This is a genomic window from Blastococcus sp. OS1-29 (assembly GCF_057628075.1).
On sequence record NZ_JBXXJK010000009.1, the window covers coordinates 1 to 115,343 of the forward strand.

General features: G+C 72.1%; 97 protein-coding genes, 2 tRNA genes and 2 pseudogenes. 44 read left to right on the top strand and 57 right to left on the bottom strand.

Translation table 11 applies throughout. From position 1 onward, the window contains the following. Together AC2H4J_RS20910 and AC2H4J_RS20915 are read left to right on the top strand one after the other, a co-directional pair. A partial coding sequence (locus AC2H4J_RS20910; protein ID WP_487466841.1) for an HNH endonuclease signature motif containing protein occupies positions 1-472 on the top strand: 472 nt, incomplete at its 5' end. Positions 473-547: 75 nt separating this feature from the next. Continuing rightward, positions 548-1,741: an ATP-binding protein gene (locus AC2H4J_RS20915; protein WP_487466842.1), complete on the top strand. Its 1,194-nt coding sequence runs from the start codon at positions 548-550 to the stop codon at positions 1,739-1,741. Between the two features lie 66 nt (positions 1,742-1,807). On the opposite strand, the gene AC2H4J_RS20920 is transcribed toward AC2H4J_RS20915, so the two are convergent. After that, positions 1,808-3,580: a PP2C family protein-serine/threonine phosphatase gene (locus AC2H4J_RS20920; RefSeq protein ID WP_487466843.1), complete on the bottom strand. Its 1,773-nt coding sequence runs from the start codon at positions 3,578-3,580 to the stop codon at positions 1,808-1,810. A gap of 206 nt (positions 3,581-3,786) precedes the next feature. Between AC2H4J_RS20920 and AC2H4J_RS20925 the strand changes: the two genes are divergently transcribed. Beyond that, on the top strand, positions 3,787-5,478 hold the full coding sequence (locus AC2H4J_RS20925) for a PP2C family protein-serine/threonine phosphatase (protein ID WP_487466844.1): 1,692 nt from the start codon (positions 3,787-3,789) through the stop codon (positions 5,476-5,478). Between the two features lie 65 nt (positions 5,479-5,543). Beyond that, entirely contained in the window at positions 5,544-6,002 is a 459-nt protein-coding gene (locus tag AC2H4J_RS20930; RefSeq protein ID WP_487466845.1) for an ATP-binding protein, read from the top strand. Between the two features lie 61 nt (positions 6,003-6,063). Here AC2H4J_RS20930 and AC2H4J_RS20935 read toward each other — a convergent pair whose 3' ends face one another. From AC2H4J_RS20935 to AC2H4J_RS21040, 22 genes are all read right to left on the bottom strand, one after another. Then, entirely contained in the window at positions 6,064-6,546 is a 483-nt protein-coding gene (locus AC2H4J_RS20935) for a hypothetical protein (RefSeq protein ID WP_487466846.1), read from the bottom strand. After that, positions 6,543-6,905, bottom strand: coding sequence for a response regulator (locus tag AC2H4J_RS20940; RefSeq protein ID WP_487466847.1), 363 nt, complete (start codon positions 6,903-6,905; stop codon positions 6,543-6,545). The genes AC2H4J_RS20935 and AC2H4J_RS20940 overlap by 4 nt, the downstream gene beginning before the upstream one ends. 31 nt (positions 6,906-6,936) lie before the next feature. Beyond that, a complete protein-coding gene (locus AC2H4J_RS20945) occupies positions 6,937-7,449 on the bottom strand; it encodes a chemotaxis protein CheX (RefSeq protein ID WP_487466848.1) in 513 nt (170 codons plus the stop codon). Further along, positions 7,446-7,829, bottom strand: coding sequence for a response regulator (locus tag AC2H4J_RS20950; protein WP_487466849.1), 384 nt, complete (start codon positions 7,827-7,829; stop codon positions 7,446-7,448). The genes AC2H4J_RS20945 and AC2H4J_RS20950 overlap by 4 nt, the downstream gene beginning before the upstream one ends. Before the next feature lies 1 nt (position 7,830). After that, positions 7,831-8,655, bottom strand: a complete 825-nt coding sequence (locus AC2H4J_RS20955) for a CheR family methyltransferase (protein WP_487466850.1) — start codon at positions 8,653-8,655, stop codon at positions 7,831-7,833. Then, positions 8,652-9,764 (bottom strand): protein-glutamate methylesterase/protein-glutamine glutaminase, encoded by a 1,113-nt coding sequence (locus AC2H4J_RS20960; RefSeq protein WP_487466851.1) that lies wholly within the window; start codon positions 9,762-9,764, stop codon positions 8,652-8,654. The genes AC2H4J_RS20955 and AC2H4J_RS20960 overlap by 4 nt, the downstream gene beginning before the upstream one ends. 273 nt (positions 9,765-10,037) lie before the next feature. After that, positions 10,038-10,913 (bottom strand): hypothetical protein, encoded by an 876-nt coding sequence (locus tag AC2H4J_RS20965; protein ID WP_487466852.1) that lies wholly within the window; start codon positions 10,911-10,913, stop codon positions 10,038-10,040. 152 nt (positions 10,914-11,065) lie between these two features. Beyond that, positions 11,066-12,679 carry a methyl-accepting chemotaxis protein gene (locus AC2H4J_RS20970; RefSeq protein ID WP_487466853.1) on the bottom strand — a complete coding sequence of 538 codons (1,614 nt, stop codon included), beginning with the start codon at positions 12,677-12,679 and terminating at the stop codon, positions 11,066-11,068. Positions 12,680-12,922: 243 nt separating this feature from the next. Then, positions 12,923-13,372: a chemotaxis protein CheW gene (locus tag AC2H4J_RS20975; protein WP_487466854.1), complete on the bottom strand. Its 450-nt coding sequence runs from the start codon at positions 13,370-13,372 to the stop codon at positions 12,923-12,925. 2 nt (positions 13,373-13,374) lie between these two features. After that, positions 13,375-15,876: a chemotaxis protein CheA gene (locus AC2H4J_RS20980; protein ID WP_487466855.1), complete on the bottom strand. Its 2,502-nt coding sequence runs from the start codon at positions 15,874-15,876 to the stop codon at positions 13,375-13,377. A 154-nt stretch (positions 15,877-16,030) separates the two neighbouring features. Next, entirely contained in the window at positions 16,031-17,662 is a 1,632-nt protein-coding gene (locus AC2H4J_RS20985; protein WP_487466856.1) for a methyl-accepting chemotaxis protein, read from the bottom strand. Positions 17,663-18,203: 541 nt separating this feature from the next. Beyond that, positions 18,204-19,799, bottom strand: a complete 1,596-nt coding sequence (locus AC2H4J_RS20990; RefSeq protein WP_487466857.1) for a methyl-accepting chemotaxis protein — start codon at positions 19,797-19,799, stop codon at positions 18,204-18,206. A 236-nt stretch (positions 19,800-20,035) separates the two neighbouring features. After that, complete coding sequence (locus tag AC2H4J_RS20995) at positions 20,036-21,688, bottom strand: methyl-accepting chemotaxis protein (protein WP_487466858.1); 1,653 nt, start codon at positions 21,686-21,688, stop codon at positions 20,036-20,038. 220 nt (positions 21,689-21,908) lie between these two features. Then, a complete protein-coding gene (locus AC2H4J_RS21000; RefSeq protein WP_487466859.1) occupies positions 21,909-23,468 on the bottom strand; it encodes a methyl-accepting chemotaxis protein in 1,560 nt (519 codons plus the stop codon). Positions 23,469-23,840: 372 nt separating this feature from the next. Continuing rightward, positions 23,841-24,584 carry a trehalose-phosphatase gene (otsB, locus tag AC2H4J_RS21005; protein ID WP_487466860.1) on the bottom strand — a complete coding sequence of 248 codons (744 nt, stop codon included), beginning with the start codon at positions 24,582-24,584 and terminating at the stop codon, positions 23,841-23,843. After that, positions 24,581-26,062 carry an alpha,alpha-trehalose-phosphate synthase (UDP-forming) gene (locus AC2H4J_RS21010; RefSeq protein WP_487466861.1) on the bottom strand — a complete coding sequence of 494 codons (1,482 nt, stop codon included), beginning with the start codon at positions 26,060-26,062 and terminating at the stop codon, positions 24,581-24,583. The genes otsB and AC2H4J_RS21010 overlap by 4 nt, the downstream gene beginning before the upstream one ends. A 39-nt stretch (positions 26,063-26,101) precedes the next feature. Continuing rightward, entirely contained in the window at positions 26,102-26,461 is a 360-nt protein-coding gene (locus tag AC2H4J_RS21015) for a fluoride efflux transporter FluC (RefSeq protein WP_487466862.1), read from the bottom strand. Further along, positions 26,458-26,880, bottom strand: coding sequence for a fluoride efflux transporter CrcB (gene crcB / locus AC2H4J_RS21020; protein WP_487466863.1), 423 nt, complete (start codon positions 26,878-26,880; stop codon positions 26,458-26,460). Before crcB ends, AC2H4J_RS21015 begins: the two co-directional genes overlap by 4 nt. 16 nt (positions 26,881-26,896) lie before the next feature. Next, positions 26,897-28,657, bottom strand: coding sequence for an N-acetylglutaminylglutamine synthetase (ngg, locus tag AC2H4J_RS21025; protein ID WP_487466864.1), 1,761 nt, complete (start codon positions 28,655-28,657; stop codon positions 26,897-26,899). A 1-nt stretch (position 28,658) separates the two neighbouring features. After that, positions 28,659-30,443, bottom strand: a complete 1,785-nt coding sequence (locus AC2H4J_RS21030; RefSeq protein WP_487466865.1) for an N-acetylglutaminylglutamine amidotransferase — start codon at positions 30,441-30,443, stop codon at positions 28,659-28,661. Positions 30,444-30,494: 51 nt separating this feature from the next. Continuing rightward, a complete protein-coding gene (locus AC2H4J_RS21035; protein ID WP_487466866.1) occupies positions 30,495-31,490 on the bottom strand; it encodes a diguanylate cyclase domain-containing protein in 996 nt (331 codons plus the stop codon). A gap of 153 nt (positions 31,491-31,643) precedes the next feature. After that, positions 31,644-33,116, bottom strand: a complete 1,473-nt coding sequence (locus AC2H4J_RS21040; protein ID WP_487466867.1) for a S8 family peptidase — start codon at positions 33,114-33,116, stop codon at positions 31,644-31,646. A 178-nt stretch (positions 33,117-33,294) separates the two neighbouring features. Between AC2H4J_RS21040 and AC2H4J_RS21045 the strand changes: the two genes are divergently transcribed. The 5 genes from AC2H4J_RS21045 (at position 33,295) to AC2H4J_RS21065 (ending at position 38,746) form a co-directional block, all read left to right on the top strand. After that, positions 33,295-34,425, top strand: coding sequence for a methyl-accepting chemotaxis protein (locus AC2H4J_RS21045; protein ID WP_487466868.1), 1,131 nt, complete (start codon positions 33,295-33,297; stop codon positions 34,423-34,425). A gap of 48 nt (positions 34,426-34,473) precedes the next feature. After that, complete coding sequence (locus tag AC2H4J_RS21050) at positions 34,474-35,466, top strand: aldo/keto reductase (protein WP_487466869.1); 993 nt, start codon at positions 34,474-34,476, stop codon at positions 35,464-35,466. Between the two features lie 85 nt (positions 35,467-35,551). Next, positions 35,552-35,917 carry a hypothetical protein gene (locus AC2H4J_RS21055; RefSeq protein ID WP_487466870.1) on the top strand — a complete coding sequence of 122 codons (366 nt, stop codon included), beginning with the start codon at positions 35,552-35,554 and terminating at the stop codon, positions 35,915-35,917. Next, positions 35,910-36,350: a hypothetical protein gene (locus AC2H4J_RS21060; protein WP_487466871.1), complete on the top strand. Its 441-nt coding sequence runs from the start codon at positions 35,910-35,912 to the stop codon at positions 36,348-36,350. The genes AC2H4J_RS21055 and AC2H4J_RS21060 overlap by 8 nt, the downstream gene beginning before the upstream one ends. A gap of 89 nt (positions 36,351-36,439) precedes the next feature. Further along, positions 36,440-38,746, top strand: coding sequence for a SpoIIE family protein phosphatase (locus AC2H4J_RS21065; RefSeq protein WP_487466872.1), 2,307 nt, complete (start codon positions 36,440-36,442; stop codon positions 38,744-38,746). Between the two features lie 12 nt (positions 38,747-38,758). Here AC2H4J_RS21065 and AC2H4J_RS21070 read toward each other — a convergent pair whose 3' ends face one another. Then, entirely contained in the window at positions 38,759-39,268 is a 510-nt protein-coding gene (locus AC2H4J_RS21070; protein WP_487466873.1) for a flavin reductase family protein, read from the bottom strand. Then, positions 39,265-40,215 carry a hydroxymethylglutaryl-CoA lyase gene (locus tag AC2H4J_RS21075; protein ID WP_487466874.1) on the bottom strand — a complete coding sequence of 317 codons (951 nt, stop codon included), beginning with the start codon at positions 40,213-40,215 and terminating at the stop codon, positions 39,265-39,267. The genes AC2H4J_RS21070 and AC2H4J_RS21075 overlap by 4 nt, the downstream gene beginning before the upstream one ends. Before the next feature lie 199 nt (positions 40,216-40,414). Here AC2H4J_RS21075 and AC2H4J_RS21080 point away from each other — a divergent pair, with 199 nt between their 5' ends. Next, positions 40,415-41,305 (top strand): GGDEF domain-containing protein, encoded by an 891-nt coding sequence (locus AC2H4J_RS21080; protein ID WP_487466875.1) that lies wholly within the window; start codon positions 40,415-40,417, stop codon positions 41,303-41,305. A 7-nt stretch (positions 41,306-41,312) separates the two neighbouring features. On the opposite strand, the gene AC2H4J_RS21085 is transcribed toward AC2H4J_RS21080, so the two are convergent. The 6 genes from AC2H4J_RS21085 to AC2H4J_RS21110 form a co-directional block, all read right to left on the bottom strand. Continuing rightward, the gene (locus AC2H4J_RS21085; protein WP_487466876.1) at positions 41,313-41,759 is read right to left on the bottom strand and encodes a hypothetical protein; all 447 of its coding nucleotides are present in this window, start codon (positions 41,757-41,759) and stop codon (positions 41,313-41,315) included. 142 nt (positions 41,760-41,901) lie between these two features. Then, the gene (locus tag AC2H4J_RS21090) at positions 41,902-44,145 is read right to left on the bottom strand and encodes an MMPL family transporter (protein WP_487466877.1); all 2,244 of its coding nucleotides are present in this window, start codon (positions 44,143-44,145) and stop codon (positions 41,902-41,904) included. Between the two features lie 16 nt (positions 44,146-44,161). Next, complete coding sequence (locus AC2H4J_RS21095) at positions 44,162-44,818, bottom strand: TetR/AcrR family transcriptional regulator (protein WP_487466878.1); 657 nt, start codon at positions 44,816-44,818, stop codon at positions 44,162-44,164. A gap of 121 nt (positions 44,819-44,939) precedes the next feature. Beyond that, positions 44,940-46,574: a phosphoglucomutase (alpha-D-glucose-1,6-bisphosphate-dependent) gene (gene pgm / locus AC2H4J_RS21100; protein ID WP_487466879.1), complete on the bottom strand. Its 1,635-nt coding sequence runs from the start codon at positions 46,572-46,574 to the stop codon at positions 44,940-44,942. A gap of 112 nt (positions 46,575-46,686) precedes the next feature. Next, a complete protein-coding gene (locus tag AC2H4J_RS21105) occupies positions 46,687-48,294 on the bottom strand; it encodes a methyl-accepting chemotaxis protein (protein ID WP_487466880.1) in 1,608 nt (535 codons plus the stop codon). Between the two features lie 124 nt (positions 48,295-48,418). Next, positions 48,419-49,264 (bottom strand): alpha/beta fold hydrolase, encoded by an 846-nt coding sequence (locus AC2H4J_RS21110; RefSeq protein ID WP_487466881.1) that lies wholly within the window; start codon positions 49,262-49,264, stop codon positions 48,419-48,421. Positions 49,265-49,330: 66 nt separating this feature from the next. Between AC2H4J_RS21110 and AC2H4J_RS21115 the strand changes: the two genes are divergently transcribed. From AC2H4J_RS21115 to AC2H4J_RS21125, 3 genes are read left to right on the top strand one after another with little or no spacing between them, the layout of a single operon-like run. Then, entirely contained in the window at positions 49,331-51,061 is a 1,731-nt protein-coding gene (locus AC2H4J_RS21115; protein ID WP_487466882.1) for a DEAD/DEAH box helicase, read from the top strand. A gap of 10 nt (positions 51,062-51,071) precedes the next feature. Further along, entirely contained in the window at positions 51,072-52,415 is a 1,344-nt protein-coding gene (locus AC2H4J_RS21120; RefSeq protein ID WP_487466883.1) for a DNA polymerase IV, read from the top strand. Positions 52,416-52,467: 52 nt separating this feature from the next. Continuing rightward, positions 52,468-53,073 carry a class I SAM-dependent methyltransferase gene (locus AC2H4J_RS21125; protein WP_487466884.1) on the top strand — a complete coding sequence of 202 codons (606 nt, stop codon included), beginning with the start codon at positions 52,468-52,470 and terminating at the stop codon, positions 53,071-53,073. 3 nt (positions 53,074-53,076) lie between these two features. Here the strand turns inward: AC2H4J_RS21125 and AC2H4J_RS21130 are convergent, their stop codons facing one another. Next, positions 53,077-53,961 (bottom strand): hypothetical protein, encoded by an 885-nt coding sequence (locus AC2H4J_RS21130; RefSeq protein WP_487466885.1) that lies wholly within the window; start codon positions 53,959-53,961, stop codon positions 53,077-53,079. Positions 53,962-54,000: 39 nt separating this feature from the next. Further along, entirely contained in the window at positions 54,001-55,182 is a 1,182-nt protein-coding gene (locus AC2H4J_RS21135) for a PucR family transcriptional regulator (RefSeq protein ID WP_487466886.1), read from the bottom strand. A 94-nt stretch (positions 55,183-55,276) separates the two neighbouring features. Between AC2H4J_RS21135 and AC2H4J_RS21140 the strand changes: the two genes are divergently transcribed. The 3 genes and pseudogenes from AC2H4J_RS21140 (at position 55,277) to AC2H4J_RS21150 (ending at position 59,074) form a co-directional block, all read left to right on the top strand. Beyond that, complete coding sequence (locus tag AC2H4J_RS21140; protein WP_487466887.1) at positions 55,277-56,386, top strand: ferredoxin reductase; 1,110 nt, start codon at positions 55,277-55,279, stop codon at positions 56,384-56,386. Between the two features lie 21 nt (positions 56,387-56,407). Next, the gene (locus tag AC2H4J_RS21145; protein ID WP_487466888.1) at positions 56,408-57,604 is read left to right on the top strand and encodes a fatty acid desaturase family protein; all 1,197 of its coding nucleotides are present in this window, start codon (positions 56,408-56,410) and stop codon (positions 57,602-57,604) included. 277 nt (positions 57,605-57,881) lie between these two features. After that, positions 57,882-59,074: pseudogene (locus tag AC2H4J_RS21150) on the top strand (IS30 family transposase). Between the two features lie 74 nt (positions 59,075-59,148). Here the strand turns inward: AC2H4J_RS21150 and AC2H4J_RS21155 are convergent. Both AC2H4J_RS21155 and dnaB read right to left on the bottom strand, forming a co-directional pair. Continuing rightward, positions 59,149-59,340, bottom strand: coding sequence for a hypothetical protein (locus tag AC2H4J_RS21155; protein ID WP_487466889.1), 192 nt, complete (start codon positions 59,338-59,340; stop codon positions 59,149-59,151). 2 nt (positions 59,341-59,342) lie between these two features. Beyond that, positions 59,343-61,958, bottom strand: a complete 2,616-nt coding sequence (gene dnaB, locus AC2H4J_RS21160) for a replicative DNA helicase (protein WP_487466890.1) — start codon at positions 61,956-61,958, stop codon at positions 59,343-59,345. 800 nt (positions 61,959-62,758) lie between these two features. Between dnaB and AC2H4J_RS21165 the strand changes: the two genes are divergently transcribed. After that, a complete protein-coding gene (locus AC2H4J_RS21165; RefSeq protein WP_487466891.1) occupies positions 62,759-63,253 on the top strand; it encodes a hypothetical protein in 495 nt (164 codons plus the stop codon). A 75-nt stretch (positions 63,254-63,328) separates the two neighbouring features. Here the strand turns inward: AC2H4J_RS21165 and rplI are convergent, their stop codons facing one another. The 5 genes from rplI to AC2H4J_RS21190 form a co-directional block, all read right to left on the bottom strand. Then, the gene (rplI, locus tag AC2H4J_RS21170) at positions 63,329-63,784 is read right to left on the bottom strand and encodes a 50S ribosomal protein L9 (protein ID WP_487466892.1); all 456 of its coding nucleotides are present in this window, start codon (positions 63,782-63,784) and stop codon (positions 63,329-63,331) included. A 2-nt stretch (positions 63,785-63,786) separates the two neighbouring features. Beyond that, complete coding sequence (gene rpsR / locus AC2H4J_RS21175; protein ID WP_026856604.1) at positions 63,787-64,023, bottom strand: 30S ribosomal protein S18; 237 nt, start codon at positions 64,021-64,023, stop codon at positions 63,787-63,789. 32 nt (positions 64,024-64,055) lie between these two features. Next, a complete protein-coding gene (locus AC2H4J_RS21180) occupies positions 64,056-64,553 on the bottom strand; it encodes a single-stranded DNA-binding protein (RefSeq protein WP_487466893.1) in 498 nt (165 codons plus the stop codon). A gap of 2 nt (positions 64,554-64,555) precedes the next feature. Next, positions 64,556-64,843 (bottom strand): 30S ribosomal protein S6, encoded by a 288-nt coding sequence (rpsF, locus tag AC2H4J_RS21185; RefSeq protein WP_487466894.1) that lies wholly within the window; start codon positions 64,841-64,843, stop codon positions 64,556-64,558. Between the two features lie 208 nt (positions 64,844-65,051). Then, positions 65,052-66,077: a hypothetical protein gene (locus AC2H4J_RS21190; RefSeq protein WP_487466895.1), complete on the bottom strand. Its 1,026-nt coding sequence runs from the start codon at positions 66,075-66,077 to the stop codon at positions 65,052-65,054. A gap of 134 nt (positions 66,078-66,211) precedes the next feature. On the opposite strand from AC2H4J_RS21190, the gene AC2H4J_RS21195 reads away from it, so the two are divergent. Next, positions 66,212-67,021 (top strand): deoxyribonuclease IV, encoded by an 810-nt coding sequence (locus tag AC2H4J_RS21195; protein WP_487466896.1) that lies wholly within the window; start codon positions 66,212-66,214, stop codon positions 67,019-67,021. A gap of 60 nt (positions 67,022-67,081) precedes the next feature. Here the strand turns inward: AC2H4J_RS21195 and AC2H4J_RS21200 are convergent, their stop codons facing one another. The 3 genes from AC2H4J_RS21200 to AC2H4J_RS21210 form a co-directional block, all read right to left on the bottom strand. Continuing rightward, positions 67,082-68,602 carry a glycosyltransferase family 87 protein gene (locus AC2H4J_RS21200; protein ID WP_487466897.1) on the bottom strand — a complete coding sequence of 507 codons (1,521 nt, stop codon included), beginning with the start codon at positions 68,600-68,602 and terminating at the stop codon, positions 67,082-67,084. A 36-nt stretch (positions 68,603-68,638) separates the two neighbouring features. Then, complete coding sequence (locus tag AC2H4J_RS21205; RefSeq protein WP_487466898.1) at positions 68,639-71,056, bottom strand: transglycosylase domain-containing protein; 2,418 nt, start codon at positions 71,054-71,056, stop codon at positions 68,639-68,641. Between the two features lie 165 nt (positions 71,057-71,221). Next, complete coding sequence (locus tag AC2H4J_RS21210; RefSeq protein WP_487466899.1) at positions 71,222-71,632, bottom strand: DUF5318 family protein; 411 nt, start codon at positions 71,630-71,632, stop codon at positions 71,222-71,224. Positions 71,633-71,902: 270 nt separating this feature from the next. Here AC2H4J_RS21210 and AC2H4J_RS21215 point away from each other — a divergent pair, with 270 nt between their 5' ends. The 3 genes from AC2H4J_RS21215 to AC2H4J_RS21225 all read left to right on the top strand — a co-directional run bounded on the left by AC2H4J_RS21215 (position 71,903) and on the right by AC2H4J_RS21225 (position 74,491). Next, on the top strand, positions 71,903-72,496 hold the full coding sequence (locus tag AC2H4J_RS21215; protein WP_487466900.1) for a PadR family transcriptional regulator: 594 nt from the start codon (positions 71,903-71,905) through the stop codon (positions 72,494-72,496). 73 nt (positions 72,497-72,569) lie between these two features. After that, positions 72,570-73,649: an inositol-3-phosphate synthase gene (locus AC2H4J_RS21220; RefSeq protein WP_487466901.1), complete on the top strand. Its 1,080-nt coding sequence runs from the start codon at positions 72,570-72,572 to the stop codon at positions 73,647-73,649. Between the two features lie 77 nt (positions 73,650-73,726). Further along, positions 73,727-74,491, top strand: coding sequence for a hypothetical protein (locus AC2H4J_RS21225; RefSeq protein ID WP_487466902.1), 765 nt, complete (start codon positions 73,727-73,729; stop codon positions 74,489-74,491). A gap of 111 nt (positions 74,492-74,602) precedes the next feature. Here AC2H4J_RS21225 and AC2H4J_RS21230 read toward each other — a convergent pair whose 3' ends face one another. Further along, positions 74,603-75,271 carry a YqgE/AlgH family protein gene (locus AC2H4J_RS21230; protein ID WP_487466903.1) on the bottom strand — a complete coding sequence of 223 codons (669 nt, stop codon included), beginning with the start codon at positions 75,269-75,271 and terminating at the stop codon, positions 74,603-74,605. 156 nt (positions 75,272-75,427) lie between these two features. Between AC2H4J_RS21230 and AC2H4J_RS21235 the strand changes: the two genes are divergently transcribed. After that, entirely contained in the window at positions 75,428-76,711 is a 1,284-nt protein-coding gene (locus AC2H4J_RS21235; protein ID WP_487466904.1) for an MFS transporter, read from the top strand. An 18-nt stretch (positions 76,712-76,729) separates the two neighbouring features. On the opposite strand, the gene AC2H4J_RS21240 is transcribed toward AC2H4J_RS21235, so the two are convergent. The 3 genes from AC2H4J_RS21240 to AC2H4J_RS21250 are packed head-to-tail and all read right to left on the bottom strand — an operon-like array spanning position 76,730 to position 79,879. Next, positions 76,730-77,737 (bottom strand): matrixin family metalloprotease, encoded by a 1,008-nt coding sequence (locus AC2H4J_RS21240; protein ID WP_487466905.1) that lies wholly within the window; start codon positions 77,735-77,737, stop codon positions 76,730-76,732. A gap of 43 nt (positions 77,738-77,780) precedes the next feature. Beyond that, on the bottom strand, positions 77,781-78,401 hold the full coding sequence (locus tag AC2H4J_RS21245) for a maleylpyruvate isomerase family mycothiol-dependent enzyme (protein WP_487466906.1): 621 nt from the start codon (positions 78,399-78,401) through the stop codon (positions 77,781-77,783). A gap of 44 nt (positions 78,402-78,445) precedes the next feature. Beyond that, positions 78,446-79,879 carry a CCA tRNA nucleotidyltransferase gene (locus AC2H4J_RS21250; RefSeq protein WP_487466907.1) on the bottom strand — a complete coding sequence of 478 codons (1,434 nt, stop codon included), beginning with the start codon at positions 79,877-79,879 and terminating at the stop codon, positions 78,446-78,448. Between the two features lie 105 nt (positions 79,880-79,984). Here AC2H4J_RS21250 and AC2H4J_RS21255 point away from each other — a divergent pair, with 105 nt between their 5' ends. The 10 genes from AC2H4J_RS21255 to AC2H4J_RS21300 all read left to right on the top strand — a co-directional run bounded on the left by AC2H4J_RS21255 (position 79,985) and on the right by AC2H4J_RS21300 (position 92,485). Further along, entirely contained in the window at positions 79,985-80,461 is a 477-nt protein-coding gene (locus tag AC2H4J_RS21255; protein ID WP_487466908.1) for an NUDIX hydrolase, read from the top strand. After that, positions 80,458-82,797, top strand: a complete 2,340-nt coding sequence (locus AC2H4J_RS21260; RefSeq protein WP_487466909.1) for a DUF6049 family protein — start codon at positions 80,458-80,460, stop codon at positions 82,795-82,797. The genes AC2H4J_RS21255 and AC2H4J_RS21260 overlap by 4 nt, the downstream gene beginning before the upstream one ends. Further along, positions 82,794-84,773, top strand: a complete 1,980-nt coding sequence (murJ, locus tag AC2H4J_RS21265) for a murein biosynthesis integral membrane protein MurJ (RefSeq protein WP_487466910.1) — start codon at positions 82,794-82,796, stop codon at positions 84,771-84,773. The genes AC2H4J_RS21260 and murJ overlap by 4 nt, the downstream gene beginning before the upstream one ends. 80 nt (positions 84,774-84,853) lie before the next feature. Further along, the gene (locus AC2H4J_RS21270) at positions 84,854-86,605 is read left to right on the top strand and encodes a hypothetical protein (RefSeq protein ID WP_487466911.1); all 1,752 of its coding nucleotides are present in this window, start codon (positions 84,854-84,856) and stop codon (positions 86,603-86,605) included. A gap of 68 nt (positions 86,606-86,673) precedes the next feature. Continuing rightward, positions 86,674-87,654 carry a thioredoxin-disulfide reductase gene (gene trxB, locus AC2H4J_RS21275; RefSeq protein ID WP_487466912.1) on the top strand — a complete coding sequence of 327 codons (981 nt, stop codon included), beginning with the start codon at positions 86,674-86,676 and terminating at the stop codon, positions 87,652-87,654. Between the two features lie 82 nt (positions 87,655-87,736). Further along, positions 87,737-88,066, top strand: a complete 330-nt coding sequence (gene trxA, locus AC2H4J_RS21280) for a thioredoxin (protein ID WP_487466913.1) — start codon at positions 87,737-87,739, stop codon at positions 88,064-88,066. Between the two features lie 119 nt (positions 88,067-88,185). Next, entirely contained in the window at positions 88,186-89,373 is a 1,188-nt protein-coding gene (locus AC2H4J_RS21285; RefSeq protein ID WP_487466914.1) for an N-acetylmuramoyl-L-alanine amidase, read from the top strand. Between the two features lie 47 nt (positions 89,374-89,420). Next, on the top strand, positions 89,421-90,809 hold the full coding sequence (locus AC2H4J_RS21290; protein ID WP_487466915.1) for an aminotransferase-like domain-containing protein: 1,389 nt from the start codon (positions 89,421-89,423) through the stop codon (positions 90,807-90,809). Continuing rightward, positions 90,806-91,801, top strand: coding sequence for a D-alanine--D-alanine ligase family protein (locus AC2H4J_RS21295; RefSeq protein WP_487466916.1), 996 nt, complete (start codon positions 90,806-90,808; stop codon positions 91,799-91,801). The genes AC2H4J_RS21290 and AC2H4J_RS21295 overlap by 4 nt, the downstream gene beginning before the upstream one ends. 153 nt (positions 91,802-91,954) lie before the next feature. Further along, positions 91,955-92,485 carry a DUF4231 domain-containing protein gene (locus tag AC2H4J_RS21300; protein ID WP_487466917.1) on the top strand — a complete coding sequence of 177 codons (531 nt, stop codon included), beginning with the start codon at positions 91,955-91,957 and terminating at the stop codon, positions 92,483-92,485. Positions 92,486-92,556: 71 nt separating this feature from the next. On the opposite strand, the pseudogene AC2H4J_RS21305 reads toward AC2H4J_RS21300, so the two are convergent. The 9 genes and pseudogenes from AC2H4J_RS21305 to rpmH form a co-directional block, all read right to left on the bottom strand. After that, positions 92,557-92,928 (bottom strand): annotated as a pseudogene (locus AC2H4J_RS21305) (toll/interleukin-1 receptor domain-containing protein); the annotation flags it as partial. 126 nt (positions 92,929-93,054) lie between these two features. Next, complete coding sequence (locus AC2H4J_RS21310) at positions 93,055-94,083, bottom strand: ParB/RepB/Spo0J family partition protein (RefSeq protein WP_487466918.1); 1,029 nt, start codon at positions 94,081-94,083, stop codon at positions 93,055-93,057. Then, positions 94,080-95,141, bottom strand: a complete 1,062-nt coding sequence (locus AC2H4J_RS21315; protein ID WP_487466919.1) for a ParA family protein — start codon at positions 95,139-95,141, stop codon at positions 94,080-94,082. The genes AC2H4J_RS21310 and AC2H4J_RS21315 overlap by 4 nt, the downstream gene beginning before the upstream one ends. A 123-nt stretch (positions 95,142-95,264) precedes the next feature. After that, positions 95,265-95,945, bottom strand: a complete 681-nt coding sequence (rsmG, locus tag AC2H4J_RS21320) for a 16S rRNA (guanine(527)-N(7))-methyltransferase RsmG (protein WP_487466920.1) — start codon at positions 95,943-95,945, stop codon at positions 95,265-95,267. Continuing rightward, entirely contained in the window at positions 95,942-96,592 is a 651-nt protein-coding gene (locus tag AC2H4J_RS21325) for a Jag family protein (RefSeq protein ID WP_487466921.1), read from the bottom strand. The genes rsmG and AC2H4J_RS21325 overlap by 4 nt, the downstream gene beginning before the upstream one ends. A gap of 63 nt (positions 96,593-96,655) precedes the next feature. Further along, the gene (gene yidC, locus AC2H4J_RS21330) at positions 96,656-97,714 is read right to left on the bottom strand and encodes a membrane protein insertase YidC (protein WP_487466922.1); all 1,059 of its coding nucleotides are present in this window, start codon (positions 97,712-97,714) and stop codon (positions 96,656-96,658) included. Next, on the bottom strand, positions 97,707-98,012 hold the full coding sequence (gene yidD, locus AC2H4J_RS21335) for a membrane protein insertion efficiency factor YidD (protein WP_487466923.1): 306 nt from the start codon (positions 98,010-98,012) through the stop codon (positions 97,707-97,709). Before yidD ends, yidC begins: the two co-directional genes overlap by 8 nt. Then, positions 98,009-98,389, bottom strand: coding sequence for a ribonuclease P protein component (gene rnpA / locus AC2H4J_RS21340; RefSeq protein WP_487466924.1), 381 nt, complete (start codon positions 98,387-98,389; stop codon positions 98,009-98,011). Before rnpA ends, yidD begins: the two co-directional genes overlap by 4 nt. 1 nt (position 98,390) lies before the next feature. Next, positions 98,391-98,528, bottom strand: a complete 138-nt coding sequence (gene rpmH, locus AC2H4J_RS21345; protein ID WP_040338882.1) for a 50S ribosomal protein L34 — start codon at positions 98,526-98,528, stop codon at positions 98,391-98,393. A gap of 600 nt (positions 98,529-99,128) precedes the next feature. Between rpmH and dnaA the strand changes: the two genes are divergently transcribed. The 6 genes from dnaA to AC2H4J_RS21375 all read left to right on the top strand — a co-directional run bounded on the left by dnaA (position 99,129) and on the right by AC2H4J_RS21375 (position 106,427). Continuing rightward, complete coding sequence (dnaA, locus tag AC2H4J_RS21350) at positions 99,129-100,904, top strand: chromosomal replication initiator protein DnaA (RefSeq protein ID WP_487466925.1); 1,776 nt, start codon at positions 99,129-99,131, stop codon at positions 100,902-100,904. Positions 100,905-101,672: 768 nt separating this feature from the next. Next, complete coding sequence (gene dnaN / locus AC2H4J_RS21355; protein WP_487466926.1) at positions 101,673-102,839, top strand: DNA polymerase III subunit beta; 1,167 nt, start codon at positions 101,673-101,675, stop codon at positions 102,837-102,839. A 70-nt stretch (positions 102,840-102,909) separates the two neighbouring features. Then, entirely contained in the window at positions 102,910-103,845 is a 936-nt protein-coding gene (gene gnd / locus AC2H4J_RS21360; RefSeq protein WP_487466927.1) for a phosphogluconate dehydrogenase (NAD(+)-dependent, decarboxylating), read from the top strand. Between the two features lie 93 nt (positions 103,846-103,938). Further along, positions 103,939-105,120 carry a DNA replication/repair protein RecF gene (recF, locus tag AC2H4J_RS21365; RefSeq protein ID WP_487466928.1) on the top strand — a complete coding sequence of 394 codons (1,182 nt, stop codon included), beginning with the start codon at positions 103,939-103,941 and terminating at the stop codon, positions 105,118-105,120. Beyond that, on the top strand, positions 105,117-105,617 hold the full coding sequence (locus AC2H4J_RS21370) for a DciA family protein (RefSeq protein WP_487466929.1): 501 nt from the start codon (positions 105,117-105,119) through the stop codon (positions 105,615-105,617). Before recF ends, AC2H4J_RS21370 begins: the two co-directional genes overlap by 4 nt. Positions 105,618-105,644: 27 nt before the next feature. Continuing rightward, entirely contained in the window at positions 105,645-106,427 is a 783-nt protein-coding gene (locus AC2H4J_RS21375) for a hypothetical protein (protein WP_487466930.1), read from the top strand. Here the strand turns inward: AC2H4J_RS21375 and AC2H4J_RS21380 are convergent. Further along, complete coding sequence (locus tag AC2H4J_RS21380) at positions 106,421-107,914, bottom strand: SDR family oxidoreductase (protein WP_487466931.1); 1,494 nt, start codon at positions 107,912-107,914, stop codon at positions 106,421-106,423. The two genes, AC2H4J_RS21375 and AC2H4J_RS21380, sit on opposite strands and share 7 nt — an antisense overlap. Before the next feature lie 276 nt (positions 107,915-108,190). Here AC2H4J_RS21380 and gyrB point away from each other — a divergent pair, with 276 nt between their 5' ends. The 6 genes from gyrB to AC2H4J_RS21410 all read left to right on the top strand — a co-directional run bounded on the left by gyrB (position 108,191) and on the right by AC2H4J_RS21410 (position 115,308). Beyond that, positions 108,191-110,221 carry a DNA topoisomerase (ATP-hydrolyzing) subunit B gene (gene gyrB, locus AC2H4J_RS21385; RefSeq protein ID WP_487466932.1) on the top strand — a complete coding sequence of 677 codons (2,031 nt, stop codon included), beginning with the start codon at positions 108,191-108,193 and terminating at the stop codon, positions 110,219-110,221. Between the two features lie 51 nt (positions 110,222-110,272). Continuing rightward, on the top strand, positions 110,273-114,001 hold the full coding sequence (gene gyrA / locus AC2H4J_RS21390) for an intein-containing DNA gyrase subunit A (RefSeq protein WP_487466933.1): 3,729 nt from the start codon (positions 110,273-110,275) through the stop codon (positions 113,999-114,001). Positions 114,002-114,053: 52 nt separating this feature from the next. Next, complete coding sequence (locus AC2H4J_RS21395; protein WP_487466934.1) at positions 114,054-114,758, top strand: DUF3566 domain-containing protein; 705 nt, start codon at positions 114,054-114,056, stop codon at positions 114,756-114,758. 166 nt (positions 114,759-114,924) lie between these two features. Continuing rightward, positions 114,925-114,998 (top strand) — tRNA-Ile (locus AC2H4J_RS21400). A 70-nt stretch (positions 114,999-115,068) separates the two neighbouring features. Next, the gene (locus AC2H4J_RS21405; RefSeq protein ID WP_487466935.1) at positions 115,069-115,212 is read left to right on the top strand and encodes a DLW-39 family protein; all 144 of its coding nucleotides are present in this window, start codon (positions 115,069-115,071) and stop codon (positions 115,210-115,212) included. A 23-nt stretch (positions 115,213-115,235) separates the two neighbouring features. Then, positions 115,236-115,308 (top strand) — tRNA-Ala (locus tag AC2H4J_RS21410). Positions 115,309-115,343: the final 35 nt, after the last annotated feature.

Here is a 115,343-nt window from a genome sequence, read left to right on the forward strand (position 1 = left end):
CAGCACCGAGATCCGCGCCGCCGTGGCCGCCGGCCGGGGGCTCGGCCCACCGGCCGGCACCGACGCCTACCAACCCACCGACCCGCTGCACCGCTTCGTCCGGCTCCGCGACCGGCGCTGCCGCTTCCCCGGCTGCCGCGCCCGCGCCCGCTGCTGCGACCTCGACCACCAGATCCCGCACCCGCACGGCGACACCGCCCACGACAACCTCGCCTGCCTGTGCGAACACCACCACCGGCTCTCCCACCAGGCGCCGGGCTGGCGGCTGCACCGCGACCCCGACGGCGGCCTGGTCTGGACCCTGCCCGGCGGACGCACGATCACCACCTACCCGCCGCCGTTCGGCACCGACGACGGCAGCACCGGCCCCCAGCCGCCACCCCGGCGCACCGGCCGGCAGCTCTACGCCGACGCCCTCGACCGGATCCGCAACAGCCGGCCACACCCACCCGACCCCGACATCCCGTTCTGAACGGCCGTCGACACGCGCTAGGTCGTTCTACCGATGTCTACGGTCCTGGCTAGAGAACCCCATACGGTGCTCGACATGGATCCCGTGCGGAACCCGTACGCGCCGGGCGCGGGGCAGCGCCCCCCGGAACTGGCCGGCCGCGACACGGAGCTGTCGGCGTTCGACGTCGTCCTGGAGCGGATCGCACACGGCCGGCCCGAGCGGTCCCTCGTGCTCACCGGGCTGCGCGGCGTCGGCAAGACCGTGCTGCTCAACCAGTTGCGCTCGGCGGCGATCTCCCGCGGCTGGGGCACCGGGAAGATCGAGGCCCGGCCCGAGCAGTCGCTGCGCCGTCCGGTCTCCTCCGCGCTGCACATGGCGCTGCGCGAACTCGGGCCGCGGCACAAGGACCAGGAGTCCATCGAGGAGGTGCTCGGCGTTCTCAAGGCCTTCGCGCTACGCGAGACACCGTCGGACGCCAAGGTGCGCGACCGGTGGCAGCCCGGGATCGACGTGCCCGCCGCGACCGGCCGGGCCGACTCCGGCGACATGGAAATCGATCTCGTCGAGCTGCTGAGCGACGCGGCAGGCGTCGCCGCCGACATCGGCAGCGGCATCGCGCTGTTCATCGACGAGATGCAGGACGTGCAGCCCGACGACGTCTCGGCCATCTGCGCCGCCTGCCACGAGCTGTCGCAGCAGGGCGCACCGCTGATCGTCGTCGGGGCGGGTCTCCCGCACCTGCCCGCCGTCCTGTCCGCCTCCAAGAGCTACTCCGAGCGGCTCTTCCGCTATCTGCGCATCGACCGGCTGGACCGGGAGTCGGCGGACCGGGCCCTGCTGGCGCCGGCAGCAAGGGAGGACGTCGAGTTCGAGCCCGCCGCGCTGGACGCGCTCTACGAGGCCGCCGACGGCTACCCCTACTTCGTGCAGGCCTACGGCAAGGTCACCTGGGATCTCGCTGCGTCCTCCCCCATCACCGCGGACGACGTCGCGATGGCCGCTCCGGTCGCCGAGGCCGAGCTCGCCGTCGGCTTCTTCGGCTCCCGCTACGACCGCGCCACCCCGTCCGAGCGCGAGTACATGCACGCGATGGCCGATCTCGGCGGCCCAGCCGGCGCCGCGGTGGCGACGTCGGAGGTTGCCGTCTCCCTGGGCCGCAAGCCGGCCTCCCTGTCACCGGCCCGCGACTCGCTGATCAAGAAGGGGCTCGTCTACTCCGCCGAGCGCGGGCAGATCGCCTTCACGGTCCCCCACTTCGGCCGATACCTGCTGCGCCACCCCGACTAGCTCTCGACAACCGTTGGCATGCGGCAAGAGTCGGCCGCGATCAGCGTCGCCTGAGCCGGGCCGTCGTCAGGCGGGGTGGGGGAGCGCGGGCGGCAGGATCTCCGGGCCGGCCACCAGCGGCCGCGGAGCGTCCACCGGGTGCGCGCGGACCGCCAGCACGGCCACGTCGTCCTCGACGCCCTCCCCGAGCATCTCGGCGAGCAGCCGGTCGCACAGGATCTCCAGCGGCACGCCGGCCGACCGGGCGAGGATCTCGCGGACCTGCGCGCGGCCCTCGTCCAGCGGCAGTCCGCGCCGTTCGAACAGTCCGTCGGTGAACAGCAGCAGCGTGCTGTCCGACGGCAGCGCGGCCACGCCGTCGAGGCGGCGGCCGAACCAGCCGACGCCCAGCGGAGGGCCGACCGGCGCCGCCAGGTCGACGACGGTGCCGTCGGTCAGCAGCAGCATCGGATCGGGATGACCGGCGTTCGACCAGCGGAGCCTCCGGTTCCCCGTCACCCGGTCGACGTCGGCCTGCTCCACCCGGCAGACCAGCGCGGTGGCCATGGCCGGCACGGCGAGCCCGACGAGCGCGTGGTCGACCCGGCGCAGCAGCTCGGCCGGATCCTCCAGCCGGTCGTACGCGATCCCCCGGACCAGCGTCTTGACCTGCCCCATCGCCGCGGCAGCCTCGATGTCGTGGCCCATGACGTCGCCGATCACCAGCACCGTGTCGCCGTCGGGCTGCATGAACGCGTCGTACCAGTCACCGCCGATGGAGACGCCCTGCGTCGCCGGCCGGTACCGGACGGCGAGCTCCAGGTGGTCGGGCTGGACGGGCGGGGACAGCAGACTGAGCTGCAGCCGCTCGGCGACCTGCTGGTTCGCCGTCGCCAGCCGTGCGTTGTCCAGGGCGAGCGCGGCGCGCCGGGAGGCGATCTCCGCCGTCCGCAGCTCGGTGGGGGTGTGCGGACCTCGATCCGCCCCGTTGACGAGGGTGAGTGCGCCGAAGACCTCGCCCCGGGCGATGAGCGGGAAGGCCGCGAGCGCCCGCGGTGCCAGCGGCTCCAGCGCCGCGCGCGCCTCCGGGCTCGAGACCATCTCCCGCATGTGCCGCTCGGTGAAATCGGGGATCACGACCGGGCGGTGGTTCCGCAGCAGGCTGGGCACCGGCGCCGTCGGCAGGTTCGACGCCACCCGGAGGTCGGCATACCGGTGCATGGCCGGCACCTGCGCCGGGTCGCGGTGGGCGCGCCCGACGTCGCGCCGGGTGCCGTCGGGATCGACGACGCTGACCAGGCACCAATCGGCCAGCAACGGCACGACGAGATGCGCGAACCGGTCGACCGCCTCATCGGTGTCCAAGGTCGACGTCATGGCCAGGTTGATGTCGCCGAGCAGCATCAGGTGGCGGCCGGCCTCCGCCGCCTCGGCGGCGGAGGCGACGGCCTCCGCCGCGGAGAGCTCCCGCGCCACCACCGCAGCCGCCCGTTCCTCCTCGGCGAGGCGGCGCGCGGTGACGTCGTCGTAGGTGACCACCAACCCGCCGTCGGTCCGGAAGGCGTCGACCTGGAACCAGATCCGCAGCGGCTCGAACCACGCCTCGAAGCTCGCCGGCTCACCGGTCGCCGCCACCCGGCGGTAGTTCAGCTCGAAGGGGGAGTCGACCGCCTCGGGGAACTCCTCCCACACGACCCGGCCGACCATGGTCTCGACGGTGCGACCGAGGAGCGCCGCACCCGCGGGGTTGACGTACCGGAACCGCCAGTCCTCGCCCAGCATGAACAGCGGACGATCCATGCCCTCGACGGCCCGCAGCAACAGGTCGCCAGGCAGCGGAGCCGCCTCGTTCCGGGTCATGCCGGTCACTCTGCCTCATCCGTCGCCTCCCACCGGTACTCGCTGACCGTTCGTGAGGGGGACATCACCCGATCGCGGACGACGGGGGATCGGTGGGCGCTCGCCGGGTCCTTGGCAGCGGCGGGGGAGCCGGACAGAATCGCTGTCTCCCACCGGCGCTCGAACAATGGGGTAGCGGCGGTGGCAGCCGGACGTGGGAGACGGCAGTGGGCGAGAGCGAGTTCCGCGCGGCCCACCTCTTTCCAGCGGCGGGCCAGCGGCATGAGGCGGAGCTGGCGCGCTTCCTCGACACCATGCCCGCGGCCTTCTGCATCCTCGACGGCGAATGGCGCTTCCGGTACGTGAACGCCGAGGCGGAGCGACTGATGGGCCGTCCCCGCGACGAGGTCGTGGGGAGGTCGCTGTGGGATGTGTTCCCGGACCTGTCCGGCAGTGACATCGCCGAGACCTACCGCGAGTCCGTCGCCACCGGCCGCCCGATGACCTTCGAGACGGTGCACCGGCGCGCGCCGGAGCGGTGGGTCGAGGCCCGCGTCTGGCCGGGCCCCGACGGGGTGGCGGTCTACGTCGTCGACGCCACGGACCGGCGGAACGCAGCCGAGGCAGCCCGTCGCGGCGCCGCCCGGGCGGCGCTCCTCGGCCGGGTGAGCGCCGAACTGGGCGCCGAGCTCGACACCGAGGCGGCCCTCGGCCGGCTGGCCCGGCTCGTCGTCCCGGTGCTCACCGACGGTTGCATGGTCACGGTGACCGACCGGGAGGGCCGCCCGCGCGACGTCGGCTCCTGGCACGTGGATCCCGCCCGACGCCCGCTGATGGAGCAGTACACACGCGTCCGGCTCGAGACCCTTCCCGGCACCTCCCCGGTCGCCCAGGCTCTGCAGGAGGGGACGCCGGTGACCGAGTCGGTCGACGCCGTCCTCGACCTGATGCCGCCCGGCCGTGCCCGCGACCTGCTCATCGCGCTGCACCCGGCCACCGCGGTGGTGCTCCCGCTGGGCGCCGAGGGCCGGACCTTCGGCGTCCTCACGCTCTACCTGGACGCGGGCCGGACCCTTGGCGAGGAGGACCTGGACACCGCCCGGCAGGTCGCCGCCGCAGCCGGCCGTGCCGTCGCCCGGGTGCACCGGCAGAGCCAGCAGGCGCAGCTGGCCGAGACCCTGCAACGCAGCCTGCTCACCGAGCCGGCCGCGATGGGGGACGTGCAGGTCGTCGTCCGGTACGTGCCGGCGGCAGAGGCGGCCCGCGTGGGCGGGGACTGGTACGACGCGTTCCTCCAGCGTGACGGCACCCCGGTGCTCGTGATCGGCGACGTCGTCGGGCACGACACGGTGGCGGCCGCCGCGATGGGCCAGCTCCGCGGGCTGCTCCGCGGGATCGCCCACTACAGCGGCGCCGGGCCGGCCGAGGTGCTCCGCGGCCTGGACGAGGCGATCGCGGACATGCACCACGACACCCTCGCCACCGCGGCGATCGCCCGGATCGAGAGCGCGAACGACGGCCGTTGCCGGATGCGCTGGGCGAACGCCGGCCATCCGCCCCCGATCCTGCTCGGCCCCGACCGGCGCACCACGGTTCTCGGCGAGCCGGTCGGCGACCTCATGCTCGGGGTGGACTGCTCGGCGGCCCGCACGGAGTCGGTGCGCGACCTGGCACCCGGTTCGACCGTCCTGCTCTACACCGACGGCCTCGTGGAGCGGCACGGCAGCACGCTGGACGTGGGCACGGCCCGGTTGTGCGAGCTGCTCCGAGAGCTGGCCGACCGGCCACTCGGAGATCTCTGCGACGCCCTGCTGGGCGATCTGCTGCAGGTGAGCCGCCAGGACGACGTGGCGATCGTCGCCGTCCGGCTGGCCCCTCCCCAGCCGGAGGGAGGAAGAAGCGGTCACCGTCACGGTTGACCGTCGCCTCCGGTGGGCACACCAGCCGGCAGGACGAGCGATTCGGCTGAACGGGGGCGAAGACGATGGCTCGACTCTCCTGGCCCGTCCGCCCGCTGCCGGACGGACGCGGTGAGGTGTGGCGCTGGAACCTGGGCGAGGTGGCGCAGCTTCCTGCTGCCCGCGCGGCGCTGCGGGACCGCCTGGGCGACGTGGGGTTGCCGCCGGACGGCGAGTACGGCGCCGGGGAGCAGTTGATCCTCGCGTTCGACGAGCTGGCGTCCAACGCGCTGCGGCACGGAGAGTCCCCGGTGGTGGCGACGATCGTGGCCGGCAGCGGCGGCTGGCTGCTCGACGTGAGCGACCGCGCGCACGAGTCGATGCCGATGCCGGCGGTCGACCGGGACCCCGCGCAGGGCGGGATGGGCCTGCATCTCGTGGCCCGGATGTCGGTGGCGCACGGCTGGTACGTCGACGGGGGCGCCAAGCACGTGTGGGCCTGCCTGCCCACCACCGTGGAGGACCGCGAGCACGCGATGGCCTAGGTGGAGAACGCCGAGACCCCCCGCTGTGATGGGCAGCGGGGGGTCTCGGCGTTTCTCGGTCTCACGGCAGGACGAGCGACAGACCACCCTTGCCGTAGCCCGGGACCTCGATGGCGAGGTCGAGGCGGTTGAAGCCCGCGAGCATGCCCGCGATGTCGCCGGGCACGTCCTCGCCGTCGCCGACGAGCTTGTTCAGCTTCGAGTGCGGGGCACCCGGGGTGTTGAACAGCGCCGACAGCACGTTCACGACCTCGTGCAGCGCCTCGAGGAGCATCGGGCTGAGCTCCTTGTCCTCCTCGACGGCGTCCTGGGCGCCGCCGGGCGGCAGCAGGGCGAGCGCGGCCGCGGTGTACGCCGAGGCCCCCAGGTCCATCACGCACAGCGCGTTGACCGACATGTCGTTCGCGGTGAAGATCGCGACGGTCACGGGGCGGTTCGGCTCGGGAGTCACCGGCGCGCCGGGCGAGACGGAGACCTCCTTGCCGACCAGGCCCGAGAGCATGTCCCGGACGTCCTTCGCGGCCGGCAGCAGCACCGTGCTCATGCCAGCACCCCGTCGAGGTGCTCCTTGAACGTGTCCTCGGTGAACGGCTTGGCGATGAGGAACAGGGCGCCGGCGTTGGCCGCCTTCTCCCGCATCTCCGGCGAGCCTTCCGAGGTCACGAAGCCGAACGGCACGGCCGAGCCGGAAGCCCGCATGGCCTGCAGGCACTCGATGCCGGTCATGTTGGGCATGTTCCAGTCCGAGAGCACCAGGTCCGGCTTCTCCGACGACACCTTGGCCAGCGCGTCGGCGCCGTCCTCTGCCTCCACGATGTCGTGGTCGTCGTAACCGGCCTGACGCAGGGTGCGGATGACGATCTGCCGCATGACGCGGCTGTCGTCGGCGACAAGGATCTTCACAGCTGGTGCTCCGTTCTTGGTTGAGCGTGGATCAGTGGACCGGGAGCGCCGGGAGGGCGCCCTGGACGGAGATGGACAGGGGCTCGCCGCGCCAGAGGACGTCGACGCGGCACAGGTCGGCCGGGTTGCGCACCGCCGGGGCGGCGCCGACGTCGGGCAGGCTCAGCGCCGACGGGCCCGGGAGCGCCGCCTTCACGTTGCCGCCGACGACGTTGGCGATCTCGCCGAACGCGTCGGCGATGTCGTCGTCCTCGAGCTCGGCCGGCGCGTGCTCGCCGAGCAGCGCCCGGGTGAGCCCGGCGGCGGTCTCCCGGCCGGTGGTCAGGACGACGGTTCCGGTCCACGGTCCGACGACGTCGACCCAGCTGGACACGATGTCCGTGGGCAGCTCGCCGGGGAGCGGGACGAGGATCTCGTCCTCGCCGACGAGCGCCGTCCAGGCGTCCTGGGCGATCGACTGGATCGTGGCCTCGTCGATCAGCTCGGTGATGACCGGGCGGTGCTCACCGCTGCGGCGGCGCTCGCCGGTGTCGAGGCTTGTCACAGCGCGACCTCCTGGGGGAGCAGGCCGAGCAGCGCCAGCTTGTCGCGCAGCGCGTCGGCGGTGAACGGCTTGATCACGTACTCGTGGGCCCCGGCCGCCAGGGCACGCACGATCTGCGTGTGCTCGCTCTCCGACGTGACCATCATGATCGTCATCGAGCGGTACGCCGGGTTGGAACGGACGGCGGAGACGAACTGCAGTCCGTCCATCACCGGCATGTTCCAGTCGACGGTCACCAGGTCCGGCACCCAGCCGCCCTCGAGGACGTCGAGGCCCTCGCGGCCGTCGCCGGCCTGGTTCACCTCGAATCCCAGGTTCTCCAGAGTTCCGGAGACGATCCGGCGCATCGCGCGCGAATCGTCGATCACCAGAGCACGCACGTCAGGCCCCCTTCAGTGGGCGGTAGGCGGAGCTGCGGCCGACGACGACCCGCTCCCATGAGTCGTCCACCCCGAGCGTCGTCTCTGCCGCACCGAGGAACAGCCAGCCGTCGGGACGCATGAGGTCACGCACCCGCCGGAGGATCGCCTGCTTGGTGGGCAGGTCGAAGTAGATGAGGACGTTGCGCAGGTAGACCACGTCGAACGGGCCCATCCGCGGCAGCGGCGCGGCCAGGTTGCACTCGCTGGCGGTCACCATCCGGCGCAGGGGGGCGGCGACCTCCCACTCGGTGCCCGCGCGGGTGAAGTGCCGGACCAGCATCGGCGCCGGCAGCCCGCGGTTCACCTCGAGCTGGCTGAACCGGCCGGCCTTCGTCCGCTCGACCATCTCGCGGGACAGGTCGGTGGCGGTGATGGAGACGCGGGCCGCCGCGTTGGGCAGCGCGTCCTCGAGCAGCATCGCGATCGTGTACGGCTCCTGCCCGCTGGAGCAGGCCGCAGACCAGATCTGCAGCCGCTCGTTCGGGCCGCGGGCGGCGAGCAGCGAGGGCAGCACCGTCGAGGTGAGCGCGGTGAACGGATCGCCGTCACGGAACCAGGACGTCTCGTTCGTCGTCAGCGCCTCGACGATCTGCCGGGTGCTGTCCGGGCTGGGCCGGGTGCGGACCGACTCGACGAACTGGGAGACGTCGGTGATGCCCATCTGCCGCGCGATCGGCAGCAGCCGCGCCTCGACCAGGTACTCCTTGCCCGGCTGGAGCACGATGGCGCTCTCCCGGTGCACGAGATCGCGAACCCAGTCGAAGCTCGTGGTGGTGAGAGTCATCGTGGGCCTCCGGCCAGGATGGCGCCGGTCGCTGCTGTGACTCCGGCGAGGTGGCGGTTGATGGCATCGGCAATGCGGTCGAGCGGGAGGATCTCGTCGGCGAGGCCCGCCTGGACGATGGCGCCCGGCATGCCCCACACGACGGAGGTCGCCTGGTCCTGCGCGATGACCGTGCCGCCCCCCGACCGGATCTCCGCTGCGCCGTTGCGGCCGTCGGAACCCATGCCGGTCAGCACGACGGCGAGGACCGCTCCGTCGTACGCGGCCACGGCCGACCGGAAGAGCGGGTCCACGGCCGGTCGGCAGAAGTTCTCCGGTGGTCCCTGGTTGAGGCCGGTGTGCAGGCCACGGGCGGTCTTCCGGACGACGAGGTGGTGGTCGCCGGGCGCCAGGTGTGCCGTGCCGGGCAGGAGCGGGCTGCCGTCGGCGGCCTCCACCACGCGGAGAGGGCTCAGGCGGTCCAGTCGCTGGGCGAACTGCCGGGTGAACACCGGCGGCATGTGCTGGACGAGCAGGATCGGGACCGGGAGGTTCGCCGGCAGCCGGGGCAGGACCTGGGTCAAGGCCTCCGGCCCTCCGGTGGACGAGCCGATGACCAGGACCGCCGGCTTCTTGCCCGGCCCGGTGCGCGGTGCGGCCGGCCGTGGGGGCGGCGGGGGAGCGGCCGCCGGGCCCGCCGTGACCGGGCGGCCGGTGAGCGCCTTGATCTTGGGGATGAGCTGCTCGCGCACGCTCTCCATCGACTGGCTGACGCTGCCGACGTTGGCCGGCTTGGTCACGTACTCGTTCGCCCCGGCCGACAGCGCGTCGAGGGTGGCCGAGGCACCGCGCTCGGTGAGCGTGCTGAACATGACGATGGGCACGCTGCGGTGTGCCGCCCCGCCCTGGCCGCCGCGGATGGCGCGCACGGCCTCGATGCCGTTCATCTCCGGCATCTCGATGTCCATGGTGACCAGGTCGGGCTTGAGCTGCTCGAGCTTGCCGAGCGCGATCTTGCCGTTCACAGCCGTGCCGACGACCTCGATGCCGGGGTCGGCGGAGAGGACGTCGGTCACGATCTTGCGGACGACGACGGAATCGTCGACGACCATCACCCGGATCGGGTTCACGCGTGTCCTCCTGCTCCCTGCTGGGTCAGCCCAGCAGGCTGTCGTCTCTGTATCGGCAGGAGGCCCGAACCCTTGAGCGGGGCCGGGCGTCGCGTACCGCGAGAACGACTGGGAGCCGCTCAGCGATATTGCCTCTCCCCGGTAGTTTCGGACCGGATCGGGCAGAACTGAACAGCCCGCGCAGATTCGTTACGCGAATTGTCGGCGACCGTTCTCAGAACGGTCGGGAAGTCATTTCAGACATTTGTCGACAGCCATTTCTGTCGACGGCGATCAGCGGCGGCCGACGCGCTTCCAGGGCGCCTGGAGAACGGCGAGCGCGTGCTCGTCGAGGAGGTCGGCCACGGCCGCGCCCTGCACGCATCCGGCCAGGGCGTTCCAGACGCCGGCGGCACCGTCGTGCAGGTCGAAGCCGCCGTCGAGGAAGGCGTGAACGGCGTGCAGCTGGCCGAGGGCGAGCGTGCGCGTGCGTCCGGAGACGTGCCCTGCCCAGGACGCCTCGTGCATCGCGGTGGCCCATGGACGACGGTCTGCGCGCGCCTCGTCGACGGCGGCGCGCCAGGCGTCGCGGCCGCCGGCATCGAGCGTGCGGACGGCGTCCAGCAGCTCGGTCAGTGCAGGATCCACCGGCGGCAGGCCGATCAGACCGCGGTCGAGCGCCGCGTCGAACGGGCCGGTCAGCTCACGGCGGACCAGCGGGGGCAGGACGCCCGCCGCCCAGTGTCCGAGGGCGGCGTCGGCCAGCACCCCGGCGGCCTCGTCCCACTCGTCCTCGGCCAGGAAACCGCGGGCGAGGTGCTCGGGGCCCAGGACGTCGTCGCGCAGCAGCCGTTCGAGGGTGGGCCCGTCGCCGATGGTGCCGCGCTCGAGCTGGGCCACCAGGATCGCCGTCCGGTCGCCGGTGCCCTCGGCCGCCGTCCGCACGTGCGGCACCGACGCAGCCAGCTCACGGGCCTTGCGGGACCGGATGGCGAGCGCACCGCGCTCGTCACGGGCGAGGCCACGGCCGGGATGGACGCCCGCGACCGAGGCGAGGCTGATGGCGTCGGCCCCGAGGCCGGCGAGGAGCACGGTGGCGACCGATCGCCCGGCGGGCAGCCGGACCAGGTCGAATCCGAGCGTTGCGGCGCTGACCAGTGAATAGGGCATGGCAGCGCCTCCAACCGACTCTTCCCCCGAGGTGGGTCGCATCATGCTGCCGGTCGGTGACCCGGAGCGCGACACGGCCGTCACCCCTTCGCGGGAGAGCGATGGGGGGACGGCCGCGTGTCGGCGCTCGTTGTGTTATCGAGCAGTTGCTCTCAGTAGCTGAATCGGGAGACAGCCGTCCGCAGGTCGGCGGCCATGCGGGACAGCTCGTCCACTGCGGTGCGCGTCTGGCCGAGGGCCTGGTTGGTGGCGTCGGCCGCACCGGAGACACCGCCGATGTTGGCCGCGATCTGGCCCGAGCCGTCCGCGGCCTCCCCCACGGACCGTGACATCTCGCTGGTCGTGGCGGTCTGCTCCTCGACCGCGCTGGCGATGGTCAGCTGGTAGTCGTTGATCTGGCCGATGATCTCGCTGATCCGGCCGATCGCCGTGACCGCGCCCTCGGTGTCGCCCTGGATGGCCTCCACCCGGCGGGCGATGTCCTCCGTGGCCTTCGCCGTCTCCTGCGCCAGCTCCTTGACCTCGTTCGCGACGACCGCGAAGCCCTTGCCGGCCTCACCGGCCCGCGCCGCCTCGATCGTCGCGTTCAGCGCCAGCAGGTTGGTCTGCTCCGCAATGGACGTGATCACCTTGACGACGTCGCCGATCTCGCGTGAGGACTCCCCCAGCTTCGTCACGGTCGCAGTGGTCGTCTCCGCCTCGGCCACCGCGGCCGCCGCCACCCGCGCCGCCTCGTTGGCGTTCTGCGAGATCTCCCGGATGGAGGCGCCCATCTCGTCCGCGCCGGCCGCGACCGTCTGCACGTGCCGCGACACCTCCTCCGCGGCACCGGCGACCACGCCCGACTGCGCGCTGGTCTCCCCGGCCGACGACTGGATCTGCGCCGACGACGCGGACAGCTCCTCCGACGACGCCGCCACGGCGTCCGCCGAGGCCACGACCGTGGAGAGCACGGCACGCAGGGAGCCCAGCGCCTCGTCCAGCGACGCGGCCATCCGGCCGACGTCGTCGGTCTGGTCGACCCCTGTGGCGAGCGTGAGATCACCGTCCGCGAGCCGGCTGATCGACCGGCCGACCCGCGTCAGCACCCTGGTGATGGACCGCGCGACCAGGACACCGATCCCGATCGAGAGCACGATGCCCAGCCCGACGACCAGCAGCATCACCGTCCGCATCGTCGACTCGGCCTGCCTGGCCGCGGCAGCGCTCTCCTTGGCCGTCGCGTCCTCGAGATCCGACAGCTTGGTGAGGCCCGAGATCACCCGCTCGCTCACCGGCGGGATCTGGTTGAGCCGGACGTCGTTGAACTCCGCCATCTGCCCCGCCGCGGCGAACGCGTTGGCCTTCTCGGCGAGCCCCAGGTAGGTCTGGACGTCCGCGGAGACCGCATCGATCAGCTTGCTGACCGCGGCCGTGGGCCGCGTGTCCTTGCGCAAGCGGGAGGACGCGTCCCCGAGCGCGGTGGCGGCGACATCGCGCGCCTGCTCGGCGGCCTTCTTGGCCTCGGGGGTCGGCGCGGAGGTCCGCTGCAGGGACGCGAAACGGTAGGAGATGTACTGGAAGCGCATCTCCTGCGCGAGCCGGGTGCCCAGGACGTTCTGCTGGTACATCGTCCCGGTGCGATCCGCGGCCGAGGACAGCGAGTTCAGGCCGACCAGACCCACGACGACGGCCACGACGATCGCGGTGCCGACGGAGATCATGATCTTGGCGAGGACGCGAAGGTTGCGGAAGCGTCGCGCGGCCGCGGTGAGGATGCTGCGCATGAAAAGGACTCCGGTGGGCGAGAGCTCGGAAAGGGCCCCCGCGGCGGCGAGCCGGCGGGGGGGTCAGGAATGGATGCGGTCCATTCCTCGTACGACTATCGGCATACCTGATGCAACCTTTGCGTCGAACGTCGCGCCGACGTGCCGGACGGGGTGCGGGGGCGCTCCGGGAACGCCGCGGCCCCCGCATCCGTCAGGCGACGGATGCGGGGGCCGGGTGATCATCGAGTCAGGGGCACCTCGTCAGGCGCTGACCGCCTTCTGGACGTCGAGGGCCAGCAGCAGCTGCCCGTGCAGCTTGTACGCACCGCGGATGAGGTCCCGGGCCTGACCCTCCAGCGTGTCCGGCGGCGCCTCGAAGTCGGCTGCGTCGACGTCGACGACGTCGGCGATGGAGTCGACCAGCATGCTGACCGCCTCGCCGTGCAGCCGGACGACGATGACGACGGGGTCGGTGCCCTCCGGGCGCGGCGGACGGCCCAGCCGCTCGCGCAGCTCGATCGCCGTGACGACCTGGCCGCGCAGGTTGATCAGACCGGCGACGGCGTTCGGCGCGAGCGGCACGCGGGTGAGCTGCTGGCTGCGCAGCACCTCCTGCACGTGCTCGACCTCGATGCCGTAGAGGTCACCGTCCAGGCGGAAGGTGGCGAGCTGCCCGCTCGTCGCGGGCGCCTTGGTGGTCGGGGCGGTCACGGTCAGACCTCCAGCAGAGAGGCGGAGACGTCGGAGGACGTCGCCTGGGTGGGGATCGCGGGGGCGTTGTAGAAGGCCGGGTCGGCGGCGAGGATCGCGGCCCGGACGTCGAGCAGCTCGGTCACCTTGTCGCCGAGGACGGCGGAGCCGAGCAGGCCCAGGTCGTCGATGTCGCTGCGGATCGCGGCCTCGCCGTCGACGATGTCGAGGATCTCCTCCACGACGATGGCGACGCTGCGGCCGTGGTCGCTGTAGACGATGACCTCGAGGACCTCGCGGTCGGTCTCGCCGTAGGCGCCCAGGTGCCGGTCGAGCCGGACCATCGGCAGGATCGCGCCGCGGTACTGGACGACCTCGCGGTTGCCGACCTTCTCGACCGCGTCGGTGCGCACCTGCTCGAGGCGGGTGACGGTGTCGAGCGGAATCGCCACGCGCCGGCCGCCCCCGATGGCCGCGAGCAGCATCCGCTGCCGGTCGGTCTCGCTGGACGCCGCGGCTGCGGCCGCCTCGCGGGCCGCCTCCTGGCTGCGCTCGGTGGTCTCGGTCCGGAGTGCCCGGCGGGCCAGGGCCTGCACGTCGAGGATCAGGGCGACGGTGCCGTCGCCGAGGACCGTGGCGCCGGAGTAGAGGCCGATCGCCTTCATCTGGCCACCCACGGCCTTGACGACGATCTCCTCGGTGTTGATCACCCGGTCCACGACGAGGCCGAAGCGCCGTCCCTCCGACCGCAGCACGGCGATGACGACGTGCCCGTCGTGCCGCTCGGAGGTGAGGCCGAGGACATCGGTGAGGCGGACGAGCGGGAGCAGCTCCCCGCGGAGGCGGTAGACCTGCGCTCCGCCGACCTCCTCGACGGCGTTGGCGGCCTTCTCGGCGTCCAGGCTGACCAGCTCCTGCAGGCTGATCTGGGGAATGGCGTAGCGGTCGCCGGCGCACTCCACGGTGAGCGCCGGGACGATCGCCAGGGTCAGCGGGATGCGCAGCCGGCAGACGGTGCCGCGGCCGGCCTCGGACTCGACCTCGATCGTGCCGCCGATGGCCTCGATGTTGGTCTTGACGACGTCCATGCCGACGCCGCGGCCGGAGACGTTGGTCACCGCGGCAGCGGTCGAGAACCCGGGCAGGAAGATCAGCTGCAGGATGTCGGCCGGGCTCATCCGGTCCAGCTGCGCGACGGTGATCAGGCCCCGCTCGACGGCCTTCTTGCCGAGCTTGACCGGGTCGATGCCGGCGCCGTCGTCCGCGACCTCGACCACGACCTGGCCGCTCTCGTGGCGGGCCCGGAGGGTCAGGACGCCCTCGGTCGGCTTGCCGGCGGCCTTGCGGACGTCGGCGGTCTCGATGCCGTGGTCGACCGAGTTGCGGACCAGGTGGGTCAGCGGGTCCTTGACCGCCTCGAGCAGGGTCTTGTCCAGCTCGGTCTCGCGACCCTCCATCTCCAGTCGGATGGACTTCTTCAGCTGCATGCCCAGGTCGCGTACGACGCGCGGCAGCTTCGACCAGATGTGGTCGATCGGCTGCATGCGCGTCTTCATGACGCCCTCCTGCAGCTCGCTGGCGATCAGGTTGAGCCGCTGCGAGGCCCGGATCAGATCCGTGTCGGTCTGCCGGGCGACGTTCTGCACGATCTGGTTGCGGGTCAGCACCAGCTCGCCGACGAGCAGCATGAGCTCGTCGAGCAGGTCGACGTCGACCCGGATGGTGCTGTCGGCGACCGCGCGGCGCGGCTGGCCGTTCTGGTCGACCGGGGCGGAGTCACCGTCCTGGTGCTCGCCGGAGGTGTCGGCCACGCTGGCCTCCTCCACGATGGGCTCGGACACGGTGGCGGGGACTCCCTCGGACTGGGGCTCTGTCTGGACGGGCGTGACGTCGACCGGACCGTCGACGATCGGCTCGGGCGCGGGCTCGGCGACAGCCGACGCCGCGACCGGCTTGCGAGCCGGGGTCTTGCGGGCCGCCGCAGGCTTCTTCGCCGCGGCGGTGGTCTTGCGGGCAGGGGCCTTCTTCGCGGGCGCTGGCTTCGCCGGCGCCTTGGCCGGAGCCTGCGCCGCGGGGGCCGTCTCCTCCGACGCGCGAGGCGCGGGGACCTCAGCGGCCGGCGCGGGGGCGGGGGCGGGGGCGTCGTCCATGGCCGCGGTGATGGACGCGACGACGGCGGAGACGTCGACCGGCCCCTCGCCGCCGCTCGCCTCGATCGAGGTCAGCAGGGAGCGGACGGTGTCGACCATCTGCAGCAGCACGCTCGTGCGGGCCGGCGTCAGCGCCAGCTCGCCGTCACGGAGGCGGGAGAGCATGTTCTCCCCGACGTGGGTGACCTCCTCGAGCCGGTTGAAGGCGAGGAAGCCGCTGGTGCCCTTGATCGTGTGGATCGTGCGGAAGATGCTCGACAGCCGCTCGCGCGAGTTGGGGTCCTGCTCCAGGGCGACCAGGTCGGAGTCCAGCTGGTCGAGGTTCTCGTGACTCTCGACCAGGAACTCCTCGACGATGTCGTCCAGACCGTCCACGGTGTTGCCTTCTCTCTCGTTGCGACCGGGCGCATGCCCGCCCGGTTGGGTCATCGGCGCGGTGCCGGCGGAGTCAACCTCAACTCCGCCGGCACAGCCGTCCCCTCAGTTATCGGCACCTTCGGGAACGGTCCGACCCCCGCTGGACCGTGGTTCAGTAGGTGAACCTCGCGACCGTCGTGCGCAGGTCCGACGCCATCCGCGACAGCTCGTCCACCGCGGTGCGGGTCTGGGTCAGGGCCTGGGTGGTCGACTCCGCCGCCGTGGAGACGCCGGTGATGTTGCCGGCGATCTCCGTGGTGCCGTTCGCCGCCTCCTGCACCGAGCGGGACATCTCGTTCGTCGTGGCGGTCTGCTCCTCCACCGCGGAAGCGATCGTGGTCTGCCGGTCGGAGATCTGCGCGACGATGCTCGAGATCTCCTCGATGGCCCCGACAGCGGCGGTCGTGTCCCCCTGGATGGCCAACACCCGGCGGGCGATGTCCTCGGTCGCCTTCGCCGTCTCCTGCGCCAGCTCCTTGACCTCGTTGGCGACGACGGCGAAGCCCTTGCCGGCCTCACCGGCCCGCGCCGCCTCGATCGTGGCGTTCAACGCCAGCAGGTTGGTCTGCTCCGCGATGGACGTGATCACCTTCACCACGTTGCCGATCTCCGCCGAGGACTCACCGAGCTTGGCGACGGTGGCGGTGGTGGTCTCCGCCGCCGTCACGGCACGCGCCGCCACGTCGCTGGCCTCCGCCGCGTTCGACGCGATCTCGCGGATCGAGGCACCCATCTGCTCCGCACCCGCGGCGACGGTCTGGACGCTGCGGCTCACCTCCTCGGCGGCCGCGGACACGACACCGGACTGCGCGGAGGTCTCCTCGGCGCCGGACGCGATCTGCGCCGCGGACGCCGACAGCTCCTCCGAGGACGCCGCCACCGAGTCGGCGCTGACAACGACTCCAGCCATCACCTCGCGCAGGTTGCCGACAGCCTGGTCGAGAGCGGCGGCGGTCCGGCCCACCTCGTCACCCTGACTCACCCCGCTCGTCCTGGTCAGGTCGCCGGCCGCGAGCGCCGTGGCGACCTTCATGACCTCACCCAGTGGTCGGATGATGCGCCGGGCCACCATGAAGGCGGTACCGAAGACCAGGAGGGCGCCGACCACGATGACGCCGATCATGATCGCCTCTGTGCGCGCCTGGCTGTCGGCGGCGGCCACGCTGGCTGCGTGGACACGGTCCTGGAGCGACTTTCGTAACGTCTGCGTGAGGTCGATGACCTTGTAGTACACCGCGTAGCTGTCGCCCAGGATCAGCGCGTCGGCGGCGTCCGTGCTCGCCGGCGAGTTCTGCTCGTACAGCGCGACGACCTTGTCGTCGAGGGTGAAGAAGTCCTGCCACTTGCTGGTGATCTGGTCGAAGACTGCCGCTTCGTCGTCCGTGAGCACGTCGGTGGGCATCTTCCCCAGCTCGGCACGCAGCTTGTCCGAGATGTCGAGGAAGCCGGCGCGGTTGTCCGAACCGGGTTGGACGGCCGCCACGGGGCCGATTCGACGGGCGTCCCAGGCATACGCCGTCTGCCATCCACTGACGTCGGCGTTGAAGTACTCGATGGTCTGGGCGTGGCTCAGCGCCCCCTGGATCTCGTTGACGTTCTCCCGCGATTGACCGGAACTGCTCAGCCCGCTCAGCGCGAAGGAGCCCACCGCGATCGCGGCGGCCATGCCGGCGGCACCGACGGCGAGAATCTTTCCGCGGACTCCGATTCCGCGGCGCCGCGGCGCTGAACTGCTGGTGCTCATCGTCTTCGTACCTCGTCTGCTCGTGATCTGGGGGCGCCTTCGCCCGCGGGCTTGCGGAGGAAGTCGGAATAGGGGGCGACCGGAGGGAGGTGCCTGGAGGAAAGCTATATCCCCACACGCCCCTTCCGATCCAATTTTCTTCGTGTCGGGACCGTACCGATAATTGTTCGGACATCGTTTCTTCGATGTCGACTTGTCCTTTTCGCGATGAGTCGTCGAAAGCGCGGCGATTGATGACCGGATTCCCGCGACCCACCCCTCGGCACCCGCGTGCGATCAGACGGAAAGGCGACCACCATGTTGCGCAGGTCCGTCGGCACGCGGGGGGGCCGTGCAGGCGGCGTACGCCGCGGTGCGCGCCGAGTGACACCGGGGCGCCGACTCGGCAGCGGGGGAGACACCGTCGATACTCCGACGGATGCCGTCGGCGCCCTCCCGCCGGCGGTGTCTTCCTGGTGACGATCGGCCGGTGGAGAGACGACGAGGGGTGGTGACCGGGATTCCGGTCACCACCCCTCGTCGCGGGTCGATCAGGATGCGCTCAGTAGGTGAACCTCCCCACCGTGCTGCGCAGATCCGATGCCATGCGGGAGACCTCGTCGACCGCGATGCGGGTCTGGCCCAGGGCTTCGGTGGTCGACGCGGCGGCTGTCGAGACGCCGGTGATGTTGGTGGCGATCTCGGTGGTGCCGTTCGCCGCCTCCTGGACCGAGCGGGACATCTCGGTGGTGGTGGCCGTCTGCTCCTCCACCGCGCTGGCGATCGTCGTCTGCCGGTCGGAGATCTGGGCGACGATGGCCGAGATCTCCTCGATCGCGGTCACCGCTGCGGTGGTGTCGCCCTGGATCGCCAGCACCCGCTTGGCGATGTCCTCGGTCGCCTTCGCGGTCTCCTGCGCGAGTTCCTTCACCTCGTTGGCCACCACCGCGAAGCCCTTGCCGGCCTCTCCGGCCCGCGCGGCCTCGATGGTGGCGTTCAGCGCCAGCAGGTTCGTCTGCTCCGCGATCGACGTGATCACCTTGACGACGTTGCCGATCTCCGCCGAGCTCTCGCCCAGCTTGGCGACGGTGGCCGTCGTGGTGGCAGCCGCCGTGACCGCCTTCGCGGCGACCTCGCTGGCCTCCGCGGCGTTCGAGGCGATCTCCCGGATCGAGGCACCCATCTGCTCCGCACCCGCCGCCACGGTCTGCACGCTGCGGGACACCTCCTCGGCCGCACCCGACACGACACCGGACTGGGCCGACGTCTCCTCCGCCGACGACGAGATCTGCGCCGACGACGCCGACAGCTCCTCCGAGCTCGAGGCCACGGAGTCCGCCGAGGCGACCACCGAGGCCATGAGTTCGCGCAGGCTGCCCTGCGCGGCATCGAGCGCCGCCGCCGTACGTCCCAGGTCGTCGCGCGAGTCGACGCCGGTGGTCCGGGTGAGGTCTCCCTGTGCCATGCCCTCCGCCACGTGCTGCACCCGGCGCAGCGTGCTCCGGATCGCCCGGACCACCAGGACGCCCAGCCCGAGGGCCACGAGCGTGCCGACCGCCAGCACGGCGATCAGCACCGTCCTGGCCGTCGCACTGGTGGTCGCCGCCTGCTTCGCATTCGCAGCGGCCTCCTGCTGCTCGGACTCCACCAGCGCCGCGATGCCCGCGGTCACCTTCTGCATCACCGGGCCGGCCTGGTTGTAGAGCTGCTCCCCCGTGGCGTAGTCGTCGGCGGCGAAGGCGGCAAGCATCTGGTCGTTCAGCTGCCCCCACGACGCGTAGTCGTCGAGAACCGTGCCGGCGAGCCGGGCCTGGGCGGCCGTGGGCTTCGTCGCGCCATAGCCCTCACCCGCCACGACGAGCGCCTCGGCCGCGGCCTTGGACCGGTCGTGGAAGGGCTGCTTGTCCACGTTCGGCGGTGCGGCCACCGCGATGGCGTCGCTGAGCTGGAGCTCCAGCAGCTTCGCGCGCATCTCCTCCACGGAGACCAGGCCCTGGGTGCTCTGCTGATACGTGGTCTGCGCGCGGTCCGCGGCCGTGGACAGCGAGGCGAGGCCGACCGCGCCGACCACCCCTCCGGAGATCACCGCCACTCCCACGGCGGCACCGATCTTGGCGGCCACCGGGGTATCGCGCACGATTGCGCCGATACGGGACATGGGGATTCCTTTCGACAGCGATGACGGGGACCTGCGCTCCATAGAAAGGGTGGACCCGCTCCATACATCGAGTCGTCTTTGTTTACGGCGCGTCGCGCGACTCGTCCGAGAAAGGACGACAACCTTCTCCTTTCCGACGCTTTGTCGACAGGATCGCCCGATTGGGCTTCGGAAAGCGCGAAAGAGGTGTGCGACCGATTCGGCCGCACACCCCCTTCCCGTGCTGGATCAGCAGCTCAGTAGCTGAACCTCCCGACCGAGGTGCGCAGATCCGACGCCATCCGCGACAGCTCGTCCACCGCGGTGCGGGTCTGGCCCAGCGCCTGGGTGGTGGACTCCGCCGCCGTGGAGACGCCGGTGATGTTCGTGGCGATCTCCGTGGTGCCGTTCGCCGCCTCCTGCACCGAGCGGGACATCTCGCTCGTGGTGGCCGTCTGCTCCTCCACCGCGCTGGCGATGGTGGTCTGCCGGTCGGAGATCTGGGCGACGATCGAGCTGATCTCCTCGATCGCGGCCACCGCCGCGGTCGTGTCGCCCTGGATCGCCAGCACCCGCTTGGCGATGTCCTCGGTCGCCTTCGCCGTCTCCTGCGCCAGCTCCTTCACCTCGTTCGCGACCACCGCGAAGCCCTTGCCCGCCTCACCGGCCCGCGCCGCCTCGATCGTGGCGTTCAACGCCAGCAGGTTCGTCTGCTCGGCGATCGACGTGATCACCTTCACCACGTTGCCGATCTCCGCCGACGAGTCACCGAGCTTGGCCACCGTCGCGGTCGTCGTCTCCGCCGCCGACACCGCACGCGCAGCCACCTCGCTGGCCTCCGCCGCGTTCGACGCGATCTCCCGGATCGAGGCACCCATCTGCTCCGCACCGGCGGCCACGGTCTGGACGCTGCGCGACACCTCCTCGGCCGCACCCGACACGACACCCGACTGGGCCGACGTCTCCTCGGCCGACGACGAGATCTGCGCCGACGACGCCGACAACTCCTCGGCGCTGGCCGCGACGGCGTCCGCGGAGGCAGCGATCTCCCCGACGGTGGAGGCCATCGTGGCGGCGGCGCTGTTCAGCGCGATCGCCATCTGACCCACCTCGTCCCGGCCACGGACCGGCAACCGGACGGCGAGGTCGCCGCGGGCCAGTCGCTCGAGGCCGCCGCGCACGCCCTGGATACCGCGGACGATCTCGCGGGAGACCACGAAGGCCACGACGAGACCGAGCAGGACGGCGATCACCGTCACGGCGATGTTGATGCGCTGGGTGAAGGCCTCCCCGGCCTCCGCCGCCGCCCGGGCGCTCGTGGCCCGTGCGTCGACGGACTTCACGAGCTCGGTCATGGCCTGGTCGAGCGTGTAGAAGACGTCCCACTTGTCGCCGGTGGACACCGCGTCGCCCTCGTCGAGCCGGCCCTGCGCCCACAGCTGGAAGATCTGGTCGTTGTAGGCGCTCATGGCCTTCCAGTTCTCCTGGATGGTGTCCAGGCTCGCGCGCGCCTTCGCGTCGAGGAGGGAGCGGTCGATGGTGAAGAGCTTCTCGAAGCCGGCCGCGCCGTCCTGGTAGGCCTTGAGGTTGTCGCCGCCGGGAGCGGCGGCTGCCGCGCCACCGTCCACCCGCGCGCGCCACGCGGTGATGTTCTGCCAGTTCGCCGCCCAGAGGAGGTCGTAGCGGGCGGCCTCCACCTTCTGCTGGACGCCGATCGCGGCCAGGGATTCGGCGTGCAGGTCGCTGGTCCGATTGCCGTTCACCGTCCCGGTCACCGTGGACGCGATGAGTCCGAGCAGCAGGACCGTGGTCAGGCCGAAGATCCGGGCGCGGATGCTGCGGTCCCGGTACCAGTGGGAGGCGGGGGTCTCGGGCGCTGGCGCCGAGGTCGTGCGTCGTGGAGTGGGCATGGTGCTCTTTCCTCACGTGGTGGTGCGCTCCACGGGGCTTCGGGAGCGAGAGGAATGCTGCACGCACGTTTGTAGATGTCTTAGCGCGAAGGCATCGTGTCGCGCATTCCGGCCGCAATTGTTCGGCCACCGTTCCTGCCGAATGCATTTGTCGACCCGCGGAAACGCCGGAGGCGCACGACCGGAATCCGGTCGTGCGCCTCTGGCGCGTGCAGCGGGTTCAGTAGGTGAACCTCCCGACGGTGCTGCGCAGGTCGGCGGCCATCCGGGACAGCTCGTCGACCGCGGTGCGCGTCTGGGTGAGCGCCTGGGTGGTCGAGTCGGCGGCGGTGGAGACGCCGGTGATGTTCTCCGCGATCTGCGTGGAGCCGCTGGCCGCCTCCTGGACCGAGCGGGACATCTCGCTGGTGGTGGCCGTCTGCTCCTCCACCGCGCTGGCGATGGTGGTCTGCCGGTCGGAGATCTGGGCGACGATCGAGCTGATCTCCTCGATCGCGGCCACCGCCGCGGTCGTGTCGCCCTGGATGGCCAGCACCCTCTTGGCGATGTCCTCGGTCGCCTTCGCCGTCTCCTGCGCCAGCTCCTTCACCTCGTTGGCCACCACCGCGAAGCCCTTCCCGGCCTCACCGGCCCGGGCCGCCTCGATGGTGGCGTTCAGCGCCAGCAGGTTGGTCTGCTCGGCGATCGAGGTGATCACCTTGACCACGTTGCCGATCTCCGCCGAGCTCTCGCCGAGCTTGGCCACGGTGGCGGTGGTCGTCGCGGCCGCGGTGACGGCCTTGGCGGCGACCTCGCTGGCCTCCGCGGCGTTCGACGCGATCTCGCGGATCGAGGCACCCATCTGCTCCGCGCCGGCGGCCACGGTCTGGACGCTGCGCGAGACCTCCTCGGCGGCGCCGGCCACGACACCGGACTGGGCGGAGGTCTCCTCCGCCGAGGCAGAGATCTGGGCCGACGACGCGGACAGCTCCTCCGACGAGGCGGCGACGGCGTCCGCCGAGCTGCCCACCGTGGCGAGCACCTCGCGCAGGTTCTCCCGCGCCACGTCGAGCGACTCGGCCATGCGGCCGACCTCGTCGCGCTGGGTGATCCCGCTGGCGTGAGTCATGTCGCCCTCGGCCAGCTTCGCCAAGGACTCGCGCATCCGGCCCAGGGGGCGGGTGATCTGGCGGGCCACGTAGAGCGCGGCACCGATGCCGGCAACGAGGCCGACCACGAGCAGCACGATGACCGTGATGCGCGCCGACGCGGCGTCGTCCTCCGATGTCACCATCTGGGTGTCGGCGCTCTGCTGCTCGAGCTTCATCAGCTTCTGCAGGGCGGCGGCCGCCGCGTCGCTGGCGTCCGCAGCGTCGGAGTGCGCCGGGTGGTAGGCGGCCAGCCCGCCGTCGTCGGCAGCCTTCATCTCCGCGGTGCGCAAGGTCCGGTACGTCGCGAGTGCGTCCTTGAACGCGGCGACCTCCTTCTCGCGCCCGGTCACGTCCGTACCCAGGTAGGCGGCGAACGCCTCGTCCATCGCCGCGTCGTCGGTCTTGAGGTTGTCGATGCGCTCGGGCTGCTTCTCCGGGCGGTCCATGTTCAGGACGTACTGGGCGGTGTCGACCTTCGCCTCTTCGAGGGCGTACTGCGTCTGGTCGAGATAGGTGATCGGGACCAGGTTCTGGTCGTAGACGAAACGGCCGTTCGCCGCCAGCTCGTTCATCTTCACCAGGGAGGTGATGCCGACCGCCACGGCGACCGCCGCGACGATGAGGACCGCGGCAGCGATCTTGACGGCCACAGGCCGGTCGGCGAACCAGCCGGACCGACCCCGCGTCGGGGGTGAGGGAGCTTCGTTAGTCACGTCAATCCGTCCAGGGTGGTCAATCGGAGCGCCACCGGGATGTGGTGACACGGAGATTGTTGTCATTCCACCGACTCACCCGAGGGTTGAGTCCCCACCGTTCTGCCAATTGTGATGTGTACGCCGGGTCACCGTCCCGCAGAAGACCATGTGTCGACCCGGCTCGCGCACTCGGTCATTTGCGGGCGGATCGGACGAAGAGAAATGCCTGGTCCGCTGAATGGCGTCACGCAATTGTCGACACGATGGGCACGGCGACCGTTTACGGAACGACCGGTCATCCCGCCCGCCCGGCGACACGGGCCGGACTCAGGCGAGCAGGTCGCCCAGCCGCCGGAGCAGTGCGACCGCGGCCGCGGTGTCCGCAACGCGGTACCGGGCGTCGGTCCGCCCGTCGCCGACCTTGACCGTGACACCGTCCGGATCGAGCGCGCGGAAACCGTCCTCGTCGGTGACGTCGTCCCCGAGGTAGATGGCCGCGGCGGCGTCGAGTTCGGCGACGAGCCGGCGCAGCGCAGTCCCTTTGTCCGCGTCGGTGACGGCGACCTCGAGGACTTCCTTGCCCGGCTTCAACGTCAGTGACGAATCCACGGCCGAGTGTGCGGCCGCGAGCAGTGCTGCGGCGGTGGCGCGGTCCTCGACCTGCCGGACGTGGACGGCGACACTGGCCGGCTTGACCTCGAGCCGCGCCCCCGGGACGCCGTCGACCAACGGGCCCAGCACCGCGGCCAGCGCGTCCCGCCGGTCGGCCAGCTCGCCGGTCAGTGGCCCGTCGAACTCCGCGCCGTGGCTGCCGATCCAGCGGAACGGACCGGACAGGCCGCTGACCGCCTGGAGGTCGGCCGCCCCGCGCCCGGACACCAGCGCGACGGTCACCCCGGGGACGGCGGCGACCCGCGCCAGCGCCTCGGCGACGCCCTGCTCCGGTACCGCGGCCGACGGGTCACCCACCAACGGGGCGAGGACGCCGTCGTAGTCGCTCGCCACGAGCAGGGGACGCCGGGCAGCAAGCGCTGCCAGCGCCGCGTCCAGGTCCGGCCCGATCGCGCTCATCCCTGGGCCCCGCCCCGCCCGGCCGACAGGCGCTCGGAGGTCCGGCCGACTTCCCGCCCCGTCGGCTGGCCCTCGGACTGGCCCCGCAAGGCCTCGAAGAAGGAGCTCGCCCAGTGATCGAGGTCGTTCTTGGCCAGGTGCCGACGCATCGCCCGCATCCGCCGGGCGCCCTCCGCCGGATCCAGGCGCAGCGCCCGGACGAGCTGGCTCTTCACCCCGGCGATGTCGTGCGGGTTCACCAGGAGCGCCTGCTTCAGCTCCGCGGCCGCGCCGGCGAACTCCGACAGCACCAGTACGCCGCCGTCGTCACCACGCGCCGCCACGTACTCCTTGGCCACCAGGTTCATGCCGTCCCGGTAGGGCGTCACGAGCATGACGTCGGCCGCGCGGTACAGCGCGGCGAGCTCCTCCCGCGGCATCGACTGGTTGAAGTACCGCACCGCCGAGCCCGCCAGCGAGCTGAAGATGCCGTTGATGTGGCCGACCTGCTGCTCGATGGTCTCGCGCATGTGCACGTAGTGCTCGACCCGTTCGCGGCTGGGCGTGGCGACCTGCACCAGCACGGTGTCCGGTGCCTCGACGACGCCGTCCTCGAGCAGCTCCTCGAATGCGGCCAGCCGGACGCCGATGCCCTTGGTGTAATCGAGCCGGTCGACACCCAAGATGATCTTGGACGGGTTGCCGAGCTCCTTGCGGATCTCCTCCGCCCGGGCGAGCACCTCGGGGGAGCGGGCCAGCTCGTCGAACGCCGCGACGTCGATCGAGATGGGGAACGCCCGGGCGGAGACCGTGCGCCCGTCGTACTCGATCAGGTGCTTGCGGGTGGGCAGGTCGTGCAACCGGCGGGCGAGCTGGACGAAGTTCGCGGCCGCGGCCGGCCGCTGGAACCCGACCAGGTCCGCGCCCAGCAGCCCCTCGACGATGGCCGACCGCCACGGCAGCTGGGTGAACAGCTCGTACGGCGGGAACGGGATGTGCAGGAAGAAGCCGATGGTGAGGTCGGGGCGCTGCTGACGCAGCAGCGCCGGCACCAGTTGCAGCTGGTAGTCGTGCACCCAGACGATGGCACCCTCTGCGGCGACGTCCGCCGCGCGCTCGGCGAACCGCTTGTTGACCTGCACGTAGGTGTCCCACCAGGCCCGGTGGTACTCCGGCTTCTCCACGACGTCGTGGTACAGGGGCCACAGCGAGGCGTTCGACATGCCCTCGTAGTAGCGGTCGACCTCCTCCTCGGTCAGCTCGACCGGAACCAGCGAGATCCCGCCCGATTCGAACGGCTCCGGCGCGTCGCCGGCCGATCCGGACCAGCCGACCCACGCGCCGCCGCGGCCGGCCACGAACGGCTCCAGGGCGGTGACCAGGCCGCCGGGGCTGCGCTGCCAGCGCATGCTCCCGTCCGGGTCGGTCACCTGGTCGACCGGGAGTCGGTTGGCCACGACGACCACGGGGCTGTCCGCCCCGGTGCTCTTCCCTGCCATGTCCGCCATACCGCCCACGACCCTACCGACCGGTCCGCGTCAGAGCAGACCGCCCAGTGCGAAGCCGGCGGCGGCGGCGCCCACGCCCAGGCCGAGGGTGGCGGCCAGGTAGGCCAGCGCCCGGCCGGGCACCTTCTCCTCGACCAGCCGGACGACGTCGTAGCCGAACGTCGAGAACGTCGTCAGCGTCCCGCAGAAGCCGGTGCCCACGAGCGCGACGACCCAGGCCGGAGCCGCGGCCATCCCCAGGACGAACCCCAGGACGGCGCTGCCGACGACGTTCACCGTCAGCGTGCCCAGGCCGGTGGCCCGGCCCCGGCGGGCGACGGCGATCCGGTCGGCCAGCAGCCGCAGCGGAGCCCCCACCAGCGCGCCGGCCACCACGAGCAGCGGCGTCACGTGCTGCCCTCGCCCGCCCGCAGGTCGTCGTCCAGCGACTCGACGGCGTGGATCGCGGCGCGGGTCACGAGGAGTCCCGCCAGCACAGCGGCCACGCCACCGACCACCGACACCAGCACGTAGCCGACTGCCACCGCCACGTGCCCGGCCTCGGTCAACCGGACGACGTCGACGGCGAAGGTGGAGTACGTCGTGAAGCCGCCGAGCACCCCCACGGCGAGGAGGGGCCGCAGCCACGGTGACTCCGGGAAGCGGGCGAGCAGCACGGCCAGCAGGACACCGATCAGCAGGCAGCCGAGCACGTTGACCAGCAGGGTCGACCACGGCCAGGCGCCGGGGGAGTGGGGGAGCGCCTCGGCCAGCGCCCACCGGGCCAGCGCGCCGAGACCACCGCCCAGCGCAGCCAGCACGTAGATCACAGGGAGCAGTGTGCCGTCAGCGGCGGCGGGTCTCGGGGAACAGGAGGTCGACGAACCGCTCCACGACGGGTTGGGGCTCGTGGTTGGCCAGGCCCGGGCGCTCGTTCGCCTCGATGAAGACGTGGTCGGGGCTCTCCACGTCGGGCACCAGGAAGTCCAGCCCGGTCACCGGGATGCCCAGCGCGTCGGCGGCCCGCAGCGCCGCCGCCGCGATCTCCGGGTGCAAGCGGGGCGTCACGTCCTCGATCGTGCCGCCGGTGTGCAGGTTCGCCGTCCGCCGCACCCGGATCCGTTCCCCGTCGGGCGGGACGTCGTCCATCGCGTAGCCCGCCTCGGCGACCGTCTCCGTCGTGACATCGTCGAGCGGGATGGCGGACTCCCCACCGGTGGCGCGCTCCCGGCGGCGGCTGGTCGAGGCGATCAGGTCGGCGACCGTGTGCCGGCCGTCGCCCACGATCTCCGCCGGACGGCGGACCGCGGCCGCCACCACCTGCCGGTCGATGACCAGGACCCGGAGATCCTCGCCGTCCACCAGCTCCTCGACCAGGACGTCGGGGCAGAACTGCGCCGCGAAGGCCACCGCCCGCGCGAGCCCGGCGGCGTCCCGCACGCCCACGGTGATGCCCTTGCCCTGCTCGCCCCGCGCGGGCTTGACGACCACGCTGCCCACCTCGTCGAGGAGAGCCGACGCCGCCTGCGCGTCCTCGCCGGTGACCTGGGCGCCGCGGGGCAGCCGAACTCCGGCCCGTTCCATGAACCGCCGGGTCACCCGCTTGTCGTCGCACCGGCTCATCGCGACCGCGGTGGTGAACTCCGACAGCGACTCGAGGGTGAGCACCGTCCGGCCACCGAGCGACAGCCGCAGCTCACCGGAGGCGGCGTCGGTGACCTCGACGCGGATCCCCCGCCGCAGCGCCTCCTCCGCGATGATCCGCGCGTAGGGGTTCAGCTCCTCCAGGCCCGGCGGCCCGGCGGCGAACAGCGGGGTGTTGATCGGGTTCTTGCGCTTCACGCAGACCGCCGCGACCCGGGTGAAGCCGAGTTTCCGGTACAACCGGATCGCGCCCTCGTTGTCGTGCATGACCGACAGGTCGAGGTAGGCGCGGCCACGGCCGACGTAGCGCTCGGCGAGGACGCGCACCAGCGCCTCGCCGGTGCCGGGCGGGGCGTCCTGGGTGTGCACGGCGAGGCACCACAGGCTGGTGCCGGCCTCCGGGTCGCCGAAGGCGAGCGCGTGATCGACGCCGGTGACCGTGCCGACGATCGCCCCGGTGCGCCGGTCCTCGGCGACCAGGTAGGTGAACGCGCGGGTGCGGTGGTTGCGCCACATGACGTCGGCCTCGCCGACCACCATGCCGTTGACCGCGTAGATCTCGTTGATCCGGTCCATCTCGGCCCGCGAGGTGACCGTGCGCACGAACACGCCGCGGATCAGGTCCGCCCGTGGCCGGTACCGGTGCAGGTCGAGGCGGTAGGTGTAGCTCGGGTCGATGAACAGCTCGTCGGGCGCCAGCCCGACCAGCACGTGCGGGTCGCGCGGGTAGATGCAGATGTCGCGCTCGCCGGCCTCCTCGGCGCGGAGCGCGTCGACGACGCCGTGCAGGTCGCCGAAGGTCTGGCCGAACACCAGCCGGCCCCAGCCGAGGTCGAGGACGACGTCGGACGCCATGCCCTGCAACTGGTGGTCGGACGGCTGCTTCCACGACCGGCTGGTGATGGCCGGCGCGGTCGGCACCGCCGTTCGGCGCCGTCCGGCCACCCGGGGAGTCGGCGCCATGTCAGACCTCGTGTGCCTGCAGCCAGAGCTCGAGCAGTCCCAGCTGCCAGAGCTTGTTGCCCTTGAGCGGCGTCAGTTCGCCGTTCGGGTCGGCGAGGAGCTCGCGCACGTACTCGGGCCGGAAGAGCGCCCGCTCCCGGGCGGCGTCGCTCGCGAGCGCGTCGCGCACCAGGTCGAGCACCTTGCCCTCCAGGTGGGTGATCGCCGGCACCGGGAAATAGCCCTTCGGTCGGTCGATGACCTCCGGCGGGATGATCCGGCGTCCGATCGCCTTGAGCACGCCCTTGCCGCCGTCGGCGAGCTTGAGCTCGGGCGGGCAGAGGGCGGCGAGCTCGACCAGGTCGTGGTCGAGGAACGGCACACGGGCCTCCAGTCCCCACGCCATGGACATGTTGTCCACCCGCTTCACCGGGTCGTCGACGAGCATGACCTCGCTGTCCAGGCGCAGGGCGGCGTCGACGGCGGTCTCCGCGCCGGATCGCGACATGTGGTCGCGGACGAAGGCCAGGCTGGGGTCCTCGGCCAGGCCGTACCGGTCGGACACGACCGCCCGCAACTGCGCGTGCGACCTGTCGAAGAACGCCGCTGCGTACTTGTCCACGGCCTCCTCGCGATCGGCCCCGGCCAGTGGCGGGTACCAGTGGTAGCCGGCGAACACCTCGTCCGCGCCCTGCCCGGACTGGACGACCGTGATCGACTGGCTCACCCGCTCGCTGAGCAGGTCGAAGGCGACGACGTCGTGACTGACCATCGGCTCGGCCATGGCGCCGATCGCGTGCGCGAGGGAGCCGGCCAGCTCGTGGGAGCCGACGCGGATGCGGTGGTGGTCGGTGCCGAAGTGCTCGGCGATCACATCGGAGTAGGCGAACTCGTCGCCCGCCCGGCCGCCGACGGACTCGAAGCCGATCGAGAAGGTCGCCAGCCCGGTCTGCCCCTCCTGCGCGAGCATGCCGACGATCAGGCTGGAGTCGAGACCGCCGGACAGCAGCACGCCGACCGGGATGTCGGCGACCAGCCGCCGGCGGACGGCGGTGCGCAGCGCGTCCTCGATCGCGTCCTCCCAGTCGCGGGCGGACCAGTTCGCGTGCTCGGGGCGCCGCTCGTAGCGGGGCTCCCAGTACCGGTGCTCCCGGCTCGTGCCGTCGGCAGCGATCACCCGGACGGTCGCCGGAGGCAGCTTGCGGACGCCGTTCAGCAGGGTGCGCGGCGCGGGGACGACGGCGTGCCAGGTGAGGTAGTGGTGCAGCGCGACCGGGTCGACGTCGGTGTCGATGTCACCCGCGCGCAGCAGGGCCGGCAGCGTCGAGGCGAACCGCAGCCGCTTGCCGGGCGTCTCGGCCAGGTAGAGCGGCTTGATGCCGAGCCGGTCGCGGGCGAGCACGAGGCGGCCGGTGTCCCGCTCGTGGATCGCGAACGCGAACATGCCGTGCAGGTGGGCGACGACGTCGGTGCCCCAGTGGGCATAGCCCTTGAGGATCACCTCGGTGTCGCTGTGCGAGAAGAACCGGTAGCCGTGGCCCTCCAGCTCGGCCCGCAGCGACCGGTAGTCGTAGATGCAGCCGTTGAAGACGGCCGTCAGTCCGAGGTCGTTGTCGACCATCGGCTGGGAGCCGCAGGGGGACAGGTCGATGACCGACAGCCGGCGGTGGCCGAACGCGACCCGGCCGCTGCTCCACGCCCCCTGACCGTCCGGACCGCGGGGCACGAGCGCCTCGACCATGCGCGCGACGGCAGTCGTGTCGGCCATGGACCCGTCGAAGGTGATCTCGCCGCAGAGCCCGCACATGCAGAGTCATCTAACCGCCCGGCGCGGGAGCATGCCTTCCGAGGACGAACGTCACACCGCCGGGACGAGCCCCTCGGCGAGCACCACACCGCGGCCGTCCCGCTTGGCCCGGTACATGGCGGCGTCCGCTCCGGCCAGGGCGTCCTCCGGCAGGCCCGTGCAGGCCGCGATGCCGACGCTGGCCCGCACGCCGGCCCCCGGCAGCACCCGATCCGCCGCCGCGACGATCGCGTCGTGCAGCCGTCGTCCCACGTCGGCCGCGTCGGCAGCGGTGATCGGCGCGGCGAGCAGCACGGCGAACTCGTCGCCGGCCAGCCGCGCTGCCACGTCCCCCGCCCGGGAGACCGAGATGATCGCCTCGGCCGTCGCCTGCAGCAGGGCGTCACCGGTGCCGTGCCCCCACCGGTCGTTGACGGCCTTGAAGCCGTCGAGGTCGAGGAAGGCGACGGCCGCCGGGCCGCCGCCGGTACGGGCCACGTTGATCGCGTCGAGCAGCGCCCGACGGTTCGGCAGGCCGGTGAGGGGGTCGGAGTGTGCGAGCACGTGCAGCCGCGCCTGTGCGTGGCCGAGCGCGCTCGACCGGCGAGCGAGCATCTCGCCCACGAGCACGTACATCGGGACGGCGTAGGCCGCGGTGAACACCGCCGTTCCGTTGTCCGAGGTCATGAGGGGCATCGCGTAGGACACCAGCGTCGGGACGCCGGCGAGCAGGGCCGTCCCGGGCGGGTGGTACATCCCGATCCAGACGAACAGCAGCAGGTAGAAGACCCCGTACCGGAAGGGGTCCACGGCGCCGATCGCGTTGTGCACGGAGATCAGCACCAGCGCGACGGGAACCATCACCAGGGTGGCGCGGCCGCTGAAGTGCTCCCACAGCGGGACGAACATCGCGAGGGAGGCCAGCGCCGTGGCGAGGCACACGAGGAGGACGCCGGAACGGTCGAGACCGGCCGGCCCGGGGAGCAGAGTGGAGAGCGCGGTGAAGCCCGCTGCGCAGAGGCCGATGACGCCGAGACCGCGCGCGGCTGCGCGACCGGGTCCGTTCACCACGTACATCCCTTCGCACTGGTCGTGGTTCCTTCCCCGAGACCCTCGTCGCGTTCCACTCCGTGCTTGACGGGACCGCCACCCGATCGGGTGACGCGACAGGGGCCTGGTTCCACGTGGAACCAGGCCCCTGTCGGCGGGGTCAGCCGGAGGTCAGCCCCGGAGCGCCGCGACCGCCGCGACCACGTCCACCAGGCCGGTGCCCTTGTCGTACGACGTCTGGTAGCCGCCGACGGTCTGATAGGGCGCACCGTCGGTGTACCGGTGCGTGCTGCCCTTCAGCGCCGCCTCGATCTCCGCCGGCGTCGCCGTCGGGTCGGCCTGGAACAGCTGGGCGACGATGCCGGCGATGTGCGGCGCGGCCATCGACGTCCCGCTGATCGTGTTGAACGTGCCGATGTCCAGCGGGCCGGGGCCGTTCTGGGGCGCGAGACCGGTCGAGCAGATCGGCAGGTAGATCCGGCAGGACGAGGTGATGTTCTCGCCCGGGGCGGACAGATCCGGCCAGGTGGAAGGGTCGGCGGCCGCACCGCGCGAGGAGTAGTCGCTGACGACGCCGTCCCGCGTGCCGGTGTCCTGGTCGTAGTAGGACGCGACGGAGAGGATGCCGCCGGTCGGGTCCTGGCCGGGCGGGTTGGTCAGCGACGAGGAGCCGTCGCCGCCGTCGTTGCCCGCGGCCCACACCGTGACCACGCCGTCGGCGGCCAAGGCACGCTGCAGCTTCACGGTCGCGGAGTTCGGGTCGAACGCGCCGCCACCGGTGGGCCCGTAGGAGTTGTTGGTGACCTTGATCGGCGGGCAGGTGCTCGCCGGCACGTTCGCGCCACAGGGGTGGGCGTGGTTCTCCAGCACCCAGTTCAGGGCGGAGTCCGCGCCGACGATCAGCAGCACCGCACCGGTGGAGACGTCCACGAGGCTCGCGCCGGGGGCGGCGCCCTGGAGCTTCGTCCCGTCCGAGAGCGTGGTCGGCCGGCCGGCCACGATCCCGTTGACGTGCGTGCCGTGCCCGCCGCCGGAGATCGTGTCGGTGTCGAGGGAGTTCGGCACCTTCAGCACACAGTCGCTGCTGGTGTTCGACTCGTCGAGGCAGACGCTCTTGTAGCTCGCGACGACGGCGCTGCTGCCGTCGGCGTTCTTCAGGAACGGGTGCGTCGGGTCCACCCCGGAGTCGATGACCGCCACCGAGACCCCGCTGCCGTCGAGCTGCTTCCCGTTCGCCCCGGTCAGGGTCTGCGCTGCCTCCGCGCCGCGGGTCGCCGTGTTCGAGGTCTGGTCGAAGAACTCGATCGGCGCGTTGCCCTCGAGGTAGGTGACGCCGGGCTGCGTGCGCGCCGACTCGACCTGACCGCGGGTGCCGCTGGCGACCACGACGCCAATCCGGTCGAACTCGGTGACCGTGTGCATGCCGGTCGCCGCGACCGCCGCGCGCGCCGCGGCGACATCGGTGCCGTGCACGAGCACCGTGGTCGGGCTCGCCGCTGCCAGGGTCGAGAGCTGGTCGGCCAGGAAGGGCTGGACCGGGGCCGGGGCGGCCGCCGCTGCGGGGGTCGCGATCGCGGCGCCGAGGACGACGGCGCCGCTCACCGCCCCCAGTAGCCGCCGGTGGGTCCTCGCGCGCTGGGGCATGGCACTCCTCGCGGTTCTGCGCAGCACGTCGTCGTGCGGCGTCCTGCACTGCGACAACGAGAGCGGACCGCGGCGGTTACTGGTGGGTCACGAGGGACTGGAGTCGGTCCAGTGTTCGCCTGGATCAATAGTTGGTTCCTGCGGTGCATCTCGGACCGGAGCTGCCGATGGGAAAGGGGTGCCGACCCTGCTGCCTGCCTCCTGGTCGCGCCGTCCCGCCGGCGCCCTGACCGCAACCCTGCCCGGACTGAAGGCCGTCCTCGACAACCTCGAGGCGAAGGTCTTCGTCTGCGACAGCGAGCTCACGCTGGTCTACGCGAACAAGGCCGCCGTGCGCACCGCCCTCGGCTTCGCCGACGAGATCGAGCGCGTCTTCGGCATGGGGCTCGGCGACCTGCTGGGCGGCTCGATCCACCGCTTCCACAAGGACCCGGCGCGCATCGAGCGGATCCTGCGCAACCCGGCGAGCTTCCCCTTCCGCTCCACCCACCGGTTCGGGCGGGTCGTGCTCGAGGGCCAGATCAACGCCGTCACCGCCGAGGACGGCGCCGTCCTCGGCTGGTGCATCGCCTGGGAGGACGTCAGCGAGCGGGAGGCCGTGGAGCAGAAGGCCCGGCAGGTCGCGGCGCACCTGGCGGAGGCGAGCGCGCAGCTGTCGGCGCTGGGCGCGACGCTGGAGCAGCACGCCACCGAGACGGCGGAGAAGTCCGGCGTCGCGGCCACGGCGACCGAGCAGATGACCGCCTCCATCCGGGAGATCTCGGCGAGCGTCAGCTCCGCGGCCAGCGTCGCCGACGAGGCCGTCACCGCCGCCGAAGAGGCGTCCGACCGGATCGCCCGGCTCTCGGCCAGCAGCCAAGAGATCGGCAGCGTCGTCCAGCTCATCTCCGGTATCGCGGCACAGACCAACCTGCTGGCGCTGAACGCCACGATCGAGGCGGCGCGCGCGGGTGAGGCCGGCAAGGGCTTCGCCGTCGTGGCCAGCGAGGTCAAGGACCTGGCTCAGGAGACCGCAGCCGCGACGCAGCGCATCACCGAGCGGATCATCGCCCTACAGGAGGACAGCGAGCAGGCGACGGCCTCGATCGAGGGCATCACCACGCTGATCGGCCGGATCAGCGACGGCCAGGCCTCGATCTCCGGCGCGGTCGAGGAGCAGACGGCCACCACCAACGAGATCAGCGGCAACGTCGGCGGCGTCGCGGCGACCGCGACCGACACCACCGCTGCCGTCTCGGCGATGGTCACCGCCGCGGCGGACGTCGCCGCCAGGGCCGAGGAGCTGCGCGGGCTGGTCGCCCACGACTGACCCGTCCGCGACCGGTTGCCGCACGCCCGCCGGGGATATCACCGGAGGATGCGTACACGGACACTCGGCAGCCTGACCGTCCCCGCCGAGGGACTCGGCTGCATGGGGATGAGCGAGTTCTACGGCACCGGCGACCAGGCGGAGGCCGAACGGACCATCCACCGCGCCCTCGACCTCGGCGTCACCTTCCTCGACACGGCCGACATGTACGGCCCGTTCACCAACGAACGGCTCGTCGGCCAGGCCATCGCGGGCCGCCGGGACGAGGTCGTGCTGGCGACCAAGTTCGGCAACGAGCGCGGCGAGGACGGCTCCTTCCGCGGCATCAACGGCGCCCCCGACTACGTCCGCCGGGCGTGCGACGCCTCGCTGCAGCGGCTCGGCGTCGACGTCATCGACCTCTACTACCAGCACCGCGTGGACACGACGGTGCCGATCGAGGACACGTGGGGCGCCCTGAAGGAGCTCATCGACCCCGGCAAGATCCGGCACGCCGGCATCTCCGAGGCCGCGCCCGAGACGATCCGGCGAGCCCACGCAGTGCAGCCGGTGACCGCCGTGCAGACGGAGTACTCGCTGTGGACGCGCGATCCCGAGGACGACGGCGTGCTGGCCACCTGCGCCGATCTGGGCATCGGGTTCGTCGCGTACTCACCGATCGGCCGGGGCTTCCTGTCCGGGCAGATCCGCAGCGTCGACGACCTCGACCCGAAGGACTTCCGCCGGCACAACCCGCGCTTCCAGGGGGAGGCGTTCGAGCAGAACCTCCGGCTGGTCGACCGGGTGCGGGAGATCGCCGACGAGAAGGGCGTGACGGCGAGCCAGCTGGCGCTGGCGTGGGTCATGGCGCAGGGCGACCGTCCCGGCAATCCGGCCGTCGTCCCGATCCCCGGGACCAAGCGGGTCAGCTACCTCGAGGAGAACGCGGCAGCGGCCGACGTCGAGTTGAGCGAGGACGATCTGCGCCGCCTGGACCAGGCTGCGCCCGTCGGTGCGGCGGTGGGAGACCGCTATCCGGACATGTCGAGCGTCCACCGCTGAAAGGGGGCCTCGCCGCCCCGTCCCTGGCGCGCTCGCGACGGGCCCCTGCCGCGAGGCCATCGGAGGCGCACGCGAGGATGTCCGGGTGCAGGGTCCCCTCGTCGTCGGCATCACCGTCGTCGCGGTCGCCCTGGCAGTGCTCGGTCTGGCCTCGACGCTCGCCCGGCGGCGGATCGGGCTGCTGCACCTCGGCGTCGCCGCCGTCCTGGAGGTGCTGCTGCTGGTCCAGGCGGTACTGGCCGTCGTCGCGATGACCGGTGGCGACACCCCGCGGGAGACGGCCACGTTCTCCGGTTATCTCGCCGGCATCGTGCTCGTCCCGGTGGCCGGGTCGCTGTGGGCCCGCACCGAGCGCACCCGGTGGGCCGGCACCGTGATGGCGGTCGCCGCGGCCGTCGTCGCCGTCATGATCTGGCGGCTGCTGCAGCTCTGGGAGGCCACCCGTGCGTGAGAACCGTGCCCTCGGCGAGCCCGCGGCCTCGGCCGACGGCCGGGCACCGGGACGCAGCGGGGCGGGGCGTGTCCTGGTCGCGGTGTACGGCACGTTCGCCCTCGCGGCCGGCGCCCGGGCCGCGGTGCAGCTGAGCACCAAGTTCCACGAGGCCCCGGTCGCCTACCTGCTGTCGGCCTTCGCGGCGGTCGTCTACATCGTGGCGACCGTCGGCCTGGTGCGGGGCGGACGCAGCGGGCGGCGGACGGCGCTGGTCGCGATCAGCGTCGAGCTGGTCGGAGTCCTCGTGGTGGGCACGTTCTCGCTGGCCGACCGTGCGGAGTTCCCGGACCAGACGGTCTGGTCGGCGTACGGGTCCGGCTACTACTTCGTGCCGCTGGTCCTGCCGGTGCTCGGGCTGCTGCTGCTCCGCCGGACCGCTCCGGCCCCCTAGGCGCACCTCGACCGGCCCGGCATCCGCGCTGGTCAGCCGCGTGAGGCAGGTCATGACTAGATCGAATCGGGCACGGTTAAATAGCTTTCGTGTTGTCCGATCGACCGGGGACCGTCCCCGACACGTCCCGCGCGCTCGAGGCCGAACGCGAGCTCGGCACGCAGGCCGGCATCGTCACGGCTGCCAGCGCCGCGGTCTCGGGTCACGCGGGGAGCGGCGCGCAGGGGTCCCTTCCCGGCGTCCTGGCCGACGTCCCGGTCGCCGTCCTGGTCATCGACCAGCGGACCAGCTCGGTGGTCTACGCCAACGCCGCGGCCGTCCAGCTGGCGGGCAATGTCGGGCTTCCCGTCGACGTCGACACCTGGGGTGCCGCAGCGGGGCTGACCGACCTCGCGGGCAGCCCGCTGGCCAGCAGCGGCGGCCCCCTCTCCACGGTGGCCCAGGGTCGGCCGGTCACCGGAGAGGCCATGCGGCTCGCGCCCGGGAGGAGCACCGAGCAGGACCGGGCCCACGCCGACCGGGGGGACGCCGACCAGCTGCTCTGGGTCACCGGTTTCCCGCTGTCGCAGGCACACAGCGACGAGCAGCTCGCCCTCGTCGTGTTCCTGCGGCTGGACCCGCTGGACGAGACCGACGATCCCGAGGCCTACCTGCAGGCACTGCGCGAACGGGCCGTCATCGCCACCGACATCACGTTCACCATCACCGACCCCCGCCAGCCCGAGAACCCGCTGGTGTGGGTCAACCCCTCGTTCACGCGCATCACCGGCTACGAGGCCGAGGAGGTCGTCGGGCGCAACTGCCGCTTCCTGCAGGGCCCGGCGACCGAGCCGGCAGCCGTCGAGGAGATCCGCACCGCGCTGGCCGAGCAGCGGACCGTGACCACGACCCTGCTGAACTACCGCAAGGACGGCAGCGCCTTCTGGAACCAGCTGTCGGTCAGCCCCGTCTTCGACGGCGACGGGGTGCTCGTGAGCTTCGTGGGCGTGCAGACCGACGTCACCGAACGGGTCCGGGTGGAGCACGAGCGGGCGGCCGCCTTCGCCGCCGAGCAGGCCGCCCGGCAGGAGGCCGAGCTCGCCCGGGCGATCGCGGAGCAGGCGCGGTCCGACGCCGAGGCCGCCCAGTCCGACGCCGAGCGGGCCCAGGGGCGGCTGGCCCTCATGGCCGAGGCCACGAGCACGCTGAGCGCCACCCTGGACATGTCCGAGCTGCTCGACCGGCTCGCCGGACTCTGCGTGCCCCGGCTGGCCGACTGGGGCTTCGTGACGTTGCTCGACGACTACGGCGCCGTGCGCGAGTTCGCCGCGCGCCACCGGGACGGCCGGGAGCAGGAGCTGACGGAGTTCGGCGGCCTGCACGTGATGCACCTGGGCCCGGACTCACCGAGCCGGCGGAGCATCGCCTCCTCGCGACCGGTGGTGCTCGACGACCTCACCCCGGCCGTGCTCGAGCAGGTGTTCACCTACCCGGGTGCGCTCGAGGCCTTCCGGCGGATCGGCGGAGCCCACATCCTGACGGTGCCGATGGTGGCCCGCCGCCGCACGCTGGGCGCCATCGCGCTGGTCCGGTCGTCGGCGGACCAGCCGTTCACCCAGGACGACGTGCACCTGGCCGCCGACCTGGGAGGCCGCGCGGCCCTGGCCATCGACAACGTGCGGCTCTACCAGCGCGAGCACACGGTCGCCGACACGCTCCAGCGCTCGCTGCTGCCGGTGCTGCCCGACGTCCCGGGCATCGAGGCCGCCGCGCACTACGTGAGCGCGTCCAGCGCCGCCGACGTCGGCGGCGACTTCTACGACCTGCTCGCCCTGCCCGACGACTCGGTCGCGCTCGTCGTCGGCGACGTGGTGGGTCACGACGTCGCCGCGGCTGCGGCGATGGGCCACCTCCGCGGGCTGCTGCGCGCCTGCGTGTGGGACGCCGGGGACGCCGACCCCGCGGAGGTGCTCACCCGGGTGGACCGCCTGGTCCAGGGCCTGCGCGTGGCCTCGCTCGCGACGATGGTCTACGCCCGGGCCGTGCGCCCCGCCGCCGAGGGCGAGCCGTGGCAGGTGCACGTCGCCAACGCCGGCCACCCGCCGATGCTGCTGCGCCGTCCGGACGGCAGCGTGCAGATCCTGTCGCAGGTGACCGGGCTGCTGGTCGGGGTCGACGTCGACAGCCACCGCGAGTCCGTCGTCCTCCGGGTGCCGGCGGGCGCCACGCTGATGGCCTACACCGACGGCCTGATCGAGCGCCCCGGGCGGGACATGGACGAGGGCATCCACGAGCTCTGCGAGCGGGTGATGCGCGCGCCGCAGGACGCCGGCCCCGCCGAACTGTGCGACGCGGCGGTCAGTGGCGCGCTCGACCACCGCGACGACGTGGCGCTGATCGCCCTGCGCTTCGGCTGATCCGGGGGCCGGTCAGGACTCCCCGCGGTGCAGCAGGCCGTAGTTGCCGCGGTGGAACAGCAGGGGGCGGCGCTCGGGCTCGGCGCCGAGATCGAGGACGCGGGCCACCACGATGCTGTGGTCCCCGCCGTCGTACTCGGCCCACAGCTCCCCGTCGATCCACGCGACGACGCCGTCCAGGACGGGCGACCCGTGCACGCTGGGGGACCACCGCACACCCGCGAACCTGTCCGTGCCCGACCGGGCGAAGGTGCGCGAGACGGCATCCTGCCCTTCCGCCAGCACGTTCACGCAGAAGCGGCCGATCGCCCGCAGCGCCGGCCACGTCTGCGACGTCCGCGCGGGGGCGAAGGCGACCAGCGGCGGGTCGAGCGACAGCGAGCTGAACGACTGGCAGGTGAAGCCGGCCGGGCCGGCCTCGGTCAGCGCGGTGACGACCGTGACGCCGGAGGCGAAGTGGCCGAGCACCTCCCGCATGGCCTCCGGGTCGACGATCCGCGGCACCTCGGAGGAGGCGGTCATGCGCGGGCCGCGGCCGAGCGGGGGACCGAGCGCCCGCCGGCGCGGTAGAGCGAGCTGGGTAGCTCGTGACCGACGGCCTGCTCGGTGACGCGGGCCGCCGCGAGGACGGCGTCGAGGTCCAGACCGGTCGCCACACCCGACTCCTCCAGCATGTAGACGAGCTCCTCGGTGGCGATGTTGCCGCTCGCGCCGGGGGCGAACGGGCAACCGCCGAGCCCGCCGATGGAGGAGTCGAGCTGGGTCACGCCGGCCTGGATCGCGGCCAGGGCGTTGGCCTGGCCGGTGCCCCGGGTGTCGTGGAAGTGCACGCCGACTCCGACACCCGGACAGGCCCGGCGGACGGCGTCCAGGAGCTGGACCACCCGCACGGGTGTGGTCGTGCCGATGGTGTCGCCCAGGCAGAGCTGGTCGGCGCCGGCGGTGACCGCCGCACGAGCGACGTCCACGGTGCGGGCGATGGGCGTGCGGCCGTCGAACGGGCAGTCCCAGGCGGTGGCGATGATGACCTCGAGCGACCCGCCCGCGCCGTGGGCGAGCCCGGCGATCTCGGCGACCGCGCCCACCGCCTCGGCCGTGGGACGCCCGGCATTGGCGCGGCTGTGCCCGTCGGAGGCGGAGACGACGTACTCGAGGTTCGCGACGCCCGCGTCGACCGACCGGGCCGCCCCGCGGGCGTTGGCCACCAGGGCCGACCAGTGGACGCCGCCCCAGCGGGACAGCTCGGCGGCGACCTGGTCGGCGTCGGCCAGTGCGGGTACCGCCTTGGGCGAGACGAATGACGTCGCCTCGATGCGGCGGACGCCGGTGGCCACGAGGGCCTCCAGCATCTCCAGCTTGGCCTCCAGGGGCACCGGCGCCTCCAGCTGGAGGCCGTCGCGCATGCCGACCTCGCGGACGTCGACCGCCGTCGGCAGCACCAAGTCGAAGTCGCTGTCGAAGCCGTTCACGCGTTCCTCCTCGTCTCCGCGGGCGTCGTCCGTCCGTCCCGCGACACCCATCCTGCCCCCGGCGTGCAGGTCCCCGATCGGGCGACCCGGAACAGTTCCGTGACGTCAACCGCCTGTTTCGGGGTATCGGTGAACAAAGATGAACCTCGCACGTCGGGACCGACGTCATGAGGATGGTGCACGAGCCGGAGGTGGGAGGGTGATCGAGACGGTCGGATCACTGCCCCCTGCCGACCGGCGGAGCGCCTTCTCCAACGCGCCGATGGGCATCGCCCTCACGACCGTCGAGGGCGTGCTCGTCGATGCCAACCCGGCGCTGTGCACCATGCTCGGCCGCACGGCCGACGAGTTGTACGGCCGATCGGTGCTCGACCTGGTGCAGGCGGAGGGGGTCTCGGCCGCCCGGGAGGCGTACCAGACGCTCGTCGATGCGCCGGGCCGGCCGATGCGGCACGAGACCCGGTTGCGGCGGGCCGAGGGCACCGACGTACCGGTGCAGGTCACCGCGTCCCGCGTCGAGGAGACCGAGGGCCAGTCGGCCCACCTGGTGATGATCGTGGAGGACATCACCGAGCGGAAGGCGCTCGAGGCGGCGCTGGTGCACCGGTCGCTGCACGACCCGCTGACCGGCCTGCCCAACCGGCTGCTGTTCCAGGACCGGCTGTGGCACGCCCTCGAGCGCGGACGGCGGGAGAACACGCCCACCTGCGTGCTGATCGCGGATCTGGACGGATTCAAGGCCATCAACGACGAGCTGGGGCACCCGATGGGCGACCTGGTGCTCGTCACCTTCGCCGAACGGCTGCGCTCGGTGCTGCGGGCCAGCGACACCGCGGCCCGGCTGGGCGGCGACGAGTTCAGCATCGTCTGCGAGAACACCGAGCTCGCGGACGCCGACGTCCTCGCCGAGCGCTTGCGCGCGTCGGTCACCGAGCCGCTGCCGCTGAGCCGGAGGACGGTCACGATCGGGCTGAGCATCGGGATCGGCTCGGTGGCCGGCGGGCTGGAGCCGGCCGACGTCTACGAGCACGTCGTCCGGGAGGCCGACGACGCCATGTACGCCGACAAGGCCCACCGCCGCCACCGCTGAGCCGGGCTCAGCGGCCCCTGGCCGCGAGCCAGTCGGTGACGGTCCTGTTCCGGGTGAACACGGCGGTCAGGAGCGGCAGCGGCAATGCCAGGCAGATGAAGACGGTCTGACCGATCAGATCCTCCTTCGTCAGCGTCACCAGCCCGACGACCATGGAGAGCACCAGGACGCCGGCCGACAGGCCCGCCGACGCGAAGAGGTTCCGCTCCGACTCCCGGCGGAGGACCTGGTTCGCGCCGACGATCAGGCCCGCCGCGCAGGGCAGGCCGAGCAGGAGCACGGTCGTCGTGCTGTCGCCGTCGCCGCTGATCGTGATCGCCAGCATGATCAGCGAGAACACGATCGTCAGCCCGGCCGTGACGTGACCGAGCACGCCCGCCGCGGTCGCCAGGCCCGGGCGTCCGGGGCCGGGCGTCCGGGGCCGTACGGCCAGGACTGCGTCTGGTACGCCCACGGCGGAGGCACCGGGGCGCCGTAGCCCGGGGGTGGGCCGTAGCCCGGGGGTGGGCCGTAGCCGGGAGGCGGCCCGTAGCCGGGAGGCGGCCCGTAGCCGGGAGGCGGCCCGTGCTGCGGGTCGCGGAATTCGCTCACGCCGGTCAGTGTGCGGTCGCCACCGGCTGCCGAACGGCACCGACGGGTTCAGGTTCACCCAGACGGGCGCCCTCGACGTCCAGGTCCGGCAGCACCCGGTCCAGCCATCGCGGCAGCCACCACGCCGACCGGCCGAGCAGCGCCAGCACAGCCGGGACGAGCGTCATCCGGACCAGGAACGCGTCGACCAGGATCCCAACGGCCAGCCCCACCGCGATGGCCTTGACCACGACGTCCTCGATGGCCACGAAGCTGGCGAACACCGAGAACATGATCAGGGCGGCCGCGACGACGACCCGCGCGGTGTGCCGGGCACCGGTCACCACGGCGTCGCGCGGCGCCGCGCCGTGCACGTAGGCCTCCCGCATCCGCGAGACGAGGAAGACCTCGTAGTCCATGGCGAGACCGAACAGCACCGCCATCAGGATGACCGGCAGGAAGCTGATCACCGGCCCGGTGGACGGGACCCCCAGCAGGTCGTCCAGCCACCCCCACTGGAAGACCGCGACGACGGCGCCGAACGAGGCGCCGACCGAGAGCAGGAAGCCCAGCGCGGCCTTCACCGGCACGAGGACCGACCGGAAGACCAGCGCGAGCAGGACCAGGGCCAGCCCGACCACGACGACGGCGAACGGCAGCAGGGCGCCGGCGAGCCGGTCGGAGACGTCGATCGCCACCGCGGTCTGGCCGGTGACGGCGATCTGCGCCCCGGTCTGCCGCTCGAGCGCGGGCGCCCGGTCGCGGATGGCGCCAACCAGGGCGTTCGTCGCCTCCTGCTGCGGCCCGCTGTCGGGGATGACGGTGATCAGCGCGGTGGTTCCGTCGGCCAGGACCGAGGGTGCGGCGTACGCGACGTCGTCCAGACCGCCCCGGAACCGGCCGGGCGTCGCCGTCGGCACGCCACCGATGGTGGCCGCGATCTGGCCCGCGGACTGCTGGGCCGTGGCCGGGTCGAGCCCGCTCGCCAGCACGACCAGGGGGCCGTTGAGGCCCGGCCCGAAGTGCTCCGAGATCAGGTCGTAGGCCTGCCGCTGCGGGCTGTCTGGGGCGGCGGTGGAGTTGTCGGGGAGCGCGAGCTGCAGCTGCGCCGCGGGGATCGACACGACCAGGAGGCCGGCGACGACGACGAGCACGGTCAGCAGTGGCCGGCGGGTGACCAGCCGGGTCCAGCGGGCGCCCATCGGACCACCGGTGGTGGTCTCCCGCGCGTCGGCCTCCTCGCGGCGGGCAGCACGGGAGCCCGGCTTCGGGGCCAGGCGCCGGCCGGCGAAGCCGAGCAGCGCGGGCAGCAGGGTGAGGGCGACGAGGACGGCGACCAGCACCGTTCCGGCCGCGCCCAGGCCCATGACGGTCAGGAACGGGATGCCGACGATCGACAGGCCCGACAGCGCGACGATCACGGTCAGGCCGGCGAACACGACGGCGGAGCCCGCGGTGCCGGCGGCGCGGGCCACGGAGTCCTCGGGGTCCATGCCCGCGGCCAGCTGCGTGCGGTGGCGGGACAGGATGAACAGGGCGTAGTCGATGCCGACCGCGAGGCCGATCATCAGCGCGAGGGTGGGTGCGCTCGAGGAGAGCGTCACCGCGTTGGAGGCGAGCAGCAGGGCGCCCATGCCGACGCCGACGCCGATGAAGGCGGTCAGCAGGTTCATCCCGGCCGCCAGCAGCGACCCGAAGGTCAGCACCAGCACCAGCACCGCGGCGCCGACTCCGATGAACTCCAGCGGGCCGACGGTCGGGCCGGTGGGACTGAAGGCGTTGCCGCCGACCGCCACCTCCAGGCCGGCGTCCTTCGCGGCCGTCGTCGTCGCCCGGAGCGCGTCCAGGCTGCCGGCAGCCAGCTGCTCACGGTTCACGTCGTACTGGACCGTGGCCAGGGCGGCTCGCCCGTCCGGACTCAGTGCCTTGCTGGTGAACGGGCTGATCGCGGTGTCGACCTGCGGCGCGCGCCCGGCGGCGGCCACGACCTTCTCGATCACGGCCGCGTAGGCCGGGTCGGCGACGGAGGCGCCGTCCGGGGCCACGAAGACGATCTGCGCACCTGCCCCCGCCGACGCGGGCGAGAGCTCGGACAGCTGGTCGAGCGCGTCCTGCGACTCCGACCCCGGGATCGTGAACTTGTCCTGGAAGGCGCCTCCGACGGTGACCAGCAGGGCGATGACCACGCCGAGCAGCGCCAGCCAGGCGACCGAGACCCAGCCGCGGTGGCGGAAGGAGGCACGTCCGAGCCGGGCGAGGAAGGAGCTCATGGGAGGGGACTCCGGATCAGTCGAGGGAGGGCTGCGCGGCGACGGCCGAGCGCAGGAGCAGGAGGAGCGCGGTGCGCTCGAGGTCGGAGGCCGCGCGGTCGGAGGCCGCGCCGGGGTGCTGGGGGCCGCCGAGCACCTCGCGGATCACGACGCCGTCGTGCACGGCGAGGACGATGCGGGCCAGCCGGTTGGCCGGCAGGGTGAGGCGCAGGTGCAGCCGCGCCGACACCGTCTCGATCAGATCGGTCAGCCGGCGGTGGGCCTGCTCGGCGTGCCGGCGCAGCGCCGCGGCCGCCTCGTGGTGCCGGGTGGCGTGCAGCGCGTACTCGGTGTGCACGACCACCCAGGTGCGGTCCGCCCGGAAGGTGCCGAGGCAGCGCTCCACCGCGGCGGCGATCGGGTCGGCCTCCCCTTCCAGGCCGGCCAGCTGCTCCTCGGCGCGGTCGAAGTTGCGGGCGGTCTCGCGCACGAACAGCGCCTCGAACAGCTCGTCCTTGCTGCGGAAGCTGGAGTAGAAGGCGCCACGGGTGAAGCCCCCGCGGCTGCAGATGTCCTCCACGCTGGCCGCGGCGAACCCGATCTCGGCGAAGGTCTCCAGCGCGGCGTCCAGCAACCGCTCGACGGTCTCCTCACGACGCCGCTTCGGGCGCTGCAGCTCCGGGGACGCGGTCACGATGCAGGAGTGTATTGGATACACCGTTGTATCGAGCGCACCGTCCCCGTGCGACGTCCCCGGCCCCTCCGACGGTTTGTGCACTAACCGTCGCGACGGTTGGTGCACAAACTGTCGGGGGTCAGCCGCCGAGGGCCGCGGTCACGACGGCGCGGGCTTCCTCCTGCACCTGCGCCAGGTGCTCGGCGCCCTTGAAGGACTCGGCGTAGACCTTGTAGACGTCCTCGGTGCCCGACGGCCGGGCGGCGAACCAGGCGTTGTCGGTGGTGACCTTCAGGCCTCCGATCGCCGCGTCGTTGCCGGGCGCCCGGGTGAGCTTGGCGGTGATCGGCTCGCCGGCCAGCTCGGTCGCGGTGACGTCGTCGGGCGACAGCTTGCCCAGCGCCGCCTTCTGCTCCCGGTTCGCCGGGGCATCGATGCGGGCGTAGGCCGACTCGCCGAAGTGGTCGGTCAGCTGCTTGTGCAGCTTGGACGGCGACCGACCCGTGACGGCCTGGATCTCGCTGGCCAGCAGGGCGAGCAGGATGCCGTCCTTGTCCGTCGTCCAGACGCCGCCGTCCCGGCGCAGGAAGGACGCACCGGCCGACTCCTCCCCGCCGAAGCCGATGGACCCGTCGAGGAGCCCGGGGACGAACCACTTGAAGCCGACCGGCACCTCGATCAGCCTCCGGCCGAGGTCGGCGACCACCCGGTCGATCAGCGAGCTCGACACCAGGGTCTTGCCGACGGCGGTGTCCTTCGGCCAGCCCGGGCGGTGGCTGAGCAGGTAGGCGATCGCGACGGCCAGGAAGTGGTTGGGATTCATCAGGCCGCCGTCGGGGGTGACGATCCCGTGCCGGTCGGCGTCCGCGTCGTTGCCGGTCGCCACCTGGAACTCGTCCTTGCGCCGGACGAGGGAGGCCATGGCCGACGGCGACGAGCAGTCCATCCGGATCTTGCCGTCCCAGTCCAGCGTCATGAACCGCCAGGTGGGATCCACGACCGGGTTGACGACGGTGAGGTCGAGCCGGTGCCGCTCGGCGATCGCCGCCCAGTAGTCCACGCTGGCGCCCCCCAGCGGGTCGGCGCCGATGCGCACCCCGGCCTGCCGGATCGCGTCGATGTCGACCACGTTCGGCAGGTCGTCGACGTACGTGCCCAGGAAGTCGTACGGCGAGGTCGCGGCGCGGGCCTGGTCGAGCGGCACCCGGCGGACGCCGCTCAGGCCGGCGCGCAGCAGGTCGTTCGCGCGGGCGGCGATGACGCCGGTGGCGTCGGTGTCGGCCGGCCCGCCGTGCGGCGGGTTGTACTTGAAGCCGCCGTCGCGCGGCGGGTTGTGCGACGGCGTGACGACGATGCCGTCGGCCAGGCCGGAATCCTTCCCCCGGTTCGCGGCGAGGATGGCGTGACTGACCGCGGGGGTCGGCGTGTACCGGTTGCCCGCGTCCACGAGCACCGTCACGTCGTTCGCGACGAGGACCTCGAGCGCGGTGGCCCAGGCCGGCTCCGACAGGCCGTGGGTGTCGCGGCCGATGAACAGCGGCCCGTCGAAACCCTGCGCCGCGCGGTACTCGCAGATCGCCTGCGTGGTGGCGAGGATGTGCGCCTCGTTGAACGCCGCGTCCAAGCTCGAACCCCGGTGGCCGGACGTCCCGAACACCACCTGCTGGGCGGGCTCGGCCGGATCGGGCTCCACGGTGTAGTAGGCGGTGACCAGGGCGGCGACGTCGATCAGGTCGCCGGTCTGGGCGGGTTGTCCGGCGCGCGGATCGGTCATGGGCTGATCTTGACCGGCGGTGCCGTCCGGCGCGACCGGTGTGGGCACGAACGGGGTGCGTCCCCGGGCCCTCGTCGGTCGAGGACCCGGGGACGCCGGGGTCGGTGCGGGGTCAGTACTGGAAGCGCTGGACGAGCGTCTGCAGCTCGCTCGACATCCGGGCCAGCTCGGCGGTCGCCGCGCGCGCCTGTGTCACACCCTCCGTCGTCGTCGCGGCCGACGTGGCGACGCCGGTGATGTTCGCGGCGATCTGGCCGCTGCCGACGGCGGCCTCGCTGACGCTGCGGTTCATCTCCGCGGTGGTCGCGCCCTGCTCCTCGACCGCCGAGGCGATCGTGGTCTGGTAGTCGTTGATCTGGCCGATGATCGTCGCGATCTCCTCGATCGCCGTCGTGGCGCCGGCCGTGTCGGCCTGGATGGCCTCGACCCGGCGGGCGATGTCCTCGGTCGCCTTCGCCGTCTCCTGCGCGAGCTCCTTGACCTCGTTGGCGACGACGGCGAAGCCCTTGCCGGCCTCACCGGCGCGCGCGGCCTCGATGGTGGCGTTGAGCGCGAGGAGGTTGGTCTGCTCGGCGATGCTCGTGATGGTCCGGACCACCTCGCCGATCTCCTGCGAGGAGGCACCGAGCTTGGTCACCGTCTGGGTCGTCGTCTCCGCGGCCTGGACGGCGGTGCCGGCCACGCGGGCGGCCTCGGACGCGTTCTGGGCGATCTCGTTGATCGAGGCACCCATCTCCTCCGACCCGGCAGCGACGGTCTGCACGTTGCGGGAGATCTGCTCGGCGGCGGCGGCCACGGTGCCGGCCTGCGCGGCCGCCTCCTCGGCGCCGGCGGAGATGGCCTCCGACGAACCGGTGAGCTCCTCGGCGGCGGCGGCCAGCGCCTGTGCCGACTCGGCAGCGCCGCTAATCGTCGTCCGGAGGCTCGCACTGGCCTCGTTGAGCGCGGTCGCCATCTGGCCGACCTCGTCGTTCGACGTCACGTCGACGTGCGCGGTCAGGTCACCGGCAGCCATGGCCACGAGTCCGTTGCGGACGGCGATGACCGGCCGGATCACCAGGCCGGCGACGAACAAGCCGAGCGCCACGGCGGCCAGCATTCCGACGACCAGGACGACCAGGAGCGTCGTGCGCGCGGACTCGTACGTCGAGCGGGCCGCGGCCACGGTGGTCTCGGCACGCTGGGCGGCCGACTCCTCGAGGGCGGTCAGGGACTCGTTGAGGCCGACGGAGAAGGGCTTGATCTTCGACGTACGCAGCGCCATGAAGTCGGCGATGCGGCCGGCGCGCGCGAGATCGAGCAACTCACCACTGACCAGGTGCTCGTAGCCCTGCCAGGAGGTCGTGAGCTTGTCGACGTTCGCCTTCTCAGCCGCCGTGAGGTTCGTGGACTTCGCGTACGTGGCGACCGCGGCGTTCACCGCGTCCACATCGGCGAGGTAGGCCTTGTGCTCGGCGTCCTCAGCGCCGGCCTTGGGCAGCAACTCGTCCGCGAGCGCGTCGATCCGCGTCTGCAGGAATGCCCGGCGCACCTCCGCCAGCTGGGACGAGGGGATCAGCGCCTGGGTGTGCACCTCGGCGCTGCGCTTCTCGAGCTGCGACAGCTGGACCAGGGACACGAGGCCGACGACGAGCGCGACCACGCAGGCGACCGCTACGGCCGTCAGCACCTTGGCGCGGAGGGGGAGGGAGAGCAGTCGGGAGAGAACGGTGAGACGCACGGGGGATCCGATCCGGAAGGCAAAGCTGACGCACGTCTGATTCGGCCGACAGCGTTCCGCCTCCAGTTGAATGTCTCAACGCTGAACCAGTTCTACCCACTCCATGGATGGGGCGGCGCCACGCTCAGCCCTCGACGGAGGCCAGGAAACGCTCCAGCGTCGCGAGGAAGATCTGTGGCTGCTCCGAGTGCACCCAGTGGCCGGCGTTCTTGATCCGCACGAGCCGGGTGGCGGGGAACAGCGCGTCCATGTGCGGGCGGTCCTCGGGCAGCACGTACGTGGAGTTCGCGCCCGCGATCCAGAGCACCGGACCGTCGAAGGAGGCGCCCGGCGGCGGCTGCGGGAAGCCTCGCAGCTCGCCCAGGTCGCGGGCCAGCAGGTCGAGGTTGAGCCGCCAGCGCCACCCGCCGTCGGTACCCAGGCCTTCGCGGACCAGGCTCTGCAGCAGGAAGCTGCGCACCATCCGGCTGCGGACGGCGGGCTTCAGGGCCGCGTCGGCGTCGTCGCGGGTCGTCAGCGCGTCGAGGTCCAGGCGCTGCATCGCCTCGATGTAGGCGGCGAAGGGTGAGGCCTCCTCGTCGGGGTCGTCGGTCCGGCCGCCCGAGATGGGGTACTCGACCGGGGCGATGTCCACCACGACCAGGGCCCGCAGCAGCTCCGGGCGCCGGAGCGCGAGCTGCATGGCGACCTTCCCGCCCATCGAGTGACCGACCAGGGTGACCTGTTCGCCGAGCTGCTCGAGCTCGGTCGCGAGCAGCTCGACCATGTCCAGGTAGTCGACGCGGTCGGTCCACGGGGAGTGGCCGTGGTTGGGCAGGTCGACGAGCGTGACCCGGTGCCGGTCGGCCAGCCCCTTGCCGATCGTCGTCCAGTTCTTGCCCTGGCCGAACAGGCCGTGCACGAAGACGACCCGGGGGCCCGCCTCGCCGAGGGTCCGGGTGGCCAGTCCCTCGTCGGCGGATTCCGTCACCCGGCGATTCCATCAGACGTTCCGTCGGTGCGGCCGCTTACCGTGCCGGAGACGAGGGGGAGATGCATGCCCGGACGACGGCGCCGCACGGCCGGCCGCAGCACGACCAGCACCAAGCGGACGACGAAGCCCGCCCCGAACCGCACGAGGCCGCGCCCATCGAAGGCGCCGGCACCCGAGCTGCCGGTGGCCGGACCGGGTGAGCGGGTGTGGGTGCTCGCCGTGCCGTTCCGGGCACCCGCGCCCGGCGCGGTCTGGCGTCCCGACCTGCAGGCGCACCTCTGGGTGGGCGCCGAGCTGCCGCGGGAGCTGGTCGCCTACGACCCGCCGCCGTACACGTTCGAGCGGTTCCTCGAGGACGAGCTGAACGAGAAGCCGCGCCCGCTGCCGATCGCGCAGCCGATGACCCCGCGCGACCTGCAATGGGACGGCGCCGACGCGGTGGCCGCGCATGCCGCGGCCGGCGGCCGGGTCTTCCTGCTGGGCGACGACCCCGGCGTGGGCAAGACCGGCACGGCGATCCTCGCGGCCCGGCTGATCGCCGAGCAGCGGGACGTGCGGTCGGTGCTCGTCGTGGCCGACCGGCCGGCGGCGATCACCATTCCGCACTGGGCCCGCTCGATCGCGGGGTTCGGCGACGGCGGGCTGCGCTGGTGCGTCACCACCTGGGACCGGCTGGCGAAGGTCTCCAAGCTGTCGTTCGACCTGGTCATCGCCGACGAGGCACACATGGTGCGGCACACGACGACCCAGCGGTGGAAGCACTGGAAGGCCGTCTCCGGCGCGGGCCGCCTGAAGGACGTGCCCTACGTGCTGGCCTGCACGGCGACCCCCGCGCACACCCCGCTGGAACTGCCGTATCTCGCGCCGGAGTTCGCCGTCCGGCACGGCGAGGGCATCCGGGAGTGGGCCGACCTGCCGAAGCAGCTCACCGCGCACGGGTTCCACGTGGAACGAGGCCGGTACGGCTGGCAGTGGACCGAGGACGCCGGCGAGCGCCGAGCCGACCTCGGCCGGCTGCAGGGCTGGCTGGGCGACGCACAGCCACCGGCGACGCTGCACCGCCCGGCCCCGTGGGGTCAGGTGTCGGTGACCGGCACGCCGGTCGCGCTCACGCCGTCCGAACGCGCCGCGTACGACTCGGAGTGGAGCGAGTTCCGGGCCGAGATGCAGCTCGCCCGCCGGTCGCGGCAGAGCGCGAAGGGGCGGGCCGCGCTGTTGCGGTTCCGGCAGAAGGCGGGCCTCATCCGCGTGCAGGCGACCGTCGACTGGATCAAGGCGCAGGTGGAGGCCGAGCGGCAGGTGGCGGTGTCGGTGGAGTTCGTCGAGACCGCCGCCGACCCGATCCGCGAGGCGCTGCTGGACTCGGGGATCGCCGTCGCGGGCATCTACGGTCGCGACCGGTTCGACGTGGAGGCCGAACGGCTGCGCTTCCAGCGCGGCGAGGCGATGGTGTGCGTGTTCACGGTGACCGCGTCGATCAGCCTGCACGCGGGGGAGGTGCTGCCCGGCGGCGCGCACGCGTCGGAGACGCCGCGGGTGGGGTTGTTCCACCAACCCCGGTTCTCCGGCATCCAGGCCCGTCAGGTCACGGGCCGCACGCACCGGGACGGCCGGGCCTCGCCGTGGCGGATCGCGTTCGCGGAGGACACCGTGGAGGAGCAGGTGGCCCGGGTCATGGTCGAGCGGCTGGCGGTCAGCGGCTCGGCCGCCGGCGCGGACACGTCGTCCCTGCAGGAGATCGCCGAACTGCTCGACGCCGACTGGCTCCCCGCGGCCGCCCTGACCGACGCCTGACAATGGGTCCGTGAGGCGAGAGGCGAGCATCCTGCATCTCGACCTCGACGCCTTCTTCGCCGCGGTCGAGCAACGCGACAAGCCGTCGCTGCGCGGTCGTCCGGTGGTCGTGGGCGGGGTGGGCGGCCGCGGCGTCGTCGCCACCGCCTCCTACGAGGCGCGCGCGTTCGGCGCGCGGTCGGCGATGTCGACCGCGGAGGCCCGTCGCCGCTGCCCGGCCGGCACGGCGTTCCTGGGCGGCCGGTTCGCTGCCTACCGCCGGACGTCCGAGGCGGTCATGGCCCTGCTCCGGGAGTTGTCCCCGCTGGTCGAGCCGGCGTCCCTGGACGAGGCCTACGTCGACCTCGCGGCGGGCGAGGGACACGACCTCTCGGTCGAGGGCGTGACGGCGATCGGACGGTCGCTCAAGGAGCGCATCGCCGAGGCGACGGGCGGGGTCACCGGATCGGTGGGCATCGGGACGTCGAAGCTCATGGCGAAGATCGGGTCGGACCTGCAGAAGCCCGACGGCCTGGTCGTCGTCCCGCCCGGCAGCGAACTCGACTTCCTGCACCCGCTGCCGGTGACCCGGCTGGGCGGCGTCGGGCCGGCCACCGCCGAGCGTCTGCACCAGGTCGGGGTGAAGACGGTCGCGGATCTGGCGGCCAAGTCGCTGACCGACCTCGTCGCGCTGGCCGGGCGGGCGCACGGGGCGGGGTTGTACGCGCTCGCGCGGGCGGAGGACGAGCGGGCCGTCGTCCCCGACCGGGAGGCGAAGTCGGTGTCCCACGAGGAGACGTTCGAGCGCGACCTGACCGACCTCGACGTCCTCGGCCGGGAGATCGACTCCATGGCCGGACGCGTGGGGGAGCGGCTGCGGAAGTCGGCGCTGTCCGGGCGCACCGTGACGCTGAAGCTGCGTCGCTACGACTTCACCACGATCACCCGCTCGCAGACGCTGCCCCAGCCCACGGACGACCCGCGCTCGATCGCCGTCACCGCCCGGCGGTTGCTCACCGACGCCGGCACGCGCGGGGGGCTCCGCCTGCTCGGCGTGGGCGTCTCGGGGCTGTCGGTCTACGCGCAGGGCGACCTGTTCGCCGAGGACGACGACCCGCTGCCCGACGTCGTGTCCGCCGTCGACGCGCCGGAGGCGCCGCCCGAGGAGGAGCTGCCGGTCGAGCGCCGCTGGTGGCCGGGGCAGGACGTCGTGCACGCCGAACTCGGCGCCGGCTGGGTCTGGGGCCGCGGGCTGGGGCGGGTGACCGTCCGCTTCGAGGGCCCGCGCACCGCCCCGGGGCCGGTGCGCACCCTGGCCGCCGACGACCCGCTGCTGCAGCCGGCCGAGCCGCCCGACTGGAGGATGCCGACGTGACCGAGCGGCATGCTCGACCCGGGCGTCATGGTCGACGTGCCATCGTGAGCGCATGACCGAGCCGAGCGCCTGGGTGCGCATCACCCGGGAGGACCCGACCCATTCCGCGGCCTACATCGAGCGCTGGAAGAACCTGGCCGCGCAGGGGATGGACCTCCTGGGCGAGGCCAGGACGCTGGACGCGATGCTGGGCCGGGGTTCGCGCGTGCTGGACGCCGGCTGCGGCCAGGGGCGCCTCGGCGGCCACCTCGCGTCGGTCGGACACGAGGTCGTCGGCGTCGACGTCGACCCGGTCCTGATCGCCGAGGCCGAGGCGATGCATCCCGGTGCCCGGTGGCTGGTGGGCGACCTGGCCGAGCTGGACCTGCCCGCGCGGGGTGTCGGTGAGCCGTTCGACGCGATCGTCTGCGCGGGGAACGTGATGACCTTCCTCGCGCCGTCGACCCGGCGGGAGGTGCTGCGCCGGATGCGGGCCCACCTGCGACCGGGGGGGCGCGCCGCCATCGGGTTCGGCGCGGGCCGGGGGTACGAGTTCGATGAATTCCTCGCCGACGCCGGTGCCGCCGGATGGACGCCGGACCTGCTGCTGTCCTCCTGGGACCTGCGGCCGTTCACCCCGGACACCGACTTCCTGGTCGCGCTGCTCCGCCCGTCCTGAGCATCAGAGGGCGCCGTTGACCCGCAGCAGGGTGAGCGCCTGGACCGTGCGGTGCCCGCGCCACTCCAGGGTGGCCGCGGGAGAGTAGCTGTCGAAGTCGACGGCCCAGCCGCCGTCGGGCTGCTGCCCGTTCGCGAGCCGTTCCAGCTCGGCGTCGATGAGGTCGGGGGCGAACAGCGTGCGCACCGGGCCCCCGGGGAAGGGCGCGAAGTCCAGGGGCCGCATGAACTCGTCGTCCGCACCGCCCGCGACGTGCAGCAGCCCGTCGGCCGGCACGTGCGGGCGGAGCGCCTCCACCAGGTCGCCGGCCTCCGGGTACGCGGGGGCGGCCGCGTCGAGGAGCTGGGCGGCGAAGGCCACGACCATCGCGTGCGGTTCGGCCCCGAGATCGCCCACCGCCGCCAGGGCGTACGCGGTGGCGCGGGCGAGCCAGGGGTGCGCGGCGACCGCGGAATCGGCGGCGGCCACCCGGTGCGCGGTCGCGGCGACGATCGCGGTGATCTGCGGGTTCGACTCCGGCGAGGGGTCCAGCCAGAACGGCGCGCAGGCGGCCGGGTCCGGTTGGGGGAGGGCGAAGGGCAGCCCGCCGTCCGGGTTGCTCACCGATGCCAGCCAGCCGCAGAGCTCGACCGCCCGCGACGTGATGACCGGGGCGGCGTCCGCGAACACCTCCATGGCGTGCAGCGCCCCGCCGGGCTGGCTCGTCCGCGACCGGAGGTCGGGCTCCAGCCCCCAGCCGTAGCCGCCGTCGGGGTTGCGATAGCCGTCGACCGCGGCGAGCACCGCGTCGACGTCCCCGTTCCCGAAGAGCAGGTCGAAGCGCCGGCGGTCGAGCACGCGGCCGGCTCCGGCCAGGAAGTCAGCGGCGGCGGCGAGGTCGACGGTCACCGGTCCACCTTCTCGCAGCGAACGCTCCACGTGAAACGGTCAGCCCGCCCCCAGGGCGATCGTCAGCTCCAGCACGCTGCTCGGCTCCTCCAGCCGGGCGCCGTACAGCTCGCGCAGCTGACCCATCCGGTAGCGGACCGTCTGCGGGTGCACGAACAGGGCGGCGGCGACCTGCTCCCGCCGTCCGTGGTGGAGGAGCCACGCCCGGAGGGTCTCCACGAGCTTCTCGCGGGCGCCGGCGGTCAGGTCGTCCAGCGGGGCCAGCACGCGGGCGCGCAGGTCGGCGAGCGCGTCACGGTCGGCCCGGAGCACCAGCTCGGCCAGGCACCGGTCGGTGTCCAACGGCGCGGAACCGTCGGGCTCGAGCCCGAGCTCCAGGGCGCGGCGGGCCCGCGCATAGGAGGCCGACACCTGCGTCCAGGGTCGCGCCGGGCCCACGACGGCGTCCCGGCCGTCGAGGGACCTCAGCAGCGCCGGCCGGGACCGGCCCTCGGCGGCGGGCACCAGCAGCACGACGAGGTCACTGGCGGAATCCATGCCGGGGAGTTCCTCGCTGCGACGCAGGGTGCGCCCGTCGAGTGAGACGAGTGCCCCACGGACGGCGTCCTCGGGGAGCAGGACGGCGGTCAGTGACCGGGGCGGCGGCCAGTCGGCCCGTTCGGCAGCCGCCACCAGCTCCGCCTCGGGCACGCCGGCCAGCAGGAGGCCCGCCAGCCGCTCCAGGTAACGGGTACGCACCCGGCCCGTCGTCTCCAGCTCGTCGCTGTGCCCGGCGGCGCTCGCCGCCGAGAGCTGGTCGATGTAGGCGAAGACCAGTTCGGCGAAGCGAGCCAGCTGCTCGACGGTCAGGCCGACAGCGACGGCGCTGGCGGACAGGTGCCGCCACGAGACCCGTGCGCCGACCCGGTAGGCCGCCAGCAGCGCGTCCATGGTGCGGCCGCTGCGGGCCTCGCCACGGCCGAGCTCGTAGGCGCCGTCGAGGGCCGGCTGGATCGGAGTGCTGGCGTCGGCGCCGCCGCGCGCGGTGGCCAGCTCGAGGAAGGCGCCGAGGGCCAGCTCGACGGCATTCCGGATCACCTCGCCCATGTGCCCGGTGAACTCGTCGGCGTAGCTCGGGACGTCGACGATGATCTCGGCGACGGCGGCCTCGGCGATGGCCGGCAGGCCGGGGCGCATGGCATCGGCCACCGCGAGGGGGAGGGCGGTCTCGTCCGGCGTCATCATGTCCTCGTTTGTTCGCTGCGAACAGAACCTACCCCTCGATTCACGTGCAGGGCACAGGTAATTGCGTCCTCGGGTGGACAACCCTCTGTGTATGACGACAACCGATCCGCGTCCGACCACGGCCCGGCCGCGCGTCGCCCTGCGCGACCGGGTGCTGAAGCTCGTGGAGTTCGCGACGACGCCGCTCCTGCCCAGCGACTACCTCGACCTCGTCGACCCGCTGCGCTCCGGTGCCGATCTCCGTGGCCGCATCGAGGCCGTCCTGCCCGAGACGCGGGACGCGGCAACGATCGTGATCCGCCCCGGTCGCGGCTGGCGCGGGCACCGCCCGGGCCAGTACATCCGGATCGGGATCGACGTCGACGGCGTCCGGCAGTGGCGCGCCTACTCGCTGACGTCGGATCTGACCCGCACCGACGGCTGCATCAGCGTCACGGTCAAGGCCATCCCGGACGGGAAGGTCAGCAACCATCTCGTGCGGAGGGCCCGCCTCGGCACCGTCGTCCAGCTCGACCAGGCGGCCGGTGAGTTCTGCCTGCCCGCCGAGCGGCCGGAGAAGGCGCTGTTCGTCACCGCCGGGTCCGGCATCACGCCCGTCATGGGCATGCTGCGCAACCACCCCGAGCTGACCGACGGCCTCAAGGACACCGTCCTGGTGCACTCCGCGCCCACGGCGGACGACGTCGTCTTCGGTAGCGACCTCCGGGAGATGGCGGCCGAGGGCCGGATCCGGCTGATCGAGCAGCACACGGACGCCGCGGGGATGCTCGACGCCGCCGGCATCGAGGCTCTGGTGCCGGACCTCGCCGAGCGCTCCACGTGGGCCTGCGGCCCGGTGGGGATGCTCGAGGCGCTGGAGGAGCACTGGACGGCCGCCGGCATCGCCGAGCGGCTGTACACCGAGCGCTTCCGCCCGTCGGTCCTCGTCACCGGCGAGGGCGGCACGGTCTCGTTCGCCAAGTCCGGGACGACGCTGGAGGCCGACGGCGCGACGCCGATCCTGGACGCCGCCGAGGACGCCGGGGTGCTGATGCCGAGCGGCTGCCGGATGGGCATCTGCTACGGCTGCGTGCTGCCGCTGCGCGAGGGCGCGGTGCGTGACCTGCGCAACGGCGAGATCACCACCGCGGCGCCCGGCGACGGCGTCCTCATCCAGACCTGCGTGAGCGCCGCCGCCGGCGCCTGCGACATCGACCACTGACCTCTCCGGAAGGAGCCCCGCATGACCGCCATCCAGAAGAAGTCCGACAACCCGATCGCGCACCTGTCTGCCGAGGACATCGAGATCATCGGCAAGGAGCTCGACACCATCCGCCAGGAGATCCGCGACAGCCTGGGCGAGGACGACGCGAAGTACATCCGGAAGGTCATCGACGTCCAGCGCAAGCTCGAGCTCGGCAGCCGCGCCGCGCTGCTCGTCTCGATGTTCCCGCCGGCCTGGCTCATCGGGACGGCCGGCCTGTCGGTCGCCAAGATCCTCGAGAACATGGAGATCGGGCACAACATCCTGCACGGCCAGTGGGACTGGATGCGCGACCCGAAGATCCACTCCACGACGTGGGAGTGGGACATGGCGAGCCCCGCCGCGCAGTGGAAGCACTCGCACAACGAACTGCACCACACGTACACGAACGTGATCGGCAAGGACAACGACCTCGGCTATGGGATCATGCGGGTCGACGAGGACCAGCGCTGGCACCCGCTCTACCTGGCCCAGCCGGTGTGGAACTTCATCAACGCCTGCTTCTTCGAGTACGGGATCGCCGCGTACGACCTGGAGCTCGGCAAGAACCTGGCGACCAAGAAGCGGCGCGCCAACCCGGAGTTCCGGGCCGGCGTCCGGCAGGTGCTCAAGAAGATCCGCAACCAGGCCGGCAAGGACTACCTGGTGCACCCGCTGCTGTCGGGTCCCTCGTTCCTGCCGACGCTGGCGGCGAACGTCACCGCCAACATCGTGCGCAACCTCTGGTCGCACTCGGTGATCATGTGCGGCCATTTCCCCGAGGGTGTCGAGACGTTCGAGCGGACGTCGATCGACGGCGAGACCCGCGGCGAGTGGTACGTGCGGCAGATGCTGGGCTCGGCGAACATCTCGGGGTCGAAGGCCATGCACCTGATGACCGGCAACCTCTCGCACCAGGTGGAGCACCACCTGTTCCCGGACCTGCCGAGCAACCGGTACGCCGAGATCGCGCCCAAGGTGAAGGACATCTTCGACCGCTACGGGCTGACGTATCACTCCGCGCCGCTGTACAAGCAGGTGGCGAGCGCCTGGCACAAGGTGATCCGGCTGTCGCTTCCGAACGGCTGGCTGACGGAGACCACGCCGAAGAACGCCCCGGCGCAGGTGCTCAAGCTCGTCCGGATGACCACCGGCGGCAAGAAGGTCCGCCGGGCGATGGCACAGGCCGCCGCCTGACCGACCGTTGAACGGGAGAGGCCCAGAACCCACGGGCGGTTTCTAACGGTCGCTGCAACGCCCGATCATTCGGGAGTTGCAGCGACCGTGTCGTTTTCGGGTTCATCGGGGAGGCGAAGGCTCGTTTCTGGCCTCGTTCGACCGCACCGGCAGTGTCAGCGTCTCGGCCGCCGAGCTGGGACTGAACCGCAGCACCTGCGGCCGCTGGGCTCGAGCGGCGGGTCTGCGGTCCAACCGGCAGCGCGCTGGGCATCCGCGGCGGACAGAGTACGACCGGCTGCGTGAAGGCGGCGCTTCCCGGCAGGCGGCCGCCGCCGCGATCGGGGTGAACGTGCGCACCGCGCAGGACTGGGACAAGGGCATCCGCAAGACCAGAAACAGTCGTCTGCACCCGGACGGACGCCGGATCGACTACACACTCGGGATGATCACCCAGCAGCCGGTTCCGCCGTCTTTGGAAGCGGAGCTGCACCCTCGCTTCCTGACACTGGCCGAGCGTGAGCAGATCGCCGACCTGCGTGCCGCCGGCGCGTCCATGCGGCAGGTCGCGCTGGCGCTGGGGCGTGTGGCCTCCACGATCAGCCGGGAGCTGGCCCGCAACGCCGACCCCGAACAGCCCGAGGCCGCCTACCGGCCCTACGGGGCCCATCGGGCAGCCGCCGGCCGCCGGGCCCGCCCCAGACCGGCGAAGCTGGCCACCCACACCGAACTGGCGGGCTACGTACAGGCCGGCCTGGATCAGGGCTGGTCACCGGAGCAGATCTGCAACGCTCTGGTCATCGACCACCCCGATGAGCGGGAGATGCGGGTGTCTCCGGAGACGATCTACCAAGCCCTCTACGTGCAGGCCCGAGGCGGGCTGCGCCGCGAGGTCGCCTCCGCGCTGCGCACCGGCAGGACCCGGCGCACGCCTCATCGAGATCCCGCCGCCCGCACGCCCCGTTTCACCGACCAGATGATCATGATCAGCGAGCGGCCGGCCGAGGTCGAGGACCGGGCGGTGCCCGGCCACTGGGAAGGCGACCTGATCATCGGCGCCGACGGTGCCTCGGCTATCGGCACCCTGGTCGAGCGCGCCACCCGCTACGTGATGCTGGTCCACCTGCCGAACGGGCGCACTGCCGAGGCCGTCCGGGACCAACTCGTGCCACCATCGCCACCCTGCCCGCCCATCTGCGCGGCTCGGTGACCTGGGACCAGGGCGCCGAGATGGCCGCCCACCGGTCGTTCACCGTGGCCACCGACATGCCCGTCTACTTCTGCGACCCGGCCAGCCCCTGGCAGCGCGGCAGCAACGAGAACACCAACGGACTGCTCCGCCAGTACTTCCCCAAGGGCACCGACCTCTCGGTGCACGGAGCAGCCGACCTCGACCACATCAGCCAGCAACTCAGCGTCCGACCACGCAAAACGCTCGGCTGGGCAACCCCAGCCGAGCGTCTGCGTGCTCTACTCCAACCGCCTCACTAACCAGCGGTGTTGCAACGACCCCTGGAATCCGCCACACGGTTCTGGGCCTCTCCGGTTCTCTGCTCCCGGAACGGTCAGGCGGCGGGACGCACCCGTCGCGAGCCGGGGCTGCGGCGACGTCCGTGGCCGCCCGCCGACGGGTGCCCCGCCATCTCGGCCTCCCGCAGCATCGCCGCGATCCGTCCCAGTCGCTCCTGGCTGGGCGAGTCCGCGGCGCGGACCGCCACCTCGAGAACGACGCCGTCGGGCACAGCCAAGGTGGTCACGGTTAGTTGGCCATGTCCACGAAGCGGCTGTAGTGACCCTGGAATGCGACCGTGACGTTCGCCGTCGGCCCGTTACGGTGCTTGACCAGCATGATGTCTGCCTCGCCGGCCCGCGGGGACTCCTTCTCGTACATGTCCTCGCGGTGGATCATCATGACCATGTCGGCGTCCTGCTCGATCGAGCCCGACTCGCGAAGGTCGGAGAGCATCGGCTTCTTGTCCTGACGCTGCTCCGAGCCACGGTTGAGCTGTGACATCGCGATGACCGGAACCTCGAGCTCCTTGGCCAGCAGCTTGAGCGCACGCGAGAACTCGGAGACCTCCTGCTGGCGGCTCTCGACACGCTTCCCGGACGTCATGAGCTGCAGGTAGTCGATCACGACGAGCTTGAGGTCGTTGCGCTGCTTGAGCCGCCGCGCCTTCGCCCGGATCTCCATCATCGTCATGTTCGGGGAGTCGTCGATGTAGAGCGGGGCGTCGGCGATCTCACCCATGCGCCGGGCCAGCTTGGACCAGTCCTCGTCCGACAGCGAACCGGCGCGCATGTGGTGCAGCGGCACCTTCGCCTCCGCCGAGAGCAGACGCATGGTGATCTCGTGCTTGCTCATTTCCAGCGAGAAGATCGCAGCGGGCAGGTGGTGCTTCACCGACGCGGACCGCGCGATGTCGAGACCGAGCGTCGAATTGTGCGTCGGGATGAAGCTGCGCCCGGCGAGGAACAGGTGGTCCTCGGCGTCCACCTGGATGCAGCGCACCGGCACGCTGTCGATGGGACGGACGTCGGTGATGAACCGCACCCCGCGCGCGGTGAATGTCCGCGCTCCCCGCTCCTTGTGGAGGATGTGCTTCCGCTCCAGCGCGAAGACCTGGTCGTCGGTGCTGAACGTGAGCGTGTAGCAGATGGAGGACTCCTCCGAGCGCCCGCGAACGCGCTTGGTGGTCATGCGCACGCGATGCCCGAGGCTCGCGATCACCTCGCGGGTGTCCTCGGCCAGCCGCTTGTTGGTGACGGCGAACTGGATCACCCCGCTCGGCGCGACGGTGCCGTCGGTGTCCAGGAGGCCGGCCAGGAGCGCCTTCCGCTGCGCCACCGAGCCGCGCAGGTACTCGACCGGGATGTGCTTGTTCCCCAGGACACCCAGCTTGCGCAGCAGCGCCTTGACCGTGCCGTGGTCATCCCGGCACGCCTGGCACTGGGCCATCCCGGACGAGGGCCCGCCGCAGCCCGCGCAGGTGGCCGTACGTCCGACACCTCCGGCGGCCCGCAGCGCGCCGCCGCAGGTCTTTCCGCACGTTTGCACCTGCGACGTCTTCGGCACGAAGAACTGTCCGCACATCGGGCAGACCTTCTCGGCAGGACCGGGCCCGTCAGGCAGCCGCATCGCGTAGCGCATGTGGACGTTCGTCGCGTCGACGACCAGACCCTCGGCCTCGATGTACACGGCGATCTCGGGGTCGGCGCTGGTGAACTGCGCGGCCGCCGAGGTGCCGTCACCAAGCCACACGCCCAGTGCGTACGGGGGAACGAGCAGATCGGCCTCCGGGAGCTCCAACGGGCCCGCATTGGTCACGGAGTGGTTCAGCCGGGCGTCCTTGGTGGGGCAGCGGACGGTACGGGCGATGTCTTCGGTGGTCCGGACCGCAGCGAACGTCTTCTGGTTCCGGTACCGGTTGTAGCCCACTCGGGCGGCCTGGGCGGACTTCCGGCTGGCGCGGGTTTCGGTGAGCCACTGGTGCTGGGCGTCGGCGACGATGACCGACCCGTCGGAGAAGTGCACCTCGTAGCAGGGGCGGTCGGTCATGACCTCGGTGGCGGCCACGACGGTCGTGGGGCGGCCGTCGGACCCCATCACACGGTCGCCGACCGCTATCTCGCCCATGGTGGTCCAGCCGGACGGCGTGGCGACCGGGGTGTCGAGAGCCAGGGCCTTACCGACACCCGGACGGGCCGCGATGACGACCATCTGGCCGGCCTGGAGGCCGTTCGTGAGCTCGTCGAGATCGCGGATGCCGGTCGGAACGCCACGGCTCACGCCACCACGGGAGGCGATGGCGTCGAGCTCGTCCATCGTCGGCTGCAGGATGTCCTCGAGACGCGAGTAGTCCTCGCTCATCCGCTTCTCGGTGACGTCGTAGATCTCCTGCTGGGCCCGGTCGACGATGTCGTCGACGTCTCCCTTGCCACCGGCCGCGCCGTAGCCCAGCTGGACCACGCGGGTGCCCGCCTCGACCAGACGGCGCAGCACGGCCTGCTCGGCCACGATCGCGGCGTAGTAGCCGGCGTTGGCCGCAGTCGGCGTGGACGCGATGAGGGTGTGCAGGTAGACCGCGCCGCCCATCTTCGACAGCTGGTCGGTGCGGTTGAGCTCCGCGGCCACGGTGATGGCGTCGGCGGGCTCACCCCGGCCGTACAGGTCGAGGATGCAGTCGAAGATCACCTGGTGCGCCGGACGGTAGAAGTCCGTGCCCTGCAGGGCCTCCACGACGTCGGCGATCGCGTCCTTGCTCAGCAGCATGCCGCCGAGCACGGACTGCTCGGCCGGGATGTCCTGCGGGGGCTGCCGGTCGTACGCCGGAGCCGTCGCCTGAGGCCGGCTGAAGTCGTCGGCCACCGCCACGGGGTTCCTCCATCTCTTGCGGGCGCGCCCGCATCACCACTCCGTGGGGAAGTCGGAGTTCGACGAGCGCCGCCGGACCGAACATCTGTTCGGTGATTGCTACCGCCGGGCACCGACACTTTCCGGCACCCGGCGGCAGCTGAGGTGGACGTTAGGAAGCCGGAGGGGTCCCCGTCCAACACCGGTGTGCACGCCGATCTGCACAACTTGTGGACAAGTCGGTGGATGGAGGCGTGTCGACATGTGGAGACCGCGGGGGACGCCCGCGGTACATCTCCCGTCTCCACGCCCACCACCTGCGGAAACAGCGCCCACCGGCTGTGGACAGGAGAAAAGTCCGAAGAAATTTGCCGTGCCGCACCACGAGTCACACCGCGTCGCGACCGCCTGTCGGCCTTCTACACGATCACAGTCGGCTATGGCCCGGACACGGTCCGTTCAGCATTCGATCGCCGAATGCACAGGTGTCCACAGGCGCCCGTGGCCGCACGGATCCTCCACTCGATCGGCCGCGTCGGCCGTCCGCCTGCCACCGGACCCACTACGTTCCGCGGGTGCGGACGAGCAGGCTCACGAGCATGGCCGGGATCGTGGTTCTCGCCGCTACGGTCTCCGCGTGCACGTCCACGGTCGCCCCAGCCGGACCCGCCGCGGCAACCGGCTCGCGTGCCTCGAGCACCTCCGTAGCGCCACGGCCGCCATCCGGCGACCCGGGCCGGCTCCGGTCGACCGTCCTACAGCCCGACGATCTCCCACAGGGGTGGAGCGCGGGTGGCAGTCCGGAGCGCGACAGCGCAACGATGGCGGCCTTCCGCGCCTGCCTGGGAGCGTCGACCGATCCAGCCGGTCAGCTGACGGAGACGTTCTCACCAGTGTTCACCGACGGCGCGACCAGCCATCTGTACTCCTGGGCGGGCAGCTTCCGCTCGCAGCAGCGCGTGGATGCCGACACCGCCCTCCTCAGCGACGTCAGGGCTCCTGACTGTTTCGCCGAGGCGCTCACCGCAACCCTGCGCGGGAAGACGAGGCCCGGGGGAACCGACGTGGAAACGCCGCGCTTCGAGGTGACCCCCGGTAGCGGTGGGGGGCCGGGCAACGTCGTGGCCATCGCGACAGCGGTCGTCCCGGCGACGGCCGCGAGCGGCGCCAGGATGACCCTCTACTGGCAGTACGTCTTCCTCACCGGCCGCTCGACCGAGGCGGTCGTCGGTGCCGGCACCGTCGACGCACCCCTGGCGGCAGACGTGCGCGACCGCGCGATAGAGGCCGTGGCCCGGCGCGTCGCGGCGCTCTGAGCGACCGTCCCCGGAGACGCCGCGAGGGGCGCCGGACCGGAGTCCGACGCCCCTCGCGGGCAGTGCTGGACAGCCCTAGCTGGCCACGACCTCGATCTGCAGCTGCGTCGAGACCTCGGGATGCACCCGCACGGTGACGGTGTGCTGGCCGGTGGTCTTGATGCTGCTGGGCAGCTCGATCCGGCGACGGTCGAGCTCCGGGCCACCGGCCGCGGCCACGGCCGCGGCGACGTCGGCGGTGGTGACGCGCCCGAACAGGCGGCCACCCTCGCCGGCGCGAGCCGGAACGCGCACCGTGAGGCCGGACAGCTGCCCGGCCACGGCGGTCGCTTCTTCCTGCGAGCGCACCTCACGGGCGGCACGCGCCCGGCGGAGGGACTCGATCTGCTTCTCGGCACCGCGGGTGGCCTGGATGGCCAGGCCGCGGGGCAGGAGGTAGTTGCGGGCGTACCCGCCCTTGACCTCGACGGTGTCGCCGGAAGAACCGAGACCGGTGACCTCGGCGGTGAGGATCAGCTTCGACGTCGTCATGATCAGCGCGCCGTCGAGGTGTAGGGCAGCAGCGCCATCTCGCGGCTGTTCTTCACGGCCACGGCGACGTCACGCTGGTGCTGGCTGCAGTTGCCGCTGACGCGCCGTGCTCGGATCTTGCCGCGGTCGGAGATGAACTTCCGCAGCAGCGTCGTGTCCTTGTAGTCGACGTAGGTCGCCTTGTCCTTGCAGAACTGGCAGACCTTCTTCTTGACCTTGCGAATGGGGGGCTTGGGCACTGGGTTCTCCAGAGATCAGTACGAAGAGTGGATCAGAAGGGAGGCTCGTCGGACGGGCCCGCGGGAGTCGACCAGGGGTCGCTCGATCCGCCGCCGCCGCCACCGGAGGAGCCGAAGCCGCCTCCGCCGCCGCCACCACCGGAGAAGCCGCCGCCACCGTCACCGCGGGAGGCCTTGGTGACCTTCGCGGTGGCGTAGCGCAGCGAGGGGCCGATCTCGTCGACCTCCAGCTCGATGACGGTGCGCTTCTCGCCTTCCTTGGTGTCGAACGAGCGCTGCTTGAGCCGCCCGCTGACGATGACCCGCGAACCGCGGGTGAGGGACTCGGCCACGTTCTCGGCCACCTGCCGCCACACGTTGCACCGGAGGAACAGCGCCTCGCCGTCCTTCCACTCCTGCGACTGACGGTCGAAGGTGCGGGGGGTGGAGGCAACGGTGAAGTTGGCAACCGCGGCGCCGGACGGCGTGAACCGGAGCTCCGGGTCAGACGTCAGGTTCCCGATGACGGTGATGACGGTTTCGCCGGCCATGGTCAGTGGGCCTCGGGGCGCATCAGCTTCGTGCGGAGCACCGACTCGTTGAGGTTCAGCTGACGGTCCAGCTCGGCCACGGCAGCGGGCTCGGACTCGATCGTGACGATCGCGTAGATGCCCTCGATCTGCTTCTTGATCTCGTAGGCGAGACGGCGACGGCCCCAGATCTCGGTCTTGACGGTGCCACCGGCCTTGGTGACGACGGTCAGGAACCGGTCGAGGGACGGAGCAATGGTGCGCTCCTCGAGCTCGGGGTCGAGGATGACCATCAGTTCGTAATGACGCACGGGAAACCCCACCTCCTCTGGTCTTGGCGGCTGCAGAAGGTCTGCAGCAGGAGGGTCGTGCATGCGTTGCGCGCCCCGGCATCCACCGGAACGCGCAGGAGAAGGCTACCAGCGCCGCGCAGAACGCCGTCCGGCGCTGTCCACAACCCCCGGCGACGCGCCGCGGCCGCCGTCCGGAAAGGGACGACGGCCGCGGCGGCGAACGGCGTCAGCGCGAGTTGCGCGACGCCTGGTGGGTGCGGACCAGTGCGGCGGTGACCGCGGCCAGCGCGATCACGGCAGCCAGGGCGGCGGCCGGCAGGGTCTGCGCCGGGGTGGACGACGCGGCGTCCCGCGTGGCGCTCTGGTCGTCCAGGCCGGACCCGTCCAGCCCGGCCAGCTGGCCGAAGACCGGCACCGAGGCGCCGTCGTACCCCCCGGCCACGCCGCCGGCCCCGGTGGCGGCACCCGAGGCACCGCGCGACGACGAGCTGCCCCTCACGGCGGCGAACCGGGACGGGTCGAAGGCCGAGGCGGCCGCGACGCCGGCCGGCTGCAGCTGCGGGCCGGCCCCGCCGGTCTCGTAGGCGTACACGTTCCCGTCGATGCCGGAGATGCCCGTCGGCGTCGGGTGGTCCGTCGGCGTGGGGCCGCCCGGGCCGTCCACCGGCGGCACGGGCGTCGTGCCCCCCGGGAGGGGCGGCAGCGGAACGGTCACCTGCGGCAGCTGGGGAAGGTTCGCGCCGGGCAGTGTCGGCAGCGGGACGAGCGTCTCCACGACGTAGGGCACCGGCGCCGGCACCGGCGGCAGCGACGCCGCGACGGTGTTCACCACCTGGGTGACGACCGCGGCCGGGAGACCGGCCTGCGGGACGATCCGGTACGTATAGGTGATCGTTCCGGCGGTCGCGGGGTCGTTGAAGGTCCACGCGGCCGACTGGCCGAACTGCAGGTCCTTCTTCTGCCCGAAGAACGTCACCGACACGTCGGTGTAGATCGTGGCCGACACACTGAGCAGGGGCGAGATGGTGATCCCGCCCTTGTTCGCGGCGGGGATCTTGTTGACGAAGGTGATCTGGCCGCCCTTGTCGACGCTCTTCACCGGGGGCGTGAAGTTCATGATCTCGACGGTCTCCTGGGGCGCGGCGCTCGCACTGGGCGCCATGAGGACGGACGCCGCCGCCACCGCCAGCCAGCCGAGTACGGCGACGGCGAGTCCTCGCCGTGCGCTTCGACGGATCCGACCGCTCGCCATCTGCTTCCCTACCTCCACGTCGACGTCGTCCGTTCCCCTACTGGGGAGTAACCCCCGTCACGCTGCATCAACGATGATGTGACGCCAGCGATACGGGTAAACCTGAAACCCCTGGAGAACTAGGGTGCGCAGGCGTGGGAAGACACCCGATCGGCGTACACGTCGGACCCGGCCTGACCGACGACAACGAACTCGACGGCGGGGGTCCGCTGGCCCGGGCGGCCGAGATGGACGCCGACGGCGTGCAGATCTTCCTGACCGACCCGCAGAGCTACAAGGCCCCGAAACCGCGCCCGGACGGCGACGACCTCCGCGCGAGCGACGTGATGGTGATCGTCCACGCGCCGTACATGCTCAACGTCGCCTCGACCAACAACCGGATCCGCGTTCCCGGCCGCAAGCTGCTCGCGCAGCACGCGCAGGCAGCCGCCGCGGTCGGCGCCCGGGGCATGGTCGTGCACGGCGGCCACGTGCTCGCCGAGGACGACCCTGCCGTCGGCGTGGACAACTGGCGCAAGACGTTCACCTACCAGGCCAAGGACGGCGGCTTCCCGCTGCCGCTGTTCATCGAGAACACCGCGGGCGGCGGCAACGCGATGGCGCGGGAGCTGGATGCGATCGCCCGCCTCTGGGACGCCATCGGCGAGTTCGGCGCCGGCTTCGTCCTGGACACCTGCCACGCCTGGGCGGCCGGCTGGGACCTCGGCACCGCGGTCGACGACATCCGCGCCATCACCGGCCGGCTCGACCTGGTGCACCTCAACAACAGCCGCGACCCGGCCGGTTCCAGCCGCGACCGGCACGCCCCGCTCTCCGACGGCGAGATCCCGACCGAGCTACTGGTCGACGTCGCCCGCGCGGCCGACTGCCCGATCATCCTGGAGACCCCCGGGGACCGGGCGGCGCACGCCGCCGAGATCGTCCTCCTCCGCGACGCCCTATGACACTGCGACGCTCCGCGCCGCACCGCGGCCAGCAGCCGTTCCCCACGTGACCTGAGCGCGTCAGTCATGCCTGCGCGGGACCCTCCGGGCCCCACTCGGCAAGACCACCCGGTCCCGGGCGCCGTCCAGGACGCCACCGGCCGGGTCGTCCACTCCGGGCCAGCTCGTGCGGACGACGTCGCCATCGGGACGCAGGACGTCCCGGACGACGAGAGCCATCAGCGTGAGGACGGCGAGATCGCGGATCACCACGCTCAGCAGGAACCACTCCACCTTGACGCCGCGGTGGTCGGTGCCGAGGTACCAGAGCAGCCGCGGCACCCACAGCAGCGCCTCGGTGGCCTGCCAGAGCAGCAGCGACCGCCAGCGCGGCCGAGCCAGCACGGCCAGCGGCAGGAGCCACAGGGAGTACTGCGGACTCCACACCTTGTTCAGGAGGAGGAACCCGGCGACGAGCAGGAACGCCAGCTGACCCACCCGCGGCCGCACCGGCGCGGCGAACGTGAGCCAGCCCGCCGCGGCGACGAGCAGCACCAGCAGCACCGCGACGACGATGTTGAGCGTGATCGGTGACTGCCCCTCGGCGACCGGGCCGCCGAGCGCCTGCGGGTTGGCGTGCAGGAGGAGGTTCCAGATGGTGTCCGGGTCGGCCGGCCGGCTGCTGTTGAGCCGGAAGAAGCGACTCCAGTTCTCCGGCGCCAGGACGGCGATCGGCACGTTGATCGCCAGCCAGACGACTCCGGCGGCCACCGCCGTCCGCAGCCAGACGGCGAGCCGGCCCGCTCGCAGGCAGAGCAGGAACAGCGCGCCCAGCACCAGTGCCGGGTACAGCTTCGCGGCGATGCCGAGCCCGAGAAGGACGCCGGCGAGGACCGGCCGCTGCCGCGCCCACGCCCACATCCCGCAGGTCGCCAGGGCGACGGCGAACAGGTCCCAGTTGGTGAACACGTGCACGAACAGCAGCGGCGAGAGCCCGACCATGGCCGCGTCCCAGGGCCGCCGTCCGGACAGCGCGAGCACCCCTCGCGTCGTCACCAGCGCGCACAGCGACAGCAGCAGACAGGTCACCACGTAGTAGCTCTCGACCGGCGGGACGCCGGGCAGCAGCCCCCACGCGCCGGACGCGCCGTCGTAGACGCGGGCGACCGCGGCGGCCAGCGCCATGAAACCGCCGGTCAGCACCGGGTATTCGACGGGGGAGTCGAGGTAGGGCAGCGCACCGGTGTCGAGGTGGTGGAGGCCGAAGAGCGGCACCGTGTCGGAGTAGCAGAAGTGCGTGTACTGGACCCAGCCCGCCCAGTTGCCACTCGCGCAGGGCGCCTGTTTGACCCAGGCCAGGGCGAGCACGAACGACGTGAACAGCAGGCAGATCCGCAGGGGCGTCCAGAACAGCGCCCGGCCGATCACCGCGTGCCGGCCCCAGGGGCCGCCGATCGCCTCGCTGGCCTGGGCCACGACCGGATCGGTCCAGGAGGGCACCACCCGGTCCGGCGCCGGGGCCGTGACCGCCCGCCGCCCGCTCCCCGGAGACACTCCGGGCCCGTCCACGACGGCGGACGGGCCCGGAGGTGCGTTGCTCACGTGCTCAGTGTGCGGGATCGGATGCGCCGGATCGGTTCAGCCGCCCACGGGGGCCGGCGGACCCACCGGTTCAGCGGGCTGGCCCGGTTGGTTCGGTGGGGGCGGATTCGGATTTCCGTTGGGCGGGTTACCCCCGTCGCCAGGATTGGGGCAGGCGGGAAGGGTCGGCTGGCCGCACGTCGGCGCCGGCGGGTTCGCCGGCGGCGGGGCGGCGTCGGACGTCGTCGCGGGGGCGGGTGCCTCGCTGGGCGGCGGCGCCTCGGTGGTCGGCTCCGGCACCCCCTGCCCGGTGTCGCCCTGGATCAGCGCCTTGTCCGGCAGCTTCTCCTTCGGCGTCCCCTTGAGGACGGCGTTCATGAACTCCTGCCAGATCGCCCCGGGCAGGCCGGATCCGTAGATGATCTTCTTGTTGGCGCTCACGATGGGCTCGTTGGTGTCCGACCCCATCCAGACCGCGGTGGAGATCGACGGGGTGTAGCCCACCATCCACGCGTCGGAGTTGTCCTGGTCGGTCACGCCCACGGTGCCCGTCTTGCTGGCGACCTGGCGGCCGCCCTCGAGCGCGCGCTTGGAGTACTGAGCGACTCCCTCGATCGCGAACGTGACGTCGTTGGCGACATCAGCCGGGATGACCTGCTGGCCGTCGTCGGCGGGCGGACCGAGCAGCTGGGTGCCGTCGGAGTCGGTCACCTTCGCCACGAAGAAGGGGTTGCGGTGCACCCCGCCGGCGGCGAAGGTCGCGAACCCGACCGCCTGGTCGATCGGACGCATGGCGTACTGCCCGATGCCGAGACCGGCGTCGACGCCACCGGTCTTCGGGTCGGCCAGGACCGTCTGACCCTTCAGGTTGCCTCCGGTCCACTTGTCCGGCAGGCCGGTTGCCTTGAGCATCACGTCGCGCACCTTCGGCGGGCCGACCTCGTAGGTGAGCCCGTAGAAGGTGGTGTTCAGCGACTTGACGATCGCCTCCTGCAGGGTGCAGGCGGGGCAGGACGCCCCGCCCGAGTTGCGCACCGGGTGGCCCGGAGCCCGGCCGGGGAACATCTGCTTGTCGCTGCCGTCCCGGCGGGCGGTCACGCTGATCCCCTGCTCCAGCGCCGTGGCGAGCACGTACGGCTTCACCGACGACCCGGGCTGGCGCGGCGACCCCGCGTAGTCGAAGTTCCGCCCGGACTTGCCGCCGTAGTAGGCGAGCACCCCGCCGGTCTTCGGGTCGACCGAGACGAGCGCCTGGCGGAGGTTGTCGGGCTCGCCCTCCATCACGTCGTTGACGGCCGCGACGGCGGCGTCCTGGAAGCTCTTGTTCACCGTGGTCGTGATGCGCAGCCCGCCGGCCTGGATCTGCTGCTCGGTGTAGCCGTACTTCCCCATCAGCTCGTCCTTGACCTGCTTGACGATCAGGCCCTCGGGCCCCTCGGGGAGGCCGAGCGAGGACGTGGTCTTGGGCAGCACGGGCGGGTAGACCGACGCCGCGCGCTCGTCCTTGGTCAGCCAGCCCTCGGTCACCATCGCGTCGAGCACCTTGCCCCAGCGGTCCTGGGCGTCGGTCGGGCTCACCTCGGGGTCGTACCGCGAGGGACTGCGGACGAGCACCGCCAGGACGGCGCCCTGCTGCGCGGTCAACTGTGCGGCCGGCACGCCGAAGTAGGTGTTGGCCGCCGACTCGATGCCGTACGCCCCGCGCCCGTAGTAGATGGTGTTCAGGTAGTTCTCGAGGATCTGGTCCTTCGAGTAGTTGTTGTCCAGCTTGATCGCCAGGAACAGCTCCTGGAACTTGCGCGTGAAGGTCTGCGAGGAGTTCTTCAGGATCGCGTTCTTCACGTACTGCTGGGTGATCGTCGAGCCGCCCTGCGTGGACCCGCCCGTCAGGTTGTTGAACGCCGCCCGCACGATGCCGGTGAACGAGATGCCCGGGTCGGTGTAGAAACTGCGGTTCTCCGCCGCCAGGACGGCGTACCGCGCGGGCTCGGAGATCTGCGCCAGTGTCACGTTGGTGCGGTTCTCGTCGCCGAGGCGGGCCATCTCGGTCGCGCCGTCGGAGTAGTAGATCCGGGTCGTCTGCGAGGTGGTGATCGAGTCGGGGCTCGGGACTTCGGTGCTGGCGTAGACCACCCCGACGAACACGCCGAGCAGCACCAGCATGCCGGCGAGGAGACCGCCGGCGACCTTCAGCCGACGGTTGCGGCGCTGCTTCTTCGACTTCGGCCCCTTGCCCTTCCCCTTGGCCGTCGTCCGCGAGCGGCCGCCGGCCGAGCGGGACTGACCGGACGCGCTGCGGGACGGACCCGATGCGCCGGTGCGGGATGCCGTCGTGCGGGCACGGCCGCCTGCGGGCGGGCGTCCGGACTGGTCACGCCCGCCACCACCGCCGGTGGGACGGGACCGCGACGGACGCGGACGGCGGACCGACCCGGCGCGCGGCGCGGCCGGTGAGGTCTCGTCGTGGGATGGCACGAGGGAACCCCTCTCTGACTTCTCGGTTCGGCGACGGGGATCGATCCCCGTCGCGGCCTTGCTGAGAGCTTGGCGTCTTCAGCTGTGGGAGCGGGGGAACCCCCGCGACGCAGCGGCGCTGGTGCGACTGCTGTGCACGCCGGGACGGAATCCTCCCGCCACCGGCTACTCGGTGGCGACCCGGCGCCGGTTCCGGCGTGGCTGCCCGGGAACCGGTTCGGCTCCCAGGACGTACGAGGCGTCCAGGTGGTTCCACCCGCAGCTGCGGCACACCTCGACCTCGTACACCGTGAACTGCTCCTGCATGGCGTCCATGCGCGCCAGTTCCACCTGCGTCTTCGCCTGGCCGGAGACCGGGCCGAGGTGATCGCCGTACACGTAGTTCACCGTGATGAGGCGTTCCTTGCGGCAGACCGGGCAGGCGACATCGGTCGCCTCGCCGTGGTACTTGGCCGCCCGGGAGAGGTAAGGACTCGCGTCGCAGACCTCGAACAGACCCGTGCGACCCGCGTACACGTCGGCGAGGACGGCTCGCCGCTGCAGCGAGTAGTCCACGACGGATCGACGTCCGGGCACGGCGTCAATGTACGTGGCAGACCCAGGGGTCCGGAGCGTTTCCCGTGAAACCAACCACCCGCCACGTCGCGCCGACCGGGCCCGGCAGGTCCCGCGAGTCCGGATCGAGGGTTCGTGCCGAATGGGGCCCGGAGGGTCCCGCGCAGGCACGACGGACACGCTCGTCGCAGCACGGGGACGGAAATTGGCCGCGGTGTCGTCCGGAGGACGACAGTGTCACACCGCGATGTATCGTTTCGATACATCGACCAGTCGGCTGAGGGAGGCGGAATGCTCGAATTCGCCATCCTTGGCCTGCTCCACCAGTCGCCGATGCACGGCTACGAACTACGCAAGCAGCTCTCGCAGGTACTCGGCGGGCTCCGCAGCATCTCCTACGGGTCGCTCTACCCGGCGCTCAAGCGGATGCACGCGGCCGGCCTGATCACCACCGACGAGCCGGACCCGCACGCCCTGCTGCCGGCCGACGCGCCGCCGCTGACCGGCCGGCGCGGCAAGATCGTCTACACGATCACCGCCGAGGGCAAGGAGCGCTTCCACGAGCTGGTCGGTGAGACCGGCCCGGAGGCCTACGACGACAGCGGGAGCTTCGGCGTCCGCCTGGCGTTCTTCCGGCACACGGGCCCCGATGTCCGGCTCCGGATCCTCGAGGGCCGGCGGCGGACCGTCGAGCGGCAGCGGGAGGGCCTGCGGGCCTCGCTGGCCCGCACCCGGGAGCGCCTCGACCACTACACGCTCGAACTACAGCGCCACGGCCTCGAGTCGGTGGACCGGGAGGTCCGCTGGCTGTCGGAACTGATCGACACCGAGCGCCGGGAGGCAGGCACACCCGAGCCGCCCGCCACACCCGGATCCACCACCTAGAGCTCAGCCAGCCAGCACCGGACCGCACGGTCCACGACCACGGGACCAGCCCGGTCCAGGAAGAAGGAGAACCATGGGATCAGTGAAGGTCGCCATCATCGGCGTCGGGAACTGCGCAGCCTCGCTCGTGCAGGGCGTGGAGTACTACAAGGACGCCGACCCGACGACGTCGGTCCCGGGTCTGATGCACGTCCGCTTCGGCGAGTACCACGTGTCCGACGTCGAGTTCGTCGCCGCGTTCGACGTCGACGCCAAGAAGGTGGGGCGCGACCTCTCCGAGGCCATCGTCGCCAGCGAGAACAACACCATCAAGATCGCCGACGTCCCGCCGCTCGGCGTCACCGTGCAGCGCGGCACCACGCTCGACGGCCTGGGCAAGTACTACCGGGAGATCGTCGAGGAGTCCGACGAGCAGCCGGTGGACATGGTCGCGGCCCTGCGCGACTCCGGCGCCGACGTCGTCGTCTGCTACCTGCCCGTGGGCTCGCAGCAGGCCGCGGAGTTCTACGCGCAGGCCGCGATCGACGCAGGGGCCGCGTTCGTCAACGCGCTGCCGGTCTTCATCGCCGGCACCAAGGAGTGGGCGGACAAGTTCACCGCGGCCGGCGTCCCGATCGTCGGTGACGACATCAAGAGCCAGGTCGGAGCCACGATCACCCACCGCGTCCTGGCCAAGCTCTTCGAGGACCGCGGCGTGCAGCTCGACCGCACGATGCAGCTCAACGTCGGCGGCAACATGGACTTCAAGAACATGCTCGAGCGCGAGCGCCTGGAGTCGAAGAAGATCTCCAAGACGCAGTCGGTGACCAGCCAGGTCGACCGCGACATGGGCAAGGGCAACGTGCACATCGGCCCGTCGGACCACGTGCCGTGGCTGTCGGACCGCAAGTGGGCCTACGTCCGGCTCGAGGGCCGCGCGTTCGGCGACGTGCCCCTGAACCTGGAGTACAAGCTCGAGGTCTGGGACTCGCCGAACTCGGCCGGCATCATCATCGACGCCGTCCGCGCCGCGAAGATCGCCAAGGACCGCGGGATCGGCGGCCCGATCCTCTCGGCGTCGTCGTACTTCATGAAGAGCCCGCCGGTGCAGTACAGCGACAGCGAGGCCCGCGACGCGGTCGAGGCGTTCATCCGGGGGGACGTCGAGCGCTGAAGAAGGACCCCGCGACACGACGGAGCCCGCGTCCCCGCCTGGGACGCGGGCTCCGTCGCACTGCATACGCTGCCCGGGTGCGGCGCCGCGTCCTCCTCCCGGCGCTCGGGCTGGCCGCCGCGCTGGCCGCCGGATGCTCGTCCGGCGACGCCGAGCGGCAGCCGGGCGACCCGGTCACGCAGCAGGACGCCGATGCGCTCGCCGCGCTGCTGCACCGCAACTACACGCACGCCGGTGCGCAGTTCGTGGTCACCGCGCCGTACGGGGAGGACACCGTGCTGACCCTGACCGGCGAGGTGGACTTCCGGGACGAGATCGGCCGGGCGCGGGCGGTCACCAGCTTCGGGGACGGGCGCGCGGACGACGTCCGGACGCTGGTGTTCACCGACGAGGAACTGTGGATCGGCGACGTGCCCGGTCTCCCCAAGGCCCTGGCCGCGGACGGCGTCCCGGGAGGCGCGTACCTGCACCGCGCCCTCACGGGCGGCGAGGAGAACGCGGCCCCGCCCCTGGTCGACGCGGTGGTGGAGGTTCTGCTGAACCTGTCCGCCCGCACCGCGGACGAGCCCAGGAGCTTCCTCGGCGCCGGCTACACCTGGCAGGGACAGCGGTCGATCGACAGCCGGCTGACCTCGCTGTTCGGCCTGCGCGACGGCCGCACGGTCGCCGTGGACGCCGCCGAGGAGATGCTCACCCAGTTCGTCACACCGCTGGCGGGCACCGGGCTCCGTGTCACGGTGACCTTGTCGGACCACCGGCCGCGCGTGCTCGAGACACCCGACCCGGCGCAGACGGCGGAGGCGGCCGACCATCCCGCGATCACGGCGACGTTCGGCATGTGAACCTGCGCGGGAGTGGTCACCGGCGCCAGATGAGCGGGAGAGGGCGGACTCTTCCCCAGCCCGCCCTCTCCCGGAGTACTTCCTACCAGATGAGGAGCCGTCCGGACACCCTCAGTTCGCAGTCGGGTCCGCCGGGGCCGTCGAGAGCACCCCGAGCCGGCCGGTCTGGCGCCCCATGACCCCACGCCACAGCTCGGGTCCGGCCGCCGAGCTCAGGACGTCGTCCCGCTGGCCGGCCACACACGCCCACGCCCCCTCGGCGATCTCCCCGGCGAGCTGCCCCGGGGACCAGCCCGCGTACCCGGCGAACACCCGCAGGCCGGTGAGCTGCTCGGGCAGCTGTGCGGGGTCGGCGTCCAGGTCGACCAGGTAGACGTCGCCGGCCACCCGTCGGAGCGGGCCGTCGTCGCCCGCCGCCGCCCCCGGGCCCACGGCCAGGCAGAGGGCGGTGTCCGACTCGCACGGTCCGCCCACGTGGAACACCTCGGGCGGCACGGCCAGGTCGCACCAGCCGGGCAGCACGTCCCGGATCTCGACCTGGCTGGGCCGGCCGAGCACCACCCCCAGCGTGCCGGTGTCGGAGTGGTCCAGGACGTAGACGACGGTGCCGGCGAAGGTGGGATCGGTGAGCGATGGCATGGCGACGAGCAGGCTGCCCGGGCACACGTCGTCCAGGCGCCCGGTCGACAGCGGCGGAACGGCGAACGCGCGACGTCGCCCGGTCGCGGGCCGCGCGGGCGGCCCGGACTCGGGATCGGGGGAGGAGGGCACCGACGTCATCCCCGTCAGTGTGCCCCACCGGCCGTCGCCAGGGAGCGTCGTGTCTCCCGGTCAGGAGAACGCCGCAGGTCACCTTCGGCGTGCCGGATGCGCGCAGTCGTGACACCGGGCTCGCGGTGATGATCCGGGCGGGCGGTGTCCGCCTAAGGTACCGGCGTGGCGGAGGCGGGAACCGAGCTCGACTCCGGGGCCCGGCACCTGCTGCTGCGCACCGACTTCCGACGGCTCCTGGGTACGCGACTCCTGGCCCAGTTCGGTGACGGCGTGTTCCAGGCGGCTCTGGCCGGCACCGTGCTGTTCAACCCGCAGCGGGCCGCCGATCCGCTGGCGGTCGCCGCCGGCTTCGCCGTCCTGCTGCTGCCCTACTCCCTCGTCGGCCCGTTCGCCGGCGTCTGGCTGGACCGCTGGAGCCGGCGTCAGGTGCTGCTGCGCGCCAACCTGCTGCGCGCCGGGCTGGTCGCCGTCGTCGCGGCCCTGGTGTTCGGCGGCGTCCAGGGGACGGCGTTCTACGTCGCGGGCCTCGCCGTCTTCTCCGTGAACCGCTTCGTGCTGGCCGCGCTCTCCGCGGGTCTCCCGCACACCACCGACGACGCCTCGCTGGTGTCGGCCAACGCGCTGTCGACGACGTCCGGCGCGGTCGCCACCGTGGCGGGCGGGGGCGCCGCGATCGCCCTGCTGCAGCTGACCGGCTCCTCCGACGCGGGATACGCCGCGCTGGCGCTGTCCGCCGCGCTCCCCTACCTCGCCGCGGCCACGGTCGTCGCCGGCTTCCGGCGCGGTGACCTGGGGCCCGACCAGGTCACCCGGGCCGCCCGCCTCACGGCGGCGGACATCGCGCGCGGCATGCTGGCCGGCGCACGGCACGTGTGGGAGCTCAAGCCGGCCGCCGCGGCGCTGCTCGCGATCAGCCTGCACCGGTTCGCCTACGGCGTCCTGACCCTGATGACGCTCCTGCTGTACCGCAACACGTTCCCACCGCGCGGTCCGTTCCCCGGCGGCATCGTCGGGCTCGGCGAGGTGGTGGCGGCCGGTGCTGTGGGCACCCTGCTGGCCGCCTGGGTCACGCCGGGCGTCGTCCGCCGGATCGGCAAGCCGCGCTGGATCACCGTGCTGCTGATCGCCGCGGCGGCCGGCCAGGTCGGGCTCGGGCTGCCCTTCGTGGCGCCGACGATCGTGCTGGCCTCGCTGGTGCTGGGGTTCGTCGCGCAGGCGGTCAAGATCTGCGTCGACACCACCCTGCAGGAGTGGGTGGAGGACGACTTCCGCGGCCGGGTGTTCTCCGTGTACGACACGCTGTTCAACGTCACGTTCGTCGTGGCGCTGCTGGTGGGCGCGGTCGCCCTGCCCGACTCGGGCATCTCCTATCCGCTGGTGGCCGCCGTCGGCGCGGGCTACGTCGCGGCCGCGCTGGGCTACGCGCGGATCACCCGGCGGCACTGACCGGTCGGCACGCAGCCGTCACAGGGCGGGCACGCAGCGGCCGGTGCCCAGGGCGGCCAGGCCGGTGAGATCGCCGGCGGCGAAGTCGAGGACGTCGCCCCGGGACGTCGGGTACATCAGCTGCTGGTCGTCGTCGACGTGGTCCAGGCCGACCAGGTGGCCGAGCTCGTGCATCACGATGGCCTGCGCGATGGCCGTCCCGTTCCGGCGGTCGAGGAGCCGGGGGAACTGGCCGGCGTCGAGTGAGACCGTGCCGGTGACGAAGACCTCCGGGCCGTCGCCGAGCGAGACCGCCGTGCTGCCGCCCTCGCCGACGATCTCCCCCGCCAGGTGGGGGTTGGCCACGTCGGACTCCCAGGCGAACAGGACCGGCGCCCACCGGTCGCCGTAGCGGGCGGGCTGGAAGATCGGCCGGTCCAGCGTGCTCGCCTCGTCGGTCCCGCCGTCGTAGACGAACTGCAGGCCGGTCGCCTGCGACACCCGGGCGATCGCGGCGGTGATGACCGCCTCGCCGCCGGACGGCTGGCCGTCGGGGTGGATGACGTAGTGCACCGGCCGGCACGGGTCGTAGGCGACCGGCGTGACGCCGTCGGCCTGGAGGTCGACGAAGGCGTGGGGACCGCCGCCCGCCGGCGGCGGGGGCGGATGGCCGCGGGGCACGCGGGCGGCCTCGCGCCCGGCCGTCGGGCGCTCCTGCCCGGCCGGCGCCGGCGGCACCCCGGTCGGTGCCGCGCCGGGGATCCCGGCGGGTGGGACGGCGTCCGGCCCCGTCTGCCCCGGCAGCGAGCCGTCGGCCACCGCCGTCCAGGGGACCAGGTGGGGTCCCAGCAGGACGCCGCTGCCGAGGACGAGGACCAGCAGTGAGACGACGACGCCGAGGGCCCGGCGGGCGCGGCCGCGGCGGCGATGCGCACGAGGGACGGGCGGCGCGGCACGACGGGCGGCGTCGTCGAGCACCCACTGCGGCACGCGACCGCTCGGTGAGCGGGGCAGCGACCCGTCGTCGTCGGTCCCGTCGAGCTCCACAGGAGGATTGTCGGCCGATGAGGCCCCGGCCTGGAGCCGGCGGTCAGCGCGAGCGGAGGATCTCCACCCCAGGGCCGCTGAGATCGTCCAGTGCCGCCGTCCGGCCGGTGGTCGCGAGCATCAGCGCGAGCATCGGGCCGGACGCCTCCGGGCCGCTGCCGTGCGACCAGTCGGCGTCCGTCGCCCGCAGCGCGACGCCGTCGACCCGCCGCTTGCCGCCGATCAGCACGTTCGAGCCCGCGTAGAACTCGGTCACCTGCCGCAGAGCGTCCACGGGGTAGTCGTGCCGGATTCCCAGCGGGCGGCGGATGTCCTCGGCGTGCACCAGGGCCTCGCCCAGCCAGCTCGTCGTCGGCCCGGGGGGCGCCGACGTCGACGTCTCGACCGAACGGAACGCCGCGAGGGTGGCCGCCGGACCGCCGGCACCCTCCGCGGCGATGCGCTTGGCCGTGAACCGGCCGAAGTTGAACCCTGCGCCGAGCATCCCGACGAGGAACGCGGGCGGCGTCAGCTTCGCGGTGGAGACCATGTGGGCGAGGACCTCCTGCACGTTCCAGCCGGTGCAGAGCGACGGCGTCCGCCACTGCTCGTCGGTCAGTCCGGCGAGGTCGGCGGCCAGCGCCCGCCGCTCGGCGTGCACCACGGGCCAGATGTCGTTCGGCATGGCGTCATGCTGCCCGCCGGCCGGTCTGGGGTCGATGGGCGGGCTCAGGACTCCGCGGACCACCAGGCGAGCAGCTCGCGCTCGGCCTCGTCGCGGTCGAGCGGGCCGCGTTCGAGCCGGAGGTCCTTGAGGAACCGCCACGCCCGGCCCACTTCGGGACCCGGGCCGACCCCGAGCAGCTCCATGATCGCGTTGCCGTCGAGGTCCGGGCGCACCCGTGCGAGGTCCTCGGCGGCCGACAGCTCAGTGATCCGCCGTTCCAGCGAGTCGTAGGTGGCCGACAGCGCGGCCGCCCGCTTCTTGTTACGGGTCGTGGAGTCCGAGCGGACCAGCTTGTGCAGCCGGGGGAGCAGGTCACCGGCGTCGGTGACGTACCGGCGGACGGCGGAGTCGGTCCACTCGCCGCCACCGTAGCCGTGGAAGCGCAGGTGCAGGAAGGTCAGCCGCGACACCGCCTCCACGACGTCCTTCGGGTAGCGCAGCGCCGTCAGCCGCTTCCGGACCAGCTTGGCGCCGACGACCTCGTGGTGGTGGAAGGAGACCCGGCCGCGGGGGAGGTGCTGGCGCGTCGCCGGCTTCCCGATGTCGTGCAGCAGCGCGGCCAACCGCAGGACGAGGTCCGGCGACTCGGCGTCCGGATCGGCCCGCTCCAGCTCGATCGCCTGGTCGAGCACGGTCAGCGAGTGCGTGTAGACGTCCTTGTGCTGGTGGTGCTCGTCGATCTCCATGCGCAGCGCCGGCAGCTCCGGCAGGACGACGTCGGCCAGCCCGGTGGCCACGAACAGCTCGAGCGCCCCCCGCGGGGCGTCCTGCAGCAGTGTCTTGGAGAACTCGACGTTCACGCGCTCGGGAGTGATCCTGCCCAGCTCCGGCGCGAGCTCCGTCATCGCGGCCACCACCTCGTCGTCCGGGGTGAGCCCGAGCTGGGCGACGAAGCGGACGGCGCGCAGCATGCGCAGCGGATCGTCGGCGAAGGACTCCACCGCCGAGCCAGGGGTGCGCAGCCGTCGGGCCAGCAGGTCGCCGAGGCCGCCGAAGGGATCGGTCACCGTCCGGTCGGGACCGAGCGATACGGCCATCGCGTTGACCGTGAAGTCGCGGCGCAGCAGGTCGTCGATCAGCGACTCCCCCCACGCCACCTCCGGATTGCGCGACTCGCGGTCGTAGCGGTCGGCGCGGAACGTGGTGATCTCCACCCGCACGGGACCGGTTCCGGAGTCCACCTCGGCGCCGACCGTGCCGAAGGCGATGCCGGTGTTCCACGTGGAACGGGCCCAGCCGCGCAGCAGCTCGAGCACCTGCTCCGGGTGGGCGGACGTGGTGACGTCGAGATCGCCGGGCACCCGCGGCTGTCCGGAGCCCGCGGCGAGCAGGGCGTCCCGCACGGATCCCCCGACGAGATGGACCTCGAATCCCGCCTCCGTGAACCGCCGGCCCAGCGCCGTGAGCACGGGGGAGAGGTCGACGAGCTCCCGCACGGTCTCCTGGACGGCCGGGGGGACCGGCGCGACGGGGGGACGACTCGGGGGCGTAGCGGACACGACCAGCCAGGGTAATGGGAACGGTCGCGCTACCCTGCTGGCATGGCTGGGACGGGCGGGCGCGGGCGCCCCGGCCGCCGGCTGCGCCGGGTCGACGAGACCTCTGCCGGGGGCCTGGTGGTGGCCGACGACGGTGTCACCGGTCCTCGCGCTGCCCTGATCGGCCGCACCGACCGCCGCGGCCGGCTCCTCTGGTCCCTGCCGAAGGGCCACATCGAGGAGGGCGAGACCCCCGAGGACACCGCCGTCCGCGAGGTCGCGGAGGAGACCGGGATCATCGGCGAGGTCGTCGCGCCGCTCGGCATCATCGACTTCTGGTTCGTCGCCGACGGCCGCCGCGTGCACAAGACCGTGCACCACTTCCTGCTCCGCGCGATCGGGGGCGCCCTCTCCGACGCCGACATCGAGGTGACCGAGGTCGCCTGGGTGCCCCTCGACGAGTTGAGCGGCAGGCTGGCCTACGCCGACGAACGGGCACTGGTCGAGCGCGCGCCCGCACTGCTGGCCGACACGGCGTGAGCCGGACGGCGCTCCTGCGCGCCGCCGTCGCTCCGCTGCTCGCCGCCGCCCTGGGTCTCGCGCCGACGACGGCCATCGCGTCCGCCGCGCCCGTGCACACGGCCGCCCCAGCGGTCACCGCCGCGACACCCGCGGACGACGTGACCGACGACGCACGACCGGTCCGGATCGACGTCAGCCGCTTCGAGCCCCGCGTCGTGACGCCGGGTGCCACCGTGACCGTCACCGGCACCCTGACCAACACCGGCGCCGCACCGATCAGCGACCTCGCCGTGCGCCTGCAGCGCGGCCACGTCCTCACCACCCGCGACGAACTCGCCGGGGAGGCACGCGACCCCGACCCCTCGACCGCGGTGCTGCCCGACTTCCAGACCCTGCCGGACGAGCTGGCCCCCGGCCGGAAGAAGGAGTTCAGCTACACCGTGAGCGCGGACGCGCTGCGGATGGACCGCGACGGCGTCTACCCGGCCCTGCTCAACGTCAACGGCACCGTCGACGGCGACCAGCGGCGCGTGGGCGAGCTCTCCACCTTCCTGGTGCAGCAGCCCGTCGTCCCGGCGGCCCACACGGCCGTGGCCTGGCTGTGGCCCCTGGCCGAGCGGACCCACCGCGGACCCACCGGGAACTTCCTGGACGACGGCCTCGCCGAATCGATCGCACCGGACGGCCGGCTCGACCGCGCACTCGCCGTCATCGAGCGGCTGCCCGGCAGCAGTGCGCCGAGCGGGGCGACCGTCCCGGCCGTCCCCGTGGCGCTCGCGATCGACCCGGCGCTCGTGGAGGAACTCCAGCTGATGGCGGCCGGGCCGTACTCGGTGGGCGGCGTCGACGGGGCCGGGCGGGGCACCGACGCCGCCGCCTCGTTCCTGACCCGGCTGGCCTCCGTCGCCGCCGTCCATCCCGTGGTCGCCCTGCCCTACGGCGACGTCGACGTCGACTCCCTCGGCGTCGCCGGCCTGACCGACGTCGTGGCCCGCAGCCTCCCGGGCAGCCCGGCCGGCACCGCCCGGGATCCGCTGCCCGGCAAGGACGACGGCGTCGGGGCGACCCCCTCCTCCGCCGCGCAGACCGGCAGCGCCCCCGCAGACGACGCAGGACCCAAGGGCGCGGCCGGTGCCCGGATCCTGCGCGACGCCCTGGACGTCGACCCGCGCACCGACCTCGCCTGGGCAGCGGACGGCACGCTGCGGCCGGAGTCGGTGACCGCCCTGCAGGCCGGGGGCATCGACCGGCTCGTGCTCAGCAGCGCCGGTCTGAGCAACGGGGAGACCGCCGTCGGGCTGGCGGGCACTCGCGCCACCGCGCACACGTCCGTGACGACCGCGTCCGGACCGATCGACGCGCTGGTCGCCGACCCGACCCTCAGCGGCATCGTGGGCGCCGCCGAGCAGACGCCGGGCGGGGAGCGCATGGCCGAGCAGCGGTATCTGGCCGAGCTCGCGGTGTTGACCCTGCAGGCGCCGGCGGGTACCGAGCAGACCGTGCTGGTCGCCCCGCCGCGGGACGTGGAGGCCGGTCCCGAAGGGGCCGGCGCGATGATGGCCGACACCACGGGCCTGCTGTGGCTGCGGGCGGCGGGTCCCGACGAGCTGTTCACCCTGCCCGCCGCGCCCGCCGGCGACCTGGCCGCTCCCGCCGGGCCCGGACTCGATCCGGCCGGCCTGGCCGACATCGCGGCGGCCGAGACGCTGCGCCAGGACCTCGCCGGCGCCGTGGTGGGCGACCCCGGCACCGCCCTGCAGTCCTACGACGCCGCCATCGCCCGCGCGTCCTCGATCGCGTGGCGCGCCGACGGCGAGGGCTTCCGGAACTCCGCGCAGGCACTCCACACCGCGCTGGACCGGCTGCGGGGCCGCGTCACGCTGCTCGCCCCGGCGGACGGCACCTACAGTCTGGGATCCAGCGACGCCCCGCTCGTGCTGACCGTGCGCAACGACCTCCCGATCGCCGTCCAGGTCCTGCTCGAGGTGCACACCCGCGGACGGCGGGGGCTGTCCATCTCCGACATCGGCGTCCAGACCCTCGCCCCCGGCCAGCGGACGACGTTGCAGGTCCCCACCCGGGTGCGGCAGTCCGGCGGGTTCGCGGTGACCGCGCAGCTGACCACGCCGAGCCACGCCCCGCTGGGCGACCAGATCGCGTTGCAGGTCAAGAGCACGGCCTACGGCAAGGTCTCACTGCTCATCACGATCGGCGCCGCGAGCCTGCTCGCGCTGCTGTTCCTGCGCCGGCTGGTCAACTTCATCCTGCGCCGCCGCCGCGCGGCCGGGCACCCCCACGAGGGTGGCCCCGAGGGCGCCACGGGCGCACTGCCGTCGAACCGGAGCCCGGTGTGAGCGCCGGCCCCGAGGACGACGAGGCACGCGACGTGGCGCAGGAGGCGCCGCGCGCGCACCGGATGCCACCACCACCGCCGCCGCTGCCAGCCCGGCAGCGCAGCCGCGACAGCGCCTCGGCGCTTCCACCGCCGCCCTACCGCGCGGCCCCGCCGCCGTCCACGCCGTTCGGCGCCCCCGGGACGGTGTCGTCGCTGCCACCGGTCCCACCGCCCTACCGCCGTCCGCCGCCGCCTCCACAGGCGCGCAACAGCTGGGGTCCCATCGAGGACGACACCCAGGTGATGACCTCGTTGCCGCCGGTGCCGCGCGGTCCGGCGGCGGACGTCGCCGACGAGGAGATCGGGGCCCGCGAGGGAACGCCGGGCGCCAGCCGGGGCATCCTGCGCGCCGCGGGGACGATGGCCGTGGCCACGCTGGTGTCCCGGGTCACCGGGCTCGTCCGCACCGTGGTGCTGACCGCGGCGATCGGCGTCGGCGCCGTGGGCAACGCGTACAACACCGCCAACACGCTGCCCAACATCGTCTACGAGCTGCTGCTCGGCGGCGTCCTGACCTCGGTCGTCGTGCCGCTGCTCGTGCACGCCCAGGAGCGGGACCGGGACGGCGGTGCCGGCTACGCCCAGCGGTTGACCACGCTCGCCACCGCGGGCCTCCTGGTCGTCACGGCCGTCGCCGTCCTCGCCGCCCCGCTCCTGACCCGCGCGTACGGCATCACCGGCGATCCCGACCAGATCCGCCTGGCCAACTGGCTGGCGCGACTGCTGCTGATCGAGATCGTCTTCTACGGCATCGGCGCGCTGGCCCAGGCGATCCTGAACTCCCGCGACGTGTTCGGCCCGCCGGCGTGGGCGCCGGTGCTCAACAACGTCGTGGTCATCGCCACGGCGGTGCTGTTCATCAGTGCCAGCGGGCCGGGCCGGCTCACGCCGTCGACGATCACCCCCACGCAGGTCTGGCTGCTGGGCATCGGCACCACCCTCGGCATCGCCGTCCAGGCGCTCGTGCTGCTGCCCCTGCTGCGCACCGCGGGCGTGCCCCTGCGGCCGCAGTGGGGGCTGAAGAACACCGGCCTCCGCGAGGCCGGCAGCCTCTCGCTGTGGGTGATCGGCTACGTCGCGGTCAGCCAGGTCGGGGTGCTGGTCGCCACCCGCGCGGCGAACGCGGCCGGCAACGCCAAGGCGCTGGGCTCCCTGGCCTTCGCCAACGTGAGCCTGCTGTTCCAGATGCCGTACGGGATCATCGGCGTCGCGCTGCTGACCGCGCTCGTCCCGCGGATGAGCCGCGCCGCGTCCCGGCACGACGTCGACGGCGTGGTCCGCGACCTGTCCCTCGGCACCCGGCTCTCCGCGCTCGGCCTGCTGCCGGTCACCGCCGCGCTCATCGTGCTGGGCCCGGCGCTCGGCACCCTCGCCTTCGCCCGCGGCCGGGTCACCCTGGACCAGGCCGCCTCGATGGGCACCGCGCTGTCGGTCGGCGCGTTCGGGTTGCTGCCCATGGCCGTCACGTTGCTGCAGCTGCGGGTCTTCTACGCGATGAAGGACGCGCGCACCCCCACCTTCATCCAGGCGGGCATGGTCGCCGTCCGGGTGCCGCTGCTGCTGGCCGTGCCGGCGGTGGTCGAGCCCCGGCACGTGGTCGCGGGGCTGATGCTCGTGACCAGCATCACCTACGTGGCGGGGTGGGTGATCGGCGACCTCGCGCTGCGCCGCAGACTCGGCGGGTTGGCGACCAAGGAGACGTTCGAGCCGGTGGCGCGCATGATCGCGGTGTCGGTCGTCGCCGGAGCGGCGGGCTGGCTCGTCCTGGAAGTGATCGGTGACCTGCTCGGCACGTCCGCGGCAGGCTCGCTCGGGAAGGTGCTGATCGGTACCGTGGTCATCGGCGGCGTGGCTCTGGCAGGTCTCGTGGTCGCCCGCGTACCGGAGATCCGTGAACCCCTGGCTGCCGTCAGGGCTCGGACGGGACGCGGATGACCGGGTCTTCGCAGGAGGCGCCGCCGCCGCAGGAGCGCTCGCTCCCGCGGTCGGTTCAGGACAGGGGGTCGACAGTGTCGATGACATCGACGACCACCGGACTCCCCGACCGCTATCGGCCCATCGACCAGGTGGGCCCCGACGAGCCGACCCCCACCGGCGTCATCCAGTGCTGGCGGGCCAAGGACCGGGTGCTGAACCGGGACGTCGCCATCCGTGTGCACACCCCCGCCGGCCCCGCCGCGCACGGCTGGATCAGTCGCGCGCTGACCGCGGGCGGACTGGCCACCCCCGCGCTCGCGATGGTCTACGACGCCTCCGAGGGCACCGGCGATCCGCAGGCGCCCGGAGGCGCCGCCTACGTCGTCAACGAGTGGATCGACGGCGAGACGCTGGCCGAGCGGCTCAGCCGCGGCCCGCTGCCCGACCGCGAGGTCCGCACCGTGCTCCGCCGGCTGGCCGAGGGTGTCGCCGAGGCGCACCGGGTCGGGCTGGCCGTCGGAGGGCTGACGCCGGAGAACGTCGTCCTGCGCCCGAACGGCCTGGTCGGCCTGCGGGCGGTGCCCGCTGCGACCGGCACGATCGACGGCGACATCGTCGCCCTGGGCGCGCTCCTGGAAGCCTGCCTCACCGGCCTGGCACCCGGCGGCGGCCCCCGCCCCCTCACCGGCGCATCCGACCTGGTGGCCCTGGTCCGCCGTGCCCGCTCGACCGACGCCGGCCAGGGTCTGTCCAGCGTCGCTGCCATGGCCTCGCTGCTCGCCGAGCGGCCCCGGTCCGGCCCGGGCGGCTCCGGCGGCGTCCAGCACCGCACCGAGCCACACCGCGACGACACCGACAGCGGGTGGCTCCGGCGGCTGCGCGAGCGCCGTCCCGAGGCAGCTCCGGTGCCGGTGAGCTCCCCGGCCGTCGACCTCGTCGACGAGGCGGACGCCGTCCGGCTCGACCCGCAGACGCTGCCGCCGGTGCCCTCGGTGCGCCCGGTCGGGCAGCCCGGGGGTGCCCTGCCTCCCGCGGCCCTGGGCGGCGACACCATCGCCGCCGGCAGCGTCGCTCCTCAGGCCGGCGCCTACGCCGCCCCCCGGCACGGCGCCGCGGAGGAGCGGTCGTGGGCCGGCACGGGGGAGAACTTCCTGGCCGACGACGGGTACGGCGGTGGCTACGACGGTCCGGTGACCGGCGAGACCGACATCGACGAGGACGGCGCCCGGCGGCACCGGCTCGTGGTCATCGGCCTGCCCCTACTGGCTCTCGCCGTGGTCATCGGCCTGGCCTGGTGGGTGGGTTCCACCCTGCTCGACGTCACCAACTCCGTCGACAACGTGCAGGGCTCCACCCCGTCGGTCAGCGCGCCCGCCAAGGCCTCGGCTGCGCCGGCCGCCGGCGCGGCCGTGTCGGTCGTCAGCGGCAAGGTCTTCGACCCGCTCGGCGACGGTGAGCCCGAGAACGACAAGAACATCCCGCTCGCCTACGACGGCGACCCCTCGACGTCGTGGTCCACCCTGGAGTACCGGGGCTCGCCGAACTTCGGAAACCTCAAGGACGGCGTGGGCATCGTCCTGGACCTCGGCGGTTCGCAGGCCCTCTCCGGCGTGACCATCAGCACCACCACGCCCGGCGCGAAGGTCGAGGTGCGCACCGCCGATCAGCCCGCGGACTCCCTCGACGGCTTCAAGACGGCCGCGAAAGCCACCCTCGACGCCACCAGCGACGTGACCTTCGACAAGCCGGTGAAGGCGCGCTTCGTGCTGATCTGGATCACGAGCCTCGTGCCCAGCGACAACGGTTTCTCGGCCGACATCTCCGAGGCCGCGGTCCACGCCGCGGGCTGAGGAATGCCCCACCTACGATCCTCGTTGTGCCGCCCGTGACGAGTTCCCAGCCGACCCCCGGACCCGCCGTGACGACGGTCGAGATCACCGACCCCACGATTCCGCCGGCCGAGCACGACGGCGTGCGCGACCTGATCATCATCGGGTCCGGCCCCGCCGGATACACCGCTGCCACCTACGCCGCGCGCGCGAACCTCCACCCGCTGGTGTTCGAGGGTTCGCAGTTCGGCGGTGCGCTGATGACCACCACCGAGGTGGAGAACTTCCCCGGCTTCCCCGACGGGATCCAGGGCCCTCAGCTCATGGACGACATGCGCACGCAGGCCGAGAAGTTCGGCGCCCAGCTGGAGCCGCGCGACGTCACCGAGGTCGACCTGACCGCCACGCCGAAGGTGGTGAAGGTCGGCAGCGAGGTGTTCCTCGCCCACGCCGTCATCGTCGCGACCGGATCGAAGTACCGCTACCTCGGCCTGGAGAACGAGGCCCGGCTGCTCGGGCGGGGCGTCTCGGCCTGTGCCACCTGCGACGGCTTCTTCTTCCGCGACCAGGACATCGTGGTCGTGGGTGGTGGTGACTCCGCGATGGAGGAGGCCACCTTCCTGACCCGGTTCGCCAAGAGCGTGACCGTCGTCCACCGCCGTCCCGAGCTGCGGGCCTCCAAGATCATGGTCAAGCGCGCGCAGGACAACGAGAAGATCCGCTGGGAGCTCGGCAAGCAGGTCACCGACGTACTGGGTGAGACCACGGTGGACGCCGTGCAGCTCACCGACGTCGAGAGCGGGAGCACCGAGACGCTCCCGGTCAGCGGGCTGTTCGTCGCGATCGGCCACGACCCGCGCAGCGAGCTCTTCGTCGGCCAGTTGAAGGTCGACGACGCGGGCTACATCCAGGTCGAGCACCCCAGCACCCGCACCAACATCGACGGCGTCTTCGCCTGCGGCGACGTCGTCGACCACATCTACCGCCAGGCCATCACGTCAGCCGGCACCGGCGCGGCCGCGGCGATCGACGCCGAGCGCTGGCTGGCCGACACCTTCGACGAGCGCTAGAAAACGACCCCGGCATAGAACTATCAGCTTTCGGGTTCACCAGACAGGCAACATCGCCAGTCGACTAGAGGGAGAACGACCCATGGCAGGCAACACCGTGACGGTGACCGACACCAGCTTCGCCAACGACGTGCTGGGCAGCGACAAGCCCGTGCTCGTCGACTTCTGGGCTGAGTGGTGCGGCCCCTGCAAGATGGTCGCCCCGGTGCTCGAGGAGATCGCCGCCGAGCACGGCGACAAGCTCACGATCGCCAAGCTGAACATCGACGAGAACCCACAGATCGCCCGCGACTACCAGGTCATGTCGATCCCGACCATGACCGTGTTCCAGGGCGGCAAGCCGGTCAAGAGCATCATCGGTGCCAAGCCCAAGGGCGCGATCCTCAACGATCTGGCCGACTACATCGGCTGAGCGTTCACCACACAGCGTCACCTCGGGCCCACCTGTCCACCCGGACCGGTGGGCCCGCCGCTCGTCCGGGTGGACCCCGATGGGCCGTCCCGGGTCGCGGGGACGACAATCGGCACACGATGGGAACCGACAACCAGATGGAGCCGCTGGGGCTCGGGGACCGCGGTCCGGCGGTGGCCGACGTGCACGCCGCCCTGCGCAGCCTCGGACTCCTGCCCGACGACGACGGCACCACCGAGGCGCGGCCGCACAGCGCGATGGCCACCCTCCCCGACATCGCCCTCGCGGCCGCCGAGTTCGACGCGGTCACCGAACTGGCCGTCCGCCACTTCCAGCAGGTGCGCGGCCTCTCGGTGGACGGCCGCGTGGGCGAGGAGACCTACCGGGCGCTCAACGAGGCCCGGTGGTCACTCGGTGACCGGCTGCTGCGGTACGACCCCGAGCGCCCCACCCGCGGTGACGACGTCATCAGCCTGCAGGACCGCCTGCACGAGCTCGGCTACGACGCCGGCCCCGTCGACGGGATCTTCGGTCCGGAGACCGAGATCGGGCTGCGCACGTTCCAGCGCGACTACGGGCTGACGGCGGACGGCACCTGCGGCCCCGCCACCCTCCGTGCGCTGCGCCAGCTGGGGCGCAAGGTCACGGGGGGGCGCCCGCAGCTGCTGCGGCAGAGCGCGTCGTTCGTGGAGAGCGGACCCCACCTCATCGGCCGCCGCATCGTCATCGACCCCGGCCACGGCGGGGACGAGACGGGCTTCACCGAGGGCGAGACGACCGAGGCCGACCTGGTCTTCGACCTCGCCTCCCGCATCGAGGGCCGGCTCGCGGCGGCGGGTGCGACGGTCTACCTCACCCGGGGCCGCGACCAGAACCCCTCGCTGGCCGAGCGCACGGCCTTCGCCAACGACGCCCGCGCCGACCTGTTCCTCTCGCTGCACGTGGAGGCGCACGCCTCCGAGCACGCGCGCGGCGTGGCCAGCTACTACTACGGCACCGGATCCGGTGCGTCGTCGACCGTCGGGGAGCAGTTCGCCAACCTCGCCCGCCGCGAGGTGCTGGCCCGCACCGGCATGCTCGACCTCGGCTCGCACCCCAAGACGTGGGACCTGCTCCGGATGACCCGCATGCCGTCGGTCCGGCTGGACTGCGGGTACCTCTCGCACCCGGTCGACCGGCTGCTGCTGCTCGACGCCCGGGTGCGCAGCGCGGTCGCCCAGGCTGTCCTGGCCGCCGTCCAGCGCCTGTTCCTACCGGCGGAGGCCGACCCGCCCACGGGCACGTTCACGCTCCCCGAGAAGGTGTAGCGGGGCGTCCCGCTCGGCCCGGGTAGCGGCTCCCTACACTCGTGAAGGTGACCACGCCGCCCGGTCCGCACCTGACGCACGGTGCGCATCCCCACGTCGTCCCGCGGCATCCGCGCCTGGACCCGCTGGCGGACCGGTACGCAGCACGCACGCACGGCATGAAGACCTCGGAGATCCGCGCCCTGTTCTCCGTCGTCAGCCGGCCGGAGGTCGTGTCGCTGGCCGGCGGCATGCCCGCCGTCACGGCCCTGCCGCTCGACGCCGTGGGCTCGATGATCGGCGAGCTGGTCTCGGGCATGGGCGCGCAGACCCTGCAGTACGGCTCCGGGCAGGGCGATCCCCGCCTCCGGGAGCGGATCTGCGACGTCATGGCGCTCGAGGGCATCACCGACGCCTCGCCCAGCGAGGTCGTCGTCACCGTCGGCTCGCAGCAGGGCCTCGACCTGGTCACGCGCGTCTTCGTCGATCCCGGTGACGTCATCCTCGCCGAGGGCCCGTCCTACGTCGGGGCGCTCGGCGTCTTCCAGGCGGCCGAGGCCCGGGTCCGGCACGTCGCCATGGACGATCACGGGCTGATCCCCGAGGCGCTGGAGGAGGCGCTGGCCGACTGCCGCGCCGCCGGTGACCGCGTGAAGTTCCTCTACACGGTGCCCAACTTCCACAACCCGGCCGGGGTGACCCTGTCCGAGCCGCGGCGCGAGGCGATCGTCGCCCTCGCCGAGAAGCACGACCTGCTGATCATCGAGGACAACCCGTACGGGCTGCTGGGCTTCGAGGGCGAGCCCCTGCGTGCCCTGCGGGCGCGCAACAACCAGCGGGTCATCTACCTGGGGTCGTTCTCGAAGACGTTCTCGCCGGGGCTGCGGGTCGGCTGGGTGCTCGCGCCGCTCGCCGTCCGGGAGAAACTGGTCCTCGCCACCGAGGCGCAGGTCCTCTGCCCGCCGTCGCTCACGCAGTACGCGGTCGCGCGCTATCTGGACACCCAGCCCTGGCGCGAGCAGATCAAGCTGTTCACCGAGCTCTACCGCGAGCGGCGGGACGCCACGCTCGAGTCGCTGGCGGCCCTCATGCCCGCCGGCGCCGCCTGGACCAAGCCCGAGGGCGGCTTCTACGTCTGGCTGAAGCTCCCGCACGGCCTGGACGCCAAGCTGATGCAGCCGCGCGCGGTGAACGCGCACGTCGCCTACGTCCCCGGCATCGGGTTCTTCGCCGACGGCAACGGCCAGGAGTACATGCGGCTGTCCTACTGCTATCCCGAGCCGGACCAGATCCGCGAGGGCGTGCGCCGGCTCGCCCGGGTCATCGAGGCCGAGCTGGATCTGCACTCCACGTTCGACCGCGTGGACACCGGCTCCTTCCGCGCGATCCGCCCCGGCCAGGACGGCCAGAACATCGTCGGGCCGGCCAACAGCGACACCTACGAGGACGGCCGATGAGCGAGACCGCCCCCGCACCGGCAGCAGCGACCGCTACGGAGCGGCATCCGCTGCGCGCCGTCGTCCTCGCCGGCGGGCTGACCTTCGAGCGCGAGGTCAGCCTCTCCTCCGGCACGCAGGTCTGGGAAGAGCTGGTCCGCGCCGGGGTCGACGCCGAGGTCCGGGACGCCGACGCGAGCCTGCTGCCCGGGCTCGCCGCGTCACCCGCGGATGCCGTCTTCATCGCCCTGCACGGCGCGACGGGGGAGGACGGCGCCCTGCGCGCGGTCCTCGACCTCGCCGGCGTGCCCTACGTCGGCTCCCCGGCCGCGGCCTGCCGGCTCGCCTGGGACAAGCCGGCTGCGAAGTCCGTCGTCCGCTCGGCGGGGATCACCACTCCGGACTGGGTGGCGCTGCCGCACAGCACCTTCCGCGAGCTCGGTGCCGGCGCCGTCCTGGACCTCCTGGTGGCCCGGCTCGGGCTGCCGCTGATGGTCAAGCCCGCGAGCGGCGGCTCGGCGCTGGGAGTGCAGAAGGTCAGCCGGGTCGAGGACCTGCCCGCCACCATGGTCAGCTGCTTCGCCTACGGCGACACCGTGATGGTGGAGCGGTTCGTGGAGGGCGTGGAGCTGGCGTTGTCGGTCGTCGACCTCGGCAACGGCCCGGAGGCGCTGCCCGCCGTCGAGATCACCCCCGAGTCCGGGGTCTTCGACTACACGTCGCGGTACACGCCCGGCCTCACCGAGTACCACACGCCTGCCCGCGTCTCCGCCGACGTCGCGGCTCGGGCGGCCTCGCTCGCCGTCCGGGTGCACGAGGTCCTCGGGCTCGCCGACCTGTCGCGCACCGACGCGATCGTCGGGCCGGACGGCGACGTCCACTTCCTGGAGGTGAATGTGTCGCCCGGCCTGACCGAGACGTCGATGTTCCCGATGGCGGTCGAGGCGGCCGGCTACGAGCTGGGGGACGTGCTCGCGCGGCTGCTCACCAGGCGGTCGGCCGAAACGCGCTGAGCCGCTGCTCCAACGGCTCTGCTCTCCCTACCGCCGTGTCGATCGCTCCGGGACCAAACATTTCCCTCCGGGGTCGGGCGGACATTTCTCGCTGCCTCTCAGGCGGCCCGTCAACCACTTGACAGTGCGCGCGCCCGCTGCCTGACTGGCTAGGTGGACGATCCGACGGACGCGTCAGCGGCGGCCGCGAGGAACGACCTGTCCAGGCAGATGGACATGGCTCGGGCGATGGGGCCCGTGACGTACATCGAGCAGCGCCTCGAGCAGTACCAGGGCTGGTACGACCGGAAAGCAGTGGCCGTCAAGGCGCGCTACATGCGGATGCGGTCCACGTCCGTCGTGGTCGGCGCCGTCGTCCCCGTCCTGGTCAACGTCGACTTCGCCTATGTCCGTGTGGTCGCCACCGGAATGAGTGTCCTCGTCGTCGTCCTGGTCTCTTTGGAAAGCGTTTACCATTTCCGTGAGCAGTGGAAGAACTACCGGTCCACGGAGCAGTTCATCGGACACGAGAAGATCTATTTCGCTACTCGCACAGGAACATATTTCGGCACGGAGGACAGTCAGGCGTTCCGCCTTCTCGTGGAGCGTGTCGAGAGCGCCATCGCCGCCGAGAATGCCTCCACGCTGAACACGATGACGCTGGCCGGACAGGTGACCGGTGAGGACAAGAGCAGCTTCGGCTGATGCCGGGACGCCGATGATCCGGTGTCGGGCCTCGGCCGGAGATCGGAGACGGCCCCGGCCAGCTGGCGGGCGGCATCCGGGTTCCCGCGGGTGTAGTCGATGAGCTCCGCCTCCGCGAGGCCCTGGGGCAGGCGATCCGCCGCGACGACGACGGGGAGCAGCGTCTTCCCCAGGCTCCGGGCGTAGTCGCACTCCGTGGCCACCGCCTCCGAGTCGAGCATGGCCGGCGAGACGGCGACGATCATCGCGGAGCACCTGCGGATCTCGCTCAGGACCTCGTCCCACCCTGACCGGCCACGGAGAAGCTCGCGCTCCCTCCATGTCCGGTGGTGGAGCGCCTCCAGATCCTTCTCGACCGTGCGGACTGCTTCGACGTCGCTCCGCGCGGAGCAGACGAACACGCGAAGCCGCCGGAGGTCCGAGGGATGCTCGAACCCCGTCATGGCGTCACTCGCGTGTCGACCGGGACGTCAACGGGCGAAAGCGTGGTGGGCGGATGCCCCACCGGCGGCCTATTTCGACAGTGACGTTTCTGCTGGCGTCCCAGGGCGACCCGCTGGTGACGCCGCTCAGGCGTCTGGCCGCCGTCCGGTGATCTCGGGCGCCATGACGCCGATGATCCGCTGGAGATCGTCGACCGACCCGAACTCGACGACGATGCGACCCTTCGCCCGTCCGATCTGGATCTTGACCTTCGTCTCGAACATGTCCGACAGCCGGGTGCCGAGCTCCTCGACGCCCGGGGCGCTGATCTTCCGGGACCGGCGACGAGTCGTCGGCTCCTCGGCGGCAGCCATGGCGACCGCCTCCTCCGTCGCGCGCACGCTCATGCCTTCGGCGACGATCCGGGTGGCCAGCGCGTCCTGCGCGTCGGCGTCCTGCAGACCGAGGAGCGCGCGGGCGTGGCCCGCGGAGATGACGCCGGCAGCCACCCGGGTCTGCACCTTCACCGGCAGCTTCATCAGCCGGATCGTGTTGGTGACCTGTGACCGGCTCCGGCCGATCTTCGCGGCCAGCTCCTCGTGGGTGGCGCCGAACTCCTCGAGCAGCTGCTGGTAGGCCGCCGCCTCCTCGAGCGGGTTGAGCTGGACCCGGTGGATGTTCTCCAGGAGGGCGTCGCGGAGCATCGCGTCGTCCGTGGTGTCGCGCACGATGGCCGGCACCGTGTCCAGTCCGGCGGCGCGAGCCGCCCGGAGCCGGCGCTCTCCCATGATCAGCTCGTAACCGCCGTCCGCGTTCTCGCGGACGACGATCGGCTGCAGCAGACCGAACTCCCGGACGGAGTGGCTGAGCTCCTCCAGTGCCTCGTCGTCGAACACCTGGCGCGGCTGCTTCGGGTTCGGGACGACGTCGTCGACGCCGATCTCGCGCAACTGGGCTCCCGGGACGCCGAGGGCGCCCTCGGCCTCGACCGGCGCCGGCGGCGGCACGGCTGCCGGCGCGGTGAACGGCGGGGCGGCCGAAGGCGTCGCCGGGGGAGCGGGCACCAGGCTCACGGCGGGCGTCTCGTCGGAACGCTCGGGAGCGGACTCCGGAACCGGGGCGCTCGTCGGGATGAGTGCCGCCAGCCCTCGGCCCAGGCCACCGCGCTTGGTCATCGCCGCTCCTCGTTCACGGTTGAGATCGGTCCATCGCTGACGGAGAGCGCAGCGACCGGCGGCGCCGTCGTCGCCGGGCTGCCGGCCCGATCGACCGGCGGCAGGCCGACACCGCGCTCGGCGAGCTGGCGCGCGGCCTCCACGTAGCTGGTCGAGCCGCGCGACCCCGGGTCGTAGGTGAGCACCGACTGTCCGTACCCGGGTGCCTCGGACACGCGGACGTTCCGGGGGATGACCGCCTCGAGCACCACGTCACCGAAGTGGTTGCGCACCTCGTCGGCGACCTGGTCGGCGAGCTTCGTCCGGCCGTCGTACATCGTCAGCAGGATGGTGCGGACAGCGATCCCCGGATTGAGGTGCTGACGGACCAGGTCGATGTTGTTGAGCAGCTGACCCAGACCTTCGAGCGCGTAGTACTCGCACTGGATGGGGATCAGCACTTCGTCGCCGGCGACCAGGGCGTTGAGGGTGAGCAGCCCGAGGGACGGCGGGCAGTCGATGAGGATGTAGTGCGGACGCTGCTCCGGCGGCAGGCCGTGCACGTAGGCCTCGATGGCACGGCGCAGCCGGTGCTCGCGGGCGACGACCGAGACGAGTTCGATCTCGGCTCCGGCGAGGTCGATCGTCGCCGGGACGCAGAGCAGCTTCGGGCTCGCCGTCGTCGGGTGCACGACCTCGGCCAGCGAGCTGTCGCCGACCAGGGCGTCGTAGACCGAGGGAGTGCCCACGGTGTGCTCGACGCCGAGGGCCGTGCTCGCGTTGCCCTGGGGGTCGAGGTCGATGACCAGGGTGCGGAGGCCGTAGAGCGCGAGGGCGACGCCCAGGTTCACCGTCGACGTGGTCTTGCCGACGCCGCCCTTCTGGTTGGCGATCGTGATGACACGGATGCGGCTCGGCGCGGGGAACGGATCCTGGTCCGCCGCGTGCAGCACCCGGGTGGCCCGCATCGCCTCCATGGCGATGGGGCTGTCGAAGTCCGCCATGCCAGAGGACGAGCCGCCGGTCGACGACTGATCGGCGACGAGACTGCTGCGCAGCCGCTCGCCCGGGTCGGTCATCGTGGGTCCCTCCTGCAGAGCGTTTCACGTGGATCAGAACCACTGGCTGTCAGTCTCGCAGGCCCGGGTTTCACGTGGAACGGGACGGGTAGCGGGAGCTGTTCCACGTGGAACGCGACGTCGTCACCGGGTCCCACGCGTCATGACCACCACGGTAGTGGCAGCGTCGCCCAGCCCCGCACCGACAGCCCGCGCGTGGATGTCCCGCATGCCGGCGGCCTCGAGCTCGGGCACGAGGGCGGGCAGTCCGGCCACGGCGCTCGAACCGACGAGGGCGACCAGGAGCGCGCCCGGCTGCATCAGCCCACGGCACCAGCCGACCAGCCGGGGGAGGGGCGCCACCGCCCGCGCCGTGACGACGTCGACCGGGCCCACCGCCTTGGCGACCGATCGCTCCTCGGCCCGGCCGCGGACAACCCGCCACCGCAGACCGGACGGAGCCGCTAGGGCCCCCACCACCTCTTCGAGGAACTCCACGCGGCGGGCCATCGGCTCCACGAGGGTGAGCTCGAGGTCGGGACGAGCGATCCCGAGCGGGATCCCCGGCAGTCCCGCCCCGCTGCCGACGTCCACGACGCGGGCGCCCTGCGGCACGGCTTCGGCGACGACGGCGCTGTTGAACATGTGCCGCTCCCACAGGCGCGGCACCTCGCGCGGACCGATCAGCCCGCGGGTGACGCCGTCCGTGGCCAGGCGCGCCACGAACTCGGATGCCAGGGGGAGCAGGGCACCGAACACCGCCGCGGCGCTCTCGGGGGCCGGCGGAGGAACCGCCTCCCCCGCGCCATCGTGGTCGCTGGTCACTTGTCGGGCAGAACCACGACCCGGCGGTTCGGCTCCTCGCCCTCGGACTCGCTGTGCACCCCGGCCGCCGACGCGACGACGTCGTGGACGACCTTGCGCTCGAACGGGTTCATCGGGGCGAGCCGCTCGGGCTGTCCACTGGCCGTCACCCGGCGGGCCGTCTCGGCGGCCAGACGGGTCAGGTCGGCACGGCGCTTGGCCCGGTACTCGCCGACGTCGAGCATGAGCCGGCTGCGGACGCCGGTGGACTGCGCCACCGCGAGCCGGGTCAGCTCCTGGAGGGCCTCCAGCGTGGCCCCGTCCTGTCCGATCAGGTCGTCCAACCGGCCGCCGACGATCGCCACGGACGCGCGGTCGCCCTCGACGTCGAGGTCGATGTCGCCGTCCAGGTCGAGGATGTCGAGCAGCCGCTCCAGGTAGTCACCGGCCACGTCGCCTTCCCGGACGAGGGGGTCGTCGCCGGAACGGTCGTCGTCCTCATCGTCCTCATCGTCCTCATCGACCTCGTCCGTATCGCCCACCGGATCGACCACGGCGTCGCTGTCGTCGTCACTGATGACGCCGGCGTCGGGCAGTTCCTCGGTCGGGTCGGCTGCGTCGGTCTCGGGCGAGAGAACGGTGTCGGACGGGTGCTGCGGTGCACTCACGGAATTCCTCCCAGGTCGGGGCGGGTGGCGTAGGGCCGGGGCGTCGAGCGGAGACCGGACCGGTCAGCGGCGCTTGCGTTTCCCGCGGTTCGGTGGCGCCTGGTCGACCTTCGGGACGGCGGAGGTGTCCCCGTCGGCCGGGTTCCCGGCGGTCGTCGTGCCCTCCATGTCGCCCGTCACCGCGGCAGCGCCGTCCGTGCTGGACGCGGCGGGCGTGGTGGACGCCGCGGCCGTGGCCCCGGCGGGACGCCCGGGCTTGGGCCGGACCGGCTTGGCGCCGGGCTTCGGCGCGAGGGTGCGGGGGTCGACCACGGGCTTGCCCTCCGCGGCCTTCGCCAGGGCGGCCGGCGATCCGGGCGGCGGCATCTTGCGCAGGATGAAGAACTGCTGGCCCAGGGTCCACAGGTTGTTGGTGAACCAGTACAGCAGGACGCCGATGGGGAAGAAGAAGCCGGAGACGAAGAGGCTCAGCGGCATGCCGTAGAGCATCAGGCGCTGCACGGTGGCGGCCTGGCCCTCGACGGGACCGGAGCGCCGCATGATCTGCTTCTGGGTGAAGAACGTGGTCACGCACATGATCACGATGAGCACCATCGCGACCGTGCGGATGTTGCTGTACTTGGCGATCTCGAGGATCGCGTCCTGCTTGGGCCCCACCATGTTGAACGAGGACGAGATCGGGGCGCCGAACAGCTTCGCCCGTGCGGCCTGGTCGGTGAGGGTGTCGTCCCAGCCGTAGAGGCCCTTCACGTTCGGCGCGAGGCGCCGGAGCACGTGGAAGAGCGAGATGAAGACCGGGATCTGCGGCAGGATCGGCAGGCAGCCGGCCAGCGGGTTGACCCCGCGCTCCTTCTGCAGGGCCATCATCGCCTGGCTCATGCCCTGGCGGTCGCTGCCGTACTGCTTGCGCAGCTTGGCGATCTCAGGCTGCAGCTCCTGCATCGCCCGCTGCGACTTGACCTGCTTGACGAACAGCGGGAAGAGGATCAGCCGGATCGTCACGACCAGGAACATGATCGACAGCGCCCAGGACAGACCACCGGCCGGATCGAGGAACGTCGACCACAGGCCGTGCCACAGCTTCATCACCGTGGAGATCGCGGTGTACAGCCAGTCAAGCAACGGAGGACTCCTCCTGAGCGGCCGGGCGCGTGACCGGCAGGGCGGCATGTTCGGTACTGCACGACGAGCGGCCGGTCCCTGTGGTTCCTGGGACGAGGTCCACACCACCGGGATGCCAGGGGGCGCACTTGGCGAGGCGCTTGACCGCCAGCCAGCTCCCCCGGGCCGCGCCGTGCCGGGCGATCGCCTCGGCGGCGTAGGCACTGCAGGTCGGATAGAACCGGCACCGCGCCGGCAGTGCGGGGCTGATCGCCCGCGAGTAGAAGCCGACGGCGCGCAGCAGCAACCGGGCGATCATCGGGGGGCCGTCCCCACGCCCAGCAGCCGGTCGAGCCCCGCGACCAGGTCGCGGCGCAGGAGCGCGGACTCCGCGTCGGCCGCCTCGGGGCGGGCCCGCACCACCAGGTCTGCGGTCGCGGGCAGCCGATGCAGCTCGCCGGCGACGACGGCGCGCAGGCGTCGGGTCACCCGGTGACGGACGACGGAGTTGCCCACGGCCTTCCCGACCACGAAACCGGCCCGCGCACCGGGCGGGGACGCGACCGTCCCGCCCCGCTGCTCGGGCCGTTCGGCGAGGTAGTGGAGCACCATGGTCGGCCGCCCGGCGCGCCGGCCGGACCGGACGACCGCGGTGAACTCCGGACGCCGGCGCAGGCGTGCCTGCGCGGGCAACACGTCAGGCGGAGAGCTTCTCGCGACCCTTGCGCCGACGGCCGGCGAGGATCGCCCGGCCCGCGCGGGTCCGCATGCGCAGCCGGAACCCGTGGGTCTTCGACCGACGGCGGTTGTTCGGCTGGAACGTGCGCTTGCTCACGAGGTACTCCCACTACATGACATCGGCGGTGCGCATCCACCGGTGGGCGGGTGCGCGCGAGGCTCGGGGACGGCGGTGCGCCGCTCCCCGGTGACCCCGGAAGCTGGTTCCTGCGGACGCCGAGCGCCCACAGACTCCAGCCAGCATAACCGAGGAAGCGCGTCGGCCGACGGCCGGGCACGTCCCGACCGCTCATGGTCCACCCGGAGGCGTCCGGCGTGGGAGCGGCGCGCCGGGACGACGCGCCCGGCCGACCTGCCCGATCGTTGCCGGGCTGTGGATGGGGCTGTTAGCGTCGCCGTCGCTCCGCGTTGGACGTCAGGGTCATGACGCGTGGGCCGACCCCGTCGGGTAACCGACCGCCGTACCGCTCGTTCAACCGCCCGAACAGTGCACTGACCAGCAGACATGCCGGCCGGTGCGCGACCGGTGCGGGGCCCGGCACCATCGTCTCGCCGGCCGTGCACAGCCTGTGGACACCGGTGTGGACCCAGTGCGGACGCGCGTCCACAGATCGCTCCGCAGCCGGGGCATCGGGATGGGCGCGCCGGAGGTACCGGGAGCGGCCAGGGGTCGATTGCATGGGGAAGGAAGAACGGCATGGCCGATGCCACGCTCGACCTGGCGACCGTCTGGGACCAGATCCGCGAGCGGCTGGCGACGAGCCTGTCCCCTCAGCAGAACGCCATGCTGAACCTGACCCGCCCGCTGGGTCTCGTCGAGGACACCGCCGTGCTGGCCGCGCCCAACGAGTTCACCCAGACCGTGCTGGAGTCACGGATGCGGCGGGTGCTGGCCGAGGCCCTGTCCGAGCGCTTCGGTCGCGACATCCGGGTGGCCGTGCAGCTCGAGGACGCCCCGCCGGAGCCGGCGGCGGAGGAGCGCGACGAGGAGCCGACCCGTCGCCCCTGGTCTGCCGCGGAGGCGGCACTGGAGGCACAGCGGGCCGAGGAGGACCGCGCCAGCCGCGACCGGGCCGACGACGGCCGGAGTGCGTTCGGCGTCCGGACCGACGCGGTGGGCTCGGCTCCGTGGGACCGGGACGCCGGTGAGGAACTGACCGGCCGGGGCCTTCCCGACGCACGCGAGCTGCGGCCGGCCGACAACCCGCCCGCCCGCTCGGTGGACCGCGGGGCGCCCGAGGACTGGGCCACCACGACCTGGGGCAGTGCCGACAGCGGATCCGGCGACCGCGATTGGGGCGGCTCCGGCGACGGGCGTTCCGCCGACGTCCTGCCCTTCGACCTCGACACCGGGGGTGCCGACCCGCGTGGGCGGTCGGTCGCGAGCAACGGCACGGGCCGCGGACGCCGTCCGGAATCGGGCCGCCCGGCCGGGCTGGACCCGGGGCTGAACCCCAAGTACGTCTTCGACTCCTTCGTCATCGGGAACTCCAACCGGTTCGCCCACGCCGCCGCGGTCGCGGTGGCCGAGGCGCCGGCCCGTGCCTACAACCCGCTGTTCATCTACGGCGAGTCGGGGCTGGGCAAGACCCACCTGCTGCACGCCATCGGCCACTACGCCGCGCGGATGTTCCCCAACGTCAAGGTGCGCTACGTCAGCACCGAGGAGTTCACCAACGAGTTCATCAACCTGGTGCACTCCGGCCGGGCCGAGGACTTCCGCCGCCGGTACCGGGACATCGACTTCCTGCTGATCGACGACATCCAGTTCCTGGAGCGCGCGGAGCGGACGCAGGAGGAGTTCTTCCACACGTTCAACACGCTGCACAACGCCAGCAAGCAGATCGTCATCACGTCGGACCGGGCGCCCAAGAAGCTGACGACGCTGGAGGACCGGCTGCGCACGCGGTTCGAGTGGGGGCTGATCACCGACGTCCAGGCGCCCGACCTCGAGACCCGCATCGCCATCCTGCGGAAGAAGGCGTGGGGCGAGCGGCTGCAGGTCCCCGACGCGGTGTTGGAGTTCATCGCCAGCAAGGTGCAGACCAACATCCGCGAGCTCGAGGGCGCCCTGATCCGGGTCACCGCCTTCGCGTCGCTCAACAAGCAGCAGGTCGACCTGCCCCTGGCCGAGCTCGTGCTCAAGGACCTGATCAGCGACGAGCAGGGTCCGCAGATCACCGCGGCGATCATCATGGCGGCCACGGCGGAGTACTTCTCCGTGACGATGGAGGAGCTGCAGGGCAGTAACCGCAGCCGGACGCTGGTGAACGCCCGTCAGATCGCGATGTACCTCTGCCGCGAGCTGACGGAGCTGTCGCTGCCGCGCATCGGCCAATCGTTCGGCGGCAAGGACCACACCACGGTCATGCACGCGGTCAAGAAGATCACCAACCTCATGAGCGAGCGCCGCGCCACGTACACGCAGGTCACCGAGCTCACTGCCCGCATCAAGAGCCGCGCTCGGCAGTAGAGGCGCGACGGACGCGCTCGTCGCGCGGGGGGACAGCTCCTGGCCGCGCTGTCGTCCGGAGGACGACAGGGTCATGTCCCCTTCCCCCACACCTCTGTCCACAGCTGTGTGGAGAAGTCGACAGCGCCGGGCCCTTCACCCGAAGCGGTGACGCTGCGCACTTGACCGGTGACCAGCGTCGACTCGTCGAGAAGTTGTCCCCAGGAATGTGCACAGGCTGGGGAGATCTCGTAGGTGACAGGTCACGAGCGGTCACCGGGTGGCGGACGACGCCCCGCCGTTCCTAGCGCACCATCGGGCCGCTGACCAGGGGTTCCGCGCATCTTCTGCCGGTCCCGCCCGGTCCCTCCGCCCGCCCGGTCCGCCGGCCTGGGCACGACCTGGGGACAGCTACGGGAGACAGCGGGGACAGGGGGTGGAGAGCAGCCGACCCCGGTGCACAACCGTCGGTTTGTCCACGTGTCGACAACAGGAAAGCGCTGACCACCCACAACGGGCCAACAGGGCCATCCGGCACCTGAGCAGCACGAAGGGGTCCGTTCCCCAGCTTCCACACCCGTGATGACGAGGATGAGTTAGTTATCTCGAGAATCCTTGAACCACACTCTGGGTGGGGACGCTGCGCTCAGAGGGGCTCCCAGGGCTGAAGAGCGCTCATCGGGGGACGGGGTTTCCCCCCGAGGGCACCCAGCAGGCAACATGAGCACCGCACCGCGCCGGGAAGACAGCCCGCACACGAGTGCTGTCGAGGACGCTGATGAAGATCGGGTGGGTTCAGAGATGAAGTTCCGGGTGGCACGTGAGGTGCTCGCCGACGCCGTCGCCTGGACGGCGCGCAGCCTGCCGCCGCGCCCGTCGGTGCCCGTGCTCGCCGGGATCCTGCTCGAGGTCGACGGCAATCAGCTGTCGGTCTCCGGCTTCGACTACGAGGTGTCCGCCCGCGCCGAGGTGGATGTCAACGCGACCGAGAGCGGCCGCGTCCTCGTGCCGGGCCGGCTGCTGGCCGAGATCACCCGCGCCCTGCCGCCGCACCCGGTCGACATCACCGCCGAGGGACCGCGCCTGTCCATCGCCTGCGGCAACGCGCGGTTCAGCCTGCCGACGCTGCCGGTCGAGGACTACCCCTCGCTGCCGTCGATGCCGTCGTCGGCCGGGCTGGTCGACAGCGATGTGTTCGCCGAGGCGGTCAGCCAGGTGGCCGTCGCCGCCGGCCGTGACGACACGCTGCCGATGCTGACCGGCGTCCGCCTGGAGATCGAGGACGACCTGATCACCCTGGCGGCCACCGACCGTTACCGGCTGGCCGTCCGCGAGTTCGCCTGGCGCCCGGAGACCCCCGGTGTCTCCGCCGCGGTCCTGGTGCCGGCCCGCACGCTGGCCGACGCCGCGAAGACGCTGACCAGCGGGCCGGAGATCGTCCTGTCCCTGTCGTCCGGCAGCTCCGGTGAAGGCATCCTCGGGCTCTCCGGCAAGGACCGGCAGACGACGACCCGGCTGCTCGACGCCGAGTTCGTGAAGTACCGGGCGATCATGCCCAACGAGTCGGCCGCCAACGCCGTCCTTCCCGTCGGGCTGTTCACCGACGCCGCCAAGCGCGTGGCCCTGGTCGCCGAGCGCGGGACCCCGCTGCGCTGCGAGTTCACCTCGGGTCAGGTGACGCTGCGTGCCGGCGGGACGGACGACGAGGGACAGGCCGAGGAGCGCTGCGACGTGGAGTTCGACGGCGAGCCGCTGACCATCGGCTTCAACCCGACGTTCCTGCTCGACGGTCTGGCCGCGGTGCACACCGCGCGGGCGCGGATGGACTTCACCAGCCCGCTCAAGCCCGCCGTCCTGTCCGGCGTCAACGAGCCGGCCACGGACGACGACGGCAAGCCCGCCGAGCGGCCCGGTACCTACCGCTACCTGATCATGCCGGTGCGGCTCCCCGGCTAGCTCGGCCTCGGTTCGACGCACAGGGCACGATGAACACCGAATCGCAGAAGCGCTGAGAGGGGACGACATCGTGCAGCTGGGGCTGATCGGTCTGGGCAAGATGGGCGGCAACATGTCCGAGCGGATCCGCCGCGCGGGTCACGAGGTCGTCGGGTTCGACCACTCGCCGGGCAAGCGGGACGTGGACAGCCTCGAGGCCCTTGTCGAAGCGCTCCAGGCACCCCGGGTCGTCTGGGTGATGGTCCCGTCCGGCGAACCGACGCGGGAGACCGTCAAGCAGCTGGGGGAGCTCCTGAGCGAGGGCGACGTCGTCGTCGACGGCGGCAACTCCAAGTTCACCGACGACCAGCTGCACGACGTGATGCTGCGCGAGAAGGGCATCGGCTACATCGACGCAGGCGTCTCCGGCGGCGTCTGGGGCCTGGAGAACGGCTACGCCCTGATGGTCGGCGGCACCAAGGACGACGTCGCCAAGGTGCAGCCCATCTTCGACGCGCTCAAGCCGCCGGTGCAGGTCGACGAGTCCGGCCAGGAGCACACCGGTGACGCCGGCTTCGTGCACGCCGGCCCGGTGGGCGCCGGCCACTTCTCCAAGATGGTCCACAACGGCATCGAGTACGCGATGATGCAGGCCTACGGCGAGGGCTACGAGCTGCTCACCGCCGTCGACCTGGTCGAGGACGTGCCCGGCGTGATCAAGTCCTGGACCCAGGGCACGGTCATCCGCTCCTGGCTGCTCGACCTCCTGGTGCGGGCGTTGGACGAGGACCCGAACCTCGACCAGATCACCGGCTACGCCGAGGACTCGGGCGAGGGGCGCTGGACCGTCGAGCAGGCGATCGAGAACGCCGTCCCGATGCCGGCCATCTCGGCCTCGCTGTTCGCGCGGTTCGCCTCCCGCCAGGACGACTCCCCGACCATGAAGGCGGTCGCGGCGCTGCGCAACCAGTTCGGTGGGCACGCCGTGCACGCCGTCCGGGCGCAGGAGGCCGAGAAGCCCGCCTGAGAAAGGCTCACCCTTCCCCCCACGCCTCGCAGGCTCGGCACGGGACCCTGAAGGGTGGCCGTCCCGGAACGCGAGCGCCAGAGAGCTGAGGGTATGTACGTCCGGCACCTGCAGCTCGGCTCGTTCCGCAGCTGGGAACGGGTCGATCTGGCGCTCGGCCCCGGGCCCACGGTGTTCGTCGGCCGCAACGGCGAGGGCAAGACCAACCTGGTGGAGGCGGTCGGGTACCTCGCCACGATGGGCAGTCACCGGGTGTCCTCCGACGCGCCGCTGGTCCGGCACGGCGACGCGCAGGCGGTGGTGCGGGCGGCCCTGCGCCGGGGCGACCGCGAGCTGCTGGTCGAGATCGAGATCAACCCCGGGCGGGCGAACCGGGTGCAGATCAACCGGGGCCCGCTGCCGCGGCCGCGCGAGCTGCTGGGCGTCGTCCGCACGGTGCTGTTCGCCCCCGAGGATCTCGCTCTCGTGCGCGGCGACCCGACCGAGCGCCGGCGCTTCCTCGACGAGCTGCTGGTCACCCGCACCCCCCGGCTGGCCGGCGTCCGGGCCGACTACGACCGCGTGCTCAAGCAGCGCAACGCCCTGCTGAAGACCGCCCGGCTGGCGCGGGGCAAGGCGATCGAGACCCTCGACGTCTGGGACGGCCACCTCACCGACGTGGGTGGCCAGCTGCTCGCGGCGCGGCTGCAGCTGGTCGCCGACCTCGCCCCGCACATGACGCGCGCCTACTCGGACGTGGCCGGCAGCGACGCCGTCCCCGCGGGTCTCGGTTACTCCTCCACCGTGCCGCTGGCCGGTGACGGGACGGCGCTGACACCGGGGGCGACGCTGCCGACCGCCGCAGACCTGACCGCCGCGATGCGCGATCGGGTCGCCGAACGGCGCACCGACGAGCTGGACCGGGGCATGACCCTGGTCGGCCCCCACCGCGACGACCTCGTGATCCACCTCGGCCCGGCGCCGGCCAAGGGCTATGCCAGCCACGGGGAGAGCTGGTCGCTGGCGCTCGCCCTGAAACTCGCGACCTTCGCCCTCTTGAGGGCCGACGGCGAGGACCCCATCCTGATCCTGGACGACGTCTTCGCGACCCTGGACGCGCAGCGTCGGGCGGCGCTGGCCTCGGTCGCCCGGTCCGCCGAGCAGACCCTGATCACCGCCGCCGTGGTCGACGACGTGCCCGCCGAACTGCGGGGCGTCCGGGTCGAGGTCGGTGACGGCATCGCGGTCGTGGTGAAGGAAGCGGTGGAGGCGGCCGTCGAGGTGGAGGCGCAGTGAACGACGAGCGGCCGGGCCGGCCCAGCGACATCGCCCGCGCCGCCCTCGAGGCGGCCCGGGCCGCGTCCGCCGCCCGTCCCCAGCCGACCCGGCGGCGGATCGCCGGGCCACGTCGGAAGTGGACCGGCGCCGGTCCCGGCGCCGACGACCCCCAGCCGCTGGGCCGGCTCGTCGACTCCCTGGTCACCGAGCAGGACTGGTCGGAGCGGACCCGGGTCGGCGCGGTGTTCGGCCGGTGGTCGACACTCGTCGGGCCGGAGATCGCCGCGCACTGTGCCCCGCAGACCCTGACCGAGGGCGAGTTGCTGGTGGTTGCGGAGTCCACGGCGTGGGCCACCCAACTGCGGCTGCTGGCTCCGACGATCCTCGGCAAGCTGCGCGCCCAGGTGGGCGGGGACGTCGTGACCCGGTTGCGCGTTGTCGGTCCGACGGCGCCGAACTGGAAGAAGGGCCCGCGCACGGTGCGCGGCCGGGGACCGCGCGACACCTACGGCTGAGGAGGACCACGGCATGGGCGGACGGCGATGAGCGGACGCAACGACCGCGACGACGACGACTCGGGCAGCGGCTGGCGGGAGCCCGAGCACCTCGGTGGCGGCGCGGGCTCCGAACCGGCCGGGTCGTCCCCGTGGCAGCCGGCCGGCTGGGATCTGCCACCCGCGGAGCCGGAAAGGGCCCCGCGTCCCGACACCGTGGTACCTGGCCCCGATCAGCTTCAGCGCGCGTTCACCGTCGAGACCGACCTCGTCGGAGCCCAGGGCTGGGCGCTGCAGCACGGCTGGACCATCTCCGACGGCGAGAGCCCGCAGGACGCCGTGCTGCGGGACCTCGTCGCATCCGCCCCGGTGCGACCGGGCAAGGAGGCCCGCCCCGCCAGCGTGCTGCGTGGCCGCGCGGGCACCCTGGAGGTCGTCGCCTTCGACATCGTCTACCCGCTCGGACGCTCCGTCGTCCCGAAGTACGCGGTGACGGCGGCCCCGTTGCTCGGCGCCGTCCCGGGGCTGCGCCTGTCGCCGGCCCGCTTCTGGCGGCACCGGACCGGTGGCCTCGTCCCCGTGCCGAGCGGGAACGAGGCGTTCGACGCCCGCTGGCTGCTGCTCGCCGGTGAGGACGGGCCGCAGGTGCGCCGGCTCGTGCAGGACCCGGCGGTGCAGGGACTCTTGCTGGGCACCGACGACGGCGACGAGTTCTGGACCGGCGCCGGGCATCTCGCCGCCATCCGGCCCGACGGTCACCGCCCCCTGCTCATCGAGCACCACGTCCGGTTGCTGACAGCGCTCGTGGGGACGCTGGCGGCGGGTTACTGATCGGCCGCCGGGGCGTCGGCCGCCTCGGCCGCGCGGACGACGCCCCGCACCATCCCGCCGAACACGATGCCGTGGAAGCCGGCGATCGCCCACCAGTAGAGGTGCCCGGCCAGCCCGTGGGGGGCGAAGGTGGCGCGCTGGCGGAGCACGGTGGTCCCCGGCCCGCTCTCGGCGCTGTCGTGTTCCACGTGGAACTCCAGCCAGGCCAGCCCGGGCAGCCGCATCTCCGCCCGCAGCCGGAGGAGCCGGCCCGGGTCGCGCTCCTCGACCCGCCAGAAGTCCAGCGCGTCACCGACGAAGAGCCGATGCGGGTCCCGGCGCCCCCGGCGCAGCCCGACTCCCCCGGCCAGCCGGTCGAGCCAGCCGCGGACCGTCCAGGCGAGCGGGAACGAGTACCAGCCGTTGTCGCCACCGATGCCCTCGACCACCCGCCAGACCTGGTCCGGTGCCGCGGTGGTGGCCCGGGTCCGCTCGTCGAGGTAGAGGCTGCCGCCCGCCCACGCGGGATCGGTCGGCAACGGGCCGGACGGCGCGCCCGGGACCGACGCGGACGCCCAGCGCGTGGCCACGGCGGAGTCGCGCACCCGCTCCAGCGCCAGCCGGACCGCGTCGTCGAAGCCGAGGAGACCCTCCGGTGGATCCGGCACGAAGCCCGCGATGTCGTGCTCGCCGCAGACGACGGTGTTGCGCAGCGACTCCACCAAGGGCCGGGCGATCCCCGCCGGCACCGGCGTCACCAGGCCCACCCAGTGGCTGGACAGCGACGGGGTGAACAGCGGCACCGGCAGGATGCGCCGCCGCGGCAGGCCGGCGACCGCCGCGTAGCGCTGCATCATCTCGGCATAGCTCATGACGTCGGGGCCGCCGATGTCGAAGCACCGCGAGACCGACGGCGGGAGGTCCGCGCAGCCGACGAGGTACCGCAGCACGTCCCGGACGGCGATCGGCTGGATGCGGCTGTGCACCCACCGGGGTGTCACCATCACCGGCAGGCGCTCGGTGAGGTACCGCAGCATCTCGAACGAGGCTGATCCGGAGCCGAGCACGATGGCGGCCCGCAGCACCGCTGTCGGCACGCGGGAGGCGAGCAGGATCTCGGCGACCTCGGTCCGCGACCGCAGGTGCGGCGAGAGCTCCTCCTCGGCGGGCACCAGGGCACCGAGGTAGACCAGCCGGCCGACGCCGGCCTCCTTGGCGGCGTGGGCCATGACGTGCGCCGTCCGCCGGTCCGTCGCCTCGAACGCGGGCCCGCTGCCGAGCGCGTGGATCAGGTAGTAGACGACGTCCACGCCGGTGCAGGCGGCCGCGACCTCGCCGGGGGACGTGGCGTCGGCACGCATCACCTCGACGTCCCCGGCCCAGGGGTGGTCGCGCAGTCGCTCGGGACTGCGGGTCATCACGCGCACCCGGTGCCCGGCCCCCAGGAGTTCCGGGACCAGCCGCCCGCCGATGTAGCCCGTTGCGCCGGTGACGAGACAGGTCCGCATGCCTCGAGTGTCCGGTGCGCGCCTGAGCCGCGCTCGGGGGCGACCAGAGCCCCGAGGACGGCGTGTCGACCCCCCGGGCAGCATCGGTGGTGGCGGACGTGGCGAAAGTGGCCCAGAAAGTCCGTCAGGCCCGTGGACGGCGGCATTCCTGTCACCCCACCCGGTATCGTGGACAGCAGAAACCGCCAGCAACCGGCTCAGTGCCGTTCTGCGCCCATCCGCCCCGGAACGCCGAGGGGGCTGGCTGGCGCCGATTGCGCGAACGAAAGGCCCCACGTGGTCGCTCGACCGAAGACCGAGAACGCCTACTCCGGCAGCTCCATCACCGTCCTCGAGGGGCTCGAGGCGGTCCGCAAGCGCCCCGGTATGTACATCGGCTCCACCGGCGAGCGAGGCCTGCACCACATGGTGTGGGAGGTCGTGGACAACTCGGTCGACGAGGCGCTGGCCGGCTTCTGCGACACCGTCCGCGTGACGCTGCTGGCCGACGGCGGTGTCCGGGTCGAGGACAACGGCCGTGGCATCCCGGTCGACATGCACCCGGTGGAGAAGCGGCCCACCATCGAGGTGATCATGACCGTCCTGCACGCGGGCGGGAAGTTCGACGGCAAGAGCTACGGCGTCTCCGGTGGTCTGCACGGCGTCGGCGTCACCGTCGTCAACGCGCTGTCGAAGCGGCTCGAGGTGAACGTCTGGCGGGACGGCACCGAGTGGTTCCAGCGCTACGACCTGGCCAAGCCGGAGCCCCTGGTGAAGGTGGGCCCGACCAAGAAGCAGGGCACCGCGATCACCTTCTGGGCCGACGGCGACATCTTCGAGACGACCGACTACTCGTTCGACACGATCAACCGCCGCCTGCAGGAGATGGCGTTCCTGAACGCGGGCCTGACGATCGTCCTGCGCGACGAGCGGCCCGGGCACGGCAAGGCGGAGACCGGGGTGGGCGAGGAGTCCCTCGCCGTCCACGCCGCACCGGTGGAGGCCGACGAGCAGGCGTTCGAGCCGACCGAGATCACCTACAAGTACGACGGCGGCCTGGTCGACTTCGTCGCCCACCTGAACCGGCGCAAGACCCCGATCCACAAGAAGGTCATCGGCTTCTCCGCCGAGGGCCTCGGCAAGAACGACATGCGGATGTCGGTCGACGTCGCCATGCAGTGGTCCGACGCCTACTCCGAGTCGGTGCACACCTTCGCGAACGTGATCAACACCCACGAGGGCGGCACTCACGAGGAGGGCTTCCGCGCGGCGCTGACCTCGATCGTGAACCGGTACGCCGTGGACAAGAAGATCCTCAAGGAGAAGGACGACAAGCTCACCGGCGACGACATCCGCGAGGGTCTGGCCGCCATCATCTCGGTCAAGCTGGGCGACCCGCAGTTCGAGGGCCAGACGAAGACCAAGCTCGGCAACACCGAGGTCAAGGGCTTCGTGCAGCGGGTCTGCAACGAGCAGATCGGCCACTGGTTCGAGGCGAACCCGACCGACGCGAAGACGATCATCACCAAGGCCGCCTCGGCCGCCCGGGCCCGCCGCGCCGCGCAGGACGCCCGCAAACTCGCCCGCAAGAGCCTGCTCTCGGTCAGCGGGCTGCCGGGCAAGCTGGCCGACTGCCGGTCCACCGACCCGCGCAACTCCGAGGTCTACATCGTCGAGGGTGACTCGGCCGGCGGCTCGGCCAAGTCCGGCCGCGACTCGATGTACCAGGCGATCCTGCCCATCCGCGGCAAGATCATCAACGTCGAGAAGGCGCGCATCGACCGGGTGCTGAAGAACACCGAGGTCCAGTCGATGATCACCGCCTTCGGCACCGGGATCCACGACGAGTTCGACATCACCAAGCTGCGCTATCACAAGATCGTCCTGATGGCCGACGCCGACGTCGACGGCCAGCACATCAGCACGCTGCTGCTGACGCTGCTGTTCCGCTTCATGCGGCCGCTGGTCGAGGGCCAGTACGTGTACCTGGCCAAGCCCCCGCTGTACAAGATCAAGTGGGGCGGCAAGGTGGGCGACGACTACGCCTACAGCGACAAGGAGCGCGACGCGGTCATCAAGGCCGGCGTCGAGGGTGGCCGCAAGATCAAGGACGAGATGATCCAGCGGTTCAAGGGGCTCGGCGAGATGAACGCCAGTGAGCTGTGGGAGACCACGATGAACCCCGAGACCCGGATCCTGCGCCAGGTGACCCTGGATGACGCGGCCGCCGCGGACGAGATCTTCAGCATCCTCATGGGTGAGGACGTCGAGGCCCGCCGCAGTTTCATCACGCGCAACGCGAAGGACGTCCGCTTCCTCGACGTCTGAGTCGATCGGCCGCCCGCCCTGCTCGCCCATCAACACCCGGAGAACTGACCTGTGACCGAGACACCGAGCCGCGACCGCGTCGAGGCGGTCGACCTCCAGCAGGAGATGCAGCGCAGCTACATCGACTACGCGATGAGCGTCATCGTGGGCCGCGCCCTGCCGGAGGTCCGCGACGGCCTCAAGCCGGTGCACCGCCGGGTCCTGTTCGCGATGTACGACCAGGGCTTCCGCCCCGACCGCGGGTACGTGAAGTGCGCCCGCCCGGTCGCCGAGGTCATGGGCAACTACCACCCCCACGGCGACTCGGCGATCTACGACGCCCTCGTCCGGCTCGCCCAGCCGTGGTCGATGCGCTACCCGCTGATCGACGGCCAGGGGAACTTCGGCTCGCCAGGCAACGACCCGGCGGCCGCCATGCGGTACTGTGTGACGGCCGACGCATTGATCCGCACCGTCGACGGAACGGTGCCGATGGGCGAGCTCGCTGCAGGCATGGCGCCGAACAGCGAGCGCGAGCTCGGACTGAAGGTGCTCGACCGCAACGGCGACCCGGTGCTCGCCAGCACGATCTTCCACTCCGGCACCCACCCGGTGAAGACGCTCACCACCACCGGTGGCTATGCGCTGACCGCCACTGGCAACCACCCTGTGCTCTGCCTGGTCAGCGTGCTGGGTGTCCCGACGCTCCTCTGGAAGTTGCTCGACGAGATCCGGCCCGCCGACCGCGTCGTCCTACAGCGGACGCCCCGCGAAGAGATCGACGTCCCCTCGACCGGTGACGCCGATGCCGCCCTGCTGGCCGGCGCCTTCGTGAGCGAGGGGTACGTCTCGGCAGGGGCTGCCGAATTCGCCAACTCGGACAAGGACTTCTTCGACGCTGTCGTGGTGGCCTACGACCGGCACGTTGGCGGCCCTCGCACGTTGTCGTCTGAGGTCATGCCATCCGGGAAGACGTTGTCCCGGATCCGGATTCGGAACATGGCCGCCCTGATGCGCACCGACCTGGGCGAGATGGTCGCCCAGCGCAGTGCCCGCAAGCAGGTGCCGGCGTTCGTCTGGACTTCGACCACCGGCACCCGCCGGCTCTTCCTGCAGGCGCTGTTCGAGGGTGACGGTTCGTCGTCTCTGCTGCCGCGCAACACGATCCAGGTCAGCTACTCCACGCGGAGTGATCGCCTGGCGCGCGAGGTGCAGCAGCTGCTGCTCGAGTTCGGCGTGGTGTCCCGGCTGTGCCGGTACGACAACGGGGAGATCAAGGTGGTCGTCAGCAACCGGCGCGATGCCAGGTTGTTCGCCGCGCGTGTCGGTTTCCTGATGCGCAAGCAGGCCAAGCTCGAGACGGAGCTTGCCCAGGTGCCCGCGGAGAGCACCGCGATGTCGGCGGACCACGTGCCCTACGTCGCCGACTTCCTGCGAGCCACGGGCGCCGGCCGTTTCACCGAGCGCGACTGGCTGCGCCGGCACAACATCGACCGTATCGAGCGGTGGGAACGCGACCGCGAGGTCATCGAGGCCAACGTCACCAACGCCGAGGCCCTCGCAGTCGTGGCGCCGCTCGTCGACGGCCGCTTCCACTACGCCGAGGTTGCGTCCGTCGAGGACGCCGGCAGGGCGCCCGTCTTCTCCCTGAAGGTGGAGACCGACGACCACGCCTTCATCACGAACGGCTTCGTCAGCCACAACACCGAGTGCCGGCTCACCCCGCTGGCGATGGAGATGCTCGCCGGCATCGACGAGGAGACCGTCGACTTCCAGGGCAACTACGACGGCCGCACCCAGGAGCCGGTCGTCCTGCCCGCGCGGATCCCGAACCTGCTGGTCAACGGCTCCGCCGGCATCGCGGTCGGCATGGCGACGAACATGCCCCCGCACAACCTGCGCGAGGTGGCCGAGGCCGTCTTCTGGATGCTCGACCACCCGGAGGCCGAGGCCGAGGAGGCCCTGACCGCGTGCATGGCGAGGATCAAGGGCCCCGACTTCCCGACCCACGGCCTCATCGTCGGCCGCGAAGGCATCGAGGACGCCTACCGCACCGGCCGGGGCTCGGTGCGCATGCGCGCCGTCGTCACCGTGGAGGAGGACTCCCGCGGCCGGGTGCAGCTGGTCGTCACCGAACTGCCGTACCAGGTCAACCCGGACAACCTCGCCGAGGCGATCGCCGAGGGCGTCAAGGAGGGCCGCCTCCAGGGCATCAGCGAGATCGCCGACGAGTCCAGCGACCGTGTCGGCCGCCGGCTGGTCATCACGCTGCGCCGCGACGCCGTCGCCAAGGTCGTGCTGAACAACCTCTACAAGCACACCCAGCTGCAGACGTCGTTCGGCTGCAACATGCTCTCGATCGTCGACGGCGTCCCGCGCACGCTGCGCCTCGACGAGCTGGTCCGGAACTGGGTGCACCACCAGATCGAGGTCATCCAGCGGCGTACCCGGTACCGCCTGCGCAAGGCCGAGGAGCGCGCGCACATCCTGCGCGGCTACGCCAAGGCCCTCGACCAGCTCGACGCCGTCATCGCGCTCATCCGCAGCAGCGAGTCCGCCGACGCCGCCCGCACCGGCCTGATGGAGCTCCTGGACGTCGACGAGATCCAGGCCGTCGCCATCCTCGACCTCCAGCTGCGCCGGCTGGCCGCCCTCGAGCGCCAGCGGATCATGGACGAGCTGGCCGAGATCGAGGCCCGCATCGCCGACCTCGAGGCGATCCTCGCCTCACCGGAGCGGCAACGGCAGATCGTTCGCGACGAGCTCACCGAAATCGTCGAGAAGTACGGCGACGACCGGCGCACCCAGTTCGTGGCCAACGAGGGCGACGTCTCGATGGAGGACCTCATCGCGGAGGAGGAGGTCGTCGTCACCATCACCCGCACCGGCTACGCGAAGCGGACGAAGAGCGACCTCTACCGGTCGCAGCGCCGCGGCGGCAAGGGCGTGATGGGTGCCCAGCTGAAGCAGGACGACATCGTCGACCACTTCTTCGTGGGGTCGACCCACGACTGGATCCTCTTCTTCACCAACAAGGGGCGGGTCTACCGCTCCAAGGCCTACGAACTGCCCGAGGCCAACCGCACCGCGCGCGGCCAGCACGTGGCGAACATCCTCGCGTTCCAGCCGGACGAGAAGATCGCCCAGGTCATGCAGATCAAGGACTACTCGGTCGCCCCGTACCTGGCGCTGGCCACTGCGCGCGGGCAGGTGAAGAAGACCCGGCTGACCGACTTCGACTCCCCCCGCCAGGGCGGCGTCATCGCGATCAACCTGCGGGACGGCGACGAGCTGGTCGGCGCCGTGCTGATCGACCCCGAGCAGGACCTGCTCCTGGTCACCCAGAAGGCGATGTCCATCCGCTTCACCGCCGACGACACCGCCCTGCGGCCGATGGGACGCGCGACCGAGGGCGTGCGAGGCATCTCGCTGTCCGACGACGACCGGCTGCTCTCGATGATGGTCGTCGAGGAGGGGGTGGACGTCCTCGTCGCGACCGAGCGCGGATTCGCCAAGCGGACCGGGATCGAGAACTACCCGGCGCAGGGCCGCGGCGGCAAGGGCGTCCTGACCGCCGACCCGAAGGCGCGCAAGGGTGCCCTGGTCGGTGCGCTGGCCGTGACCCTGGGCGACGAGCTCTACGCCATCACCTCCAGCGGCGGGGTGATCCGCACGCCGGTCAACGGGGTGCGGCACAACAAGGATCGGGCCACCATGGGTGTCAAGCTCATGAACTTGCCCGAGGACGTGTCGATCGTGGCAATCGCCCGTACGACGGACAACGACGAGCCCGACGCCTAATGTGACGGCTAACGACGACGCGGCCCGTGCCGCAGGGGAACGGGAGACTGGCATGAGCGACCGGACGCCGAGTTCGGTGCGCACCGGGTTCCGCACCGGGGACAGCGCCGGAGACTCAGCAGCGCCGACGGAGACCGCCACTCCGGGGGCGCCCGCGCCGGCCTCTGCCACCCAGTCGATCCCCACGACGGGGTCGCAGCGGGCGCAGGGCCCCGCCGACACCGGCACCTCGGGGTCCGGGACGCCGGCGCAGCCGGCGGGCGGCCCTCCCGGCGCGCCCCCGGTTCCCCCGGCGACGGGCAGCTCCGCGGCCGGAGCGGCCACCGGCGCCGCCGCGTCCGAGGCGACCACCCCGGCGCGCGGCCGAGGCCGGGGTGCTGCGAAGAGCCGCGGTCCGCGTCGGGCGCGCCTGCAGCTGAGGCACATCGACACCTGGTCGGCCCTGAAGATCTCGTTGGTCCTGTCGATCGCGCTGTTCTTCATCTGGATGGTCGCCGTCGCAGTGCTCTACGGCGTGCTCAGCGCCCTCGGCGTCTTCGACACCCTCAACGACCTCTTCGGGCAGCTCGGCTCCTCGTCGGGCCCCAAGAGTGGCGGTGACGTCATCACCCCGGGTCTGGTGTTCTGGGGCGCGGCGGTCATCGGGGCCATCAACGTTGTGCTCATGACGGCGCTGTGCACCGTCGGCACGTTCATCTACAACCTCTGCTCCGACCTCGTCGGCGGCCTGGAGCTCACGCTTTCGGAGCGCGACTAGGCTATGACATTGCGGTCCTCCGGACCGCACCGCGGCCAGGAGCCGTTCCCTGGCTGCGGTGAGCGCGTCATGCCACGCCTGCGCGGACCCGCGGTTCCGTCGTCGAGTCGGCTCCCCCCTCCCTCAAGGGCGATCACCTGGCCAGGTAGAGTTGCCTCCGGTTCACGGGCCTGTAGCTCAGTTGGTTAGAGCGCATCCCTGATAAGGATGAGGCCGGAGGTTCAAGTCCTCCCAGGCCCACCCGTGTGCCAGGCTGTCGGGCGCGCGAGCACCGGCAGCCGCGCACCGATCGCCCGAGGAGGTACTCCGCGTGCTCAAGAAGCTGATGCTGGCCGCAGTCGCGGCCGGGGCCGTGGCGGCGATCCGCAAGCGCGCCGGCGGCAAGGTCGAGGCGGACCTCTGGCACGAGGCCACCCGCGGCCCGCAGGCGGTCAGCACCCCGTCGGCCCGCTGAGCCGCCCGACAGACCCACCCTCCGGGGACGTAGCTCAATTGGCAGAGCACCGCCTTTGCAAGGCGGGGGTTAGGGGTTCGATTCCCCTCGTCTCCACCCACTGACCACCCTCCTCCGGGACCGGGTCGGCC

Excerpts from the sequence above, each read along its gene's own strand:
- AC2H4J_RS20915 (WP_487466842.1), top strand. The coding sequence starts at position 548 with ATGGATCCCGTGCGGAACCCGTACGCGCCGGGCGCGGGGCAGCGCCCC.
- AC2H4J_RS20920 (WP_487466843.1), bottom strand. The coding sequence starts at position 3,580 with ATGACCCGGAACGAGGCGGCTCCGCTGCCTGGCGACCTGTTGCTGCGG.
- AC2H4J_RS20930 (WP_487466845.1), top strand. The coding sequence starts at position 5,544 with ATGGCTCGACTCTCCTGGCCCGTCCGCCCGCTGCCGGACGGACGCGGT.
- AC2H4J_RS20935 (WP_487466846.1), bottom strand. The coding sequence starts at position 6,546 with ATGAGCACGGTGCTGCTGCCGGCCGCGAAGGACGTCCGGGACATGCTC.
- AC2H4J_RS20955 (WP_487466850.1), bottom strand. The coding sequence starts at position 8,655 with ATGACTCTCACCACCACGAGCTTCGACTGGGTTCGCGATCTCGTGCAC.
- AC2H4J_RS20965 (WP_487466852.1), bottom strand. The coding sequence starts at position 10,913 with ATGCCCTATTCACTGGTCAGCGCCGCAACGCTCGGATTCGACCTGGTC.
- AC2H4J_RS20970 (WP_487466853.1), bottom strand. The coding sequence starts at position 12,679 with ATGCGCAGCATCCTCACCGCGGCCGCGCGACGCTTCCGCAACCTTCGC.
- AC2H4J_RS20985 (WP_487466856.1), bottom strand. The coding sequence starts at position 17,662 with ATGAGCACCAGCAGTTCAGCGCCGCGGCGCCGCGGAATCGGAGTCCGC.
- AC2H4J_RS20990 (WP_487466857.1), bottom strand. The coding sequence starts at position 19,799 with ATGTCCCGTATCGGCGCAATCGTGCGCGATACCCCGGTGGCCGCCAAG.
- AC2H4J_RS20995 (WP_487466858.1), bottom strand. The coding sequence starts at position 21,688 with ATGCCCACTCCACGACGCACGACCTCGGCGCCAGCGCCCGAGACCCCC.
- otsB (WP_487466860.1), bottom strand. The coding sequence starts at position 24,584 with ATGAGCGCGATCGGGCCGGACCTGGACGCGGCGCTGGCAGCGCTTGCT.
- AC2H4J_RS21010 (WP_487466861.1), bottom strand. The coding sequence starts at position 26,062 with ATGGCAGGGAAGAGCACCGGGGCGGACAGCCCCGTGGTCGTCGTGGCC.
- ngg (WP_487466864.1), bottom strand. The coding sequence starts at position 28,657 with ATGGCGCCGACTCCCCGGGTGGCCGGACGGCGCCGAACGGCGGTGCCG.
- AC2H4J_RS21030 (WP_487466865.1), bottom strand. The coding sequence starts at position 30,443 with ATGTGCGGGCTCTGCGGCGAGATCACCTTCGACGGGTCCATGGCCGAC.
- AC2H4J_RS21040 (WP_487466867.1), bottom strand. The coding sequence starts at position 33,116 with ATGCCCCAGCGCGCGAGGACCCACCGGCGGCTACTGGGGGCGGTGAGC.
- AC2H4J_RS21050 (WP_487466869.1), top strand. The coding sequence starts at position 34,474 with ATGCGTACACGGACACTCGGCAGCCTGACCGTCCCCGCCGAGGGACTC.
- AC2H4J_RS21070 (WP_487466873.1), bottom strand. The coding sequence starts at position 39,268 with ATGACCGCCTCCTCCGAGGTGCCGCGGATCGTCGACCCGGAGGCCATG.
- AC2H4J_RS21090 (WP_487466877.1), bottom strand. The coding sequence starts at position 44,145 with ATGAGCTCCTTCCTCGCCCGGCTCGGACGTGCCTCCTTCCGCCACCGC.
- pgm (WP_487466879.1), bottom strand. The coding sequence starts at position 46,574 with ATGACCGATCCGCGCGCCGGACAACCCGCCCAGACCGGCGACCTGATC.
- AC2H4J_RS21115 (WP_487466882.1), top strand. The coding sequence starts at position 49,331 with ATGCCCGGACGACGGCGCCGCACGGCCGGCCGCAGCACGACCAGCACC.
- AC2H4J_RS21125 (WP_487466884.1), top strand. The coding sequence starts at position 52,468 with ATGACCGAGCCGAGCGCCTGGGTGCGCATCACCCGGGAGGACCCGACC.
- AC2H4J_RS21135 (WP_487466886.1), bottom strand. The coding sequence starts at position 55,182 with ATGACGCCGGACGAGACCGCCCTCCCCCTCGCGGTGGCCGATGCCATG.
- AC2H4J_RS21140 (WP_487466887.1), top strand. The coding sequence starts at position 55,277 with ATGACGACAACCGATCCGCGTCCGACCACGGCCCGGCCGCGCGTCGCC.
- AC2H4J_RS21145 (WP_487466888.1), top strand. The coding sequence starts at position 56,408 with ATGACCGCCATCCAGAAGAAGTCCGACAACCCGATCGCGCACCTGTCT.
- AC2H4J_RS21165 (WP_487466891.1), top strand. The coding sequence starts at position 62,759 with ATGGCGGCCTTCCGCGCCTGCCTGGGAGCGTCGACCGATCCAGCCGGT.
- rplI (WP_487466892.1), bottom strand. The coding sequence starts at position 63,784 with ATGACGACGTCGAAGCTGATCCTCACCGCCGAGGTCACCGGTCTCGGT.
- AC2H4J_RS21180 (WP_487466893.1), bottom strand. The coding sequence starts at position 64,553 with ATGGCCGGCGAAACCGTCATCACCGTCATCGGGAACCTGACGTCTGAC.
- AC2H4J_RS21190 (WP_487466895.1), bottom strand. The coding sequence starts at position 66,077 with ATGGCGAGCGGTCGGATCCGTCGAAGCGCACGGCGAGGACTCGCCGTC.
- AC2H4J_RS21215 (WP_487466900.1), top strand. The coding sequence starts at position 71,903 with ATGCTCGAATTCGCCATCCTTGGCCTGCTCCACCAGTCGCCGATGCAC.
- AC2H4J_RS21220 (WP_487466901.1), top strand. The coding sequence starts at position 72,570 with ATGGGATCAGTGAAGGTCGCCATCATCGGCGTCGGGAACTGCGCAGCC.
- AC2H4J_RS21230 (WP_487466903.1), bottom strand. The coding sequence starts at position 75,271 with ATGACGTCGGTGCCCTCCTCCCCCGATCCCGAGTCCGGGCCGCCCGCG.
- AC2H4J_RS21245 (WP_487466906.1), bottom strand. The coding sequence starts at position 78,401 with ATGCCGAACGACATCTGGCCCGTGGTGCACGCCGAGCGGCGGGCGCTG.
- AC2H4J_RS21255 (WP_487466908.1), top strand. The coding sequence starts at position 79,985 with ATGGCTGGGACGGGCGGGCGCGGGCGCCCCGGCCGCCGGCTGCGCCGG.
- AC2H4J_RS21270 (WP_487466911.1), top strand. The coding sequence starts at position 84,854 with ATGACATCGACGACCACCGGACTCCCCGACCGCTATCGGCCCATCGAC.
- trxA (WP_487466913.1), top strand. The coding sequence starts at position 87,737 with ATGGCAGGCAACACCGTGACGGTGACCGACACCAGCTTCGCCAACGAC.
- AC2H4J_RS21285 (WP_487466914.1), top strand. The coding sequence starts at position 88,186 with ATGGGAACCGACAACCAGATGGAGCCGCTGGGGCTCGGGGACCGCGGT.
- AC2H4J_RS21295 (WP_487466916.1), top strand. The coding sequence starts at position 90,806 with ATGAGCGAGACCGCCCCCGCACCGGCAGCAGCGACCGCTACGGAGCGG.
- AC2H4J_RS21310 (WP_487466918.1), bottom strand. The coding sequence starts at position 94,083 with ATGACCAAGCGCGGTGGCCTGGGCCGAGGGCTGGCGGCACTCATCCCG.
- AC2H4J_RS21315 (WP_487466919.1), bottom strand. The coding sequence starts at position 95,141 with ATGACCGACCCGGGCGAGCGGCTGCGCAGCAGTCTCGTCGCCGATCAG.
- yidD (WP_487466923.1), bottom strand. The coding sequence starts at position 98,012 with ATGATCGCCCGGTTGCTGCTGCGCGCCGTCGGCTTCTACTCGCGGGCG.
- dnaA (WP_487466925.1), top strand. The coding sequence starts at position 99,129 with ATGGCCGATGCCACGCTCGACCTGGCGACCGTCTGGGACCAGATCCGC.
- recF (WP_487466928.1), top strand. The coding sequence starts at position 103,939 with ATGTACGTCCGGCACCTGCAGCTCGGCTCGTTCCGCAGCTGGGAACGG.
- AC2H4J_RS21375 (WP_487466930.1), top strand. The coding sequence starts at position 105,645 with ATGAGCGGACGCAACGACCGCGACGACGACGACTCGGGCAGCGGCTGG.
- AC2H4J_RS21380 (WP_487466931.1), bottom strand. The coding sequence starts at position 107,914 with ATGCGGACCTGTCTCGTCACCGGCGCAACGGGCTACATCGGCGGGCGG.
- AC2H4J_RS21395 (WP_487466934.1), top strand. The coding sequence starts at position 114,054 with ATGAGCGACCGGACGCCGAGTTCGGTGCGCACCGGGTTCCGCACCGGG.